This window comes from Mycobacterium uberis, from assembly GCF_003408705.1.
GTDB classification, from domain to species: Bacteria; Actinomycetota; Actinomycetes; order Mycobacteriales; family Mycobacteriaceae; genus Mycobacterium; species Mycobacterium uberis.
Genome location: NZ_QAYL01000015.1, coordinates 57672 through 173014 on the forward strand (window position 1 = coordinate 57672; position 115343 = coordinate 173014).

Below are 115343 nucleotides of genomic sequence, written 5' to 3' on the forward strand. Positions count from 1 at the left end.
GATTGTCGGGTGGGCCAACAACAACCTTTTGCCTAACGGTGACCATGCCTCAGTGGCGATCCCACGGCGGGCGTGCACCTCGCGCAGCTTCCGCTGTGGCAGCCGCAAATATAACTCGATCTGATTAACCACGGGAACAGTGCCGGTGGCATCGGCCAGGACCGCGAGTTGCTCGGGCTAGGAGTTACTGACTCCGATAGATCGGATTCGGCTCTGATCACGCAGGCCGGCAAAGCCCTTGAAAGTATCGATGGACTTGTTGAGCGGCAGCTAATGTATCAGGTACAGGCCGGGGTGATCTAGTCCAAACCGCTCCATACCGACGTTGAACGCCGTCAGCGTGCTGTCGTAGCGGTGATCGGTATTCTATAACGTTGGTAACCACGTGCAGTTTGGTCGCGGGGTACACCGGAGTCGGCAATCGCTTGTTCGATCCCTCACTACGCTGTGGTGGATTGCCGCAGTGTCGATATGCCGATAATTGGTGCGCAGCGCGGTGCCGACCACCTGCTCAGTGTCGGTCGGCACGCGATCCGAGACACGCCAAGCTCGACGGTGGGAATCGAATTAGCGTCAGTTTAGCCTAACCAGGTTTTTCGAGGGAGCAGCCCATGACCCAGAGTTTGCCAGGCGCAGCAGATCTTCATCATGGCGTTAGCCACGAACCAACGCGGTGGACCAGTCGCGTGCAGAGCAAAATCACCACCGTCGGCGCTAAGGTTTTTCCGTGGATTCCGAACGTCGCTAAGAAGGTGCTGTCAGTCGGTCGGTCGGTCATCATCGACGGGAATACGCTTGACCCCACGCTTCAGCTGATGTTGTCCAGCATGCGTGCCATTGGTATCGACGGGCTGGTCGTCCATGACGATGTTGCTGCATCTCGCGCCCAGATGCGCGAGGCCTCGTTGTCGTTGCCGGGTCCGCAGATCCACGTCGAGGTAGACGACTTTTCATTGCCCGGGCTGGGTGGTGATATTCCGGCACGGCATTACCGCCCGGCCAGTGGCGCGGTTGCCCCGTTGCTGGTCTTTTACCACGGCGGTGGCTGGACACTCGGCGATTTGGACACCCACGACGCGCTGTGTCGGTTGACGTGCCGCAACGCTGACATCCACGTCTTGTCGATCGACTACCGACTGGCACCTGAGCATCCGGCTCCGGCAGGGATCGAGGACGCCTATGCCGCCTTTGAGTGGGCGTACCAGAACGCCGAGCAGCTTGGCGCTAGTTCCGGGCGGGTCGCGGTGGGTGGGGATAGCGCCGGTGGTAACCTGGCGGCCGTTGTGTGCCAATTGGCCCGCGACACCGGCGGCCCTGCTCCGGTGCTGCAGTGGCTGCTCTACCCGCGAACCGACTTCACCGCACAAACCCGGTCAATGACGCTGTTCGCCTGTGGCTTTTTGTTGACCAAGCGGGATATGGACTTCTTTCAAGCGCAGTATCTGAGAGGTTGCGGTATCGAGCACACCGATCCGCGGCTGTCGCCGTTGCGGGCCGAATCGTTATCCGGGCTAGCGCCGGCGCTGATCGCGGTAGCGGGATTTGATCCACTGCGCGACGAAGGTGAGAGCTATGCAGCGGCGCTGCGTGCCGTCGGGACTGCGGTGGACCTGCGTTGCATGGGTTCGCTATTGCACGGCTTCGCTAATTTGTTTCCGCTCGGCGGTGGCTGTGCTGCCGCGACAAGCGAGCTGATTTCGGCGCTGCGTGCTCACCTGAGCCGGACGTAGCCATCCAATTCATCGTCGCCGGTACTCTAGAGGTGCCGTCGCCCGATCGTGGATTGGGCTAAATTGAACACGTTAGGATCAGCAAACCTGTGGCCGATACCCGCAAACGTCCCCAGCGACTCGACCTGAAGTCGGCCGACGGCAGTTCCGGCCGAGCTCTGATGGTCGCGGGCACTGCGATCGTCGTTATCTTCGCGGTTGTCGTCGTCTTCGCCGTCATGAAGTCGCAGCATGCCAGTAAGGAAGGTGTGGCTCCGCTGACTGGTTCGGGCGACACGGTGCGGGTGATTTCGAGCAAGTTAGTCACCCAGCCGGGTACTAACAACCCCAAGGTTGTGATGTCTTTCTACGAGGACTTCTTGTGTCCAGGTTGCGGTGATTTCGAGCGGAATTTCGGGTCCACGGTGTCCAAGCTCATCGACATCGGTGCGATTGCGGCTGATTACTCTGTGGTGTCCATCCTGGACCACCCGCGGAACCATAACTATCCGTCACGGGCAGGTGCGGCGTCCTTGTGCGTCGCCGATGAATCCATGGATGCATACCGTCGGTTCCGTACCGCGTTGTACAGTCGCAACTTCCAACCCAATGAACTTGCGAGCAGTTTCCCCGACAATGCGAAATTGATCGAAGTCGCGCGGGAAGCCGGCGTGGTCGGGAAGGTTCCGGACTGCATTAACAGTGGGAAGTACCTGGCCAAGGTTGTCGCAGAAGCAGCGTTCGCGAAGATCTCGGCAACCCCGACGATCAAGATCAACGGCGACGAATATGACCCATTGACGCCTGATGCGCTAGTGGCCAAGGTCAAAACGATCGTGGGCGCCGTTCCGGGCATCGACATGGCTGTCACTGCTACAACTACGTCGTAATTACTCGGTGTCAGCACAGCCTGTTGAGCGTCCCGGCGACTCGACAACGACTCCGGCCAGCGAATTGCTGATACCAGTGCCCACCGCGTGGTGGGTGCTGGTATCGGGTGTGATTGGCTTAGTCGCTTCGATGACATTGACGGTTGAGAAGATCAGAATTTTGCTTAACCCAGCCTACGTGCCGTCGTGCAACGTCAACCCGATCGTTGCGTGCGGTTCGGTAATGATCACGCCACAGGCGTCGGTACTGGGGTTTCCCAACTCGTTGTTTGGCATCGTAGGCTTTACTTTGGTGACGGTCACCGGCGTGCTGTCTGTCGCGAAAATTTCACTGCCACAATGGTATTGGATCGGACTGACGGTCGGGACGCTGATTAGCGTGGGGTTTGTGCATTGGCTGATCTTCCAGAGCCTATACCGCATCGGGGCGTTGTGTCCTTACTGTATCGTGGTCTGGACGGTCAGCGTTTCGCTGCTGGTAGTGGTCACCTCTATCGTTTTTCGTCCCCTGCTTGAGGGGCCAACTAGCTGGACCAAAATCATAGCCCGGGGGATTCACCAATGGCGATGGTCGATCGCCACTCTGTGGTTCATTACGGTGTTTCTGCTGATCGCGGTGCGGTTCTGGAACTACTATTGGTCCACACTACTTATGAGTTATCGGCTTTAGGGGCCGCGCGTGTTTTCCAAAGTGTTGGTAGCCAATCGCGGGGAGATCGCGATCCGCGCTTTTCGTGCTGCTTACGAACTGGGTATCAGCACGGTGGCAGTGTATCCTTATGAGGATCGCAATTCGCAGCATCGACTGAAAGCTGACGAGTCTTATCAGATCGGCGATATTGGCCATCCGGTCCGAGCGTACTTATCAGTCGACGAAATCGTTAACACGGCTCGCCGCGCTGGTGCCGACGCTGTCTATCCCGGCTACGGGTTTTTGTCGGAAAACCCAGAATTAGCTGCGGCCTGCGTCGCCGCGGGCATCACGTTCGTCGGCCCGAACGCCGAAGTGCTTAAGCTAACCGGAAACAAGTTCCGGGCGATCACTGCGGCCCGCGCAGCCGGCCTGCCTGTGCTCATGTCGTCGGCGCCGTCGGCCTCGGTTGATAAGCTGGTGTCTGCCCTGGAATCAGGCGAGACTGGTATCCGGTTCCCGTTGTTTGTCAAAGCGGTTGCCGGCGGCGGCGGTCGCGGTATGCGCCACGTCAGCGACGTCAGTGCGCTGCCCGAAGCAATCGGCGCTGCCAGCCGAGAAGCCGAGTCCGCGTTCGGGGACCCCACGGTTTATCTCGAACAGGCGATGCTGCAACCACGTCACATCGAGGTGCAGATCCTTGCCGACACCTTCGGCAATGTGATCCGCCTCTACGAGCGCGACTGCAGTGTGCAGCGTCGCCATCAAAAGCTCATCGAACTGGCGCCTGCGCCGGGCTTGCCTACAGAGCTGCGCGATCAAATGTGCGCTGACGCAGTCGCGTTTGCGAGGCATATCGGGTATAGCTGTGCCGGCACGGTGGAGTTTCTGTTGAACGAGAGCGGCCAGTATGTGTTCATCGAGATGAATCCGCGGATTCAGGTGGAGCACACCGTCACTGAGGAGATTACCGATGTTGACTTGGTCTCCAGTCAGCTGCGGATCGCCGCTGGAGTGTCGCTCGACGAGCTTGGTCTGAGCCAGCAGGGCATTCGGCCGCACGGTGCAGCGTTGCAGTGTCGGATCACCACTGAGGATCCGGCTAACGGCTTTCGGCCCGACACTGGTCGTATCAGCGCGTACCGTAGCCCCGGTGGGGCAGGTATCCGGTTGGACGGCAACACCAACCTCGGCGCCGAGATCAGCGCACACTTCGATTCCATGCTGGTCAAGCTGACCTGCCGGGGTCGTGACTTTCCGACGGCCGTGAGCAGGGCGCGCCGGGCGATCGCGGAGTTCCGGATTCGTGGGATATCGACGAATATTCCCTTTTTACGGGCGGTCCTGGATGACCCGGACTTTCAGGCTGGCCGCCTCATCACGTCGTTCATTGACGAGCGGCCGCAGTTGTTGACCGCGCGCGCCTTGGCCGATCGTGGTACCAAGATCCTCAGTTATCTGGCCGATGTCACCGTCAACCAACCGCACGGTTTGCGGCCGTCAACGGTGTATCCGGACGACAAGCTTCCCGACATTGATCTACACACCCGGCCCCCGGACGGATCCAAGCAGCGATTGGTTGAGCTGGGGCCCCAGCGTTTTGCGCGCTGGCTGCGGGAATCGGCAGCGGTCAGGGTTACCGATACGACGTTTCGCGACGCCCACCAATCGCTGCTGGCTACCCGAGTGCGTACCAGCGGGTTGGCTAGGATAGCACCATATCTAGCCCGGATTACGCCACAGTTATTGTCGGTGGAGTGTTGGGGTGGCGCTACGCACGTGTGGCGCTGCGTTTCCTCAAGGAAGATCCCTGGGATCGGTTGGCGACACTACGTGATGCGCTGCCTAACATCTGCTTGCAGATGCTGCTGCGGGGCCGCAACACGGTCGGCTACGCACCGTATCCGGAAGTGGTTACTTCGGCGTTTGTGGCGGAGGCAACAGCCACCGGTGTTGACATCTTCCGAATTTTTGACGCGCTCAACAACGTTGAGTCGATGCGCCCGGCGATCGATGCGGTACATGAAACTGGTTGTGCAGTAGCAGAAGTCGCTATGTGTTATACCGGTGATCTGTCTGACCCGGGGGAGTCACTCTACACCCTAGACTATTACTTGAGCCTAGCCGAACAGATAGTGGGTGCTGGCGCACACGTGCTGGCTGTCAAGGATATGGCAGGACTGTTGCGGCCACCGGCAGCGCGGCGGTTGGTTGGTGCGTTGCGTAGTCGTTTTGATCTGCCCGTGCACGTGCACACCCACGATACACCAGGTGGGCAGCTGGCCAGCTATATGGCTGCATGGCAGGCTGGGGCTGACGCCGTCGACGGGGCTGCCGCACCGATGGCAGGAACCACCAGTCAGCCTGCGCTGAGTTCAATTGTAGCTGCTACAGCACACACCGAGTACGACACCGGTCTGTCGCTCTCTGCGGTATGTGCACTAGAGCCGTACTGGGAAGTGCTACGAAAATCCTACGCACCCTTCGAACTTGGGCTTCCTTATCCGACGGGGCGGGTCTATAACCATGAGATTCCGGGTGGCCAGTTATCCAATCTTCGTCAGCAAGCGATTGCACTGGGGCTGGGGGATCGATTCGAGGAGGTTGAGGAGGCCTATGCGGGGGCTGACCGTGTGTTGGGCAGGTTGGTCAAGGTCACGCCGACGTCGAAAGTGGTCGGCGATCTAGCGCTGGCGTTGGTCGGCGCTGGGATAAGTGCAGATGAATTTGCCTCGGATCCAGAGCGATTCGATATCCCGGATTCAGTGATGGGGTTCTTGCGGGGCGCGCTTGGTGATCCGCCCGGCGGGTGGCCCGAACCGTTGCGGACGATGACGCTGGCCGGCCGTGCTCCGACCAAGCCCATTCAGCAGTTAGCCAACGACGATGAGGCAGCCTTATCATTGGCCGGTCCGAAGCGTCGAGCTACCTTAAACAGGTTGTTATTCCCAGTTCCAACAAAGGAATTCGAGGAACACAGAGAGACCTATGGCGATACTTCACAATTGTCGGTCAACCAGTTCTTCTACGGCCTTCGCCAGGATGAAGAACACAGGGTGGTACTAGAGCCCGGGGTTGAGCTGTTGATCGGGCTGGAGGCCATTTCCGAGCCCGACGAGCGTGGTATGCGAACAGTGGTGTGTATTATCAATGGTCAACTGCGGCCGATCCTGGTGCGTGACCGCAGCATCTCCAGCGTTGTCCCGACCGCCGAGAAGGCCGACCGCAGTAATCCCGGACATATTGCGGCACCGTTCGCTGGAGTCGTCACCGTGGCAGTGTCCGTCGGCGACCAAGTCAGCGTCGGCCAGACCATCGCCAGCATCGAGGTGATGAAGATGGAAGCCCCGATTACCGCCCCGAGGGACGCTGTTGTAGCACGGGTAGCGGTGTCTAATACCGCCGTGGTGGAGAGCGGAGACTTGCTGGTGGTGCTTGAATTGACTGAGCCGGCGACGATACAGAGCGAAGCGATGAAGAGGAGCGGCGCAGGTGACCCGAATCATTGGCGGCGTAGCGCGGGGAAGGCACATCGTTGTTCCACGACGGGGGACCAGGCCGACTACTGATCGGGTGCGTGAGTCGCTTTTTAACATCGTGGCTGCACGGCGGGATTTGACCGGTTTGGCGGTGTTGGACCTCTACGCCGGTTCAGGTGCGCTCGGCCTGGAGGCGCTGTCGCGTGGAACGGCGTCGGCGCTGTTTGTGGAATCCGACCAGCGCACGGTTGCCGTCATCGAGCGCAACGTGGCGGCCTTGGGTTTAGCTGGTGCCAGGCTGTGCCGCGGCCCGGTGGCAACCGTCCTGGCCGGCGGAACCGAGTTGCCGGTGGATCTGGTGTTGGCCGACCCGCCCTACACGACCGACACTGCCGAGGTCGAAGCCGTGTTGGCCGCGTTGACCTCCCACGGCTGGGCGCGACCGGGAACTATTGCGGTGGTAGAGTGTAACGCCGCGAGTGTGCCGCTGACTTGGCCGGTCGAATGGAGTCCGTGGCGATCGCGCAGGTACGGTGACACCCGTCTGGAGCTTGCCGAACTGGTCTGAGTAGCCGTGTAGCGTCTCGGTCATGAGCGGCGCGGTATGTCCGGGGTCATTCGACCCGGTGACGTTGGGCCACATCGACGTCTTTGAACGCGCTGCAGCTCAGTTCGACGAGGTGGTGGTCGCGATCTTGATCAACCCCGCCAAGAAGGGCACGTTCGATCTTGACGAGCGGATTGCGATGATCATTGAGTCGACGACGCACCTGCCCAACGTGCGTGTGGAGGTCGGAGAAGGGCTGGTGGTCGACTTCGTCAGGTCCCACGGGATGACGGCCATCGTGAAGGGTCTGCGCACTGGCACGGATTTCGAATATGAGCTGCAGATGGCGCAGATGAACAAACACATCGCTGGCGTCGACACCTTTTTCGTTGCGACGGCGCCACGGTATTCGTTCGTGTCGTCGTCGTTGGCCAAAGAGGTTGCGATGCTAGCCGGCGATGTGTCGGAGCTTTTACCGGAACCGGTGAACCGCCGATTCCGGGAAAAGATGTCCGGCAGTAGTTAAGCCACAGTAGGTTTTACTGGCGGGCAAGCATCAGCCAGCCGATGTCGGCGGTTAGCTACAGCTCGCCGTCGTTTTTTAGTCGTCACGAAGCAGCTTTTCAGGATGGTGAAAGCTGTTGGTGTGTGGCTGGCCGTGGTCTAGGTATGGTGGTGGGATCTATTCTTTAGATAGGGTCTTTTTGCTTGCGGGTGACTTAATCTTATCAAGGATTTTATGGTTTCAAGGTCAGGTTATTGACGTCAATCGTCCTGCACTTCGCATAGGCGGTGACATGATAGACCTCGTAATAGTAGCCGGATACATCCTGTCCGGGTGCGGTTCAGCTACGATTGTTGACGTGCACCATGATTCGCTGTGTTGGGGAGGCCAGCTGTTTCGTGTGGTATAGCGCGAGGGCTTTGCTGTTGTCGAAGATCGCCGGGTAATGGGGGGGCATGCTGTACCAGGCGGATCACGGTAGCTTATAGATTAAGATGGTGCTGTCGCCGGTGAGTACCTTGCTGGCCGCCGATTCCAAACTTTTCGAGCGTGGTGTAAGCCATGATGGTAGCCGCTGCCCCATTGTGCTGAAACAGCTTTCCGAACATCAGCAGTGCTTTCAATGTTGCGTTGAAGGCGTTGTGGTTGTGCTGGCTCGGCAAGCGGGTATCGCGTAAATTGTTTCCAGTGCGGGCGGTCCGTCGGCCACGGAGGACTGATCTTCAGGGTTGGCCATGTCGGGGGCGATCAGTTTGGCTAACACTGTCTCCACGGTGGCGTGTGTCTCGGGGGTCAGCCAATCGTTAAGGCGAGCCATCCCGTCGGTGTTTTGCTTGCCCAAGGTTAGGCCGTCTCGGCGGGAGCGATCCCCATCAGTATAGTTTGCGTCCGGATTACGGCAGCTGGCCAAGCCGGTCGGCTAGCTCGGTCAGTTGGTCGGGGCGAAACTTGGTGGCCAGCCTAGCCGAATGCGCTTCGGCCTGCTTGTGGGTCTCGATGTTCACCCAGCTGAATAGCCGGTGAAAAAGTTGCGGATTACCTGTACGTGGTAGATCCCGAAGCACTCGTCGCGATGGTCCCCGGCTGTAGCGGTCAACAACGGTGGCAACGGTTGACCGGTCGAGGTGCGCTCGGAGGCTTAAGTCAGCCGTCTCGGCGACCCGGCGTTGGCCTCGCCACCAGCCATGTGCAGTCGGCTCGCCAACGCCGCGGGCAGTGTGCCGCCGAGCTGTTTGGAATCAGACTGCTCGGCGATCTGATTTATCAAGCCGTACTCAAAGGCAGGTAGCTGACGGCACACCATCTCGCACCGTTGCAACAGGGCCAGTCGTTCCGGAGTGGTTAATGCATCTAAACAAGGTCCCCGTCAGCTACGATATTATGTTATCTAGCATATCAAAGACCTCACTAGATTTCCACGCAGTTACTCGAAAACAAGTGCGAATAGTATCGCTAGAGGCCGACGTGCGGAGAAGTTATACGCAGGTAGACGCGGCTATTAGGTGACGGTGATCGTGGTGGTCCTGTTTTGGGGCGGGGAGAGCCGCCCATCATGTGCACCATCGACAATCCCCCTGGAGTCACGAACCGGGAGACCAGCAGCGCCACAAAGAAGAAAACGATATTGAGGTAGGCAGTAGATATTGAGGTAGGCAATATAGTCCCACAAGATCGCCGTGTGCATGACCGTGGCGTTGCGCTGGTCAGGATCAACAGGTCGACGAAGATGAACGTGATGACACCGCTAAAACTGGTTTCTTCGTTTCACAGCACCGCGGCAAGTGACACATTGCCGATTGGGCAGGCGAAGGACACAATTGCTCAAAGAGGGGTCCTGCAATAGGCTTCTACAACGCTGCCCGCCCAGGTGATTGGCGAAAAAAGTTCTGTCTAAGCGGTTTGGGGTACTCCATTGTTTCGATGGCGCCGGCGATTAGGCGATTAGTAGGCCCAGAACAAGATCACGCAGGATCGCTAGCCACTTCATGACGAACGCATGTGAGAAAGCCTTGCGGAGAGAACAGAGCCGTTGCCAGAACGATCCTGCTTCTCGGATTGACATGTCCATAACCAGCGTGGTCTTCCATCTAGCCGGCGGTTCCCCGTTCGGCCCGTTGGCGGGCTTCATTGATGAGCTGGGGTGTACGAACAACCGGAACGAGACAGCCAGTATAATGATCATCAGTGGGCCGTCGACGAACTCTGCGACGTTGAATTGCCAGCCCATCAGCAGAGCCAAGCTGGTGCCTAATTCCAACACCAGATTGGTGGAGCTGATCTCGAATACTATGGCGGGCGTGAAATTGGCGCCCTTACGTAACAGCGGTCAAGCTAAAGCCGCCACGGCGTAGGGAGACATTATGATGCCAAGTCCAACCTGGTTTGACGGCTAGGTTGCGTGGTCGATCGTCTCCTAGCAGTGCCACGAGCGTCGAGCGACGGACCACGGCCTGCACCACTGCACGATAAGACGAATCCAAGGATCAACGCCCACCAGATCTCGCACGCCATCAACCCCACTAGAGCCAGGGGTTAAACCAACTGCTGTCAGTACTGAGTCCTCACATTCAGTCCGGGTGCGATGGTCGGTGTCAAAACGTCGTCATAGTACCCCCTATGGGTAAATTTTCAATCCTTCGGCGCTGGTCTTGGCACTGCCGGTCGTCGGACTAATGTCCGACACACCGAGCCGACAGCATGGTCGCAGCGGTAACAGCAGGCACACTGGTAACAACCAACGATGCCAGGAGGGTATGGCTGTGTACCGAGTCTTTGAAGCGCTGGACGAATTGGGTACTATTGTCGAAGAAGCTCGCGGTGTGCCGATGACGGCAGGTTGTGTGGTACCCCGTGGCGATGTGTTGGAGTTAATCGATGATGTCAAAGATGCGATCCCGGGTGAGCTGGACGATGCCCAGGATGTGCTCGACGCGCGCGATTCGATGCTCAACGAGGCCAAGGCGCATGCCAATTCTATGGTTTCTTCGGCGACTACCGAGTCGGAGTCATTGCTGAACCACGCGCGCGCGGAAGCTGATCGGATCCTGTCTGACGCGCAATCGCAGGCCGAGCGTATGGTCGGCGAGGCGCGTCAACACAGCGAGCGGATGCTCGGGGAGGCTCGTGAGGAGTCGATTCGCATCGCGACGGCAGCCAAACGCGAGTACGAGGCCAGCCTCAGCCGCGCCCAATCCGAATGCGACCGATTGATCGAAAACGGCAATATCTCCTATGAAAAGGCCGTCCAAGAGGGTATCAAGGAACAGCAGCGCCTGGTGTCGCACAACGAGGTGGTACAGGCGGCTAACGCTGAATCCACCCGACTCATCGACGCGGCACACGCTGAGGCGGACCGGCTGCGCGGCGAGTGCGATATTTATGTCGACAACAAGCTCGCCGAGTTTGAGGAGTTTCTCAACGGTACGATCCGTTCGGTGGGGCGCGGCCGTCACCAGCTTCGCACGGCGGCCGGTATGCACGACTATGCGACCCGCTAGCTCGTTGTGCTAAGTACCATCGCTATGGCGAACTGGTGAGTGCTGCGCTGGCGCCACGCGGTGGGCGCCGTAGGATTTCTGTTATGGGTCGGCAGCATGGTGTCACGGCGCAGCGACATCCGGCCTCGCCGATGGCGATCGACATCACCCGGTTGGGGCGACGACCGGGAGCGATGGTCACCCTGCAAAAAACCCTGTCCAGCCCAGCACGCATTGGACTGGAGCTGATCGTGATCGAGCGGGGTGCTCCGATGGACCTTGACCTGCGGGTGGAGTCGGTGTCGGAGGGTGTTTTGGTTACTGGTACATTGAGTGCGCCTACGGTGGGTCAGTGTGCCCGTTGTTTGACCGCGGTCCATGGGCACGTGCAAGTCACCTTAACCGAACTGTTTGTCTGTTCCGACAGCGCGACAGAGGTGATCGCCGCGGGTGAACAGGTCGGACATGTGGTCGATAACACGATCGATCTTGAACAGTCTATCGTCGACGCCGTCGGGCTCGAGCTCCCATTCGCGCCAACGTGCCGGCCGGACTGTCCTGGATTATGCGCAAAATGCGGTGTTTCGTTGGCCGCTGATCCCCGGCATCACCATGACCACATCGACCCGCGTTGGACCAAGTTGAGTGACATGTTGGCGCCCGAAATTCTACAGACATCGAAAACGGACGTATCGTGGGGTGAGCAGTGACCCAGCCCCCACAAGCTCTGCTCGATGCGCTCGACGTCGATTTGCCTGATGAGCTGCTTTCGCTGGCGTTGACACATCGCAGTTATGCTTACGAGCACGGCGGGTTGCCGACCAACGAGCGCTTGGAGTTTCTCGGCGACGCTGTACTGGGTTTGACCATCACCGATGAGCTGTTCCATCGCCACCCTGACCGTTCGGAAGGGGATCTGGCCAAATTGCGGGCCAGCGTAGTCAACACCCAGGCACTGGCCGACGTTGCGCGGAATTTATCCGACGGGGGTCTCGGCGGTTACTTGCTGTTGGGCCGCGGCGAAGCAAATACTGGGGGAGCCGATAAGTCCAGCATCCTGGCCGACGGCATGGAATCGCTGCTGGGTGCAATCTACCTGCAGCACGGTATCGAGGTGGCCCGCCAGGTGATTCTGCGGTTGTTCGGCGCGCTGCTGGATGCTGCGCCCACCCTGGGAGCTGGGTTGGATTGGAAGACCAGCTTGCAGGAGCTAACAGCAGCACGCGGCATGGGTGCGCCATCGTATGCGGTGACCTCCACTGGACCGGACCACGACAAAGAATTCACTGCGGTCGTCGTCGTGATGGACACCGAGTACGGGTCGGGTGTAGGCCATTCCAAGAAAGAGGCTGAACAGAAAGCTGCATCAGCGGCTTGGAAAGCACTCGACGTGCTGGACGGTGTGGGGAAAACTTCCGCGTAGTCGATGCTGATGACCCACTGCGCTTGCGAGCCTCATTAAATGCCCGAACTGCCTGAAGTCGAGGTGGTGCGGCGCGGCCTGCAGTGCCGTATCGTAGGCAGGACGATTACTGCGGTGCGGGTGCATCATTCGCGTGCGGTGCGCCGCCACGCTGCTGGGCCTGCTAACTTCGCAGCCCGGCTGCTCGGTACCCGGATCAACGGAACTGATCGGCGCGGCAAATATCTGTGGCTCCTGCTGGACACGGACACTGCGCTGGTGGTGCATCTCGGCATGAGCGGGCAAATGTTGCTGGGGGCTGTGCCGCGCGCCGATCACGTCCGGATCTCTACGCTGCTTGACGACGGAACCGTGTTGAGCTTCGTTGATCAGCGGACCTTCGGGGGGTGGCTGCTCGCCGACCTAAAGATGGTGGACGGCAATGTGCTGCCGGTGCCCGTCGCCCACTTGGCACGCGACCCGCTCGACCCGAAGTTCGATGCTGAAGCTGTAGTGAAAGTGTTGCGACGCAAGCATTCCGAGATTAAGCGCCAGCTCCTCGATCAGCAAGTGGTGTCCGGAGTCGGTAACATCTACGCCGATGAGGCGCTATGGCAGGCTAAAGTGCACGGTGTGCGGATCGCGGCCATGCTGACCCGTCGGCAGCTGGCCGCCGTTCTGGATGCCGCTGCCAATGTGATGCGCAACGCGCTGGCCCAGGGCGGGACTTCGTTCGATTCGTTGTATGTCAACGTAAACGGCGAATCGGGTTACTTCGACCGATTGTTGGATGCCTATGGCCGCGAAGGTGAAAGCTGCCGGCGCTGCGGCGCGGTAATGCGTCGGGAAAAGTTCATGAACCGTTCTTCGTTTTACTGCCCGAGATGCCAGCCGCGGCCTCGATGGTAACTTCGGCCTCGGACCTTTTCACGCTGCTGTCGATCTTGGTGCAACGACCATCCGGTAGAAAGAAGCCATGATCGAACTGATAGGTTGAACGCACTGGAATACGCCGCTATACAGGATATGGTTCGCGAGGTGCGCAGGTACTTGTCGGCTCCGAGGAGGTCGACGGCGTATTTACTCCCGGTGAGTTGCTCAAGATCGCATGCGTCGCGTGCAGCGAGATGTCCAGCGATGAGCCATTGGCACGACGGCTCGGGGATGACTACAAGGCGGTGGTGCAGGTGTCCGGCGGCGCGGGCCGCGGTCAGGAGTGATACTTACTGCTGCAAGCAACCCCGAGCTCGACCTGTCGGGGTTGTCCGATGCCGACGAGGCCCGCTTGGTGGTTGTGGTCGACTGTGCGATCGACCTGTTCTGCACTGTCGGTCGCGCTCTAACAAACCCGGCACCACCGCGACGTTCAAGGTGGCGGATGTCGGTTTCTGACATTCAGCTTACTGTTTGGGTGCACGGATGGGTCCAATGGGTCGGTTTCCGCTGGTGGACCCGCTGCCGGGCACTGGATCTGGGCTTCACCGGTTACACGGTCAACCATGCTGACGACCGCGTGCTGGTGGTCGCCAAGGGGCCGCGTAGAACCGGCGAGACGTTGCTGCACCAGCTAGAGCAGCACCACGCCTGGTGGGTGAGGTCGACAAGGCGATCGTTGATTGCAGTCCCAACCACTTGGTGGATCAGTGGCTTCAGCGAACGCTCGATCGGTCTCAATTCATGCACGGGGGAGAGCTGGGTAACGTGGATCTGCCGCGCCGGTAGGCTGGCTGGTCGTGTACCTCAAGAGTCTGACGCTGAAGGGCTTCAAGTCCTTCGCATCGCCGACGACTCTACGTTTCGAGCCGGGCATTACCGCTGTTGTCGGACCTAATGGCTCCGGCAAGTCCAATGTCGTCGACGCCTTGGCATGGGTCATGGGAGAGCAGGGAGCCAAGACGTTGCGTGGCGGAAAGATGGAAGACGTCATTTTCGCCGGCACATCGTCCCGTTCCCCGCTGGGACGCGCCGAAGTTACCGTGACCATTGACAACTCCGACAACGCACTACCGATTGAGTACTCCGAAGTATCGATCACGAGACGGATGTTCCGCGATGGCGCCACCGAATACGAAATCAACGGCAGTATTTGCCGTTTGATGGATGTCCATGAACTGCTGAGCGACTCCGGGATCGGCCGCGAGATGCATGTGATTGTCGGGCAGGGCAAGCTTGATGAGATCTTGCAGTCACGGCCCGAGGGCCGTCGGGCCTTTATCGAAGAAGCCGCGGGCGTACTAAAACATCGCAAGCGCAAAGAAAAGGCCCTGCGTAAACTGGACGCAATGTCGGTGAACCTGGCCCGACTCACCGATCTGAACACCGAACTGCGACGTCAACTCAAACCGTTGGGCCGACAAGCCGAAGTAGCTCGACGGGCCGCGACCATTCAGGCTGATCTGCGCGATGCCCGGCTGCGACTGGCCGCCGACGATTTGGTGAGTCTACAAGGACAACGAGACGCGATCGTCGAGGCCCAGACGACGATGCGTCGTGAGCATGATGAAGCGGTCGCTCGGCTGGCAGTCGCAGCCGAAGAACTGGCGGCGCATGAGGTCGCGCTAACCGAACTCTCAGGACGCACCGAGTCTGTCCAACAGGCCTGGTTCAGTCTATCCGCCCTGGCGGAGCGAGTCAGTGCGACAGTTCGGATCGCCAGTGAACGTGCCCACCATCTTGATGTCGAGCCGGCAACATCGGGTGACACCGATCCCGACGCGTTGGAAGCCGAGGCTCAGCAGATGGAGATCGTTGAGCAGCAGCTGCTGGCGGAGCTGGCCGCGGCGCGCGCTCAATTGGAGATCGCCCACGCTGAGTTGATCGACCGCGAGCACTGTGCCGTCGAGGCCGACAAGGCGCATCTGGAGGCGGTCCGAGCAGAGGCAGACCGGCGTGAGAGTTTAGCTCGGTTGGCCGGCCAAGTGGAGACGATGCGGGCGCGCGTCGAATCGATCGATGACAGCATCGCGCGATTATCCGAGCGCATTGAGGAGGCCGCCACACGTGCACAGCAGACCCGCGCGGAGTTTGAAACCGTGCAGGGTCACGTCGATGAACTGGATAAGGGCGAGGTCGGCCTTGACGAGCAGCACGAGCGGACCGTGGCAGCATTGCGGTTCGCCGATGAACGTGTGGCCGAACTGCAGTCCGCCGAACGGAACGCCGAACGCCAGGTGGTTTCGCTACGGGCCCGCATCGACGCACTTTCAGTGAGACTCGAGCGTAAGGACGGTGCGGCTTGGCTTGCGCATAATCACAGTGGCACAGGGTTGTTGGGCCCGATCGCCAAATTGGTGAAGGTGCGTCCCGGGTATGAGGCGGCATTGGCTGCGGCGCTCGGACCGGTGGCAGACGCGCTGGCGGCTGACAATTTGGGCGCGGCCCACAGCGCACTCGCTGCGCTCAAGGAAGCCGACGCCGGCCACGCGGCCCTCGTCTTGGGAGACTGGCCGGCAGATGCCGAGCCGACTTACGCTGCTGGGCTGCCCGACGGTGCCCTCCGGGCACTCGACTTGATTGGGGCACCGCCGCGACTGCAGGGCGCGTTGATTGCCATGCTTTCGGACGTCGCGGTGGTAAACGACCTCGCCGAAGCGTTGGGTGTGGTAGCTATCCGCCCGCAGTTGCGGGTGGTCACCGTTGACGGCGATCTGGTGGGCGCCGGTTCGGTGAGTGGCGGTTCTGACCGCAAGCTGTCGACGCTGGAAATCACTTCGGAGATCGACAAGGCCGGCACCGAGTTGGCCGCCGCTGAGGCGCAGGTGACGCAAGTAAGCGCCGCGCTGTCCGAAGCACTGTCTGAACAGGCCACCTGTTCCGACGCCGTTGAACAGGCGCTGACTGCACTCAACGAATCCGATACCGCAATATTGTCAGTTTATGATCACCTTGGGCGTCTTAGCCAGGAGGAGCGCGCGGCCGAAGCAGAATGGCATAGGCTGCTGGCTCAGCGTGAGGAATTAGAAATTGGACGTGCTGCGACCCTTGAGGAGGTCGTTGAACTCGAGACCCGGTTGCGCAACGGCGAACAGACCCAGCATATGTATGCTGCTGATGAAAACTCTGCAGCGGGCCGGCAGCTGGTTGCTGCTGCAGTCGAGGAGGCCCGTGGTGTCGAAGTAGAAGCTCGGCTTGCGGTGCGCACCGCCGAGGAACGCGTCAATGCGGTGCGCGGGCGGGCGGATTCTCTGCGTCGTGCGGCCGTTGCTGAGCGCGAGGTACGGTTGCAGGCCGCCCAAATGCACGGCGCACGAATACAGGCGGCTGCGGTGGCTGCAGTGGTAGCCGATTGCGGGCAGCTGTTGGGGTACCGGTTGAGCCAGATCGTCGACGTGGCAGCACAACATCGTGCTGTACTGGCTGCCGAGCGCCAGCAGCGATCAGTCGCAATGACGGCGGTGCGCGGCGAAGCAAATATTCTAGGAGCCCGGGTGGCCACCCTTACCGATTCGCTGCACCGAGACGAGGTGGCCAATGCTCAGGTGGTACTGCGTATCGAACAGCTCGAGCAGCTGGTGCTGGAGCAGTTCGGAATGGCGTCGGTCGATTTGGTCACCGAGTATGGTCCGCAGGTTGCACTACCGCCGACTGAGCTTGAGATGGCTGAATTTGAACTGGCAGCCGAGCGTGGCGAGCAAGTTACCGTGCCTGCCTCGATGCCGTACGACCGCGCTACCCAGGAGCGCCGAGCTAAACGTGCCGAGTGTGAGCTAGCCGAGCTGGGTAGGATCAATCCGCTCGCGCTGGAGGAGTTCGCTGCGCTAGAGGAACGCTATAACTTTTTGTCTACCCAACTGGAGGATGTCAAGGCTGCCCGCAAGGATCTGCTTGCCGTGGTCGCCGATGTCGATGCCCGCATCCTGCAGGTGTTCAGCGACGCCTTTACGGACGTGGAGCGCGAATTCCGTGGTGTCTTTACCTCGCTGTTCCCCGGTGGCGAGGGCCGGTTACGGCTGACCGATCCGAGTGACATGCTCACCACTGGCATCGAGGTAGAAGCACGTCCACCAGGCAAGAAAGTCAGCCGGTTGTCGTTGCTGTCCGGCGGCGAGAAGTCACTTACTGCAGTGGCGATGTTGGTGGCGATCTTTAAGGCCCGGCCGTCGCCATTCTACATTATGGATGAGGTGGAGGCTGCGCTCGACGATGTCAATCTGCGCCGCTTGATTGATCTGTTTGAGCAACTGCGTGGTCAGTCGCAGCTGATCATCATTACGCACCAGAAGCCGACGATGGAAGTCGCTGACGCGCTGTACGGTGTCACCATGCAGGGCGATGGCATCACCGCGGTGATCTCGCAGCGGATGCGCGGTCAGCAGGTGAAATCGTTGGTAACCAGTTCCTCCTAGCGCGACTTGAGCGCGTCTCACCCTCGTTGTTCGCTGGGCGTTTCGCCCCTGAAACAATGGCAGCGTGTCGCAAGGTTTTTGGGTTGCCATCACGATCATCGCTGCCTTGGTTATCATCGCCGTCTTGATTCTGGGTCTGGTGCGTTATCGTCGTCGGCGGATCAGCCTATCCCGGCCTCAACCTGGCATGACCGATCGCTCTGGCGGCTACACCGCGTCGTCGGGCATTATCTTCAGCCAAACCGCGCCGCCCGTTCAGCCCGCGGACCACATCGACACCAGCGGACCGCCGGCGGTAGGGGACGATGTGGCCGTGCCTCACGACGCGCCGGGGCGCATGAGCTCCGACGTTTTACTTCCCGAAGCTGAGGCGGCATCTTCCGCGGTCCCTCCAAGCGATGCCATTGCGCCACCCGAAGGCCGATTGGAGCGGCTGCGTGGGCGACTCGTCAGGACGCAGAATGCGTTCGGACGCAGCATGCTGGGCTTGATCGGCGGCGGTGACCTGGATGAGGATTCCTGGCAAGAGCTCGAGGACACTCTGCTGATCGCCGATCTGGGCTCCGTTGCCACCGAATCGGTGGTATCTGCATTGCGCAGCCAGCTGGCCAGCAGCAACGTGCGTACTGAGGCCGACGCTCGGGCTGTTCTGCGTGGCGTATTAATCAGTGAGTTGCAACCCGACATGGATCGCTCGGTCCGAGCTCTACCGCACGCCGACTATCCTGCCGTGCTTCTAATGGTCGGTGTCAACGGCACCGGCAAGACCACCACCGTCGGAAAGTTAGCGCGGGTTTTGGTAGCCGACGGCCGACGCGTCGTCCTCGGCGCGGCCGACACCTTCCGGGCCGCGGCTGCCGACCAACTGCAAACCTGGGCTTGCCGGGTGGGTGCAGAGCTGGTGCGTGGCGCCGAAAGCGCTGACCCGGCATCGGTGGCGTTCGACGCCGTCGACAAGGGCATCAGCGCGGGCGCCGACGTTGTGGTCATCGACACCGCCGGGCGGCTGCATACCAAGGTGGGGTTGATGGACGAGCTCGATAAAGTCAAGCGGGTAGTGACTCGGCGCGCGGCGGTTGACGAGATATTATTGGTCCTGGACGCCACGATCGGGCAAAACGGGCTGGCGCAAGCTCGGGTCTTCGCCGAAATACTCGATATTACCGGTGTCGTGCTGACTAAGCTAGACGGAACGGCTAAGGGCGGCATTGTTTTTCGAGTTCAACGTGAGCTTGGGGTGCCAGTGAAGCTGGTCGGACTGGGTGAAGGTCCGGACGACCTGGCGCCATTTGAACCTGCCGCTTTTGTTGACGCTCTGTTGGGGTAAACCTTTTGAACCGCAGAGCGGCGTTAATCCCGCTGAAGCATGGCGGCCCTGTCGCTGCAACAACCATTCCGCCTGGTTCTTGGACCAGGTTATTAGCCACGCTTGTGAGGGCACATAGGAGGTCAACGCTCACCCGGAGGTGGTAGCGAGTGAACAAATTCCCTGTCCTTGGGCTAGCCCAATACCAATGACACCGCCTGGCTATTGGCGAGTTCTATGCTGGTGCTGTTGGTGACGTCAGGTCTGACGTTTTTCTATAGCGGCATGGCGCGCCAGGGGTGTGCTGAGCATGATCATGATTAATATCAACGCGATGGGTGTGGTGACCGTGTTGTGGGTGCTCTAGGACTACTTGCTCGTTTTTGGAAACGATGTCGGAAATGTCGCCGGCAACTCGACCCAAATACTGGGGTCTGAAGGGGCTCATCGATGTCAATGCCGTTGCGACGGGTCTTAGCACATAGACTGCAGCGGTGAATATCCCGCTGGCCGGTACGATGCCGACCAGCGTATTTGTGGTATTTCAACTGATGTTCGCGATCATCATGGTCGCGCTAATGTCGGGGGCCGTGACCGACTGGATGCGGTTCGGCGTCTGGTTTTTGTTCGCCGGACTATGGGCGACGTTCGTCATCACCACGATCGCCACTGCCGCGGCGGTGCTCAACTGGCGCATCTGCGGTGGCAAGGCGACAACGCTGAGCGCGGTCTTGGGAATTGTCGCCGACTGGTCTCTATCACGCTGTCCTGTTCGTCGGTCAACGTGCTGGGCGCATTGGTGGTCGGCGTGGTCTGTGGGACGAAGTTCTGGCTTGGCTTTGACGATTCCCTCGACGTGGTCAGGGTGCACGTGGTTGGCGGTCTAGTGGGCACGTTGCTGGCGGGCCCCGGAGAGCTCAGCAATTAATGACGTGGCAGAGGTGTCGGAAAGGGTGTTCTATGGCGGGCGCGGCTTCGCCAAGCGATCGGCGCCTTCCGCATTTTGTTCTACTCTGGTGTCGCTACACTAATATCTTGGCGTTGATCCTAGAATTCACCATCAGGCTTCGGCTGGGCGCTGACGATGAAAACGCTGGTATCGACAAGGCTGGGCATGCCAAGACAGCCTACAATTTTGCGGTAGCCGACGAACCGATTCTATACTTACTCTATTAGCGTGGAGGGCACCTGTAACGGCCAGAAGTAGCTGTTGGGTGACAGAGTTGGAGGCAGCGCGGAAGTGAATTTTATTACCGCGATCGTCAAGCCGTTCACACTTGATGACGTCAAGGCAGACCTCGAATAAAGAATAAATGGATGTCCTGGGGGTGATGGCCAGCCAACTTCAAGGCTACGGGCGGCAGAAGGGCCACACTGGAGCTTACCACTTTGCCTTCATGTCGGCCCAGTCCACTTGTCCGTGCGGCGAACATTGGCAAGATTAGGAAACGGCAAAGTCTAGGTTATCCCGGGAAAGACCGTCATCCGAGTATGCACCGGTGAACGCGGATCTGGAGCGTTATGAGGTTAACCGCACAGTGCTGATCCACCGTGAACGGGCTGGGCGGTTATGAAACTCAGCCGGCCCGGTCCGTCCGGTGTCTCTGTATCGGCTTGCATGGAAAGTTTTATGGCAGACGAGTGGCGAAAGGTGCTGTTCAACAGCAATTGTCAACTTGATGCGCCGCGGCTACGCTAAGTGCGGCTGGATCTGCACGCGGCCAGGCTGATCGCCAAGATGGCCGAGGTCGGAACCGCCGATGCGGGCGGCTTCGCGATAGTGGAAATCGGTGGACTTGGGTCGCTATGCATTGTTTCCCTACTCCGACCTGGATCTGATGCTATTGCAAGACGACATGTCTATTGACATTTTGCAATGGGTTACCAATCGGCAGTGGTGTACCATTATGGGAAGCGAATGTTTAACTTGATCACAGCGTGCGAACCGTCTTCGGGGCATTGGTCGTCGCTAACACCGAGATAGTGACTGTCCTGGGCATGCTGGCAGCGCGCCACATCGCCGGTGCTGCGGGGCTACCGGTAAAGTTGCTCTACGGGGTGCGACGTCAGTGGCACAGCGGTATTCGCCGGCCGAATGTACGAGCTGGTCGACAGCACGCATGCCCGCTGGAAGCGTTGTCTGCGGATAGCTGAGCGTGCTGAGCCCGACCTGCAATTAGGTGGTGGCGGTCTTCCGCGACGTCCAGTTGCTCGATGAGCTGGACGTCGAGCGTCACGGCGTACCACAACCCGATATGTCCGTGGGTTCGCTGGATACCGCCTATCTTATCCCTGCTCAATGTTCGCATTGATCTGCATCAGATGTCTGGTCGCGGGCATGGTTTGTTGTTGGCCCAGCACCCGAACGACATCAGTGCGGCCTTGCGCATTGGTGACCGATTCGATCTGGCACGGATGCTGTCTGGACGCCGACCGCACCATTGTTTACCACGCTGAAGTTGTGCTACGAACCATCGTTAATGCATTGCTGCGGCGTGGCATATCGAGCTGGCGGCGACCCAAGCGGCGATCATTAGACGAGAGCGTCGTCGAATTTGCCGGTGAAATCTTGCTGGCCCGCAGTGCCCAACCCGAAGATGGCCCCGGTCTCTTATTACACGTGGCCGCCGCATCGGCCGCTACCGGATTGTTCATCAGCGCTGCCACGCTGAGTCGTCTGGCCACCAGCGCTGCCGAGATGCCAACTTCGTAGCCGTGTGGGACATGAGATGGTTTTTAGCCGTGCTGAACGCTGGCTCCACCACCGTGGTGACCATCGAAGCGCTTGACCACATCGGGCTATGGGGCTGGTTGTTGCCGGAATTGGGTTGCAATCCATGGCCTTTCGCCCTACGACGTCGCGCACAAGTGGACGGTGGACCGCTACTGCCCATCGTGGCCACTGAACGATTAGAGAACCCTCGAGAACGTATCGGAGGTTCTAGGTGACGATCCGTTATTATTCGAAGTACTGCGTGCGTTGACCCGAGGCGGATGTGAAAGCCACTGTGGACCGACTGGAAGGCGTCCCGGATCCAGGATTTGGTCAATCGTTGTCGGATGTTGGTGGCGAGGTGAGGCGTTGCAGTAATTGGATCCTACTGTGCCCCGTAATCTTTTGATTTTTGCCAGTAACGGGGTTGAAGTGGAGATTAGGCTGGGCGATAGTGCGTGCATGTACACTGCCGTGATGGCCGCTCCGGATGCGCGGGGATTGGTCTCGAAAGCCGTCGCTGTATAGGAGTTGGATTTGTTGCGAGTCCACGCTAGCGTCGATGAACAGCAACCACGGTGTCGCGATCACCGAATTTGTTGTGTCACCGTACTTCGGCTCCCCCGGTCGTAGCCGGACTGCTGCGTCAGCAGTTCCTTGGTGAGCTGGTTGGCGATATCGATGTCCTTGAGATACTAGAGAAGCGGGACGGCGAGGCCTCGAGCTCGTCGTTTGCCAGAATGGTGGAGGTACTGACGGGAGTGTCCTTCACGCGTTCGTTAGTAGCGGCACGCATCCTGTGGCTCGACAATGCTGCTCCAGACCAGTTAGTCTTTGAGGTCTGCACCGTGGAATGGACCGGTTTGCTCGCACTGATAACTTGGGTGCTGGAGCGAGCCGGGGTAGACATCGTATGGGCAAAGGTCAACACGTATGGTTCGACCGCGGCTTATATGTTTTGTGTGGTGTGGCCAGCCAAGTCAACCAGGGGCGTCGACGCAGCGCTGCGGGCCATGGTCGAACAGCACCTACTCAGTGTGTTGTGCGGATGCTCATGACTTCTCGGTGTTGAGCTGCCGCACCGCATCAATGCGCGCTTTGAGCTGATCGCGGGTCGCAGCGGCGATCAGTGGTCCCCCGCAGCGTCGTCGGAGTTCACTGTGGATCCAGCCGTGCGGTTTGCCCGTGCGGTGATGGGCTATTGAGACTAGTGAGTTGAGTTCGCGGCGTAGCTCGCGGAGTTGGCCATGCACCGACACCGGCACTCCGGAGGTCCGATCCGGTGCCGATGAAGTTTGTTGTGCGGCGGAACGTTTTTGAAGCTGCTCGTCTTGACGTCGGTGCAGCAGAGCTCGCATCTGATCGGCATCCAGCAACCCAGGTATACCGAGGTAATCGGCCTCTTCCTCACTTCCGGCAGGGGTGGCGGTGCCGAATGATGATCCATCAAAAATGACCTGATCCAGTTCGGCGTCGGCTCCTAGCGCGGTGAAGCTCTTCTCGGTGTCGCCTTGTTCGGTTTGTGTCCTCGTGGCGGGATCACAGTCGAGAGGACTGTCGGTTGATTCGCGGTGCGGTTTGCTCAGCACATGGTTGCGCTGTGCCTCCAACTCACTGGCCAGCTGGAGCAGATTAGGCACCGACGGGACAAATATGCTTGCGGTTTCTCCTGGCCGACGAGACCGCACGAACCGGCCGATGGTCTGTGCGAAGAACAACGGCGTCGCGGCGCTGGTGGCATAGATCCCCACCGACAGCCGGGGTATGTCGACGCCCTCAGAGACCATCCGGACCGCGACTAGCCACCGATTGGTGCTTTCAGCGAATTCGGTGATGTGGGCTGAGGAGGAATTGGGGTCGTCGGACAACACCAACGTGGGAGCTTCTGAGGTCATTTGCGCCAGCAGTTTGGCATACGCACGGGCTGTGGTCTGATCGGATGCGATGATCATGCCGCCGGCGTCGGGCACGTGCGTACGCAATTGGTGCAGTCGCTGATCGGCCGCGGAGATGACCGCCGGTATCCATTCTCCGGAGGGGTCCAGCGCGGTCCGCCACGCCCGTGCGGTCTGTTCGGCAGACAGCGGCTCGCCCAGTCGGGCCGCGTGCTCCGCACCTGCGCTATCTCGCCAGCGTGCCTGCCCGGAGTAGGCCAGGAACACCACCGGACGGACCACGCCGTCGGCAAGGCCTTCAGCGTAACCATAGGTGTGGTCGGCCTGCGAATGCATCAGCCCGTCAGAGCCAGGTGCGTAAGTGACGAACGGAATTGGGTTGTCGTCGCTGCGAAACGGCGTGCCCGTCAGCGCAAGTCGGCGTGTCGCGTCGTTGAAGGCGTTACGGATAGCGTCGCCCCAGGCTTTGGTGTCACCACCATGGTGGATCTCATCAAAGATCACCAACGTTCTGCGCCCTTCGGTGCGTACCCGGTGCAGCGTCGGATGCGCGGTGATCTGAGCGTAGGTTACCGTCACGCCGTGATACTCCGGCGAAGTCTGTGGGTTGGCGTTCGAGAATTTCGGATCCAGCGCCAGACCGCGGGCTGCCGCGGCCCGGGCCCACTGGACCTTGAGGTGCTCGGTGGGAACGACGACAGTGACCTGCTCGACGGTGCGACTACTCAGCAGTTCGGCCATCACCCTTAGGGCGAACGTTGTTTTCCCGGATCCAGGGGTAGCAACGACCAGGAAGTCGCGCGGTTGGCTGGCCAAATACTTCACCATTGCTCGACGTTGCCAACTGCGCAACGGCCGGCTGCCGTCAGGGTTGGCTTGGCTGACCCGCTGCGTCAACACGGTTCCACCGTAGTTGTTCTGCTGCGCATAATGGTTCTCCGATTGCGCTGTTTCACCATGATGTCGGTGCAATGGCCACCGCATTATGCCACATTAGTTCTGTTGCAGCACAACGTACGACGGAATCGCAATCTGCGCCAGCGAAATCATGCGGCAAGTGTAAAGTATAGCACAGCAAGGCTTTTTGGTGCAGTCGCGATGTACGCTGTGCATCTTATACCGACCGGGTCAGAAAATCCGCGAGCAGTCCGGCGAACTTTGCTGGATCCTCCAATGCGCCGCCTTCAGCTATAAGGGCGGTGCCATACAACAATTCGGCAGTCTCGGCGAGCCGACGCAACTGGACAGCGTCACTGCCATCCTTGTGCGCCTGTTGCAGGCCGATGATAAGCGGATGATTCGGATTGAGTTCCAAAATCCGTTTTCCGAGCGGAACGTTCTGTCCGGAAGCCTGGTACATGCGCGCCAGCGCCGGCGTGATGCCGAAGGCGTCAGTGATCAGGCAGGCCGGCGACTCGGTGAGGCGTGTGGATAACCGCACCTCTTTGACGCAATTATTCAAGGTCTCTTTCAACCAGTTCAACAGGCCGGCGAAATCCTGCTCCTTCTCCTTGCGCTCGGCTTCGTGCGCCGTCTTTTCCTCTTCGGAGTCGAGGTCGATCTCGCCCCTGGCCACCGATTGCAACGGCTTGCCGTCGAATTCGTGCGCCATTTCCACCCACACTTCGTCGACAGGGTCGGTTAGCAGCAGAACTTCGTAGCCCTTGGCCTTGAATGCTTCGAGATGCGGAGAATTCAAAACTTGCTGACGCGATTCGCCAGTGGCGTAGAAGATTTGGCCTTGACCGTCTTTCATTCGTTCTACGTATTTGGCCAGGGTGGTGGGTTCTTCGTCGCTGTGCGTCGAGGCGAACGACGAAATCTGAAGCAGTGTGTCCCGATTGTCGGAGTCCGACACCAGGCCCTCTTTGAGGACCTTGCCGAATTGTGTCCAGAACGTGCGGTAGTCTTGTGGTCGCTCAGACTGCAGATCCTTGATTGTCGAGAGGACTTTCTTGGTCAGCCGGCGGCGGATCGCATTAATTTGCCGATCCTGCTGCAGGATTTCGCGAGAAACATTGAGTGACATGTCCTCTGCATCGACGACCCCTTTGACGAAGCGCAGGTACATCGGCATGAGCTGATCGCAGTCGTTCATGATGAAGACGCGCTTAACATACAGTTGCACGCCGGTCTTCGCGTCGGAGTTGAAAAGGTCGAACGGGGCATGTGACGGGATAAAGAGCAGCGCCTGGTATTCGAAGGTGCCTTCGGCCTTCATCGCGATGACCTCGAGCGGGTCATCCCAGGCGTGGGCGATGTGCTTGTAGAATTCCTTATATTCGTCCTCGGAGACCTCGTCTTTTGACTTGGCCCACAGTGCCTTCATCGAGTTGATGGTCTGAGTTTCGATGGTGACTTGCTCTTTGTCCTCTTTGTCCCCCGCCTCTTCTTCGTCCGAGGCAGCCGGAGTGCGTCGTTCGACTTCCATTCGGATAGGCCAGGCTATGAAGTCGGAATATTTCTTGATCAGCTCCCTGATCTTCCATTCCGAGGTGTAGTCGTGCAGCTCGTCCTCGATGTCTTCGGGTTTGAGGTGCAACGTGACTGACGTTCCCTGCGGAGCATCGTCGACGGATTCGATGGTATAAGTAGCCTCCCCTCCCGACGACCATCTGGTGGCCGCGCTGTCACCGGCCTTGCGCGTGAGCAGTTCGACCTTATCGGCTACCATGAAGCTCGAGTAAAAGCCGATACCGAACTGACCGATCAGTTCTCCAGAGGCGGCCTCGTTCTTGGCCGCACGCAACTTCTGACGTAGCTCGGCGGTCCCTGACTTGGCCAGTGTGCCGATCAGGTCCACCACCTCCGCGCGGGTCATACCGATACCGTTATCACGAACGGTCAAGGTGCGTTCAACCTTATCTATCTCGATCTCGATGTGCAGATCGGAAGTGTCAACGATATTTGGGTCCAGGTCTTTGTTCCGAAACGCTTCAAGCCGCAGCTTGTCCAGCGCGTCGGAAGCATTCGAGATCAGCTCCCGTAAAAACGAATCTTTATTGGAGTAGACCGAATGGACCATCAAGTCCAGAAGTTGACGTGCCTCCGCTTGAAACTCCAGCTGTTCGACTTGTGCGCTCATGCCAATCCGTCCGACAAGGTAACCTGCAAATCCACAGAACCAGTTATACTCACCGACTGAGCGACCCGCTGCGTCCGGTTCGGATATGGCTGTTACTTGCGTGCCCCTGCGTCGCGGCACTGGCGATCACCACTAGGCTGGCGGGGTGTTTGAATCGCTTTCTGACCGGTTGACTGGCGCTCTACAGGGGCTGCGCGGCAAGGGCCGGTTGACCGACGCCGATATCGGGGCGACCACTCGCGAAATCCGGTTGGCGCTTCTAGAAGCCGACGTTTCGTTGTCTGTGGTGAAGGTATTTGTGCACCGGATCAAAGAACGAGCTCGGGGCACCGAGGTATCCGCTGCACTCAATCCAGCTCAACAGGTTGTCAAGATCGTCAACGAAGAATTGATCGGTATCCTCGGCGGTGAGACCCGTCAGCTGGTATTCGCGAAGACACCGCCGACTGTAGTGATGCTGGCCGGCTTGCAGGGATCCGGCAAGACAACGCTGGCTGGCAAATTGGCAGCACGCCTTCGCGGACAAGGACACACACCACTTCTAGTGGCCTGCGACCTACAGCGACCGGCGGCAGTTAACCAGCTGCAAGTCGTCGGCGAGCGTGCCGGGGTGCCGGTGTTCGCCCCGCATCCTGGGACCTCGCCCGATTCAGGTCCCGGTGACCCGGTCACTGTCGCGGCGGCCGGGCTCGCCGAAGCCCGTGTTAAACACTTCGACGTCGTAATCGTCGACACCGCCGGACGACTGGGCATCGACGACGAGCTGATGACCCAGGCCGCGGCAATCCGGGAGGCCGTCAACCCCAATGAGGTGTTGTTCGTCCTCGACGCGATGATTGGTCAGGATGCCGTCGCCACCGCTGCGGCATTCGGTGCGGGAGTCGGCTTCACTGGTGTGGTCCTGACCAAACTTGACGGTGACGCCCGCGGTGGGGCTGCGTTATCGGTCCGCGAGGTGACAGGCTTGCCGATCCTTTTCGCCTCCACTGGTGAGAAGCTGGATGACTTCGACGTATTTCACCCGGATAGAATGGCCAGCCGCATCCTGGGCATGGGAGACGTGCTGAGCCTGATCGAACAGGCTGAGCAAGTCTTTGATGCCAAACAAGCTGAGGAAGCCGCCGCTAAGATCGGCACCGGCGAGCTGACGCTGGAGGATTTCCTCGAGCAGATGCTCACGGTCCGTAAGATGGGCCCGATTGGCAACCTGTTGGGCATGCTGCCCGGCGCAGGCCAGATGAAGGAGGTGCTGGCTCAAGTTGATGACAAACAACTCGACCGGTTGCAGGCCATCATTCGCGGAATGACGCCGCAGGAGCGGGCTGACCCCAGGATCATCAATGCATCGCGGCGGCTGCGTATTGCCAACGGCTCCGGGGTGACAGTGTCCGAGGTCAACCAGCTGGTCGACCGGTTCTTCGAAGCTCGCAAAATGATGTCCTCCATGCTCGGCGGTATGGGTATACCCGGCATGGGTCGCAAGTCTGCTACGCGAAAGTTGAAGGGAGGCAAAGGCAAGAAAGGCAAGAAATCGACACGCGGTCCGATGTCGCCAAAGGTCAGGAGTCCCCTTGGGCTCGCAACACCCGGAATGTCAGACATAACGGACATGAAGGCCATGCCGCCAGGATTCCGGGATTTGTCGCAGCTGTCTGACGGTCTCAATGAACTGCCATCCGGGTTGTCTGATTTCGATCTGTCCAAACTGAAGTTCCCAGGCAAGAAGTAGCCGCACTGTGCGCATGCACGTGCGGGGTGTGGTTCTGCCTGACGAGGCGGCGACCGAGCAGCGGACTGAGCTGTGGATTGTCGAAGGCTGTATCAGCACCGAGCCGGTCGCGAACGCGGATACTGTCTTTGACGGCGGTTGGATTCTGCCCGGACTGGTGGATGCACACTGCCACGTTGGCCTGGGTCAGTACGGTGAGCTGGAACTTGACGCGGCCATCACCCAGGCCGAGATCGAACGCAATGCCGGCGTGCTCCTACTCCGTGACTGTGGTTCACCTACTGAGACCCGTGACCTCGATGAGCGCACCGATCTGCCTCGTATCGTCCGGGCCGGAAAGCATATTGCCCGACCCAAACGCTATCAAGCCGGTTTTGCGATTGAGCTCGAGGATGAATCGCAGCTTCCTGCAGTGGTGGCTGAGGAAGCTCGGCGCGGTGACGGCTGGGTCAAGCTCATCGGTGACTGGATAGACCGTCAAACCGGCGATCTCGCCCCACTGTGGTCTGACGACATCCTTAAAGCCGCAGTCGACGCTGCGCACACCAACGGCGCACGGGTTACCGCACACACGTTCAGCGAGGCTGCGCTGCCCGGTTTGATCAGCGCGGGCATCGACTGCGTCGAGCACGGCATCGGGCTCACTGACGACACCATCGCCCTGATGCGTGAATGTGGTACCGTGCTGGTGCCTACGCTGATAAACCTCGATAATTTCCCAAGCATAGCCGCTGCCGCCGGGCGTTACCCTACCTACGCTGCGCATATACGTGATCTTTTTGCGCGCTGTCGTTCCCGGCTGGCCGCGGCGCATGACGCGGGGGTGCCGCTGTACGCTGGCACCGACGCCGGCACCATGATTAAACACGGCCGAATCGCCGACGAGGTCAAGGCCCTCAAAGGTATCGGGATGAGCTCAACTGAGGCGTTAGGCGCTGCATGTTGGGATGCCCGCCGTTGGTTGGGCTGGCCCGGTCTAGAGCATGGGGAATCCGCCGACTTGTTGTGTTACTCTGCGGACCCGCGCCAGTGGCCCGATGCGTTAAGTCACCCTGACTTGATAATACTGCGCGGCAAGATGGTTCGTCTGCACAGGTAGACAGCCGTTTAGCCAGACGTTTGAACGTACGTGACGGCTCGACCATGGTTACGATCACCGCATGGCGTTAGCCAGTGGCGCGTTCTTTGCCGGTTACACCGTCGTGCAAAGACTGGGTTCCCGAGTGATAGGTGAAGTTTACCTGGTTCAGGATCCCCAATTGGCGCGTTGGGATGCATGGAAAGTCCTTTCAGCGGCGCTGTCGGCGGATGCCGAGTGCCGTTGGCGATTCCGCCGGGAGACCGACATTCGCCGCCAACCTCTATCACCTGCACATCCTGTAGGTGCACGACCACGGTGAGTTCGACGGGCAGCTGTGGGTTGCTGATGGACTACATTAATGGCAGCAACGCTGCGTAGCTGGTGGCCGATCGATTTCTGGCAGTTTTACCGGCCGGTTAGGTGCTCGCGATCGTTGCTGCTGTGGTCGGAGCTCTCGACCACGCCCATCGGCGTAGGCTGCTACACCAAGATGCTAAAGCCGCCAACACCATGCTGGCCAAGCCCAAGGACGGTGAACAGCGGATTTTTTGGTCTACTATTGGGTATAAGCCCGGCGACTTGGTGATGTCGCTGGGGCCTCTGGAGGAGGCCAGCGGCATCGATGTCCCGGCTGGCACCGTTCTCTATGCAGGGTCTGAGGTATTGATGGGCGCCCCCGAGACTGCTGACCAGTACTTGTTGGTGGCCAACGCTTTTCGCCTGCGCACCGGTGCACCGCTGGTCGAGCATTCCGGCCCCCGCACCGTATTCGGTCAGCTACTCACTGGCGTGTCGCCAACACTAAGTGACCAACACCACGAACTGGCGCGCATGGACGGTGTGTTTTGCAGAATGCTCACCAAGAAACCTGCTTACTTATTCGTAAGCTCTCGTGAGTTCGTCGATGTGGTGAACGAACAGGCCGGCGTATCGACGGGTGACCGGAGTTCCAAAGCTGTCTTGACCGTTGACTACCCCGCTTATGCGTGACCGGAGGTTGGCAATATCGCCGAATCGGCCCCCACGGAAGTCCGTAACGCTAAGAAGTCGAAACGACGTGGCGCGGTTCTGCGTTCGGCCGCTGAGGCACTGGCGCGTCGACTGGACAACTTTTCCAATGTAGTCCGAAGAGTAGACCAACTCGCCGGCGACGAGTACGGTAGAAAACCCGGCAGCTGCACTATTTCGGCGCAGCTGGCAGTTGATTGTACTGACCACCACTGCCACCCTACCTGTTCCACTTGATGGCACTTGTCGCATCGAAGTTCGACTAGTAAAGCAGGTATTGCATTACGTTAATATATGCCCGATATGCAACTGCTGAACGGAAACACCTGATGAGCATTCTGCTCGTCGTACACGCCAACGTCACGCATCGCCGCGGGAACTCGACGCGATGACAACGACGACATATGCAGCCGAACTTGCCAGGTAGCGGTCGTCCGATCGCTATGGAGTGCACGGACGGTCAGTGGTAGTTGTGGTCGGAAACAGTGCGATTCCCATGCGTCGGGGAAGGTGGCATAGCACAGGTACATACCTACGACAGAGGTGCGGTCGTTGCGGCCGCAGCGACAGGGTGACCTGGTAGGCGAAATGGACGCTCCTGTGGAAAGCAATTGAGTTCGGCCAGCGACCTTTGGTGGTTCGGATCCTTGTGGTGACTTGCCGAAGTGGGGATGTGCCGCTGGCGGTCATCGTGCCGGACCTAGCAACGATCCCGCAGACTCTGACAGTCACCCTGACGACTGCTGAGCTCACTAAGTCGAGATTCGGTCCCGGGTGATAACTTGGCGAATCCTCTTTGATCGGCGTTTCACAGGTAAGAAGTGATCCAAAAAAGATTTTAATCACTTGTGATCTGTGTTAAATCTATGCTAGCATAATTACTTGGAGGATTCTCGTGGCTTTCGATATGATCATTCGCGACAGATTATGGTTCGATAGCATTAGCGCTGCGCTGCAAAATTGTTCGTTCGCTTCTGGTTGCGTGCCTTGCTATCTACGTTTGTGACATGGAGTGGACGCAAAAAAACTGAGCGTTGTGTTGCGCAAGCACGGTAGGACTTTATAGAGCGCATCCGATGTCGAGAACCCAGCAACGGCACTCCTAATTCTTCGTATCGAGCAGCCAAATGTTCTTTCTCCGCAGGCCAGTTTGGAGAAGTATACTGCTATCTGCCGACATCAAGTCAATGCCGCTTATCGTGCGCATGTTCGGGTTCGGAAAGCGCGTGCTCAACGTCATGCTGGAGTCCAGTGTGCGGTTCTAGCATTTGTTGGTGCCGTTCGAATTGTACTCCGATGGAGTTGATCTGCCGATCTTCGAAGGGTTCGGCGCGGGAACAGTGGGCCTTCATCTGCGCGATCAACTGGAGCGCAACACGTTGCTTGCCGAAAAGCCCTATTGTCGTAAATTCCGGTGAGAATTTGAGCGCCGCAAGTTCGGACCATCCTTTGTGTCACCGTGACTTCCATGATGCAGTAATTGTCGGTTGTCCCGGTAAGTCGTTAATCGGCAAGAGCTTTGGTGAGGTCACCGAAGAGTGTGGACTGCATCCGCTGGACGCATTCTTGGATGTGTTCGTGGAGAACGGGGAGTGCAATGTTCCGGTGGACGACCACCGTCGCCCACTACCGGCCTAAGTGGCTCAACAAACTGGCTGTCGAGTCGAGCGTCTATATGGCCTTCTTTAATTTCGTCCTGTCACTATTCAAACGTACCCGCGACGTCCAACGGACGTGGACACCGTTTCTCTCCGTGCAGCGGACGGTGTATCGCCTCATCGGTTAACTGCCGGCATGGTTTGGCCTCGACGTCGGGACGTTATGCGAGGGTGACTGGGCGGACTTCATGGTGATCGACCCGGCCGGACTGAACGATTCGTTGGATGCTTACCATGAGGAAACGGTTGGGTTCTGCGGTGGATTGCGGCGCATGGCCAACCGCCAACGATGCGGCCGTGGTTGCGACGAGCGTGGGTGGTGTCGTCGTCTTCTGCGGAGGCTAATTCCGGGAAGGCCCCGGACAGACCGTCAAGTCTGGTCAGTATTTGGGAGCAGTGCAGCGCCAAAGGCGGACACCGCGGTCCGCTGTGAAGATCATCAATGTCTGACACGACCAAAACTCGGCAGCAACGCCGCAAAGAAACCGCCGGATGGCTTCTCGAGGCCAGCATTGCCACCCTCATCGAGGTCGGATACACTCGGCCATTAGCTGCCGTCATCACCAAGCGCGTCGGAGTGTCGGTTAGGGCTCTTTTTTGTCACTTTGAGACGATGCGTTATTGCAGGGCGGACATGACAACTGAAGTGTTGCGCCGTCAGTTGGACTAATTTATCAAGCAATTCGCCGAGATATTGGCCAAGGCGCCAGCGCTGGAGGTAGCGTTGGTAATATTGTGAGGCATCAACCGGCAGCCCTATTAACGCTGTGCTCTAAGAGTTTTTGGTTGCTGCGCACACCGACGAGAAGCTCAGAGAGATTTTGCAGCAGGAGCTTAAGAAGTACTTCGGCGAAGACCCACGACACCGCGCGCATTGCTCGGAGCTGGGAGTTTCCCGGAAGAGATATTTTTGGCTCTCGTGGCACTGTTGACGAACATGTTTCAGGGAGCCGTTATTGGTGGAGAAGATACTATCTCAGCCGGAGATTGCAGAATAACGGATTCCGATGCTACTGACACTGCTGACCGCAGTGTGGGCGAATACGGACTCGTAACGAGCAGTTGTAATGAACCGATGCTGAACTGTGGGTTGAGTGCGAAATCCCAATCCAACAGGTTGCCGGCCTGATCCCACCCAAATATGTTAGCCTGCCGTACTTGAACACTCCATGCATCATGGTGATCATTAGCTGGTGACCGCCGCGGGTGGCGGTGCTGATGAACGTCTTGCGGGCGGCGTTCGTGAATCCCGTCTTGCCACCGATCGCGCTTGGATGGCGTTGCAGCAATTCGTCCTGGTTGACGGTAAGGTGGTTGCCACCATCGCCGGAGAACATCGCCAACGGTTAGGCAGTGATCTGTGCGAACACCGGATTAGCCATCACGCTGTGGAAGGTCACCGCTAAATCATGTGCCGTGTGCCAGCCGGAACCCCGGCCCGTCCACAAGCCAGATGAGGTTGATGCATGGGTGGTTACCGCTCCTAGGGTCGCGACTTTGGTGTACATCTTAGCGATAGCGACATCGTGGCTGTCCAACATGTGCGCCCAGCGTATTGGCGGCATCGTTACCCGATGCCAGCAGCAGGGCGTCGAGCAGTTGTCGTGCGGTATTTAAGTGTGATCCGGTTTCACACCGACGCAGTTGCACTCAATCTGGGTGTCGGCGGTGTCGGCAACTACGGTGGAATCAAGATTGAGCTGATCCAGGGTTAACAGCGACAACAGCACCTTGACGGTGCTGGCTGGTGGGTAGGTTACATGATGGTCGCGGCCGGCCAACACCTGACCGCTGTCGAGATCGGCAACAATCCAGGTCTCGGCTGGACTGTTGGGGATCGGCACTGAGCTGACGGGCTGCACAGCGTTGTCGGCCCATGCGCAGGTTGCGCTAATGCCGGTAGCGTAGCAACCCAGTGCAAGCATCGAGTATTGACTACCATGAGCTTTGCGTATAGCTACAGGGTGTAATGTAAAAGCTGAAGCCAGCGGCGAGTGCGTGCGTTTATATATGTATATATGCTACGCAGCCCTGTGGTGTGCAAACGCTCGTGCTTGGGGCGAGAATCTATGCATGCTGGGCTTGGCTGAATTTCTGACCGCCTGGAGATCCAGCAGCTGCTATTGGACTATTCCACCATCATCGACCGGATCCGATTCGATGATCTGGAATTGGCGTTCACCAACGATGTGTACATCGATTACAGGGCGTTAGGTGGAATCTAAGGACGTTTACCCGGGAATCAAGTGGTGGCTCTCGGAGGTGTTGTCAACTTTCCCGGTATAGCTTCGCTTACCCGACAACTTCTCGGTCTGCATCGACAGAGATACTACGTTGTCGCGTGTGATTTGCTTCAACCCCATGGTACTTTTCGGCGACAAAAACGAGATGCTGTTTTGCGGACTATGGTACAATCATGCAGTTTGTGCGTACCTTGGAGGGCTGGTGAATGACCCATCGGGTCGAGTCGAAAATCTTTCAGAAATTAGTTGATGTAGGCGTTGGCCGGGTGAATTTCTTGTAAAGACCCTCGATCTGGCACAATAGGCACCGGTCTGCCACGCGGCGAGGCTAGTTCGGGCTCGTTGCGTAGCGATCATCCACGCGAGGCAAAACCGGATCGGGCAATCTGCCCGGGTTGCTGGATTGCAGCGTGACAGATACAGGAGATAGCGCGTAACCATGGCTGTGAAGATCAAGCTGACTCGGCTTGGTAAAATCCGTAATCCCCAGTACCGCATCGCCGTCGCCGATGCGCGTACGCGGCGTGAAGGCCGTTCCATCGAGGTCATCGGTCGGTATCACCCGAAAGAAGAGCCAAGCCTGATCGAGATTAACTCCGAGCGTGCCCAGTATTGGCTTTCGGTGGGTGCTCAACCCACTGAACCCGTTCTCAAACTGCTGAAGATCACCGGGGACTGGCAAAAGTTCAAAGGCCTACCCGGCGCTGAGGGCCGGCTGAAGATTGCCCCGCCTAAGCCCAGCAAGCTGGAGTTGTTCAACGCCGCGTTAGCTGCCGCCGAAGGCGGTCCCACCACTGAGGCTACGCGACCGAAGAAAAAGGCCCCGGCGAAGAAAGCCGCTAATGTCACCGAATCCGACGCTGAGGGCATCGAAGCTGCGAAAGCGGACACGCTGATCGAGGGCGGCGAGCAGTCTGCGCAGACGAGCGAAAGTTGACTTGTGCAATGAGTGCGGTCGTCGTTGACGCTGTCGAGCATCTGGTCCGCGGGATTGTTGGCAACCCGGACGATGTCCGAGTGGACTTGGTCACCAGTCGGCGTGGGCGGACTGTCGAAGTGCATGTTCACCCCGACGACCTGGGTAAGGTGATTGGTCGCGGAGGACGTACCGCCACCGCTTTGCGCACGTTGGTTGCTGGCATCGGTGGCCGCGGCATCCGTGTCGACGTGGTGGACACCGACCAGTAACGGAACGCATGCTCATGGTGCTCTGTTGGAGTTGACAGTTGGGCGCGTGGTGAAAGCGCGCGGTATCAGTGGCGAGGTGGTCGTTGAGATCCGTACCGACGATCCTGCTGCCCGGTTCGCGCCGGGTAATACGTTGCTTGCCAAGGCTTCTCACTGTAAGGAATCGGGCCGCAGCTACACTGTCGTCCACGCGCGTGAGTACGGTGCGCGACTGCTCGTGCAATTGGCTGGGGTGAGTGACCGTGACGCTGCCGATGCGTTGCGGGGCAGCCTGTTCGTTATTGACTCCGAAGACTTGCCGCCGATCGATGAGCCAGATACCTATTATGACCATCAGCTCAGAGGTCTGCAGGTCCGGACCACAACGGGACGAGACGTTGGCGTCATTGCCGAGGTGCTGCACACGGCGGCCGGTGAGTTATTGGCGGTGCGGCGGGATTTCGGCGAAATACTGGTGCCGTTCGTCGGTACGATCGTCACATCGGTGTGCCTGTGCGACGGCACCGTTGAAATCGACCCTCCCGAGGGCCTGCTGGATCTATGAAAATCGACATTGTCACGATTTTCCCGGCCTACCTTGACCCGTTGCGGCAATCGTTGCCGGGCAAGGCGATTGAGTCGGGCCTGGTCGATGTGCAAGTGCATGACCTGCGGTGGTGGACCCATGACGTGCACCATTCGGTGGACGATGCGCCCTATGGTGGGGGACCGGGGATGGTGATGACGGCACCGGTATGGGGCGAGGCGCTGGATGAAATCTGTTCCGGCGAGACGTTGTTGGTGATTCCCACCCCCGCCGGTGTTCTGTTCACTCAGGCCATCGCGCAGCGCTGGAGCACCGAGATGCACCTGGTGTTTGCCTGCGGTCGCTACGAAGGCATCGACCAACGAGTCGCTGATGATGCCGCACGACGCATGCGGGTCGAAGAGGTTTCGATCGGTGACTATGTGTTGCCGGGTGGAGAATCGGCGGCCGTGGTTATGGTCGAGGCCGTCCTGCGCCGGGTGGCCGGAGTGCTCGGCAATCCTGCGTCGTACCGCGATGACTCACACTCGCCGGACCTGGATTGGCTCTTGGAAGGGCCAAGTTACACCCGCCCATCCAGCTGGCGTGGTCTCAACGTCCCGGAGGTTCTGCTGTCCGGTGACCACCCTCGAATCGCCGCCTGGCGCCGAGAGGCTTCGCTGCGGCGAACGCGTGAACGCCGCCCCGATTTGTCAGGTGAAATGGGCTAACCGTCAGATCCGGCCGTGGGGAAATATCGTCTTCACAGCCCGGGTAATCGTCTGTCGCGCGGTGGTATCATCGGAGGGCTGCAACGACTGGATGACCATGATGTAGCGGCGGTCCGTGCCAATCATCCCGGTCGACAGATGCATCCAGTCGCTGCCGATGCAGCACATCCACCCCTGCTTAACTGCCACCGGTTCGGCATACAGGCTGTCAGGGATGCCGAAGTGTTGAGGATAACCATCGACCCCGGTGGGGGTGGACTGGGCAAGATCGTTAACGATAATCCTGGCGCGTTCTGGTGGGAGCCCGCCGGACCCATCGAGCAACATATCGTAATAGTGAATCAGGTCGGTTGCTGAGCTCACAGTGTTCCACCATCGCCCGTCGCCCGGCGGCTTGGTGGCAGTCAATCTGTACCGGTTTGCGATCTGGGTGATGATGGCTGCTCCGCCGTCTTGATCCCAGAATTTTTCGGCTACACTATCGTCAGACGACTGTAACATGATGTCCAATGCCAAGCGGTCGGCAGAGGACAGCGTTGCCCTCCCTTCGAACTCCCGCAGGAGCAGATCGTCCGCGATGAAGAGTTTAGCTACCGACGCGATACCGGCGATCTGGTTGTTGCCGTTAGATGCCAGCTGGTGAGTGGCTCGATCGAGAATGGCTACCGACAAGGTGGCGCTGCTGGCGACGGCTTCGTCGGTTGCTTCCTGGATACGGGCTTGCAGTGCGCCGAACTCAAAGTTCGGCAGCGTATCTGGCGTCCTGGCCTCGAGCATCAGTTCGGCAAGTTGCGGTTGACGCTGGGAGGAATAACGGTCGACTGGGCTATACCCCGGTGGGCTGTGGACCGTAGCCGCCACCTTTGCCTCGCATCCGCCGACCCAGACCAGCATCACCGTTGCGATCGCGGTGAGCAGCTTGAGCGACCGAGTGCGCATTTCTCTCCCTAAACTAAATATTAATCCACCGGTATCCCGGAAACGTGCGTTAGGTAGGTGGCCGCATTGCCATCTGTCCGGAGTGTCACGCTGAGGTTCGTTAGCGCAAAATTGACACTTGCCATATTTACCATTCACCCGCGCCTTTGACGGTTGAGACGGGTCAGGGTTTCTTGTGGTTTTCACTGTGTGCGGACTGTCTGGCATAATTGATCAACTATCTCCAGTGGTTGTCGGTCGTACGGGCCGCTAGTGCTGCTGCAAGATACGCTCGAGAAGCTCGAACTTATCGGCTTGGTAGACCTCCTGACGTCGATGTGTGGGCGGCCTGCGAAAGCTGCGAACCTGAGGAAGTGTTTTCTTTAAGATGAACAGACTGGATTTCGTCGATCAGGCGTCGTTACGCGACGACATCCCGGCCTTTAGTCCGGGCGATACCATCAATGTGCACGTCAAGGTGATCGAGGGCGCAAAAGAGCGTATCCAGGTGTTCAAGGGTGTGGTCATCCGCCGGCAGGGCGGAGGCATCCGCGAAACGTTCACCGTGCGCAAGGAAAGCTACGGTGTCGGCGTCGAACGGACATTTCCGGTGCATTCGCCGAATGTCGACCACATCGAGGTTGTGACTCGTGGCGATGTTCGTCGCGCCAAGCTGTACTATCTGCGCGAACTTCGCGGCAAGAAGGCTAAGATCAAGGAGAAGCGTTGACCGGGTGCATCCTGCCAAATGTTTGGGGTTGCCTCGGTATGTATTAGGCGCACACTGGGTTAGCTACGCTGATCTTGTGACCGAAACCACGGATTCCTCGTGTGAGCCTTCATCTGACGTTGGTAAGTTGGAACGGAAGGTGTTTATACGCGGCCTTGATACGCATGCCGAGGCAGCCGATACCGCCGAGGAAACCGCACTAGGCGCGTCTGGGCCCAAGAAGCGGTCGGCGCTGCGGGAATTCGCGATCTTGGTGGTGATCGCTGTAGGGTTGTACTATGCCATGCTGACGTTCGTGGCGCGCCCCTACTTGATTCCGTCGGAATCCATGGAGCCCACATTGCACGGATGCTCGGGCTGTGTAGGTGATCGCATCATGGTGGACAAAATCATTTATCGTTTCAGCTCACCACAGCCCGGTGACGTCATCGTCTTCAAAGGCCCGTCGTCGTGGAATACAATGTACAAGTCGATCCGGTCGAACAACGTTGTGTTGCGTTGGGTGCAGAACGCTCTGTCGTTCATCGGTTTCGCGCCTCCTGATGAGAACGACCTGGTAAAGCGCGTTATCGCAATCGGAGGACAGACGGTGCAGTGCCGGTCAGACACGGGCTTGACCGTCAATGGGAAGCCACTAAAAGAGCCGTATCTCAGGCCGGCTACCATGAATGCCGACCCGTCGTTTTACCCGTGCCTGGGTAGTGAGTTCGGGCCGGTCACGGTACCACAGGGACGTCTGTGGGTGATGGGCGACAACCGGACGCACTCGGCGGACTCGCGCTACCATTGCGCCTCCGCCGATGTAGTAAACGGGCTTTTATGCACCGGTGATCCGAATTCGGGGACTGTGCCGGTTTCCAATGTCATCGGCAAAGCCAGGTTTATTGTGTGGCCGCCGTCGCGATGGGGTGGTGTGGGTTCGGTGTTTTCCCAGCAGGGGCAGTAGCCATGGCCACCACTTGGCCGCCGCGCGCGATAATCCGTAAGTCTAAGAGTTTGCGGGGGATGCGCGTCCTGGAGTATGCGTTGCAGCGCAACGGGTTGGGGCCGGTAGCAGGGATGGACGAGGCAGGCCGTGGCGCCTGCGCGGGTCCGCTGGTGGTGGCAGCCTGCGTACTCGGGTCGGGCAGGCTGGAAAGTCTTGCTGCACTCGATGATTCTAAGAAACTTAGTGAGAAAACGCGGGAGAAGTTGTTTCCTTTGATCTGTCGCTACGCATTAGCCTACCACGTGGTGTTCATCCCGTCGGTCGAGGTCGATCGGTGTGGTGTGCACGTAGCCAATATTGAAGGCATGCGGCGTGCGGTGGCCGGTCTGTCGGTGCGGCCCGGCTATGTATTAAGCGACGGCTTTCATGTACCTGGCTTGCCGGTGCCGTCGCTGCCGGTAGTCAGTGGAGATGCGGCGGCCGCCTGCATTGCCGCGGCCAGTGTTCTGGCCAAAGTCAGCCGCGACCGGTTGATGGTTGCGATGGACGCCGACTACCCCGGCTACGGCTTCGCTGAACACAAGGGGTACTGCACGCGCGCGCATAGCTTGGCGCTCACTGAGCTGGGGCCCTGTTCCGAGCACCGCTATTCGTTCATTAACGTCCGGCGCACGGCGACCAGACCCAATACCCGAGCGGTGACTGAATTCCTATCGGACCCTCCGGTCGAGCACGGCGAATGCCGGTGAGGAAAGATGGGGCCAAAGTTCCCACCCGGCGACGATGGGGTCGCTGTGGCTCGACGAGCCCAAGCGGCCCAACCAGGTTGTCGAGACCAGGGTTGTCGGGTAAAGGGCCAGGAAGAAGGACGTCTGAGCAGATGAGTGACAGATGAGTGCTGAGGATCTCGAAAAGTATGAAACCGAGATGGAGCTCTCGCTGTACCGCGAATACAAGGACATCGTTGGCCAGTTCAGCTACGTCGTGGAAACTGAGCGGCGTTTCTATCTGGCGAACAGTGTGGAGATGATGCCCCGCAACACCGACGGCGAAGTGTACTTCGAGCTGCGACTAGCCGATGCTTGGGTATGGGATATGTATCGACCAGCGCGGTTTGTCAAGCAGGTGCGGGTGGTCACTTTCAAGGACGTTAATATAGAAGAAGTTGAGAAGCCTGAGCTAAGGCTGCCGGAATAAGTCAACTCGGTCCGGTTATGCATCGGGTGGAAGGGGATCCTCGCCGGCCAACGCGAGTCTGCAGTGTTTGATTCGGAAGTGCCGTTTAACGGCATAAACATGTAGATGGCACGGTCGATCTGACAGTTGCTGAGCGGTCCACTTACTCGTACGTTTCTCGGTGAATGTCGTATGTTGCAGCGACAACGGTTGCCGCGAATCGAAGAGCTCACAAAGTCGGCCGTTGCAGTGGACTTCTGCTTCAGTGCAGCGACGTTATCAGGCGCTTACAGCTAAAGTAGTTCACCACACACTCGGGCTAACTGGTAGATCACTAACACCCGGGTCAGGAGAGTTGTTGCTGTCAACAGTGCCTGTTGTTTAGCTTAGTATAAGTCGCAATTGGTCGGCGCTGTCACGTAATCGTCGAGGCAGTACGGGGTCGCAGCGATTGTGAAGTCATGTTCAACAATACATTTAGGAACAGAAGGACATCCCCGCAGGGTTAGCGCGTTGTTCCCGCGACGAGTTTCCTCGATCGTTGGTGCTGCGCTGATGGGCTGGTGTTACGAATCTTGATGAGGCTAAAGATGCTATCCAGCAAAGTGTTTGCTGCCGGCGTACGCGTCCCATAGTTATGCATACCTTCGGTCCGTTGCCAGCAGGTCAGGACGACTACCGTTTTCGACAATGCATCCGCTTTCGAGAACGACGACGCGGTTGGCATACGAAGCCGTGGTCAGGTGGTGAGCGAATAGTAGTGTGGTGCGGTGCGAAGCGAGGCCAAAAATTGCTCGGTGTGCAGGTGTCTCAACAGCCAGATCTAAAGCCGAAGTAGCCTCGTCGAACGACAGAATGTCTGGATCCGCATGCTGGGAACAGGTCAACGCGAATCAATTGCCTTTAGCCGACAGACAGATTGCGTACGCCTGCGGTGAGCGCATGCTGATAACCACCATCGAGCGCCGCAATAATGTTATGTGCACCAACCGCTCGCACTACCTACTCGACTTGCGTGTCGGTGGCATCCACCCATAAGCAAACGGCATCGTGCTAATAGCTAGGGTTCCTATGTGACAAGGTCGAGCTACCGCCGATAACCGCCTAGATCGAACGTCCTAAGATCGTAACCGTCCATCTGCACTGCGTTGCCGGTGGGGTCGTAGGAACGTACGGTCAGTTTGATCAGGATGGATTCTTCAACACCGGTTGACCGGATAAAGACAACCGTCTGCCCAGCAGAAATCTGCAGTTAGATACTGCACTAGCGCCTCGGTTGACCGCGACCCATATCGGAAGTGGACGTTGTCAAACACCACGTCACCGCGCGGCGATCTCACTGGCAGAGGCATCGCTTCTGGTGGTCTCTTGCTCGGTGTGCGCAGCAGTCCACAATTGTATCGGAGGACATCTCCGCCTGCTGGCAGGTATCGAGTGCTTGGGACAGCTGGTTCACCGGCGCAAATATAGCAGTTCAATGAACAGTAAAAACACGATCAGTTCGCCGATGGACAGGCTGCTCGCCGCGACTCAGTGTCCATCGCTAGCCAGTACAATCGCATTATGTGTTGTTCCATAAAGCTGGATAAACGACGTTCGAGTCCGCTGACGCAGTGGACGAATTTTTCGGTACCTCACCGACGGACGTCGGATACACGGTTCTGAAAGACGAGGACGGTGTCACCGACCAAATTCCTTGTGATGGCTGGTGAATTGGATGCAAACCGCATAGAGGAATTCAACAGAACCCACGGCATTCAGGATGAGATCGGCGGGTCGTGGATGCAGTAGCGGCGCTACGGGCACAGCGTAGATGCACTCGATCCAGGAGAGCTCGACGGTAACGGCTTTTGTAGCGTGGTTCGCGGCATCGACACCGACCAGGTGCCACAACTCTGCGCTATCTGAGTCCGCACGTTCTTCATCGTTAACTACTATGACACGCAACGGTTAAGTCTACCTGGCGGGTTCAAGCAAACTCATCTGATCGACCAGGTGCTGTTCGACGGGAATCATCGGCGCGCGTTCGACTTGCTGCACTATTCGCGGTTACCGGAGGTGCGGCTGTGCGTGGATTTAACAGGTACATTCGAGAATTTTTTCACCGCACTTGATCCGCGTAAAGTGGCATTTTATCTTTGCGCGCACGGATCCCACGAATGGAGCGCACGGGTTCGGGAACTTGTTTGCGAGTCGATGGCCGGCGCCGCGATCGAAGTCGAGCAGTGGTAGGAGAAGAACACGGTGTGGGAGAACCGAACGAACGCCGTTTCCAACAGTGCCGCGCAATTTTACAACCGGCACGCGACGAGGTGAGTGTACTAAGAGTATTATTCTTGGTGGCAATGGGTGGGGGCGGCGGCCGCAGTGCTGGCCGTATGGCGGTAATTCGCCAAATTCCTGTACAGCGGCCGCTACGCCGAGCTTGTCGAACAGCTCATCGGCTATCGCCTGACCGGTTGTGTGCTGGATCTTACAGTCTATGAATACGGGTTGCGTGATTAGTGTGGAGTCCACCTCGATAAATCGAATAGCCTTGTCGTACAGATGTTTTACGTCAAGACTGGTTGGATGGCAACGGTGGTTTTCTGCGCATCCCGTATACGCGCTCCGACGCCGAGCTGCATCGGTGGCTACTGCCATGTACGGGCAGCAGCGCGGCGTTGTGCCCGTCTGACCGAACGTGGCACGAGATTGAGGCTGTGACGAATCCTCATGCCCGACACTGTCCCTTGGTGGCATAGCTTATCACAACCGACATGGACTGAGGGGGACAGATGATCTTCCTGAGGTTCAATGGTTGGACAGAGTCGGCGAACGACCTATCGGCGGCCTCGGTGGTTGACGGTGAAGTGGTGGCGTTCTTCGAAGAAGAGCGGCTCAACCGGGTGTGTCACGCTCAGACGACGGTTCCGAAGCTGGTGGTGTAGTGGGTACTGCGCGAAGCCGATGTCAGCTTGGATGATTGTAGACACGCTTGCCTACGTCCGGGGTTTACTGCGGTACAGGCGAGTCCGCAATGGGCGCTGAGATCTTGCAGACCGGGATTTTGCGCGCTGTAACCAGTATGGAGCCACATCGCACCTCAAGGTGCACTGGGCCAGCCATCACCAGGCACATGCTGCGTCGGTGTACCTGCGATCCGGGTTAGTTCCAGCTGCTATCGTGGTGATAGGCGGGCGCGGTGACGAGTCGATCAGCGTCTTTCATGCGCGTGGACATGAGCTGGCATTGTTGCGTGCGTGGTCGTTCCACTCGCTTCGGCCCAGGTATGCTATTGCCGACGCGATACAACGAATTGCGCTCTCGTCAAACGAGCGTATCGGCAGAAACGAATGTGCTGAATCCACACGTAGCGGGCGTGGGCGCAGAAGTAAGGTAAACATGACTCTAAAATTGTTTGCGGACTTCGCAATCCCTATCATCAGTGAACGCGTATTGTGTGTGTCCAATGGTGTTGCGCTGGATTGTGTGGCGAACGGCACGCTGGTCGAACGCGGATTAGATCTCCATTTTGAGCCGACCCCGAACGACTCGGTAATGGCACTGGGGACAGCCCTCGTCGTTGCCGCACGGGCCGGCGATTTCGATCAGCGGTGATGCGTGCTGGCCTGGGACTTTGCTAAGATTTTGCATAGGACATAGGATAGGAACGTATATAGCGGAATTATCTTGCTCCGCTGATGAATTTGGAGTACCCGGCGAGTGCGGTGGTCGAACGCTTGGGACGTAGCCAGATGTTGGGGTTGGTTCCGGGATCTGATGGAGTCCGACCCACGAGCGCTGGGGCAGTGCAGTATTCTCACATTGTATACGCGATCGTCGGGTAACGTGACCACGTCGACGCCATCAAACGGCACAAAAATGGCGACTGTTCACCCCCGCTCTGCTGCACGGCTTGTTTGGCAGCGAGGTCGACTCCCTGTACGTGCAGTTAAGTTTCACCCTGACCGACCGATCCTGCATCGAGAATCCAGCCGTTGCACATGTTGATGGGACGGCCCGTTCGCAGACTGTGTGAACCGGTACCGGGGTCGTTACGTCGACCTACTGTGTGGGCTGCGTGAGCAGTACAGGCACGGTGTGGTGTTCAACGGCCCCGGCAAACCTAATCGTCTGCACCCAGAAGGACGTGTTGCGTGCGTTCGCCAGCACGCCGCTCGATGCCCTGACTATCAAAAATTACCCCAATCAGGCATAAATGATGTCGGACGGTAACACCTCGACAACAGTTCGGCGCGTCGACGGCGAAACGTCGTACTGAGTCTGCGAACGTAGGGAAGTGCCGGACCACAGCGTGGCGATCCTCGATGAGTTCGATGAGTACTTAACGCTGCAGTGTGGTCGCTCAGAACACACCCGTCGCGCGTATCTGGGTGACCTGCAGTTGTTGTTGGCTCATCTCGATAGACATGGATCTGGTCTTGACCAACTGAGCTTGCCGGTGCTGAGATCGTGGCTTGCCGTGGGGTCCGGTGCCGGTGCGGCTCGCACCACGCTGGCTCGCCGCACCTCGGCCATCAAGACATTTACCGCGTGGGCAACGCGGCGCGGCCTGCTTGCGGCAGACCCTGCTAGGCGGTTGCAAGTGCCGAAGGAGCATCGCACCCTGCCGGCAGTGCTCCGTCAGGATCAAGCGTTGCAGGCTATGGCAGCCGCAAAATCTGGTGCCGAGCAGGGGGATCCGCTGGCTCTGAGGGATCGGTTAATTGTCGAAATGTTGTATGCCACCGGCATTCGGGTGAGTGAGCTGTGCGGTTTGGACATCGACGATGTGGACATTCAGTACCGGCTGGTGCGTGTCCTGGGTAAAGGCAATAAACAGCGCACCGCGCCATTTGGAGTGCCAGCTGCTGACGCTCTGCGTGGTTGGCTGGACGATGGGCGTCCGGCGTTGGTCACCGTGGAATCCGGGCCAGCGCTGCTGCTGGGCGCACGGGGACGACGGCTCGATGTGCGCCAGGCCCGCAGTGTAGTGCACCAAACTGTCGCCGCGGTAGACGGTGCGCCCGACATGGGGCCGCATGGTTTGCGGCACAGCGCGGCCACCCATCTGCTCGAAGGTGGTGCTGACCTGCGCGTCGTTCAGGAATTGCTGGGGCATTCCAGTATGGCGACCACTCAGCTGTACACCCACGTGGCGGTCTCGCGGCTGCGTGCGGTGCACGATCAGGCTCACCCGAGGGCGTGACGAGTGTGTGTTCGAGGCATCGAGATCAAGTGTGCCTTGAAGGCTTGGAGTGTGCATACTGGAAAAAAATAGCGTGTCGACCGTCTTGGACGCACGGTCAAAGCCGGTTGCTATCGACTCACCTCTGCAGCGGTTTGAGCCACATAGCAGTTGATTTCAGCAGGCTCGCCAGATCAACATAATTGGCGTTGGCCGCCGGATCACGCATGGTGCCTCGGTGCAGAAATGCCGCGGTCAGGCAACTAGGTGCCCGGCCGACCAACTCGCCGACCACAGTCTGTGACATCACCTGCTGACCGGCCTCAACGTTCGTCCGGACAGACTTAAATAATCTGATGCGCAGAGATCACCGCGATGTGCCAGCGATACTGCCGACTGTCTGGCAAGCAGCCCAGTGAACACGACGGTCGCACTATCCGCCGCGTACATCGGCTGGCCAGAGTGGCCGGGCAAGTCCATCCCTCGGTGCCCGGTATGCCACACTTGGGTGAAGGGACGTCGAAGTCTCGCACGACGACTAGAGGCAGATGTGACGGCCAATCCAGCTGAGCGTTGTCTGTGACTTTCGATGCCACGCTGATCAGGGCCATGCTAACGGCCAGTGTCACCCACCATGTCTCACCATTTCAGCGTCGCTCTCACAGGTCTGGCCAGCTGCCACTTCTGGTTCTGGGGACGGGAATGTCGTTGTGGACGGTTAAGACGCCGACTGGGTCGGTGTAGACTGCTTTTCGCAGCTCGCTAGCGGGCTGACTTCGCGCGACTGAACAGCGTCTTTCGAGTTCTACTAGAGAGTTCGCACCGCATGCCGGGCGGTCCCGTCACAGGGTCCGGCAGTGCAGCAGACGCCAGGGCCCGGCTTCAGCCGAAACCGGGCGAACAACCGACACCAGTAAGGCACCAGCATGGCTGTAGTAACCATGAAACAGTTGCTTGACAGCGGCACCCATTTCGGGCACCAGACCCGTCGTTGGAATCCAAAGATGAAGCGGTTTATTTTCACCGACCGCAACGGCATCTACATCATCGACCTGCAGCAGACGCTAACTTTCATCGACAAGGCATACGAATTCGTCAAAGAAACCGTCGCCCACGGTGGCTCGGTGCTGTTCGTCGGCACCAAGAAGCAGGCGCAGGAGTCCGTTGCGGCCGAAGCGACTCGTGTTGGCATGCCGTATGTGAATCAGCGATGGCTGGGCGGCATGCTCACCAACTTCTCCACCGTTCACAAGCGGCTGCAGCGCCTTAAGGAGTTGGAGGCGATGGAACAGACCGGCGGCTTCGAGGGGCGTACCAAGAAGGAGGTCTTGGGCCTGACCCGGGAGAAGAGCAAGTTGGAGCGTAGTCTGGGCGGTATCCGGGATATGGTCAAGGTGCCGTCGGCGATTTGGATTGTTGACACGAACAAAGAACGTATCGCCGTCGGCGAGGCCCGCAAACTGGGTATCCCGGTGATCGCGATCTTGGACACCAACTGTGACCCCGACGAGGTCGACTACCCGATTCCGGGCAACGACGACGCGATCCGATCGGCGGCGCTGCTGACCAAGGTGATTGCCTCCGCGGTTGCCGAAGGTTTGCAGGTTCGTTCCGGCCTAGGGCGCGGCAATGGCAAGCTCGATGGGGAAGCCGTTGAGCCGCTCCCGGAATGGGAGCAGGAACTATTGGCCGGTGCTGGTGCCAGCGCTCCCACCGACTCGGGCGCAGGCGTATCTGAAACCATCCCTACGGAAGGCTGATATGGCGAATTTCACCGCCACTGATGTCAAGCGGCTTCGCGAACTGACCGGTGCCGGCATGCTCGACTGCAAGAACGCGCTGGCCGAAACCGACGGCAACTTCGGCAAGGCTGTCGAGACTCTACGGATCAAGGGCGCTAAGGACGTTGGCAAGCGTGCCGAGCGGGCTACCGCAGAGGGTTTGGTCGCGGCCAAGGGGGGTGCGCTTATCGAGTTGAACTGCGAAACGGACTTTGTCGCTAAAAACGCTGAGTTTCAAAAGTTGGCCGATCAAATCGTCGGGGTGGCGGCTGCGGCCAAAACCGTTGATGTCGACGCGCTCAGAGGAGCTAGCGTCGGTGATATGATAGTCGAGCAGGCAATCGCCGAGCTGTCAGCTAAGATCGGTGAGAAGTTGGAATTGCGCCGTGTCGCCCTTTTTGACGGCACTGTGGAAGCTTATCTGCACAAGCGCGCGGCAGACCTGCCGCCGGCGGTGGGCGTGCTCGTCGAGTACGGCTTCGGCGCTGACCCGGTGACCAGCACAGCGGTGGCACACGCAGTCGCGTTGCAGATTGCCGCACTCAAGGCACGTTTTCTGTCACGCGACGATGTTCCTGAAGATGTAGTGGCCAGCGAACGTCGCATCGCCGAGGAGACTGCTAAGGCGGAAGGCAAACCGAAGCAGGCGCTGTCCAAGATCGTCGAGGGCCGGCTCAATGGTTTCTTCAAGGATTCCGTGCTATTTGAACAGCTGTCGGTGTCCGACAACAAGAAGACCGTCAAGGCCTTACTCGACGAGGCCGGCGTGACTGTGACGCGATTTGTTCGGTTCGAGGTGGGCCGGGCCTAATCCGACGACGAGTGCGGTCAGCTAGCAGTCGTTGCTATGCAACGTGTGCATGCTTGCGGTGACAACTACCCTCGGTGGTTTCGATGCAGTAGGCTTTGCTCAAGCTAGCCGAGTCGACTGGGTCAGCATAGCCGATGTCATCGAGGCGGCCATTTCGTGGATCGAAGCCATCAACCCGACCTTGGGCGGCTTGGCGTATTGTAGGGTATTTACGCAGGCTCGACCAACTGCATTGAATACGGTCGGTAGGTTTTTCAGCGGTGTCCATACTTGCATCAAGGATAGCATTGATGTCACTGAGCAGCGGACGATGTGGGGCAGCGACGCATGGGTGCCTCAAAATGCGTTCGACGACTGTGAGTTCACTCGGCTGTATCTGGTTACCGGCCTGGTATTGCTGGGCAAGACGCAGCTGTCAGAATTCGGGTTCAGTGCCTCCGTCGAACACCTGTCGCTAATGTCGTGTGGGACACCGACTGCACCGCCGGTGCCTCACCTTCGGTGATCGGGTGCGTTTGTCGCCACAGACCTGGTGCCGATGGCGCACGCCAACGATGGCGGCCGGATTGGTTTTCCTGCAACGGGTTTGTCGGACTCAAGCCGTCACACGGCCGGTCTGAGCTGTATCGGTTTCTGGTGGGCATCGTCGCCAACGGCGTGCTGATTCGCTCGGTGCGCGACACCGCGGCCTTGTATCGCGAGGTCGAATATAGTTGACGTAACCCCAAGCTGCTACCGGTCAGAGACGTCGCCTGGCCTGGTCGACAACGGCTGCGGATTGCTGTGGTACCGTCTCCGCCTCAACGTGAGTGTAGCCTCGAACTCCGCGAACTCACGCTGAAGTCGGTCGGCCTGCTCGAAAAACCGGATGGCCACGTCGATGAGCTCTTGGTGCCATTCTATTGCCCGGGTGCTTTTGCATTGTATCGGGGGTTGTTGGCAGTGATTGCGTACCGGCTAACTCGCGTTCGACAGCATCAGGCTGGATGACTTGATGCTGGGGCCTAGATCGTTACACCAACCGCAACATGCACGGGCGCCACAAGGCAATCATGTGGCTGTGTCGGCTGTGCCGTTGCACCGTTGAGTTTTTCACTACCTACGATGCCTGGTTCACTCTAACTGTCGCCTATGAGACGCCACCGGATTGGGTACTTCGTTCCCACTTCCTATCAGCAAGTGATGGACCTACCGATCAGCTCGGTCGCGTTTACTCCGTTGCAAAACGTCACTGGGAAGTCGGCGATTTCGCTGCTGTTAGCCCAATCCGCTGATGACATGACGGTGGGCATGATGTTTCACCGACGACTTTGGACAGGAAACGCAATTGCTGGAACTGGTTTAAGAACTCGAAGAAGTTCGGCTATGGCCGTGGATCCAATCCCGACTAGTCGCCAGTTGGATCTGAGCTTGTCGAACATTCGCTTGAACTCGCTCTGCCGCGGTGCACTCAGTTGAGTCAGGATGCGGCCATCAGCGATGGGGATCGTGACTTTCGGGCGTTTCAATAAGGTCCGGCACGGACCGGTCGGCGTGGTTGGCAGTGCACACCCGGAGGACGTCGACACGGGCCGTGTCACGGCGTCGGTGTCTTTTAGTTTACCGAGTGCGGCATTTATCGTTTGCGGTGTGACGATTGCATTCCGTGACAGTTCAATGCTCGACAGGCCAGGAGACGTCGAAAGCATACGTAGACAAACGAATTCTGGGAGCGTCAGGCAGGGCGGACACAACACAGTGGAAGATTCTGGCCGCAGAGCGACTTCCACCCGGTAAAGCAGTTCGCCAAGTAGTAAAGTCTTCTACCTGAGCCATGTCAACAATGTTGACATGGCTCAGGTGCGTTGAAGCCGTCCTTTGCATTACTGAAATATTTGAGGCTAGTACTGTGTCCTTGAGGTGCATGCTGGACTTGGAGTCGATAGCCTCAGTAGGATCATGGAGAAGGTGCATCCTACAGGCGCTGGCTGATTACTGTCCGCCGCCGTCATCAGGCAGTCAGATGCCAGTGAACATAGTTATCCGGATAAGTCCGGATGCCGGGTTTATCCGGATCGTTGGTTTGTGTGTTGGTTGCACTCATGTCGAATCTGGACATTAACGGTGGTCAGTGTTGTGCAGTGTATCTTCATCGGCGTGTTTGAGCCTACGCGGGCTGTTGTTGCTTGGACGATGATTGGCTACGTACTCGCATTGGCCGCCGCGATCCTATCGGCAGGCTGGGCAGCAGACCACTTTGGTACTAAGTAACTATTCATGGAGTCTGTTCTCGCATTCGTACTGGGCTCATTGCTGAGCGCTACTGCATCAAATATCGATGCGCTCATTATATTTCGGATAATGTATGGCCTTAGTGGCGGCATCCTGATGCTACTTGGCACAGTCCTGGGCGGTTGGTTGATCGACACCAACGGTTGGCAGTGGATTTTCTGGATCAACCTGCCGATCGGCTTGATCGCTTTCTGCTTGGCAGCGTTGTTGTTCCCAAGGGATCATGCAACACCATCGGAGCTATTTGATGTCCTCGGCATGCTACTGTCGACTGGCTTTATGATGTTCCTCTATGGGGTGTCATCCATTCCAAGTCGCGGCACAGCAGTTGGTCCCCACATGTGGTTACCGTTGGACATCGGTCTGGTGGTGATCACTGGATTCGTTACTAAAGTGCTCTATCGCGCTGATCACCCCCTGATCGACTTGCGGCTGTTCAAGAACCGCGTGGTTATGCTCGCCAACTTGCCGATAGCTTTTTTGTTCGCTGCAGCCTTTTTTGCACCCTGCCGCTCTTCCTGAGCTACTTGCAACAGGGGCAACATAAAACTACCAATTCAATTGGCATGTATTTGATCCCACAGAGGTTCTGAGCCATGTTGGTCATGCCGTTCGCCGAAGCCTTTATGGACAAACATGCCCCCACAAGGTCGTCCTGGCTGGCATCACGCTGATTGGTGCGTTCCTGGTCATTTTTGTTTACGGGTCTGCCAGGTAAGACAACTATTTACTGATTCTGCTGGTGGGGCTTGCGTCCATAGGCATGGGTACGGTCTGCGCTGTGATGCCTCTAGCCGGGGCGGCGGTGCAGACCCCGGCTAGAGGCATCAGCTCGCGCGAAACTCAATCCTAAATATTGGGTAAACCAGTAGGCCCCCGAGTCGATGGGTACCGCGCTGATGTCTATGATTTTCACCAACCAGTTCAATCGCAGCTAAAGTATCTCCGCTGTGTACAAACTGGTGGTCTTGCAAGATAATGCTGCTAAGCGTGGTTTGTCAGTTGACCCTTACGCCATGCTGTGGCAAGCCTTTGTGCCCGACTTCCCTAGTAGCAAGCTGCACGATCTCTCGCAGTCTTACACCACGGTGTTCGCGCCGGCGGCTGTGTCGGCTGGGTCCACCCTCATCCCGGTGGTGTTTTTGCCAAAGAAACCGGCGTGCCACGTGTCGACGTTTGCGTATTGGTCTGGTGCGCGTCTCAACGAATGCTGACACGTTAACTCAATTGGTGAATTGATGTCCCACTCCTTCATGTTTATGTCGTCAGCAGATTGATGTTTTGAGTCCGATCAGAAATGATAATTGGAGTTTAAGTTTTGTGGTTTCTCATATGGGGATGTCATCACCGTTAGAAAGGGTTGCTCGAACGATTAAACTTAGAGGTGTTTGCGTGAATTTAACGACCAATTCTGCAAAGGCTGCCATGAAATTAGTAGCCGGAATGATCGGGATTACAGCTGTCGGTATTTTCACTTCGACTATCGTTGCTGTGAGTTCCATAATCCGGAGCTTCCACACAGTGAAAAATTGGTTGACGGCCTGTGCATTACCGTCTGTATTGTCAGCAACCTGTAGCCCATCAATGTCACGGTTCCCGGCTGTACGCCGTAAGGGGAGCTTTGGCAGGTTGACGTGAATGCTCGAGTGGCCAGTGGTGTGGTTACTCCACGTCGTTTCCTACTTTAATGTGCTGACCAACGACAATCAAACCTATCGACTGGTTAGGGTATAGTCCACGCCTGACAACTTTAGCTCTGCGTCGATTCGCCAGGATGGTCAGGAAAACGGGAAGATCTACTTCGACGTGACGGGCGCACCTCCGACCAACGTCGTATACAACTACGGCATTGAGGACATACTCGTTTGGATAACGGACAGGTTACCTAACCACCTGGCGCCTAACTTGCCGTCGCATAGCTAGGTTGATCCGGCCGCGCCACAGACGGTTGCTCAGCCGGATTGGCAAAGTGTTTGTGGGAAAACAGCTATCGATTACGGATGCCGATGTGCCACCGCTCTATAGCCCACACCGCAGACGGTGTCGGCTATCGATTCGTGCTTGACACCAAGCTGGCGCGCAGTCTTCGCATGTGAACGTCAACGGTACTAATACGACCGTTGCAGTAATATTCTTATATTTCATGCATCAGCTGGATACGAATGAATGCGCTATTAGCATGTTGCACCAGGAAATTCAATAATTTGAACTCGGTGAGCGTCAGGCTCAGGTCTTTCCCTTCCAGTGTCCCGGTGTAACTGGCTAGGGAAAGGACGAGGTCAACAAACTTCAGTGTGCAATCCAGGATATTGCCACGACGTGTGATCGCGAGCCGTAGACACGTGCCTGCAATTTGGCCACACTGGCCTCGGTCAGCAGTATGTCGTTGAAATGCTAACGGATGTCAACGGCCACGATGTCGGCTGGGTCACCTACCACCGCCACGGATGGCGCATTAGCCTTCAGCTGCCGGCACACTCGGCGAGCCGGAGCCAACTCTACACGAGCGTCGATCACTGCGACGTGATAGTTCTTGGCAACGCATTCGGTTAAAGGTACCTGACGGACGGTCTGTGCGAACAAGCTCAATGTCGGTACGATCGATTCGAACTCGTTCTCATCCGAAAGGAGTAAAAGAACCAACAAATATATCTGAACATCATGAGGGTAATGCTATTTGCCCCTGCCTGTAGATCCCTTCGGGGAGATGTCTGCTAATGCAGTGCTAATTACCCAGTCGCAGCAGAATTACTCCACCTTGGTCTAACGTGTTCAGTGCCGACGAGCATGGTGAGCTGAATTCGCGTGTCCGGACGTTTGCTTATGCTCGTGGAAAGTCGATGGGCCCGGACTTTTTCAGACCTCTAATAAGTTATTTGGTGAGACTTCTGGCATTGCTCGGTTGTCTTGACACTGCTACGAGTGGCCGCTGCTTCGGCTTTCTTCTTTGCCGCATTGCGTTTGTGCTTGCATCTTGCCCTGTTGAGCCTGGCCGTCACGAGTGGTGTCATTGCGACCAGCCATAGCACCGACGGCCTTCTTGATAACGCCTTGCACAGTTTCGGTAGTTCTCTTGTTATTTGGTGTCCGCCATGAATCTTCTTCCCAACCGGCGTGCGGTTTGAGCGAGTCATACTTGATATCTAATGACGGATCGATCGACCCGGTAATACGGTGTCGCACGGCTCGCATTCGTAAAAGCACGGGTTTTTGCGCCGTGTTGCAGCGGATTCCCATACCGGGCGACACTCAAACATCTGATGTCAGCCGCAAAGTTGGCTAGAGCCGATCATTATGGGCTGGCTCACCCGAGACGAACTACGTTGACATAGAATAGATTGGCAATTGTGCATGATTATGAACCCCGCACACACCAGAGTGTGGCGATGGGGCAGGATGTGAGATGCCGTTCTAGGTGGTGGTCGGGGTAGCACTGTCATACGAGGAGTCTGATGACGGAGTCCTGGGAATCTCAAGTTGCCTGCTCTGCGGCTATCAAGCCACAGCTAATGAGCGCCAATGGCGTGCCGGCTGCGGCAGCGGACCGTGAGGAACGACTCAGTCATGCTGGCCACCCGGGGAGTCGGTTCAAATATTCGAGGGTGCTGCTCAAGCTTGGTGGTGAGATGTTCGGTGGGGGCCAGGTCGGGCTGGATCCCGATGTTGTTGCGCAGGTCGCCCGTCAGATCGCCGAGGTAGTCTGCGGCGGCGTGCAGGTCGCTGTAGTGATCGGTGGTGGCAACTTCTTCCGCGGTGCACAGCTGCAGCAGCGCGGGATGGAGCGAACGCGTTCGGATTACATGGGGATGCTCGGCACTGTTATGAACAGTCTTGCGCTGCAGGATTTCCTGGAAAAGGAGGGCATTGTCACTCGAGTCCAAACCGCGATCACTATGGGCCAGGTAGCCGAGCCTTATATTCCGTTGCGGGCTGTCCGCCACTTAGAGAAGGGTCGGGTGGTGATTTTTGGCGCTGGCATGGGGCTGCCGTACTTTTCCACCGATACCACGGCAGCGCAGCGGGCACTGGAGATTGGTGCGGATGTCGTGTTGATGGCCAAGGCGGTCGACGGTGTGTTCGCCGAAGATCCGCGGGTCAATCCGGAGGCTGAGCTGCTCACCGCGATCAGTCACCGTGAAGTAATCGACCGTGGGCTGCGGGTAGCCGATGCTACCGCATTTAGTCTTTGTATGGACAATGGCATGCCGATCCTGGTGTTCAATCTGCTGACCAATGGCAATATCGCTCGTGCGGTCGCTGGTGAGAAGATCGGGACGCTGGTCACCACCTGAGGGGAAGACGCGATTATCGGCGCCGGTGACGATGCAGAATGCAGCGATGAGGAGGAACGGCGCGAATGATCGACGAGGCTCTTTTCGATGCAGAAGAGAAAATGGAGAAGGCTGTTTCGGTGGCGCGTGATGATCTGTCAACGATTCGGACTGGTCGCGCCAACTCGGGCATGTTCTCCCGAATTGTCATCGACTATTACGGCTCGACCACCCCGATCACCCAACTGGCTAGTATTAATGTCACCGAGGCGAGGCTTGTTGTCATCAAGCCGTATGAATCCACTCAGCTGCATGCCATTGAAACCGCTATTCGTAACTCCGACCTTGGGGTGAACCCCAGCAACGACGGCACCTTGATCCGGGTGGCCGTACCGCAGCTCACCGAGGAACGTCGGCGAGAGCTGGTCAAACAAGCCAAGGGTAAGGGGGAGGATGCCAAGGTCTCGGTCCGCAACATTCGTCGCAAAGCGATGGAGGAACTGCATCGCATCCGCAAGGACGGCGAGGCAGGCGAGGATGAGGTCAGCCGGGCGGAAAAGGATCTGGACAAGACCACCTACCAGTACGTTACCCAGATCGACGAGCTGGTCAAGCACAAAGAAGGCGAACTGCTGGAGGTTTAATGGCCGTTCAGCAGCTAATTCGTTCAGGTCCGTGGTTCCCACCGATCCCGGTATAGGCACTTCGCCCGACGAGCCGGCGCTTGGGGCCAAGAATGCGATACAGCAGCCGGTCAAGAAGATGTCCCGGGCAGGACGTAACCTGCCTGCCGCTATTGCGGTGGGCCTAAGTATTGGTGGCGTTCTCGTCGTGACGCTGGTCTTTGCTCCGCAAGTCTGGGTTGCCTTGTGTGCCGGCGCCATTTTCGTTGCCAGCCATGAGGTGGTGCGGCGGCTACGGGAAGCAGGACATATTATTCCGGCTATTCCACTGCTCATCGGTGGGCAGCTCACCGTCTGGTTGACCTGGCCGTACCGCGCTGTCGGCGCGTTAGCTGGCTTCGGCGCGACGGCGGTGGTCTGCATGATCTGGCGGCTTTTCATGCGCGACAACAGCGGGCGGCAAGGATGCCAAGAAATTTTAGCAGGTTCACTGCCGGCGTCACATTACCTGCGGGACGCTTCGACCACCGTATTTTTGGCAGCGTGGGTCCCGCTGTTTGCCTCGTTCGCGGCATTGCTGGTTTATCCGAAGGATGGTGCGGGGCGGGTGTTCTGCCTGATGATCGCGGTGGTCGCTTCCGACGTGGGTGGTTATACGGTAGGGGTGCTTTTCGGTAAGCATCCAATGGTGCCAAGGATTAGCCCAAACAAATCCTGGGAGGGATTCCTAGGTTCGCTAGTATGTGGGATCACCGCAACCATCCTGACCGCTACCTTCTTAGCAGGCAGAATACCGTGGGTTGGTGCTCTACTGGGTTTTGTACTGGTGCTCACGTGCACCCTTGGGGATTTGGTGGAGTCCCAGGTCAAGCGCGACCTTGGCATCAAAGACATGGGCAGGCTGCTACCCGGCCATGGCGGCCTGATGGATCGACTCGATGGAGTGCTGCCGTCGGCGGTCGCGGCATGGACCATGCTTACGGTGCTGCCTTGACAGGGCGGATATTGGACGGATGATGATCCAAGAGTTGGTGTTCTCTGAACCGCGTGTGGGCCGACCGCCGCGACATCTGGCTGACCTCGACGCGGCAGGCCGCACATCGGTTGTGGCGGAACTGGGCTTGCCAGCGTTCCGGGCCAAGCAGCTTGCCCACCAGTACTACGGCCGGTTATTGGCCGATCCGCGCCAGATGACTGACCTTCCGGCGGTCGTTCGCGACCTGATTGCTCAGACCATGTTCCCGAAACTGCTCACCACGGCGCGGGAAGTCACCTGTGATGCCGGTCAGACTCGCAAGACATTGTGGCGGACTGTCGATGGCAGCACTTTCGAATCGGTGCTGATGCGCTATTCGCAGCGCAATACGTTGTGTATTTCATCGCAGGCAGGCTGCGGCATGGCTTGCCCATTCTGTGCCACCGGCCAGGGTGGACTGCGCCGTAACCTGTCGGCCGCGGAGATTCTTGAACAGGTGCGTGCTGGTGCCGTGGCGCTGCGCGACGACTTCGGTGACCGGCTCTCGAACGTGGTTTTTATGGGTATGGGAGAGCCACTGGCTAACTACGCGAGGGTGCTGGCCGCGGTGCAGCGCATCACCGAACCGTCCGGCTTTGGAATCTCGGCTCGATCAGTGACAGTGTCGACTGTGGGGCTAGTACCGGCTATCCGCAAGCTGGCCGACGAACGGCTCGGGGTGACTTTGGCGCTGTCGCTGCATGCACCCGACGACGAGCTGCGTGATATGCTAGCTCCGATCAACAACCGGTGGAAGATCAATGAGGTACTCGAAGCTGTTACGTATTACGCCGAGGTGACAGGTCGGCGGGTGTCGGTTGAATACGCACTAATCCGTGACGTCAACGATCAAGCACGGTGGGCTGATTTGCTAGGTAAGCGGCTGCATCGTGCTCTTGGGCCGATGGTGCATGTGAATCTTATCCCGCTCAACCCAACCTCAGGCAGTAATTGGAAGGCAAGTTCCAAGGAGGCGGAGCGAGAGTTCGTCCGTCGGGTTCGATCGCACGGGGTCTCCTGCACCGTGCGATACACTCGGGGCCAGGCGATCGGTGCGGCCTGTGGCCAGCTGGCTGCCAAGCTGTAGTGGAATCCAGTGAACTCTAGCCGCCACTGGACACGTCTCTAGGATATAACGCCAGCAGATAGCAAATATTTAGGGTGGCCATGAAAATTCCCTTGTTGTCCTCGATGAAATTGTTTGTCGTTGCCGTTCTCGTCGGCACCTTGATATTGGGGCCGGCCGCTTTACCTCGCGCTGTGGCCGCTGATGATCGTCTGAACTTCGCTGGAACTACTATCAGCGGTGCTCCGTTCGATGGCGCTAGCTTACGGGGCAAGCCGGTGGTGCTGTGGTTCTGGACGCCGTGGTGCCCGTTCTGCAATGCCGAGGCGCCTGGCCTAAGTCAGGTGGCGGCCGCTAATCCGGAGGTCACCTTCGTTGGCATAGCGGCGCACTCAGATGTCGATGCAATGCAGGGCTTTGTCTCCAAATACCACCTGGATTTCACCAACCTCAATGACGCCGACAGCTCGATCTGGGGCCGCTACAACGTGCCCTGGCAGCCGGCGTGGGTGTTCTATCGCGCGGACGGTAGCTCGACTTCCGTGAATAACCCCATTTCGGCGATGTCGCAGCAGGATCTATTCGACCGGGTGGCTGCCCTGAGGTCCTAAGTTTCGTGGATCAGGGTCTGGTCGGTTTGGCGTTTGCCGCCGGATTGGTGGCAGCATTAAACCCCTGCGGGTTTGCCATGTTGACTGCGTACTTGCTGCTGGTGGTGCGCGGGCAACCTAAGCGGCCGCAGTCAATTGGTGCATTCTGTCGAGCTCTGGCAGCCACCGTCGAGATGTCGCTCGGCTTTTTAACAGTATTCGGATTGTTTGGTGCTCTTACCATATCGGCGGCCTCGACGGTGCAACGCTACTTGCCGTACACTATAATAGTCATCGGTATTGTGCTGGTCGCTTTCGGGGTGTGGCTGTTATCGGGTCGAGAACTGATAACGCTGACGCCCCACTCATTCGGTGCGCTGTGGGCTCCGAACCCATCTCGGATGGCGTCAATGTATGGCTACGGTGTCAGCTATGCGGTCGCCTCGCTGTCGTGTACCATCGGGCCCTTTTTGGCGGTGACCGCGGCCGGCTTTCGAGGCGGCTCAATCGTCGGGAGCGTGGTGATTTACCTCGCCTACGTCGCGGGCTTGACCTTGGTTGTCGGGGTCCTTGCCATCGCGGCCGCGATGGCAAGCTCGGCATTGGCCGGTCGGTTGCGGCGAATCTTGCCATTTATCAACCGCATCATTGGCGCGCTGCTGGTGCTAGTTGGGCTGTATGTCGGCTATTATGGTCTTTACGAGCTGCGTTTGTTCAGCGCAGCTACGGTTGCTCAAGCTCATCCTCAAGACGGGGTGATTTCCGTGGTTGGCCGCCTGCAAAGTGTGCTGGCTGGATGGGTGCGGCAGCATGGGGCCTGGCCATGGGTTGCAGCACTGCTCGTGCTGGTGATTGGTGCGCTCGCCGGCGATTGGTATCGACGGAAGCGTCGCTAACCCCCACCTGACACCAGCGGACCACTAATGGCACTTGAGCACGGCATCACATGTGGTGTTGTCATGACGCCATAAGATTTTGCAGCCCTGTGGTAACGCCGTCCGGTACTAGTTGAACATGACCGCAGCCACCGGCGGCTTTGCTGCACAAGACCCGGCCCACTGGCTCAGTCGTTCCACTGGAATCCGCGATCCGGGTGGCACTGATTAGGAAGCTCTATCGCTGCCCGCCGAAGAGACCACCGGCGAGCTGGTACCACGATCCGTTGAAGTCCGGCTGTGCGGACGCACAGCCGGACTTCAACGTTAGCACTCCGCTTGACGAGGCGCCCGCTGACTCGTGTGGGCAACGTGGACAGGGTGTTCGTCGTCCAATGATGACGACGGCGACACCTGGGCAGGTCACCTTAGGCTTTTCGAAGGGGCTGCGGGTTGCCGTCGAGGAGGCCGCTCACCGTGAGGAGGCATCCCTGAACTCCTGGCCGGTCCGCGCTACCGCCGCAGCCACGCAAGGGGTCATCACGGCGGCCGCTCGTGACGCCTGTTAGCGCTGACCATGTCAGCGTTCATCGGGGAAGTTTGGCGTGCAACACCGTAGTCGGGTAATCGGGCCCAGCTATCTAATCCAACCGCGTTGGCGGCCCAGCAGGTCACGGATCAAAACGAAGAGCACCAGGGCGGCAAACCCGATGAGATACCAATTCTCGACATGGCCAACGTGGTTACCGCGCAGCATCGCCAGCAGCAACCCGATGGCGAATAAACCTACGATGTGCCAGGTGTGGTGGTTGATTCTGCTCCACCCCCACGCCGCGGACGGCACCTCAGCAGGATCGACGCCGGCGTAGTGCTCCATCTCAGTGCTGGCCACGGCGATTCCTCCGGATCGGATTGGGTGTTTGGTGAGAACTATCCTGACATTTTGGCACACCGGCTTTGAATCACAGCCGATTCGACCACGTCGATCGTGGGCCCGTTCATTGACCTATCGAGTCGCCGGACGGGCACAATGTTTAGGTGATTAACCCGACTGAAGAACACACTGGTGGCCGCCTCCGTGTGCTGGTTCTGGGAAGTACCGGTTCAATCGGCACCCAGGCACTGGAAGTAATCGCCGCCAATCCGGACCGCTTCGAGGTGGTCGGGTTAGCTGCCGGGGGCGCGCAGCTGGACACACTGTTGCGGCAGCGTGCCAAGACCGGCGTCACCAATATCGCCATCGCTGACGATCGTGCGGCGCAGCTGGCCGGCGACATCCCCTATCACGGGCCCGATGCGGTTACCCGGCTGGTCGAGGATACCGAGGCTGATGTCGTCCTCAATGCGCTGGTCGGGGCTTTGGGTCTGCGCCCCACACTGGCTGCACTGCAAACGGGCGCGCGATTGGCGCTGGCCAACAAGGAGTCGCTGGTCGCTGGCGGTACGCTGGTGTTGGCCGCGGCGCAGCCAGGCCAGATTGTGCCCGTTGACTCTGAACACTCCGCGCTGGCGCAATGCCTGCGCGGTGGTACTCCCGACGAAGTCGCCGGGCTGGTGCTCACAGCCTCCGGTGGGCCGTTTCGTGGCTGGGCCGCCGCCGACCTGGAGCGCGTCACACTCAAGCAGGCGGGTGCCCACCCGACTTGGTCAATGGGGCCGATGAACACACTGAACTCAGCGTCTCTGGTCAACAAGGGGCTCGAGCTCATCGAAACCAACCTGTTGTTCGGCATTCCCTACGATCGTATTGAGGTGGTCGTGCACCCTCAGTCAATTGTTCACTCGATGGTCACGTTCATCGACGGCTCGACGATCGCCCAAGCTAGCCCTCCGGATATGAAGCTGCCTATTTCTTTGGCGTTGGGTTGGCCACAGCGGGTGCGGAGTGCAGCCCGAGCCTGTGCTTTTACAACCGCGTCTACCTGGGAATTCGAACCGTTGAACACCGATGTTTTCCCCGCGGTCGAATTGGCCCGGCATGCTGGACAGGTTGGCGGCTGTATGACCGCCATTTACAACGCTGCTAACGAGGAGGCTGCAGAGGCCTTCCTTCAAGGCCGGATCGGCTTCCCTGCCATCGTCGCGACAATCGCGGACGTGTTGCAACGCGCCGACCAGTGGGCCCCCCAATGGGGCGAGGTACCCGCTACCGTGGAGGACGTACTCGACGCCCAGCGCTGGGCCCGTGAGCGAGCGCGGTGTGCGATGGCTAGCAGCGAGTCCTGGAAAGGTCTCCGGCATGGTTTTGGAAAGGTCCTAAGAGCTTGATGATGTTTGCGCTCGGCATTGTACTGTTCGCGATCGCCATCCTTATTTCGGTGGCGCTGCACGAATGTGGCCATATGTGGGTGGCGCGCGCCACGGGCATGAAGGTGCGTCGCTATTTTGTTGGATTCGGTCCCACCCTCTGGTCGACCTGGCGCGGTGAAACCGAATACGGCATCAAGGCTGTTCCGCTGGGCGGCTTCTGTGATATCGCCGGTATGACCTCGGTCGAGGAGCTGGCGCCCGATGAATCCGACCGGGCAATGTACAAACAAGTGACCTGGAAGCGAGTTGCGGTGCTGTTCGCCGGGCCCGCCATGAACTTCGTGATCTGCTTGGTGCTGATCTATGGCATGGCACTGGTCTGGGGACTGCTCAATTTGCACCCACCGACCAAGGCAGTAATTGGTGGAACTTCTTGTGTCGCACCGGAACTGACTCCGGGTAAGCTCGCAAGTTGCGTCGGCCCAGGTCCAGCGGCGCTGGCAGGGCTTCGTGCTGGTGATGTCGTCGTCAAGGTCGGCGATAACTTCGTATCGACCTTCGACGATATGGCCGCCGCGGTGCGCAAGTTGCATGGCACGGTGCCGATTGTCTTCGAGCGTGACGGCACCACGAGTACCAGCTACGTCGACATCATGCCCACCCAGCGTTTCCTAACTAACGGGGACCACAGGGCAGACGGTCAACTCGAACCAACCACGGTAGGTGCCATTGGGGTGGGTGCACCACATCTGGCGCCTGTGCGCTACAATGTGCTCTCCGCGGTGCCCGCCACTGTTGCTTTTACCGGGGGTTTGACCGTTGAGGTGGGCAAGTCGTTGGTCACCATACCAACCAAGCTGGGTGCGTTGGTGCACGCTATCGGCGGTGGACAGCGCGACCCGCATACGCCGATGAGCGTGGTCGGCGCCAGCATCATCGGCGGTGACACCGTCGACCATGGGTTGTGGGTGGCGTTCTGGTTCTTCTTGGCGCAGCTGAACCTCATACTGGGTGCCATTAACCTGGTGCCGTTGCTGCCCTTCGATGGTGGTCATATCGCGATCGCGGTATTCGAGAAGATCCGTAACCTCGTACGGTCTGCTCGTGGCATGGTCGCAGCGGCGCCGGTGAACTATCTCAAACTTATGCCCGCGACATATGTGGTCTTGGTCTTCGTGGTTGGCTACATGCTGTTGACCGTAACCGCTGATCTGGTAAACCCAATCAGGCTCTTTCAGTAGAGTTCAATAGGTCAGCAGGATGTACGAAACACGAGAGATTTAGAGGGATACAGTGACCATAGGCCTGGGCATGCCCAAGAGGCGTGCTTCCACGCTTGCCTTCCGGCGCACCACCCGTCAAGTGATGGTTGGTAACGTTGGGGTCGGTAGTGACTACCAGATCTCCGTTCAGTCAATGTGCACCACCAAGACCCATGATGTCAACGCGACGTTGCAGCAGATCGCGGAGCTGACCGCGGCTGGCTGTGATATCATACGGGTGGCTTGCCCGCGTCAAGAAGATGCTGACGTACTTGCCGAAATTGCCCGGCACAGTAAAATTCCGGTGGTTGCCGATATACATTTCCAGCCGAAATACATCTTTGCAGCCATTGACGCCGGGTGTGCTGCGGTACGGGTCAACCCCGGCAACATCAAGGAATTCGACGGCCGGGTCGGTGAGGTTGCTAAGGCCGCAGCCACGGCCGGTGTCTCGATCCGCATCGGCGTCAACGCTGGCTCGCTAGACAAGCGGTTTATGGACAAGTACGGCAAGGCCACGCCCGAAGCACTGGTGGAGTCCGCGCTGTGGGAGGCCTCGCTGTTCGAGGAGCACGGCTTCGGTAACATCAAGATTAGCGTCAAGCACCACGACCCTGTCGTTATGGTCGCCGCCTACGAGCAACTGGCTGCCCGGTGCGACTACCCCTTGCACCTCGGTGTTACTGAAGCCGGTCCAGCCTTCCAGGGCACCGTAAAGTCCGCGGTTGCCTTCGGAGCGTTGTTGTCGAAGGGCATTGGCGACACTATTCGGGTTTCGTTATCGGCGCCGCCGGTCGAGGAAGTTAAGGTCGGCATTCAAATTCTTGAATCGCTCAACCTGCGGCCGTGTTCACTTGAGATTGTGTCCTGCCCGTCGTGCGGCCGTGCGCAAGTGGACGTCTACAACCTGGCCAATGAAGTCAGTGCCGGGTTACACGGCCTCAAGGTGCCGCTGCGGGTCGCCGTGATGGGGTGTGTCGTCAATGGGCCCGGCGAGTCTCGCGAGGCCGACCTGGGTGTCGCGTCTGGAAACGGCAAGGGCCAGATCTTTGTCAAGGGTAAGGTGATCAAGACTGTACCCGAAGCCCAGATCGTCGAGACGCTGCTTGAGGAGGCCATGCGGCTTGCCTCCGAGGTCAGGACCGAGAAAAGCGGTGATCACGGTCCAGAAACGACAAAGAGCGGTGTCCCGGTTGTGACCGTAAGCTGAATGAGGCCAGCTCGTTACCCCTGCTCTTGAGTTCGCCTCACAGAGAGTTTGCCAGATGTCGGCTCCGTCTATCTTTCGCCTTGTCGGCGAGTGACGGGTGTTTGTAGTGCGCGATGCCAATGCGGTGTGATGGGTATGCAAAGACGACCCGGTCGGATCGTGCATGGTCGCGACTCAAATCGGCAGACCATGGCATCGAGCCCTATTCGATTGGCGGGGAACTGTGGACCCGTCTTGGCGTCGGTGAAGTGGGCGTAGACCCGCAGCTTAGCGACGGCGGGTAGCCAGCTTTAGTGTGGACGGACGTGTCTGGGCTCGTTTCGAGCAAGGGCAGGTTTGTCTTCAAGGCCGAAGTGGGATCTCAGTCTACGACGGCTGGACAGATCCAAGGCGTCTTGGGTGCACCTGGAGTGGCGCGTGATGGGCCTGGGTATTAGTTGGTACCGCAACTCTGGCCGAATGTTATCGTGGATAGTAGACGCATCGCCAGCCTTTATGTAAACAATTTCAACGCCGTAGCGCGTGCTGCGTACGCCCGAGTGGGTTTCGTCGAAGTTGGCGCTTTCGTGACAGTGCTGCTGGACTAACCACCGATCGGCGGGATTACCTCCCCAATGCGCGGTTATCCGCACACTCGTCATCGAATGTGCAGATAGCTGCGCGTTTGGCAACAGCGAACGTGCATAACGGTTAGGTCTCGGTGTGTCTACGCGGGTGTGGAAGCCACAGTTCTTAACATCAGAAACGATGGCATCTAAAATAACACTGGCCTCGTCCGTTTTCGGGCTGTTGCTTGTCGCAGTTATCGCGGTGTCGGGCTGTACCCCACGGCCCGATGGTCCGGGCCCAGCTGCTGAGAAGTTCTTTGGCGCGTTAGCTATCGGCGATACCGCGACGGCTGCCCAACTCAGCGACAACCCCAATGAGGCCCGCGAGGCGCTCAACGCAGCTTGGGCCGGACTGCAGGCCCGCCATCTGGATGCGCAGCTCCTCGGTGTGCGGTATGCTGAAGACACCGGCACCGTCTCCTACCGCTTTACCTGGCACTTGCCGAAGGATCGGACGTGGAGCTATGACGGCCAGCTGCAGATGGCGCGCTACGAGGGGCGTTGGCAGGTTCGGTGGGCTGCTGCTGGGCTGCACCCTAGACTGGGCGAGCGTCAGACGTTCGTGTTGCGCGCCGATCCGCCACGGCGCGCCTCGGTGAACGAACTCGGGGGCAGCGACGTGTTAGTGCCGGGCTATCTGTACCACTATGCGCTGGACGCCACTTTGGCCGGGCGCAGCCTGATCGGGACGGCACGCGCGGTAGTCGAAGTCTTACACCCCTTTGACGACACGCTCAATGATCCGCAACTGCTTGCCGAAAAAGCCAGTTCGGTGACCGAACCACTGAGCTTGATCACGTTGCACTCCGACAACAACGACCGGATCGCTCCCGCAATCGGCAAGCTGCCCGGCATCGTCATCACGCCCCAAGCCGACCTACTGCCGACCGACCCTCATTTCGCCCCATCGGTCATCACCGAGGTGAAGAAAGCCGTGATCGACCAACTCGACGGCAAGCCGGGCTGGCGAGTGGTTAGCGTCAACCAGAATGGTGTCGATGTCGCGGTGCTGAATGAGGTCGAACCGTCGCCGGCGTCGTCGATCTCGATCATGCTGGACCGGGCCGTGCAGAACGCCGCCCAGCATGCGGTGGACAGCCGTGGTGGCAAAGCGATGATCGTCGTGCTCAGACCGTCGACCGGGCAAATCCTCGCGATCGCGCAGAACGCGGGGGCCGACGCTGATGGCCCGCTTGCTACCACCGGCCTGTTCCCACCTGGGTCGACCTTCAAGATGGTCACCGCCGGCGCGGCTATCGACCGCTATATGGCTACCCCCAACACAATGCTGGGTTGCCCTGGCCACATCGACATCGGGCACCGGACCATTCCCAACTACGGCGGCTTCGATCTTGGCGTGGTGCCGATGTCTCGTGCGTTCGCCAGTTCCTGCAACACCACGTTCGCCGAATTAAGTAGCAGGATGCCGCCCCGCGGTCTTACGCAGGCCGCCAACCAGTATGGGATCGGACTTGACTATAAGGTGGACGGTATCGCCACGGTAACCGGGTCAGTGCCGCCGACGGTGGACCTGGCTGAGCGCACTGAGGATGGCTTCGGCCAGGGCAGGGTGTTGGTCAGTCCGTTCGGCATGGCTCTAGCAGCGGCCACCGTAGCTGCTGGCAGAACCCCAGTACCGCAGCTGATCGCTGGGAGGCCAACGAGAGTCGAAGGAGCCAGCACGCCGATCACCTCAAGGGTAATCGATTCGCTGCGATCGATGATGCGGCTGGTAGTGACCAACGGGACTGCCCAAGAGATCGCCGGCTGCTGTGGTGCGGTCTTCGGGAAGACCGGTGAAGCCGAGTTCGCCGGTGGATCGCATTCCTGGTTCGCTGGGTATCGCGGCGATCTAGCGTTCGCAGCGCTGATCGTGGGGGGTGGCAGCTCGGAATACGCGGTCCGGATGACCAAAGTCATGTTCGAATCGCTGCCGCCGGACTACCTGACTTAACGCGATTGGCGGTGTTTCCGGTGGGGTTGGCGGGTGGTCTCCACTTCACGCCGCTGGCGCGGCACGTGTCGTAGCTGATCAACTCGCGTTACTAAGCTTGCGACATGTCTGCTCGCACCGCACTTTCTCCCGGTGAGTTGTCCCCGACTCTGCTGGTGCCTGTGCTGATACCACGCCCTGAATACGTAGGTAAGCCGACGGCGCAGGAGGGCAGTGAACCGTGGGTGCAGACTCCAGAGGTGATCGAAAAGATGCGCGTCGCCGGCCGGATTGCGGCCGGCGCATTGACTGAAGCAGGCAAGGCAGTTGCGCCCGGCGTGACGACCGACGAGCTAGATCGGATTGCCCATGAATACATGGTTGACCACGGCGCCTACCCCTCAACGTTGGGATACAAGGGCTACCCGAAGTCGTGTTGTACGTCGCTCAATGAGGTCATCTGTCACGGTATCCCAGACTCGACGGTGATTGCCGACGGTGACATTGTCAACGTCGATGTCACTGCCTATATCGATGGTGTGCACGGTGATACCAATGCGACCTTTCTGGCCGGCGATGTTTCTGAACCTCACCGGCTACTCGTTGAACGAACCCGCGAAGCAACGATGCGCGCGATCAACGCAGTCAAACCTGGACGTGCGTTGTCCATCATTGGCCGGGTTATCGAATCGTATGCAAACCGGTTCGGGTACAATGTGGTTCGTGACTTCACCGGTCATGGCATCGGCACCACGTTTCATAATGGGCTGGTTGTCTTACATTACGACGAACCTTCTGTCACGACAATCATGCAGCCGGGGATGACATTTACCATCGAGCCGATGATCAACCTCGGAACTTTGGACTATGAAATCTGGGATGACGGCTGGACAGTGGTCACTAGGGACCGCAAATGGACTGCGCAGTTCGAGCATACGCTGTTGGTTACCGACACCGGTGTCGAGATCCTCACCGTACTGTGATCTGCTGGGCGAACTGATGGCATCGCACATTGACATGAATACTAGTCGTTGACCTGCTTGATAGCCTACCACCGCGGCGGCCACGGATTCGCGTGCAATTCGGCGATGCATGATGGTGTAATAGCTTGGTAAATACTGATGAAATCATAGGTAATTCAGATGCATTCGGTACTTACATTGGTGGAGAGAACCCGCGAGACTGACTCGTAAGCAGGAAGATCGACTACAATGGTAAGTATCTACCATCAATGATGACTACGCTCGACGGATTTCCGGTTCTGGTCTGCATAGCTGGTCCGAAGAATGGTGTCGTCGTCATGATACTAGGTGCCGAGCAGCGTGGGCTCACTGCCTATGAAATGGTGCGCGCCCTATACCCCGCTTCGCTGCGGACTTTCATTATCGGCCCTGACCCGCAGTTGATCGTCAAGTCGGTGGTCGGCATCCGTAACACCCTGGGGATCAGCTAGGCGGTGGAACGTGACAGCCAGCGGTTCCGTTTATGCTGACTACCGCATGGTGGACTTGCTGGGACGACGCAGCGACCAGGAGTCGGCCGCCGAGATCATGTTGCGCACCAGCACCTGGTTAGTGTCAGTGGTATTCACGCGATATGCGCTGAACATTAACGTCCACAATCGATTTGCCAGCCGTAGCTGCGCGCCGACCGTCATGCATGGTGACTAGGAATCGCGGCTGTGTTAAGCAAATCGTCGGCGTCGATGTCAATCAATACTACGCGGTAGTGACCGCGGGTCGCGGCATGGTTGTATAGGAGAGAACGAAAGCTGTAGCCATCCGAGGCCTGTGCTGGCAGTAGCTGACAACGTTGCCGGCGCGGAGCGGCTGTCAGCTACGTTCGTTTAGGCTGTCGCCGTGTGGTTGCGTACTACCTGAACAATGCCTGTGTGGACTTGGCGGTGTCCAATGCGGCAGTCATCAACTGGGAGAGGTGAGGTTACGTGGATTTGAGCGGCTCGAGGCCAGTAGTGGGCTTGACGGCTTACTTGGAGCAGGTGCACACGGGGGTCTGGGATGTACCCGCGAGTTATCTGCCAGCCGATTACTTTCAAAGCGTCACTGTGGCTGGTGGTATCGCGGTGCTGCTTCCGCCTCAGCCGGTGAACCCTGAGATCGCCGCCCGCGTACTTGACGGTCTGGGCGGTCTGGTGATAACCGGTGGTTATGACGTCGATCCCGCTGCTTACGGCCAGCGACCTCATCCGAGCACCGACGAGCCCCGTGTTGCCCGCGACTCCTGGGAATTTGCGCTACTTGGGGCTGCGTTGCAACGTGGACTGCCGGTGCTGGGTATTTGTCGCGGCGCGCAGCTGCTCAATATCGCGCTGGGCGGCACATTGCACCAGCATCTGCCTGACGTGATCGGTCATAGCGAGCATTGGGCAGGCAACGCGGTGTTCAACAGGTTGCTGGTCCGTACCGTGCCAGGTACGCGGCTGGCCGCTGTGCTGGGGGAGTCTGCCGAAGCGCAGTGCTATCATCATCAATCCATCGATAGGCTCGGTGATGGTCTGGTGGTCAGCGCATGGGACGTTGATGGTGTGATCGAGGCGATAGAGCTGCCGGGAGACGCGTTTGTGCTTGGCGTACAATGGCATCCAGAGAAGGTCCTAGGCGATCTGCGGCTGTTCACCGCGCTTGTCGATGCTGCGTGCTGCTATGCGAATAGCAGATACGCGGAGTACAGTTGACCAACGCGGTTGTTCGCTCTCCAATCGCGGTTTTCGGTGATCAGCGTTAGGGCGTCATTTCTTCATTGGACTGTGTCTTGATATCTTCTGTGGTGAGATCAGCCCAGGTGTTTGGGGTTGGTGGTTTCGGTTTCCTAATGGCTTGTCGGGGTTTTTGAGCGAGCTGAATCTCGGCCGCGGGGAAAGATGTGAAAATAGGCAGTGGTATAGCCATTTTGGCTGCAGTGGTCGCGCTGTGAAAGCCAATGAGTTGCACCGATTCTGGTCGTTCATGCCTACGCCTGGCCGCCAGCACCGTCGTGTCGCTGGTGCAGGCGGCGACATCGCCGATGTAGGGCAGGCGCTGCAGGTTGAATGGTTCGAACAGTCCGGAGGACGTAGGTCTGATCGTGGCATAAGCTTGCGCCCAGTAGTTTCCAGTTTGTGCCAGGTGTCCGCGGCGTCGATTGCGGTGCCGGGTTGAGTGTGCAGGAGCGCACTCGTAGCTCGCCGGCGACCACCCGTAACTCTCCAGTGCAGTCGTGAGTCCGCTTCGAGGTTGGCGCGCGCGTTGTCAGGCACCATGGTAGGTGGTCACCAGCAGCACTGCATTTTTTGGGGGGTAGTTGTCTCGACCAGCTGGGGCGGCAGCACGTTCATGTGAGCCGCCGTATCATGCTACTGGGGTGAATCAATACCGAATGCGTGGGCCGCGATGCCCAGTTCGGCGGTATAGCCATAGACCAGACTCAGCTCCGCGTCCAGTTCTTCGGCCAGCTGTTGAGCGTTAGCTCTCGGCCGCATTTGCGGGAACAAACTGCCCGTCGCTATATGCCGCGTCGGTTAATCCGCTGCCGAGCAGCCTCTCCAGCAGAACCTTGTGCGCCCACTGACCCTAGCCTGCTCCAGCTGTTCGAATCAGGTCGACAACGGTTGGTCAATAGAGGTGCGGCGGGTCGTAGCGCGACCGGACGTGGTTGAGCATCCGGGGTCGGTGCCGGGGAGGTTAAGGGTAAAGCGCAGGGGTTGTGCTCACCAGGTTGTGCGGTCGGTACTCGGGGACACCATGCTAGTCGGTGTGGTCGCCGGAAATTGTGTAGGCGAGTTAGTTGAGACGTTCGATGTCACCCTGACAGAATGGAGGCGGGCAGTGGTGTATCGGCGGCTAACTCCGGTAACAGGTGCAAGTCCATTGTGTCGACGAGCAGCACCGCGACCTGATCGACATGGCCCACCCAATCCGCCAACTTCAGCTTGTCGAGCACACCCGGAAACCCGAGCAGCGCAGCTGCGGTGGACAGTACATTGCAAATTGGTCCGGACACTGGACTAAGCGCGGGCCTAGCCTGGCAGCGGATCGCGCGCGGCTCGACGGGGTCTAGCCGTTGGTCCAGACCTCCGCAGAGTTCAAGCCGCACGCTCAGATGAGGCCTACCGCTCCTCAAGACAGCCGTAACGCCAGACCAGCAGCCCAAGCGATGACAAACATGTCAATTACAGTATAGTCGACTGCGTTGAAGTCGAGGTTACTAACCCAGTTCCAGAATCCTTTCTGCCAGCTGAACAGGCCGAGTTCGACGCTGCCGATCAGTGGGGCGACGGCCACCAACAACCTGGTAATGGTGATGTTGTAGTAGATCTTGCGCATCGGGTTGGAAAAGGCCTAGCCATAGGTGAAGTGCATGAACGAGCGATTGAAAGTATTCGGCAGATACATGCCGGCGGTGAACAGCACGGGCAGATACAGGATGGCGTACTACGGCAGCCTGGCGGTCGCGGTACTGTCGACCCAGGACCAGCAGCGTGATCTCGGTGACGGTGTTGGACTCCAGCCCAAACGACAACCCGACTGGGTACATGTGCCAGGACTTGCTAATCGATGTGGTCCAGCGACCGACAAAACGGTTGATCAGTCCACGGTTGTCCAGCTGTTGTTCTAGCCGGATTCGTCGTCGCTGTCGCGGTGCAACCGCGTTAATATCCGCAGCATGCCGATCAAGATGAGGACGCTAAAGATCTCGATACGGTAAAGGGAAACTCCTGAAACGCTGGTTTTAATCAGCGCTGCGTAGTGATGTAGTGTCGGGAATCGTCCTTGACCGGTCCGACGATGGTTTTTATCCCGGTTGCCAACAGCACTGCTAGCCCGAAAACCACTGTGGAGTGGTCCAACGAGAAGAAGAAATCGATGCCAAGGGGACGCTGCTCATCGTTTATCAGCTTGCGGACAGTGTTGTCGATCGTGGCGATGTGGTCGACATCGAGTGCGTGCCGCATGTCTAAGGTGTAAGCGGTCAACCCGACACTGGTTCCAAACGTATTGCCACCCATGATGAACTGTGTTGGCTGGACGAGCCATGTCCCAGTGGTCCAGCCCGCCAGGTGCAGTGCAGCAATGATTGCCAACATCGATCTCAGCCGCTACCATTCGGCCGGCGCCGAAAAGCCATGCGTTGTGCAGAACTGTGACGACTACGATGGGTGACTATCGAACGCCCGACCGATCATGTCGGTTCTTCCAGTGTCGGGAAGAACGCAACAGGCACGACTGTAAATTGCGTCTCAAGCTCGGTGTAAGTCGATTGCAGGAATCGCGTAGCACGTTTTCGATTACCTCGCGCAGCGTCAGGTGGATCCAGTGCTAGTCGTGCGCCATTTGAGACGCGACCAACTCGAAGCTCATTGCCTGAGTCAACGGTTGGATGCTCGAGGATGTCTGATAGCCTATGATGTGTACCCTTAGCAGGCGCCTGCTACTGCGATCGGCGATGAGCTGCATGATCCCGGCAGTGTCCTATATGGCCCATCTGTACGCGACGTCGCCGTAATCCGTCACCTTGACGAGATATCGAGTCCATTTGTAAAAGAATGATTTTTGATCAAAATGACAGCGGACAGCGAAGGATGGGTACATACCGCCGACGGTACGTGCCGGTGGTCCGCCATGGCTATCGACTCGGTGTTGCCCCAATCTCACAATAGTATCGTGCTGCACAACGCAGGTTTTGTGTTTGGCGACATGCATTGAGAAGATATGGGGACGAAACATCACCGATGTGTGGAAATCCCACGTGAAGAAGTCCGTTGTTATTCGTCGACTACCATCTGACAGTCCTCGACTTCGACATCGGCCTGCTTGGCGTCAAGGTTTGGACATTCGGCCGGTCGTCATCAGCAGCAGGTCGGCGTTCAATTCGCAACCATCGTCGAGCTCCACGGAGACTTCGGAGCAGCGATTCCGCTTTCCTAAGATGTTACGTTGTGTGCGAACCGTTCTCATTTGTTCCAAGCGATGTGGGTGAACCGTTCGCAATGACGGTATCGCTGGTGTCTGACTCGACGTCAGAAGAAAGGACAGTCAGCGGAATCACTGGTTGCGAATCAGCTGCGATCACCAATTTACTTGCTGGTGAATTATTCACCAGCGTCAGCGCTTATGCAGATAGCGCTAGCGAGTCTGGACAGGTCCGAATTTGATGCACTGACAGTACGCGTCGATGTTGAGTGCTGACTGTCTATAGTCTTCGCCACTGAGCTCGATTCGATCGATCCTTCCGAAGACATGGGGGACAATGTTGTCCTAGTGTACTCGGTCGATGTGTGCATCGATGCCGTACTGTGCCGAATTCTGGATCGAGTTGGCGACTTCGTCGACATAGCCGAACGTCTTCGTCGGGATGTGTCCGACGTTCAAACGGGTTCTCCCGAAGATTCCCTGCTCGCAGATCGCTGTCTGCTTGCCGGCATAGCTGCCGTCGAGAATTCTGTTTCCCGAACTCTTTCCGATGATCGTGATGCTATAGATTTCCATTTTTTTTGGGGGGGATGCTACCCTATCTTCGATGATGCTGAGATGACGTGCTGTTCCTGGCTTAGCCGTGCTTGCGATCGTTATTGGCGTCGGTTCAGCTGGAGCCTGGTTCGCCAGCGGCCCGCTCATGACCGAAGCGCTGTGTCACATCTTGTCCAAAGACCTTGATAATCAGATTCTTTACGGGATGTTCAAGCTTCAGGTGGAGGTTTTCGTCGTCGGACAGGTGTGTCCGTATCCGGAGCTTGACGGTCGCGACTTGCTGGTCGAAGCCCGGCATTTCTAGTTGAAAACAGTTGACGGCGCGGTTATCTGCATGCTGCGGCTGATGGAGGAGCACGTCGGAGGTGAGAAGGTGTTCCGGATTGGCTGGGTGCGCACCAAACGCAGCGTACGCGGCCTAAGACACATCACGAGATCGCTGTGCGTTATGTTGGCCGAAGTGGTTGACTACCCGTTCCGGATTGACGCGCAAGCTTATCTGATCGAAATATATGTTCAGCATGGGTGTGTCCGAAAATAATGAGAATGTCAATGGACGATGGTATTTCGCATGTTCCAATGCTGTGTCCTCGTGGAGCAGTCGTGGAGCCTTACCCGTTCAGCACGATCGTCTGATACGATCAACTGCGGCTCGCGTTGTTGCGGTCCGCCACGCCCGGCAGTGAGAGACTGGTCTCGGTGCTGGTCTGGTCTAAATTCCCCTCGATGCCGTTGAAGACCGGATGATCGGTTCACTGGATCTGCGAGGGGTGCTGCGCGACGGTGAACACGCGTTTTTTCCGGACTGCTGGTCCATGCCTACGGCGGCGTAATGTATGTCGATGAGGTACAACTTGCTGTGCGATCATCTGGTTTACTTGCTTCTCGACGTTGCGGCGGTGGATCGAGTACGCGTCGAGTGTGACGGCACCTCCCACTCGCACGAGACCCGTTTCGTGTTGATCGACACGATGAATCCGGAGGAGGGTGCGATGTGTCCGCAACTGCTGGACCGGTTCGGCCTTGCCCTGGATGTGCACGTGTAAAGTTACGTCGACGTGCGGGTACAAGTGATCTAGCGGCGGATGGCCTACGAGGCCGACCTGGAAGGGTTCGCTGCGCGTTATGCCGAAGCTAACGCCGAGTTGGCTTATCAGATCGCTGTCGGAAGAGCATTCGTTGAAGAGGTTGTGTTACAGGACAACAAGTTATGGCGTGTAGTGGCGTTGTTCCCGGCGTTCGACGTGGACGGTATGCGGAGTCGGTCTAGTGGTGGCACGGACATACACCCACGCCCCTGGCGCAGCGGACACACAGTCGAGGAACAGGACATCCGGGTAGCGGTCGAGCTGGCTTTGCCGTATCGGCATTGCTGAAACCCATTTGATGAAACCCGGTATCGACCGCGACCAATTGGATGAGGCCCTGGCGTGGGCCGATCCGACCCAGATCCCTATTCCGATCCGCCCGGCGGCGGTTAGTCCGTTGGCGTGGATTCTCTCCCTCAGCAGTTGAATTCGGACTCCAAGTCATAACAAGCGGCCACACCCGGCACATCGCCATCCAAGGTGTTCCGTACCCGTGCGTTTACCGTCCCAGGCGTCGGTACGGGCGCAACCGGGTGGCGCTCATGTGCCTGTAACTTATCCGGCAGTGTGGTGGTGGCAACCGACAGTAGCTCCGGGGTTCATGGTCTGCATCTGTTTGAGACGTTGCTGTCGGCCGCCGAGTGTGTCGGAACCAAGCGATGTGTGCCGTGCCATCTGTGAGAAGTGTGAGGGGAATCTGGTGATCTTCGTCGTTGACACGTCATGTTCGATGGCTGCGCGGGATCGGATGGCCGAAGTCGGCGGTGCGACTCTGTCGCTGCTGCGCGATACCTACCAGCGGTGTTACAAGGTTGCAGCGCTTACGTTTCGCCAGCAGGAGGTGCGGTTGTTGCTTCTGCCAACATTGTCGGTGCATATTTTGGTCGTTGGCTAGCTCGGTTAGATACCGGCGGCAAAGCTTCGCTCGCTGAGGGCCTGTTGGCGTCGTGTCAGCTGATCACCCGGGAAAGGTGCGCGACGGGGCGCGACGTCCTTTGGTGTTAGTGCTCACCGGAGGTTGGGCCACTGCTGGACCAGACCCGTTGGGAAGCAGTCGAACCACAGCGACACGGCTGGTCATCGAGGGTGCGGTCGTGGTGGTGGACTACGAGACGTCGCATGTGCGACTGAGGTTGACTGGTCAACTGGCTCGCCAGCTCAGGATGCCGACGGTGCGACTGGAATAACTACGTACCGATCACCTTCTGTACGCTGTGTTGTGCAGTGTGGCCTAAGTCGGTACACATTTATGTCACAGGGTCGTCCGCTCCGGATCCTCGACGATGGTCTCACCACCCGGGTCCGGTGCGGCACCTCAGCACTGGCAGTCCATACCGGTGCGGGTAAAGGCAAATTGACAGCGGCGTTCGGAGTGGTGTTGCGGGACTGGAATAGTGGGCTAAACGTCGAAGTCTTTAACTTCGTTAAGAGCGCCAAGTAGGAAAGTCGGTGAGGAAGTGGCTTCTTGTCAGCTTGACCAGTTACACGACCAGTACGGGGTAGGTGGGGTCGTCGAATGGCACAAAATAGGTGCCGGATGGTCCTGGACGCGTAGGTCATGTAAGGCAGGAAACGACCTTGATCACGCGGGGGTCTCAGCAGGCGGCTGGGCAGAGATCTCGCGCCGGCTGGCTATGCGACGCCACGACTTATATGTGCTGAGATGAGTTCACCTAATCTGTTGAACTGGAGCTGGGTTGACGTCGACGATGTGGTGGACATGGTATCGGCTTGACATGGTCAGCAGCATGCTGATGAGCATCGAATGCGATGCCTTGCCGCGGCTTGTCGAGGTTGCCAATCTGGTGACCAAAATGACCAAGCTGAAACAGCTGATGGATGCCGGATGCAAGGAGTGGAAGGGCATCGGGCGGTAAGCGTGGCCTGTTTTCTCCGTGAGGGGACGTGTCATTTTGTGGACGTTGGCGGCATCGGATCATGAAGTGACGTTAGTCCCGGAGGTGATTCTCGCTGCTCCCGCATCTGCCAGAGGCAGGAAAAACTACGGTCGCAATGGGTTTAATTGGAGCGCTGCGACAGGCAAGCTATGCTGCCATCTCGTTCAAGGTTAGCTTGGATTTCATCGACCCTTGTTACCATGCCGTGGCCGTGTCTCGTCCCGACCCGCAATCTAGACTCAGTTATTGGTGGGAGAGCAGTTCATTGGCCCGTTGTACGTGCACGGTGCCGGTGGTGCAGGCATCGCGATGATCAAAGGGGTGGTGGGCCTATTCGGCGGGTGTGTAATTTGGTGTCATGACCACACCGGCGGTGGGGTTTATTGCACACGTCGCAATTCTGCTAGGCGCTTCGGTGATCGTGAGTCGATCACTGTGTGCGGACGTCGTTTGCTGGCGCAGGCCAATGTCGTGGTCGCCGATTGACTTACTTCGCCCGAGCTGCTCGCCGAACTGTCATCGTATGTGAAAGTTATCGATGCCGCCAAGATCCCGTGCGGCCAGGCCATGGCCCAGGACGTAATCAATGGGCTCGATCTGGGTGTTTAGTGATCCGTCTCACAGGGGGCCGACCCCTTTGGCTTCGCTTGCGGTTATGAGGAAGTCCTGGCGTGCATCGATGCCGGAATCCCGATGACTGTGATGCCGGGTGTGACTAGCGCTATAGCGATGCCCACATTGGCCAGCGTTCCCGTCACTCACCAGGTGATAAATCACGAGTTCGTAATTATTAGTAAATTTAGTTCGTAATTATTTAGTAAATTTGGAGTGCATTGACTCCCTGGTCGGACACCATGCATTATTGCATACTAACAGTCGGATGCATCGAGCTTTTTGCAGATGTCCTACTTGAGGATGGCCGAGTTGTGGATACTTCGGCATGAATAGCTTAACGATAGCACGACGGCTGATCAACAGGCATTGCGGGCTGCCCTCGCCGACACGCCGGAAAAGGTTCGTGCAGAAGGAATCCGATCTCCTGCGATTATTGCCATCGGAGTTGTTGCGGCATTCGGCGTTTAAATTTTTCTTAAGATTACTGTAGGGTAACCTCCTATGATGGCTCTCAACGACCATGAGTGGGCAGTCTATGATTGGACAGCTGTACGCTCGGATCGTGCGGTCTGGTCGCGACTGACGCGGCAGGTGGAGCCCGCTTTAGAACGCATGAACAAGTACTCGACGTGGCTACCTTCCAGTCGTTTCATCGCAGCGGTCATCGCGATCGGTGGTATGCAGCTATTGGCGACCATGGACAGCACCGTCGCCATTGTCGCGCTTCCCAAGATTCAAAACGAGCTGAACTTGTTCGACGCTGGCCGTAGTTGGGTGATTACCGCCTATGTGCTGACCTTCGGTGGGTTGATGTTGCTCGGAGGCCGCCTCGGCGACACCATCGGGCGCAAGCGCACGTTCCTTGTCGGTGTCGCACTGTTTACTATCTCTTCGGTGCTCTGTGCTGTAGCCTGGGACGAAGTGACCTTGGTCATTGCTCGGTTATTGCAAGGCATCGGGTCGGCTATTGCCTCGCCGACTGGTCTGGCGCTAGTTGCGACCACCTTCTCGAAAGGTCCAGCGCGCAACGTGGCCACGGCGGTGTTCGCCGCTATGACAGCAATCGGTTCGGTGATGGGCCTCGTGGTAGGCGGGGCATTGACCGAGGTGTCGTGGCGGCTGGCGTTTCTGGTGAACGTGCCGATTGGGTTGGTGATGATCTATTTGGCCCGCACCGCTTTGCAGGAGACCAACAAGGAGCGGATGAAGCTGGATGCAGCTGGGGCCATTCTGGCCACGCTGGCTTGCACCGCCGCCGTTTTCGCCTTCTCAATGGGGCCAGAGAAGGGTTGGATTTCGCTGACCACGATCGGTTCGGGCTTGGTGGCATTGGCGGCCGCTATTGCCTTTGTCGTCGTAGAACGTACTGCCGAAAGCCCCGTCGTGCCGTTTGACCTGTTCCGGGACCGCAACCGGCTGGTCACTTTTATCGCGATCTTTCTGGCCGGTGGTGTCATGTTCAGCCTGACTGTGTCCATCGGCCTATATGTGCAAGATATCTTAGGCTACAGCGCACTGCGTGCGGGTGTAGGTTTTATCCCGTTCGTCATCGCGATGGGAATCGGTCTGGGCGTATCGTCACAGTTGGTGTCTCGATTTTCGCCACGGGTGTTGACGATCGGTGGTGGTTGGTTGCTCGTGGTCGCGATGCTGTACGGCTGGGCGTTTATGAACCGCGGCGTTCCCTATTTTCCCAACTTGTTAGCGCCCATCGTTGTTGGTGGAATCGGCATCGGCATGGCCGTTGTCCCGCTGACGCTATCGGCCATCGCCGGGGTAGGTTTCGACCAGATCGGCCCGGTGTCGGCGCTCGCGCTAATGTTGCAGAGCCTGGGCGGGCCACTCGTGCTGGCCGTCATTCAGGCGGTGATCACCTCGCGCACATTATACCTTGGCGGTACCACCGGTCCGGTGAAGTTTATAAACGACGCGCAATTGTATGCGCTTGATCATGGCTATACCTACGGCTTGTTATGGGTGGCGGGAGCGGCTGTCATCGTTGGCGGGGCGGCGTTATTCATCGGGTACACTCCCGAGCAGGTGGCCCATGCGCAGGAGGCCAAGGGAGCGATGGACGCCGGCGAGCTGTAGGCCATCGTCGGGTTGTTACTTCACGCTATTCGTTGCCGCCCGGGAAGGCAGTGGTGATGGGCCAGGCGCCCAGAACTTTGTTCCATCGTGCAGCCATGACCGCGCTTTGGGCTAGAGCTGTTGTGGCGAACGCGCGGTCATTGGCGGTCTCGGCGACAGCCCGCCAGGCCGTCGCTCCGTCGTTTTCCATCCGCACTGCTAGGCGTGCCGCATCTGCCGCACTGCCGACCAGCATGGGGAGCTGGTAGCCAGAGGCGGCTACCGGAGGGGTGATGCGGCGGGCAGTCAGCATCGCGATGACATCGTCGCGACGTTGGCGATGCTGGGTCAGGGCGTCTACCACCAGACTGTTGACACTCGGGGGTGACAGTGCCGACACGATGCCGTAGCCGTAAATAGTCGAGTGCTCAACGGCAAGCGCATCACTCAGCGCAGCGTTGTCGGAATTCGTGCCAACCGGAGTCCGTGTGGATGTGGCGACCGTGGTGGGTGTGTTGGGCTCAATGGATGTCATATCGATGGCCCTCCGGGAACCAGCGCAACCGTGTAGGATGCCGTGCAGGAAGCGGCTATGGAGGCGAGCAGTCCGGCTCGGTACCCCGATGAAGTGGAGACTAGGCGACTGGCACCCTCCGCTGATGTGCGCAGTGCATCTATCACGTCGGATACCAGTGGCGGAGGGCCAGGTGGGCTGGTGACGATCGTGTTGCTCGGGGCGGAGGCGAGCTTACCGGTGGCTCGGGAAATCTCGGTGGCCAGTGCGCGGGCGTGTGCGGTGCGTTGGGTGGCGACCACAGCCAGCGCGGCAGCGATCTGTGGCGGGTTGTCGACGGCAGCCGCAGCGGTGGACGCCAACGCACTGTCGCGCCTGGCCTGGCCCAATGGACCTAGTAGCTCTTCAACCCCTGGGGTCTTGGATGGGGACTCGCTGCAGGCGGAGACGCACACCCCGAGCACAGCTAGAGCGGCACCACCGGCGAGCACACACCGCCTATTGATGACCGGTACTGGGCTGTGCACAGCAACATCCTGCCATTGAGACCGACTGAGGCACGATGAGGCAAGGCTAGGCACGATGAGGTGACCTTGATGACACGATCACCTGGTGATTCACGATCCCTGGCGTATCGTTGGCCATTGGATTCCGCCGACAACTCAAGATGAGGAGCTCGCCGTGAGCACCGGGCTACTTTCGCAGACACAGGTAATCGAGCTGCTCGGTAGAGAGTTCGCACGTGCTAGCTACGAGATCGAGGACCTGGTCATCGACACTCGGTCTCAACCGCCTTGGATTACGGTGATCGCCTACAGCTACACGACCTTCGACCTAGATACAATAGCGACTCTGTCGCGTTCGGTATCGACGTTACTGGACGGCCTGGATAGCATCGTGGACCGCTATGTCTTCGGAGTCAGTTCGCTCAGTGTGGAACGACTGCTGAACAGCAAGAAGCACTTCCGCCGAACCTGCGGCCACGAGGTTGAACTGGCCTTGTCGAACAGAGCGCAGCTGACCGGTCGAGTTGGGCAGACGTGCGACGACACGGTGGTGTTGGTGGTCCGCGACGACCGCGACCGGGTGGTACGCGCGATCCTGCTTGTTGAAATCATGGAAGTTGTTGTCCAGGAGGAATGTTCACCATATACACCAGTCGAACTGGAGCTAGCGACTGGGGTGATCAGGGGACAGGCCCGCAGAACGGAGGCCGGAACATGAACATTGACATGGCCGCGCTACATGCAATCGAGGCAGATCGGGGTATCTCGGTCAATGAGTTGCTCGACACAATCAGGTCCGCCTTGCTGACCGCCTATCGGCATACCCAGGGCCACCAGATGGACGCCCGTATCAACATCGACCGCAAAACCGGCGTCGTGAGGGTGATCGCTCGCGAGGTCGATGACGACGGCAGTGTCATCAGTGAATGGGATGACACGCCGGAGGGTTTTGGCCGTATCGCGGCTACTACCGCGCGTCAAGTAATGCTGCAGCGATTTCGCGACGCCGAAAATGAGCGCACTTACGGCGAGTTCTCCACCCGCGAAGGTGAGATTGTCGCAGGTGTGATCCAGCGCGACAGCCGGGCCAATGCCCGTGGACTAGTTGTCGTCCGGATGGGCAGCGAGACCAAGGCCTCCGAAGGTGTGATCCCGGTAGCCGAACAGGTTCCCGGTGAGAACTACGAACATGGCAACCGTTTGCGGTGTTATGTGGTTGGTGTGACTCGTGGGGCGCGTGAGCCGCTGATCACCTTGTCCCGCACCCACCCCAGCCTGGTTCGTAAGCTCTTCTCGTTGGAAGTCCCGGAGATCGCCGACGGATCGGTGGAGATTGTGGCGGTGGCTCGGGAGGCCGGCCATCGCTCCAAGATCGCGGTAACTTCCCGCGTTCCCGGCCTAAATGCCAAAGGGGCCTGTATCGGTCCTATGGGCCAACGGGTCCGCAATGTGATGAGCGAGCTTTCCGGTGAGAAGATCGACATCATTGACTATGACGAGGACCCGGCGCGTTTCGTCGCCAATGCGTTGTCGCCCGCGAGAGTGGTCTCGGTGTCGGTTATCGATCAGACTGCCCGCGCGGCGCGTGTAGTGGTACCCGATTTTCAGTTGTCGCTGGCCATCGGCAAAGAGGGGCAGAATGCGCGGTTAGCTGCCCGGCTTACTGGGTGGCGTATTGACATCCGCGGTGATTCACCGCCGCGCTCGGCGGGCCAGCCCGAACAGAATGCCAGCCATGGGATAGCCCATTAACTTCTATGCAACTTAGTGCAGCTTCTATTACCTTGGTAGTGCAGCGGAGTAAGGGCGATCTGGGCAGTTTGGTTCAAGCGCAGCCCCCGGATGATTCTGACCAAAGGTGCGGTAACGCTAGACTTAGCCGTGATCCAGCGTGAGTATTCGGCATTGGTCCAGCACCACACTGATGGGCCAGTGCGGGCCTGTGTCGGGTGCCGAAAACGGGAGCTGGCCGTCGAACTGCTTCGGGTGGTTGCGATGTCAACGGGGAACGGCAGTTATGCCGTGATCGTTGATCCAGCGAGTAGCCTTCCGGGTCGGGGTGCGTGGTTGCATCCTGATATGCAGTGCGTGCAACAAGCGACTCGGCGGCGAGCTTTTACCAGGGCGCTGCGCATCGCCGGTTCACCGGATACATCCGCGGTGGTCGAGCACATAGAGTTTCTCTGTGCGCCCGATCGTCTCGGCAACAGAACAGGTAGCAAAGAACATGAGCACACCGTGAAGTCCCGATGACAATGCGTCATAGCTAAACCCGAGGCGCGGCCCACCACTGTCGCCTCATAGACAGGAGATGTAGTGGCAGGTAAAGCCCGCGTACACGAGTTGGCTAAGGAACTCGGTGTTACCAGCAAAGAAGTCCTCGCTCGGCTAAATGAGCAGGGTGAATTCGTAAAGTCCGCATCGTCGACGGTTGAGGCGCCGGTCGCTCGCCGGCTCCGTGAGTCATTTGGTAATAGCAAATCGACCGTGGATAAGGGCGCTGAGAAAGTTGCCACAAAAGCCCCAGCGAAACGCCTCGGCGAGTCGCTTGATCAAACCCGTGACCGGGCCCTCGATAAGGTGATCGAAAAGACCGCAGGCAACGGCGCGATGACTGCTTCACCGACCCAGGCCGCTGATACTATTGACGTGGCGCCTATTGCGGCTGGCCAGGGCCCCGTAACCGCACCCCGCGAGGCACCTGCGTCGCCGGCGCTGCCTTTGGGACAACCGTCGGTGCCACTTTTAGGGCAGCCGGGAGCTCCGATCCCTGGCCAACAGGTCACCCCAACGACATCCCATCCGGGGATGTCGGCTGCTCCGCGTCCTGGGTCGGCACCCAAGCCGGGGGTTCGTCCCCCACGCGTCGGTAATAACCCGTTCTCGTCGACGCAGCCTGTCGACCGGTCCATCCCGCGTCCACCGGCATCCCGTCCCGGAGTGGCCCGGTCAGGGGTGCCACGCTCAGGTGCTTCGCCGAACAGTATGCCTCCGCGTCCTGGGGGTGCATCTGGTGGACTCCGTCCACCACGTACCGGTGCGCCGCGACCCGGTGGGGGTCGGTCGGGCGGTTCCGGTGGCGGTATCTATCGTGGCGGGGGTGTAAGCCCCGCACCGGGTGGCGGCTCGGGTGTTTTTCGGGGTCGTCCCGGTGGCGGCGGCTCTGGTGGTGGCCGCTCCGGGCAGCGTGGCGGTGCGGCCGGTGCGTTTGGCCGTCCCGGTGGTGCACCCCGGCGCGGTCGCAAGTCCAAGCGGCAGAAGCGCCAGGAGTACGATTCGATGCAAGCTCCTGTCGTTGGCGGCGTGCGGTTACCGCATGGCAACGGCGAGACGATTCGATTGGCGCGTGGAGCATCCCTATCGGACTTCGCCGAAAAGATCGATGCTAATCCAGGTGCCCTGGTACAGGCGCTGTTCAACCTCGGAGAGATGGTGACGGCCACCCAGTCGGTCGGCGACGAGACGCTTGAGTTGCTCGGCAGCGAGATGAATTACAATATTCAGGTCGTCAGCCCTGAGGACGAAGACCGCGAGCTGCTGGAGTCCTTCGACCTCACTTACGGCGAGGACCAGGGTGGCGAAGGCGAATTGCAGACCCGTCCGCCAGTCGTGACAGTGATGGGCCATGTCGACCACGGCAAGACTCGCCTGCTGGACACCATTCGCAAGGCTAATGTCCGCGAGGCCGAGGCCGGCGGTATCACCCAGCACATCGGTGCCTACCAGGTCGGAGTCGACCTCGACGACAGTGAGCGGTTGATCACCTTCATCGACACTCCGGGACATGAGGCGTTCACCGCCATGCGTGCTCGGGGTGCCAAGGCCACTGACATCGCCATCCTGGTGGTCGCTGCCGACGACGGTGTGATGCCGCAAACGGTGGAGGCCATCAATCATGCGCAGGCCGCTGATGTGCCAATCGTTGTAGCAGTCAACAAGATCGATAAGGAAGGTGCCGACTCGGCTAAGATCCGCGGCCAGCTTACCGAATATGGCTTGGTGGCAGAGGATTTTGGTGGTGACACCATGTTCGTCGACATTTCGGCGAAGGTGGGTACCAACATTGAGGCCCTGCTCGAGGCGGTGTTGCTAACCGCCGACGCCGCTCTGGACTTGCGGGCCAACCCTGACATGGAGGCTCAGGGTGTGGCGATCGAGGCGCACCTGGACCGCGGTCGGGGTCCGGTCGCCACGGTGTTGGTGCAACGCGGCACACTGCGGGTTGGCGACTCGGTCGTCGCCGGCGACGCGTACGGTCGTGTCCGCCGCATGGTCGACGAGCACGGCGAGGATGTCGAGACGGCGCTGCCATCACGTCCGGTGCAGGTTATCGGGTTCACGTCGGTGCCTGGTGCCGGTGACAACTTCTTGGTCGTCGACGAGGACCGCATTGCCCGCCAGATCGCCGACCGGCGTAGCGCCCGTAAGCGCAACGCTCTGGCGGCGCGTTCGCGCAAGCGGATTAGCTTGGAGGACCTGGATTCAGCGCTGAAGGAAACCAGCCAGCTGAACCTGATCCTCAAGGGTGACAATGCTGGCACGGTGGAGGCGCTGGAAGAGACACTGATGGGCATACAGGTCGACGACGAGGTCGCGCTGCGCGTCATCGATCGCGGCGTCGGTGGCATTACCGAGACCAACGTCAACCTGGCATCTGCCTCGGATGCGATCATCATCGGCTTCAACGTGCGCGCCGAAGGTAAAGCGACCGAGCTGGCCAACCGTGAGGGCGTGGAGATCCGCTACTACTCGGTGATCTACCAAGCGATCGACGAGATCGAAAAGGCCTTGCGTGGCATGCTCAAACCGATTTACGAGGAGAATCAGCTGGGTTGTGCCGAGATCCGGGCGCTGTTCCGCTCCTCTAAGGTCGGTATCATCGCCGGCTGCATGATCAGCTCAGGTGTGGTGCGGCGCAACGCGAAGGCCAGGCTGTTGCGGGACAACATTGTGGTCACCGACAACCTCACTGTGACCTCGTTGCGTCGGGAAAAGGATGACGTGACTGAGGTGCGTGAAGGTTTCGAGTGCGGTATGACATTGGGCTACTCCGATATCAAGGAGGGTGATGTCATTGAGTCCTACGAGCTGGTAGAGAAACAACGTGTGTAGGTACGTCTTTTATGGCTGATCAGGCTCGTGCGCATCGGTTGGCCAAGCGGATCTGTACGGTCATCGCCTCAGCCCTCGAGTTCGAGATTAAGGATCCCGGGCTGGATGGGGTAACCATAGTCGATGCGAAGGTGACCGCTGACCTGCACGACGCGACGGTGTTTTACACGGTGATGGGACGCACGTTGGACACCGAGCCCGACTACACTGTCGCCGCCGCTGCGCTGGACCGGGCTAAGGGGAACTTGCGCAGTAAGGTCGGGGCGGATATCGGTGTGCGATTCACTCCGACCCTGACGTTCACCCGGGACACGACGTCCGACAGCGTGGCTCGGATGGAAGAGTTGCTGGCCCGTGCACGCGCTGCGGATGCCAATGTGGCGCAGGTCCGCTTGGGGGCAAAGCCGGCAGGGGAGGCCGATCCGTACCGTGACAAGGGGGTCGGTGGTGGAACTGGGCGGGATCGATATTGAGGACGCCAATGACGGCGATTGAACCGAAGACTGAGCTGTTCAGTGTCTCGCTCACGCGGGCGCCTGTGGACGCCTTCGGCGCCGTCGAGTTGCTGTCGGCCGCGACGACGGTCGGAGTGATCTGTCACATTCATCCCGACGCAGATACCATTGGTGCTGGCCTGGCCCTGGCCGCGGTGCTCAATAGGTGCGACAAGCAGGTAGAGGTCAGTTTCGCCGCACCGGAGGCGCTGTCGGAGCCGCTGCGGTCGCTGCCTGGCTGCCATCTGCTAGTTAGCTCCAACATGATGCGCCGCGATGTCGATTTGGTTGTGACCGTTGACGTTCCGAGTGTTAATCGGCTCGGTAGGCTGAGTGACTTCGTCACCCCTGGTCAGCAGCTGCTGGTCATTGATCACCATGCATCTAACGACATGTTCGGCACCGCGAATTTCGTTGATCCGTCGGTGGATTCCACCACGATGTTGGTTGCTGAACTTCTCGATGCATGGAGAAATCCGATCGAGCCTGAGGTCGCACACTGCAATATACGCCGGGTTGACGACGGACACCAGGTCATTCCGGTGGGCCAGTGCGCGTGCCCTACGACTAGCAGCACGGCTGGTCGACATCGGTGTGGATAACGCCGCGGTGAGCCGAGCACTGATCGATAGCCATCCGTTTGAGTGGCTGTCGATGCTGTCGCGCGTGCTAGGCTCCGCGCAGTTGTTGCCCGACGCGATCGGTGGTCGCGGCTTAGTTTACGTGGTGGTTGACAATCAGGACTGGGTGAGTTCATGCCGAGAGGAGGTCGAGAGCATCGTCGACATCGTGCTTGCTACCCAGCAGGCTGAGGTAGCGGTGGTGTTCAAGGAAGTCGACCGTCAACGGTGGTTGGTATCGATGCGAGCCAAGACCGCCGTGGATCTGGCGGCGGTCGCGTCGGGGTTCGGTGGCGGTGGCCACCGGCTGGCCGCCGGCTATTCGACCACGGGCCCGATCGATGATGTGGTGACCGCACTGCGTGCAGCGTTTGATTAACGAAGCGCTGGCTAGGACCGCCTGGTCAGTAGGCTCGCGCGAAGACGACTCTCTTGTCATAAGCAGATGGCGCATAGCAGCGTATGCACCGTCCGGTAGCGGGGGCACCGTGCTGAGGTATGCATCGGGGGGTGGCCGTTGTTTCGGCTTTGATGTTGTCTTCGCATTCCTGGTTGCCGCAATGCAGGGCAAGTGCCCATCCTGTGGCGATGGTTGTTGTGAAAGCGTCCCAGTTGTCGACCAGTGCGGTGTGATCATCCCGGAATTGGGTGGCACGCTGCAGCAAGTCGCATTGGAATTCGTCGAGGACGCTGGGGATTTCAGTCGGGGCAGCTGCGATGGTAATAGGCTGTTTGACTTTCTCACCGATGCGCTTGACCATGACCGTGGTTCCAGCGTCGATATCGCGCGGTCCGAGTTCGAGGCGGATCGGTACCCCGTGGAGCTCCCAGTCGTTGTACTTCCAACCGGGCGTCAACTGTGGACGCGCATCCACATGCGTGCGAACTCCGGCGGCTTGCAGACGTCGGGCCAGGTCTGCGGCGGCATGTTCGACCTCGGATGCCTTGTTGCCGCTAGTGATTGGCACGATGACAACTTGGTAAGGGGCCACCCGGGGTGGGAGAACGAGGCCTTTGTCATCGCCGTGAACCATCACGATAGCCCCGACCAGCCGCGTACTTAGCCCAAAAGACGTTGTGTGCACAAACGCTTGTTGTTCTTCGGCGGTGGTGTAGCGGATGTTGAAAGCCCGGGCGAAGTTATCGCCCAGGTAATGGGTGGTCGCGGATTGCAACGCTTTCCCATCGCGCATCATTGCTTCGATGGTGTAGGTGTTGAGTGCACCGGCGAACCGCTCACCGGCAGTTTTCTCCCCAGGAACAACCGGAATGGCAGCCATATCACGAGCCAATGCAGTGTAGATGTCCAGCGCAAGTAAAGTTTCACGGAGGGCATCAGACTTTTCGACGTAAGCTGAGTGAGCTTCTTGCCACAGAAACTCATTCGTGCGTAGCAACATTCGAGACCGAAGTTCCCAACGGACCACGTTCGCCCACTGATTCAACCGCAACGGTAAGTCGCGGTGGGAGGTGATCCATTTAGCCATCATGTCGCCGATGACGGTCTCGGAGGTGGGACGGATCACAAGTGGCTCCGCGAGCTCCTTGCCGCCGGCATGGGTAACGACCGCCAGCTCCGGGTTAAACCCTTCGACATGCTCAGCTTCCCGGTTGAAGTAGTTCTCCGGGATCAGCATCGGGAAGTAGGCATTCTCGTGGCCGAGTTCCTTGATCTTGCCGTCAAGCTCGGCCTGCAACAGTTCCCAAATTCGGTAGCCGTACGGGCGGATCACCATGGTTCCCTTGGCGGGTCCTCGATCAACTAGTCCTGCCTTGGCGACGACTTCGTTATACCAGGCGGAGAAGTCGTCTTCCTGGCGAGGCACGCCTCGCTCATTGCGTCCCATGGATTGCGCAGTTTACCTGCCGACCTCGTCGCCAGAACACGGCGGCCTATAGTTGGTGTCGACCTGATCGCGATGGTCGCGCAGTGTCAAAGATGTTTTGCCGCACACAGGGGTCGCAATCCCGCTCGGATCGATGTCTAGTAGCTGTTATTCGCCGCCTGCTCTAGTGTACCTGCGAACATCCACGTCGGAGCACGGCCTCGCGGTTGGCAGCGATATCTTCGCCACTGGCCCGAAATGGCTTGGTCGCCGTCGTTTCCAGACATAGCCTCCCGGTGTTCTGCGACTCGTCGATCCGGTGGTAGGACGCCAGTAATGCCCGTACCGCGTTTTGATTGTTGCCGACGATACTTGCTGCCACCTGGCGAACACCGGCCAGCAGTGGAGCGTGCGGTACCACCCCGGTGATCGGACTGGCCCGCAGCGTGGCAGCGGCCAACAAGCAGTAATTGACTGCTGGACGATGACAACTGTCTATGCCATCGTCGGTAAGGGTCTGGGAGGATCGTCGCTGTGATTTATATCTGGTGGGCTTTACCGTAGCGATCCGGCACTTAATCGTGGTAGGCATGTACTGGAATAGTATCGAACTGCACAGGTTGCAATACGCAGCCACGGCGGAAGAGATCGTGGTGTCAGCGCGCCGGTATGTGCCCAAAATTAGTGGCATCATCCATCTGTCGACGGTAAATGCCGAGGCGTTTGAGGCGGCGTTCGCCGAGGTCAACGTGACGACGACGCGATTGCGGACAGCGCTGCTGCCGCGGCGTCAGACACCTAAGACCATGCCATCGCTGCGCCGACTGACCACCGGATGATGCAGGTGGCGACTACGCTGGCGCTGAAGGAGTGAAGCGTGGTCGTGCGCGCACTGCTGAATGGTCGTCAGTGTGTGTTACTACGCATGGGTGGCATCCGAGAAAGAGCGATTTGAGGTAGCGGTCCAGGAGTTCTTGCTGTTGCCGGCGGTCACCCATAGCCACCCGGCTGAGGCACGGTCCGCGCATCAAGATTTACTAGATAGCTGTGGCCGCCGACAGCACCGACGACTATTTTCTTGTGCGCACTACAGTGAAAGCTGTTGCCGTGATTGAAGTTCACTGCACAGGTGGTTTGGAGGAAATGGAGTGCCTGCATGTCTGTGGACCGCCGGGTCAATGCGTGCTGACCGGCTCGACTTCCGGCTCAAACACAAACTCACGGTGTTCGTGGTATCCGGGATTCCCCTGGCCGAGCCGTTGCGGCTGACCCGGATTCCCGCGTATGCGGAGTGCCGCTGACCTGCACGAGACATTGGGGCTCCAGTGCACGATGCCGCCGCGCTAACTTGCGTCGCGGTCAGGGTCCGCGACGCGGTCGGTTGATGGGGTCGCATCGGCCAAGAAGGGGCGAAATGCACCGCATGGGTGGCCGGTGTTAGCTGTCGGTCCGCCAGCGTCAGTTCGTGCGTGCCGAAGTTGCGCGCGTAGCGGGGGAACCAGTTACTGGCTATTAGGACTCGGATGCGTGATCCAGTGTTGAAGTGGTGGGAGATCGTGTCGAGTTTGGTGCTAACGACTTCTGGCAGTTGTTGCCCGGCACTTAGCCGTCGGTAGCTGTCGCTGACGTTGCACAACTGGCCCTTGGCGTCGACTTCGCTCACCCGGACGAACAGGTCGCCATTGGGGTTGTCCGGAGAGTGTGCCAACTCAACTATCGGGTTTCCGTGCATGTACAGATCCTTAGGTGAGGGGGACGCCGGTGCAGGGCGAACACTTCGTAGCACAGCGCCAGGCGGCTGTCGTCGCGATAACCGCCGGATGGCAACAGCATTGGATCTCCGGTGGTCGTTGTCGGGTCGGCGGGGTTATAGCGAAATGTCACTGGTGGCTGCCTCTGTACCGGCGCGGTCTCGCCTAGGCGGTTGTCGGGCGCTAGACTACAGTACATGGTGGCGGGCGGCCAGTCGGACAGGTCGCGCTAGCCGCGGCCGGTTCCTCGCCTAGGTGAGTATTCAGCCAAGTTAATGATTCTCGAGCGTTGGTAGCTCGCCCCTTAAGAGCAGCTGAGTGTGTGTCCAAGGCCTGATCGTCAACGCGACATCGACGTGGACCACGTATCTGCCGGTACTACTGCAGCGTTTGCCGGAAGAAGATGTCTTGTCGGCCCCTTACCGGCAACATCGGCACTTCGATAAGCTCGGCGTCGAGCCGCATCTGTAGTTCCGAGCGGATCGTTATGATCGCAATGTTCGATCCACGATTCGAACTATGGAGCACCCACGTCAAGCAGTGTCCTGGCTGCAGCACTCGGTGGAATTTCACCGGCTGTGCGTGCCACTTTCCGTCGCGCCCGCAGCTAGCGGATGCGTTGCGGATCCTACTGGTGCGCAATCAGATCGCTTTAGCTCATAAAATCGTTGACGGTGGACGAGCTGTCGCCCCACACTTGAGGCATGGAGATCGTGCAGGAGCTGCGGTGATAACGTCCGCGGCCAGTTCCGGTGGTGGATCGTGTAACAGCGCTCACTGGGTGAACTACAGGCCTGACAGTCCAATGGTGTCGAACCGTCCTGGTGAACCAGGGCTGCTGACGCAGCCAGGTTCACGGTGTCGACACCGTTGATCATTGGCTCGAATACGCTGCCTGACCTTAACATCCCGTGCCACCACTTGGTAGTCGTGGGTGGCGTACAGTCTGCCAAACATCAGCAAGAACGGCCAGAGGATCCGCGGACCAGTAAGGTGCCAGCCAGACTCGACGTGATCGGTATGTAGTGGTCTGCAATCAGGTGGGTGCCGTAGCGCATCAGGACTTGGACTTCGGCGTACAATGCAGCGGGTGGTAGTCCGGGGCAGTCCCAACAGTACGCCGGTAGCGTTGCCGCCGAGTTGCATGGTCTAAGGTGCGCACGACTCCAGGATAGGATTTGTCGATTGGCAGTTAGAACTTGTAGTATGGGGAAAGGTCGTTCGCCCGCTGCAGGTTGGTGGAGGGGCAGTCGACGGGGGGGTTAGAGTAGATTGCCGAGTAGAATAACGCTTGCTGAATTACCCCGTAGCTGGTCTTGAACGTAACCATACAGGAGTAGTACCAGAAGCTATTGTGGTAGGTCGGCTTCATAACCCAGTACTGTGCGGCACGGTGGCCATTTATCGTGGTCTCAATGGCATCAGGGGGCAGTGTCTGTGCGTAGGTGCGCCAGATGATCGCTTCGATGGCCATCTGATAGTTACCGCCGTCATAGTGGCAGCGCAGCCCGCTCTCGTGTTCGGGGGGCGTGAATGCTAGCCCGAGTCGCTGCACGGTATCGAAAGGGATGTCCTCACAGGGATCGAACGGGCGCGGGTCGCTGGTCGCTACGACTGGGCTCTTCATGGTGGTTTTCATCGGCTTGCCGGTTGACCGCAGCTGCACGGTCCTGCCTGTGGTTGGCCGCGAGAAGTCCTGGGCGCCCACCGTTCCCCCGATGACCGCTGTGATCAACGCAGCGAGTGCTCCTATAAGACGGACCCTGGTGAACATGTCACTTCCAACCTCTCTCCGATCCCTTGCCGGGAGTGTAGACCGGGTCGCGACGCTAGGCTGAGCAACCGTGGCAACACAGGAGCTGATGGGTAGCGGAGAGCCGACGTTGTGGGCGATCTCCGACCTGCACACTAGTCACGTTGGTAATAAGCCGGTCACCGAATCGTTGCGCCCGTCGTCGCCAGAGGATTGGCTGATCGTAGCCGGTGACGTCGCTGAACGTACCGACGAGATTCGTTGGACCCTTGACCTGTTGCGGCGGCGCTTCGCCAAGGTTATTTGGGTACCTGGTAACCATGAGCTGTGGACGATTAACCGGGATCCGATGCAGATTTTTGGCCGGGCGCGCTACGAATACCTGGTCGCTATGTGCGACGAACTGGGCGTGGTTACGCCCGAGCATCCGTTCCCGGTGTGGACGGAGCGTGGCGGCCCAGCCACGATCGTGCCGATGTTTTTGCTTTACGACTACACCTTTTGGCCCACCGGTGCCGACAGCAAAGCCGAAGGTTTGGCCATCGCGCGGGACCGCAACGTGATAGCTACCGACGAATGCCTTCTCTCACCGGAGCCGTACGTCACTCGTGAGGCTTGGTGTCATGACCGGCTCGATATCACCCGGGCCCGTCTTGAACAACTCGACTGGATGACACCGACCGTGCTGGTAAACCATTTTCCGTTAGTACGAGAACCCTGCGACGCTTTGTTCTATCCGGAATTTTCGCTGTGGTGTGGAACCACCAAAACCGCTGACTGGCATACCCGCTACAACGCAGTCTGTTCGGTCTACGGTCACCTACATATTCCGCGTACCACCTGGTATGACGAGGTGCGTTTCGAGGAGGTATCGGTGGGTTATCCGCGGGAGTGGCGGCGCCGTAAGCCCTATAGTTGGCTGCGTCAGGTGTTGCCGGATCCCCAGTATGTGCTCGGCTATCTCAACGACTTCGGTGGTCACTTCGTGATTACTCCCGAAATGCGTACACAGGCTGTACATTTCCGGGAACGATTGCGGCAGAGGAATTCCCGATGACAGCGAGCATGTTGGTATCATCGGTTCTGCCAGATTACGCGTTGCGGGATCTGGAGTACGCGGAGGTGTACTCTGACCCTCCCGGTCTTAACCCGCTGCCCGAAGAGGAACGGTTGATTGCCAAGTCGGTGGCTAAACGGCGCAATGAATTCATAACTGCTCGTTACTGTGCCCGGATCGCGCTAGGTCGACTCGGGGTGCATCAAGTACCAATTCTCAAGGGAGACAAGGGAGAACCTTGCTGGCCTGATGGTGTGGTGGGGAGTATCACCCACTGCGCTGGCTATCGTGGTGCCGTCGTGGGGCGCAGTGCTGTGGTGCGTTCGGTGGGCATTGACGCCGAACCACATGACGTTTTGCCGAATGGCGTGCTGGATGCCATCAGCTTGCCGGAGGAGCGTAGTGAAATGCGCCGGAAGCTGCCATTGGGACTGCATTGGGACCGAATTTTGTTCTGTGCTAAGGAGGCAACGTACAAGGCGTGGTTTCCGCTGACTAAAAGATGGTTAGGTTTTGAGGATGCCCACATCACTTTTGACGTGGACAGTCTTGGTTCGTTGGGTAGTTTCGTGTCTCGGATCCGAGTCGACGGATCGACGCTGTCGGGTCCACCGCTAACGGCGCTGAACGGTAGGTGGTTAGTCGGCCGCGGCCTGGTGTTGACCGCAATCGTGCTATGAGTGAAAGTCATACAGGAGCAGGCCTCGGTGCGGGAATAGTGATCGTTGACAAGCCGGCCGGTATGACCAGTCACGATGTGGTGGCGTGCTGTCGCCGAATATTTTGCACCCGTAGGGTAGGGCACGCGGGAACGTTAGATCCGATGGCCACTGGCGTGTTGGTGCTGGGGGTCGACCGTGCCACCAAGATCCTGGGCCTGCTGAGCGGGGCCACGAAAGGATACGCTGCCACTATCCGTTTGGGTCAAACCACGTCTACCGAGGACGCCGAAGGTGAACTGCTACAGTGTGTCTCGGCTCGGCACTTGGCAGAGGAGGCGATCGCCGCTGCGATTGGCGGGTTGCGCGGTGATATCAAGCAGGTGCCGTCGGTGGTTAGCGCTATAAAGGTCGACGGTCGTCGCGCTTATCGGCTGGTCCGCGAGGGCCATGCCGTCGAGCTCGACGCTCGGCCAGTACGCATTGATCGGCTCGAGGTGCTGGCTGTTCGACCTGAACCTGGAATCGGATTAGCAGATGTCATCGATCTTGATGTCGCAGTCGACTGTTCATCGGGCACCTACATTCGTGCGCTGGCACGCGACCTCGGCGATGCCCTTGGGGTGGGCGGGCATCTGACGTCGTTACGGCGCACCCGGGTGGGTCGTTTCGGGCTTGACGAGGCACGGTCACTTGAGGACCTGGCGGAGCTACCGCGGCTGAGTAGGACGCTAGACGAAACCTGTTTGCTCATGTTCCCCTCCCGTGGCCTTAGTGTAGGCGAGGTTGAGGCAATTAGCAACGGGCGACCACTTTCGTCGGCCGGTATCGATGGCATCTATGCTGCCAGCGACGCCGACGGTCAAGTGATTGCACTGCTGCGCGACAAGGGCTCGCGGACCAAGTCGGTGGTGGTGTTGCGCCCGGCCACGATGAACATCGTGCGTGGGGAGGAGTTGAGCAATCGGTCCTAGCCTGGTGATGCTATGACGATAGACTGTGTTTGTTAGGGCTTTGATCGTGTGTTCAGGGCCCAGGTTTCGCCATGAGACCGCTCTCAGCGCACACTGAAAACCGCGAGCACACACTTGACAGTGTGTCCCGGCAAGAGCCTAGTGAGGCCAAGTTGCACACTGTCAGGAACAGACGCTCGATAAGGGGAAAAGATGTCCAGCAAGGTTTTCAACAAGGTTTACGCCATCGGCGTTGACATGACAAAGATTTCGAGAAGCTCGGCCGTCGCGAGGGTTGAGACTACCCCGACATGACGTGGGAGTCGGAGACCAATGCGCTCAATGACGTCGGTGCCTTGACGTCCGGGTAGTGGGCGCTCCACGAGCTGGACATGGCCGGGATTCCGATCGTCAACGTGAACAACAACTGCTAGACTAGCTCAATGCCTCCTTTCCCCGGCGGCACAGGCTATCTGCGGCGGGATCGCCGAGTGCACTATTGTGTAGAGCTTCGAGAAGAAGCAACCCAACTTTTTGAATGGTGGTGCCCAGGACCACGAATTGCCGAGGGTCAAGCATGTCAAGATGCTGGCTGCTATCGGCGCGTTCGAATGCCCTTCGTGCCATAGATGTTCGGTTTGCTGGTCGCGAGCATGTGCGGCAATATGGTAGTATTGCCGAGCGTTTCGCGAAGCAAGATTGACTACAAGAACCGCAAGTACTCGATGAACAACCCGTACGTACAGTTCCAGGAGTTCTAAACGCTAGAAGACCTCCTGGCGGCTGAGGGTGGTCTCCGATCCGCTCACCAAACTGCAATGTTAACCGACATCGGACAGTTCGGGCACGGCAGGTCCTGCCCGCGGGATTGTATGTCGACAAGCACGAGTTGGCCGGCCAGGCTGTGGAGATCGTCGGCCAGGCCATGACGACCGACTGTACATCGACCTTCGACGGGACTGCTATAGGGTCTCATCGGCTACTTAAGTAGCACAACAAATCTACGGCTAATCTGGACTTGACACCAAGGGCTTCCCGGTGATCGAGCTGCACGACTACTTTTCAGCCAACGAGTTATTGCGTCTACGACTCCTTTGGCTTGTGTGGCCCAGGCGAGGTGCTCAAGCTAATTAACAACGGTGACACCACTTGCGGTAGACGCTGGATGGTGAATCCGTTCGGTGGCTTGATTTCCAAAAGGCATCCACTGGGGGCGACTGGATTGGCGCAATATGCCGACTGACTTGGCAGCTACGGGGTACCGTCGATACGCGACAGGTCGACAAGGTGACCGCCGCACTGCAACACAACGTCGGGTTAGATGTCGCCGTTGTCTCACCGCCTAGCAGCGAGCCGATCGCTAAGTGTGATCGCCGCCGAGTTGTCGGACGGCGACCCGCTGCGTCTCGCTTCGCTGCGCTCGTGATCGCCCGCTAGGCCACCACCCAGATCGCCCAGGCTGCTGGGCTGCCTAGTTCGACGGTGGTTGCCACGACCTTTGCTGATTCGATCACCACCTAAGATTATTTCGGTGAATTCGCAGCGGACTAAGACCCGTACCCGCGAGTTGAGGTTGATCCCCACGCTGGCGAGATAGCGTAACATCTCGGGGTCGACATCTAGAGATGCGGGTTGCTTATCTTGATATCTCCGTCGCGTAATGCCCACAGCTGACGTGCGGGCGGCGTTGGCACTTGCCCATCGGAGGTCGGGATCGGGTCCCCGTGCAAGTTGCGCCGCGGGAACCCTAGCTTGGCCTTGATGCTTGCTGCCAGGCGATCAGGTACTGCGTGCTCGAGCCCCTCAACCTCGTCGTCTATATTGTCCCAGGTGTAGCCAAGCTCATTGACTAGGAAGGTCTCCAGCAGCCGGCGCCGGCACACAGTAGCTAGCGCTGCTTGCCCCCACACTCAGTTAAGGTTACGGCACTATACTTGGCGTGGTCGATCGCGCCCTGGTCGGCTAGCTTGTGGATCGACTCAGCGGCTGTGCTGGCCGACACACCGAATCTTCTCGGCCAACGTTTTGGTGCTGACTTTTTCCAGTGACTAATCTTACGCAGTCCAGATGACCTTCTAATAGTCCTGCGTAACCGCGATGAGATCGCCAAGCCCAGTCCTCACAGTCAGAAAGTTAGGCAACCTTAGGCAGGAACCACCAGCTTAGGCGTCCCGCTCCAGTAACCCCTAGTGCGGCGCGGACAGCTCGTAATACTAGATCCTGCATCCTGGCGGATTATGTGGAGCCGTAAACTTGCGATCGTGCAGCGGTGGCGGGGACAAGACGAGATCCCCACGGACTGGGGCAGATGCGTGCTTACCATCGGGGTGTTCGATGGCGTGCACCGTGGTCACACCGAACTGATCGCGCACGCGGTAAAGGCTGGTCGTACGCGCAACGTGCCGATCGTTTTAATGACGTTCGATCCGCACCCGATGGAAGTGGTCTCTCCGGGCAGTCACCCGGCGCAGTTGACTACACTGACCCGCCGAGCCGAACTTGTCGAGGAGTCAGGTGTTGACGTGTTCTTGGTGATGCCGTTCACGACCGACTTCATGAAGCTCACGCCGGATCGCTACGTTCACGAGCTGTTGGTCGAACATCTGCATGTGGTGGAGGTCGTGGTAGGCGAGAACTTCACCTTTGGAAAGAAAGCGGCCGGCAACGTCAACACACTGCGTCGGGCCGGGCAGCGGTTTGGGTTTGCGGTGGAGGCGATGTCGTTGTTGTCTGAGCACCACGGCAATGACACCGTGGCATTTTCGTCAACCTACATCCGGTTCTGTGTGAACGTCGGTGACATGATGACGGCGACCAAAGCACTAGGCCGCCCGCACCGCGTCGAGGGGGTGGTGGTCCGCGGCCATGGCCGAGGCGCTGAGTTGGGCTTTCCGACCGCTAATGTTGCGCCGCCGATGTATTCGGCCATCCCGGCCGACGGCGTGTACGCTGCGTGGTTCACCGTGCTTGGACACGGGCCGGTAACTGGCAGTATGGTCCCAGGTGAGCGTTATCAGGCCGCAGTTTCCGTCGGTATCAACCCGACCTTTTCCGGACGCACCCGCACCGTCGAAGCGTTCGTTCTCGACGCTGCCGCCGACCTGTACGGACAGCATGTAGCGCTGGACTTTGTGGGACGCATCCGCGGGCAACGAAAATTTGACTCGGTGGCCGATCTCGTCGCTGAGATGGAGAAGGACACTGACCGAGCGCGGGACCTGCTGTCTGATTAACTGCCTTTGGTTCGGTTAGCTGCTATACTGCCGGACGACATCGGCGCGTGCTGCGGTTCGCGGTAGCCGCGCAATGATGCCTTATGGTCGCGGACCAGTCGATGGAGATGTTACTAGTGGCGTTGACAGCCGAGCAGAAAAAAGAGATTCTGAGCCCTTATGGCCTGCATGAAACCGATACCGGGTCACCGGAAGTGCAGATCGCGCTGCTCACCAAGCGGATCGCGGACTTGACCGAGCACCTCAAGGTGCACAAGCATGACCATCACTCGCGGCGAGGGCTGCTGCTGCTGGTAGGGCGTCGGCGACGGCTGATCAAGTACCTATCGCTGATTGATGTGCAGCGTTATCGCTCGCTGATTGAGCGGTTGGGTCTGCGCCGCTGATCCGCGATACGATGCCGGGGATCAACTCCTGTTAGCAGCGCTAGTAACCCCGTGTAGAGTGGGACCGTTATGGGCCGGCTTGGTCCGAGCAAATGGTGCGGTTCGCGCAGGTCCGCGTGCTCCGTTCCAGTGTGTTACTGTGCACGTCCGAGGGCGTTGCCTGGTTTGTATCGGGCGGTCTTCGGTAGTGGCTGTCGGGCTTTCCGGGTCTGGGGCAGGTCGACCGCTTCGATCGATGGCCGTAGCCGTATTCAGACTGTGCTCTATTGGGAAGCCCCCGGGATTGCGCGCGTGGCGCCGAAACAGTTTGAGTAACGAGAGAGGCCGTGCGGACGATTATGTCTGTAGCTGAAATTGAAGAAGGCGTGTTCGAGGCGACTGCCATCATCGACAATGGGAGCTTCGGCACCCGGACCATCCGTTTTGAAACTGGACGGTTGGCTTTGCAAGCTGCTGGCGCAGTGGTTGCCTACCTGGATGACGATAACATGCTGTTGTCGGCGACTACCGCTAGCAAAAACCCCAAGGAGTATTTCGACTCCTTCCCGTTGACGGTCGATGTTGAGGAGCGGATGTATGCCGCCGGTCGGATCCCCGGCTCGTTCTTTCGTCGTGAGGGCCGGCCTTCCACCGACGCGATCCTGACCTGCCGACTCATCGACCGCCCGTTGCGTCCGTCGTTTGTCGATGGCCTGCGCAACGAGATCCAGGTTGTGGTAACGATTCTGAGTCTGGATCCCAACGATCTCTACGACGTGTTGGCGGTCAACGCTGCCTCAGCCTCCACTCAGCTGGGCGGCCTGCCATTCTCCGGGCCTATCGGGGGTGTACGGGTGGCGCTCATCGATGGCACCTGGGTTGCTTTCCCGACCGTCGAGCAGCTCGAGCGTGCGGTGTTTGATATGGTCGTTGCTGGCCGAAAAGTCGATGGCGATGTCGCCATCATGATGGTAGAGGCCGAGGCCACCGAGAATGTTATCGAGCTTGTCAAGGGCGGTGCTCAGAGGCCGACGGAAGCCGTGGTGGCCCAGGGACTAGAGGCAGCCAAGACGTTTATAGCCGCGCTGTGCACCGCGCAGCAGGAGCTTGCCGACGTGGCTGCACGTCCAACGAGTGAGTACCCCGTATTTCCCGACTACGGCGATGACGTATACTACTCGGTGGCCTCAGTGGCAACAGATGAGCTGCTTGCGGCCCTGACCATCGGCGCTAAGCCCGAGCGCGATCAGCGCACCGACGAGATCAAGACCCAGGTTCTCGAGCGGCTTGCCGACACCTATGAGGGTCGGGAAAAGGAGATTGGCGCCGCATTCCGCTCATTGACCAAGAAATTGGTTCGGCAGCGGATCCTCACCGACCATTTCCGTATCGATGGTCGCGGGGTCACTGACATCCGCGCGTTGTCGGCCGAGGTTGCGGTGGTTCCGCGGGCGCACGGCAGCGCGCTATTCCAGCGTGGCGAAACCCAGATCCTCGGCGTGACCACACTTGACATGGTCAAGATGGCTCAGCAGATTGACTCACTAGGGCCGGAAACGTCCAAGCGATATATGCACCACTACAACTTTCCGCCGTTCTCCACTGGAGAGACTGGTCGGGTCGGCTCACCCAAGCGCCGGGAGATCGGACATGGTGCGTTGGCTGAGCGGGCTCTGGTGCCGGTGCTGCCCAGCGTCGAGGAGTTCCCGTACGCCATCCGCCAGGTATCCGAGGCGTTGGGCTCCAACGGCTCGACCTCGATGGGGTCGGTTTGCGCCTCCACGCTGGCGCTGCTCAACGCCGGCGTGCCGCTTAAGGCTTCGGTGGCGGGAATAGCGATGGGGCTGGTCTCTGACGATGTCGAGGTTAACGGGGTGACCGAGCGTCGTTTTGTTACCTTGACCGACATCCTGGGCGCCGAAGATGTCTTTGGTGACATGGACTTCAAATGCGCAGGCACCAAGGATTTTGTCACCGCGCTGCAGCTCGATACCAAACTTGACGGTATTCCCTCTCAGGTGCTCGCGGGTGCGCTCGCGCAGGCCAAAGATGCTCGGCTGACCATCCTCGAGGTGATGGCTGAAGCCATCGACAGACCCGACGAGATGAGTCCGTATGCACCACGAGTGACTGCCATCAAGGTTCCAGTGGACAAGATCGGTGAAGTCATCGGTCCCAAGGGCAAGGTCATCAACGCCATTACCGAGGAGACCGGTGCGCAGATCTCCATCGAGGACGACGGTACCGTGCTAGTCGGCGCGACCGATGGACCGTCGGCGCAAGCCGCGATTGATAAGATTAATGCTATCGCGAACCCGCAGCTGCCAACGGTCGGCGAGCGGTTTCTCGGAACTGTTGTAAAGACAACCGATTTCGGCGCTTTCGTGTCGCTGCTTCCTGGCCGCGACGGTCTGGTGCACATCTCCAAACTCGGCAAGGGGAAGCGCATCGCGAAGGTCGAAGGCGTGGTGAACGTTGGCGATAAGCTTCGCGTAGAGATAGCAGATATCGACAAACGCGGCAAAATCTCATTGGTCTTGGTGACTGATGATGATTCGTCCTCCGCCTCTGCAGCTCCGGCCGAGGTTGGAGCTGTTCAGGAAGTCGGTCCGGGTACTGCGCCAGCCGATGCCGCGACGGCCAGTAGCTGATCCCGGGGCTAAGCGCGTCCTGCGGAGCAAGCAGGGTGTTGAGGTGAAGACAGAAAAGAAGGTCGAACGATCGGCCGGAGTACGCCGCACCACGCTACCCGGCGGCCTTCGTGTGGTTACTGAACACTTGCCCTCGGTGCGCTCGGCATCGGTCGGGGTCTGGATAGGTGTCGGATCCCGAGATGAGGGTGCCACCGTGGCCGGGGCGGCGCACTTCCTTGAGCATCTGTTGTTCAAATCGACCCCGACGCGCACGGCTGTTGATATTGCGCAGGCGATGGACGCCGTCGGCGGGGAATTGAATGCGTTCACCGCTAAGGAGCACACCTGTTACTACGCACACGTGCTTGACAGCGACTTGGAACTGGCCGTCGACCTGGTCGCCGATGTGGTGCTTAATGGTCGTTGTGCCGTTGACGATGTCGAGCTGGAACGCGACGTCGTGCTCGAGGAGATCGCGATGCGCGACGACGACCCCGAGGACCTGTTGGGTGACATGTTCCTAGCAGCGTTGTTCGGTGACCACCAGGTGGGACGTCCGGTGATAGGCACTGCGGAATCCGTGTCGGCGATGACGCGGGCCCAACTGCACTCCTTCCACGTGCGGCGCTACACACCGGAACGGATGGTCGTCGCCGTGGCCGGCAATGTTGACCACGATGAGGTGGTCACGCTGGTGCGTGAGCACTTCGGATCGCGTTTGATTCGCGGGCGCCAGTCCGCTCTGCCGCGCAAGGGCACTGGGCGAGTAAACGGCTGCCCCGTGTTGACGCTGGGTAAGCGGGACGCCGAACAAACCCACGTGTTGCTAGGGGTCCGCACTCCCGGCCGCAACTGGGAGTATCGTTGGGCACTGTCGGTGTTGCACACCGTGCTGGGTGGAGGATTGAGTTCTCGTCTGTTCCAAGAGGTTCGCGAGACCCGTGGGTTAGCCTATTCAGTGTACTCCGTGCTGGACACCTTTGCCGACAGTGGTGCGTTATCCGTATATGCCGCGTGCTTGCCTGAGCGTTTTGCCGATGTGATGCGGGTAACCAGCGAGGTGCTTGCGTCGGTGGCACGCGATGGCATCACTGAAGCGGAATGCCGCATTGCCAAGGGTTCTTTGCGTGGTGGGCTTGTTCTGGGGTTAGAGGACTCTAGTTCCCGGATGAGCCGGCTCGGTCGCAGCGAATTGAACTACGGCAAACATCGCAGCATTGAGCACACCTTGGCCCAAATCGATGAAGTCACCGTCGAGCAGGTCAACGCGGTGGCTCGCCGGCTGCTGAGTAAGCACTACGGTGCTGCCGTTCTGGGTCCGTATGCATCGAAACGAACTCTGCCACAACAACTTCGGGCAATGGTAAATTAGCTCTGATGATAATGGGCTTTTGGGAAATCGCAGTGCCCATTGTGGGTGCGTCGATGTCCGGAGGCGCTGGTGGCCCCGTGTTGGTCGAGACGGTGTTCAACGCGGGGGCAGGCTCGACTTTATCTCCGCCGGCTACTTCAGCGTTGAGCGGTTTGCCGATGATATCTCTGTCACGTGCACCGTTACCGCCAGTCCGCTGGGTGTGAACCTTTTGTGCCCTAACCCAGTGTCGCCGACTGGGTGCAGCTCGAGTACTACGTAAAAGAATTAGAAGAGACCACTGAGCATTAACAGGTGGAATTCGGCCAGCCCAATTTCGGTGACGGTGACTGAGAATGTACACATCAAATGATGTCTAGTGTACGTGCAGGCTAGGTGTCGTTCATATTTGGTGTGTCGTTCCCGGATGTCACTCGACGGTTTGGCGCCCTGGGCCTGTTGGTGATGTGATGGTCGCGGTGACTTTGGTCTATGAGGTGGAAGTGGCCGCCGGCGCGGACAGTTTGGTGGTCTAGAATTCCGGCGCCGGTCGGGCACTGTGGTACGGTTTGCACCAGACATGAGGCTCAGTGCCGAATTGTTGCCCGAGCTACTCGATTGAATCCACAGCGTGCTATTGGAGCGGGTGATCTGGGTACCGTCGCCGCCGTACTGCGCAGGGGAGCGGTGGTCTTGCAGGTCGGCACCGCGTTGCTGCTAATGGCACCAACTCCGCATGCCGCGCTGTGCTGAAGCATTGGCTGTTCGACAAGGCGGTCGTGAAGCTCACGTTTTCTGGCTGACATGCGTGTGGCCTGGAGAACGAATTCACTCGCTTGCTGGATTTACGTGGCTTCGCCAGGGTTTCCCGAAGTCAACCAAATGACGTAACCGATATGGCGGGCCGCGGTCAAGTGGAATGTACCAAAACGGGACACACTTGTGGGCAGGGACGGCATACCGGGAGCCTCATTCTGGGCCAGTGAGCTGACACCAGCGTTTCGTTGGCTCCCGACGTACGGCCAGCGTAGCGTTACTGCGAGAATTTGTACACAGGTTGATGGTAGTGTTTTATTTCGCCTAGAAGGGTACGTGTCGTCAATGTTTCGTCAGCGGGTGCTGTTGTCCATTGTGTCAGCGCTCGCCGCTTGTGAGCGTGTGTACCGACCCTGGTGGCACCGGCCTTGGTCTACGATCGGTTCGGTGAATTGGAGCGCAAGTACAACGCTTACCTAGGGCTTTTTTGCCCTCGAGTCCGGGCAGACACTGGTGCATTGTGACGATAATCTGTTCGCGGTGTGCTCAATGTTAAATGCTTACGTCATGGTACGGGTGTTGCAGGAAGCCGAGCGCGGCGAATTTGATTTACAGCAAGCTATTTTCCTCGATCCGGCGTTACTAATCCCGCACTTCTCCGGTGACGGCATCACAGGCCGGTAGCATTATGTCGTTGGCGCAACTGTGCGTTGTCACGCTCCGACGTAGCGACCATGCGGCTGCTAACTTGCTGTTGCAGGCAATTGGCATTTCTGCGCCCATAAACTGAGTGCGCTCTTTCCATCGGCGATGACCGCACTCAGTTGGACTGGTAGGAGACCAACCTCAACATAACTATTCTAGACGATCCGCGCGATATCAGCACGCCGCGAGCACTGGGAGGAGTTGATCCGAAGTCTGCTTACTGGAACGGTTCTCGGTGATAAGCAGCGCTATAAACTATAAGAATGGATGCGTGGCAGCTGACTTCTAACATGCGGGCAGGTTTGCCGTCCAGGTGGACCACAGCGGACAAGACCAGCAGCGGGTACTGTGGCAGCACTAATGACACCGGCATCGTTTATGGGCCCAACGGACAGTCGCTTCTGTTGTCGGTGATGAAGCGCTCGCAGGTCTTGAGCCCCAACACCGATCCGCTGCGGCCGTTAACCGCCGACGTGGCGAGATCGGTGCTGCCCTGGCTGACCGGATAATACGGCCTAGCGTTCTAGGTCAGCACGCTCACCGGTTCGGTGAAAGCCAATCCTAGGTCGGTTGCTACCTGCTCAGACAACAGTGCACTGTTATGTGTCGAAAGACCTTTTGCCAGTGCGGGATCCGATTGGCAGGCCGCTTTCCAGCCGTGGTCAGCAAGCTTGAGTACATATGGCATCGTCGCATTGGTCAGCGCGAATGTCGCCGTCTTGGGCACCACGCTCGGCATATTTGCCACACAGTAGAATAGCGTGTCATGCACCATGAACGTCGGCTGATCGTGGGTGGTGGGGTGTGAATCTTCGAAGCAGCCGCCCTGATCGATGGCAATGTCGACCAGTACCGCACCGGTCTTCATATGTGCGACAAGAGAATTCGATATCAGCCGGGGAGCTTTAGCTCCTGGCACCAGGACGGCGCCGATCACCAGGTCGGCGTGTTTGACGGCACCTTCTAGATCGTAGGCCGACGAGTAGCGGGTATGGAGGCGACCCCCGAACTCCGCGTCGAGCTCCCGAAGCCTGTTGATGTTGACATCAAAAACCGTGACTGTCGCGCCCATGCCACTGGCAATCCGAGCGGCATTGTAGCCTGCAGTGCCGCCGCCGATCACGACCACGTTAGCGGGCTCGACGCCGGGCACTCCGCCCATCAGTACGCCGCGCCCTCCGTGGGTCCGCATTAGATGATAGGCTCCTACCTGTGCCGACAGTCGTCCGGCAATCTCGCTCATCGGAGCCAGCAACGGCAGTGCGCCGTCGGCGGTCTGCACTGTTTCGTAGGCGATTGACGTTGTGCCGGAGGTTAATAACGCGTCGGTGCAAGGACGTGAAGCAGCCAGATGCAGATAAGTGAACAGGACCTGGCTGTGTTGCAGGTGAGCATATTCGGCAGGCATGGGTTCTTTGACCTTGAGAAGCAGGTCGGCCTCGGCCCACACCTGCTCGGGGGGGCTGGTTAGTTGGGCACCCGCTGCCTTGAAATCCGCGTCAGAGATTGCTGAACCCTCCCCGGCGCCTGCTTGTACCAGTACCTCGTGGCCGCGGCGCGTCAAGGCGGCTACCCCGGCCGGTGTGATGGCCACCCTAAATTCGTTGTTTTTGGTCTCGGTCGGAATACCGACTCGCATAATTGCTCCCTGGCACAAGATCGTTGAGGTTATCGCTCAAGTGTGAAGAAAGTTCGGATGGTCCGCAATCATTTTGATAGTAATTTAGATGCAGAATTCTGAGCTTGTTACACGGCGGTGCCTGGATAACCAACAACGCACTCGCGGAGGTGGTCAGGATTGCGCTGTCAACGTGTCACGGCCGAGTTCGGCGGCTTTTGGACCTCGGTGTCATTTGAGGTTTCTGTGCCGACACTGATCCAGTCGTGGTGGGATTGCCGCTGCAGGCGATGATCTTGGTCAACCTGCAATCCAACTTATGTGGGAAGATCCGCAGTTTCATCCAACAGATCCGCCGCAAGCGGTATGTGATGGATTTCTATATTTTTGGGCTGTGCCGACGATTTCATCTTGCACGTTGCTGCATGCGACACCGACGATCTACACGCTTTCGTGGTGGAAAACTTCAATGCTGATGCCAATGTTGCGGATACCCAGATGTCCCGATCTGTGAGCATTTGTGCGGGGCTGTGTCCAGCTAGACATTGAAACTGATTGGCGTGCAACAGCTGGGTGTCATCGTTAGACGGCCAATCCACCGGTGACGGTCACCGTGCAGATCGATGCTTGTCCCGAGGTGGTGTATGAGCTGATCATTGGCCTGTTGACACTAGCGGCGCTGACCGAGGAGGCGGTTTCGATGGAGCGGCGCAAAGGCGATGCTGGTCATCCAGGTGCGGTATTTGTGGGCCACAATCAGTACCGCGCCAAGTGCTGGAGCGTGACCTTAACCACCACCGACGTTGAACTGGGGAACATCTTTGCCACGAGCGGTTCAGGCCGTCGCCGATCGTGGGTACGGGATCCTCTTCGAGCTGGAATTCGCACGGTCGCAACGTGTGCTCAGCATTCCGGCGAATCGGTCGACACTTGACATCACGCTCGACCGCGACCTGACGACGGCGTACTTGTGCCAGCAAGGATTCTGTCGGAAATTTAAGGTTGAAGTCCTTGCTGGACAGCTATATTGGAGTAGAAGCAACGCTGATGGCAATGACGAAATGCTGGTCTGCGTATCGCGGGCCAAAAGCAACTGGGTGGTCATCGACGCCTGATTGCCCGTACATCAGCGCTGGCCGGTATTGAATAGGCTTTCCGGGTAGTGATAGTCGTTCGTTTTGACCTGGCCATGATCTGGATGTGGCAGTGGGACCCATTCGGTGCGGTCGTTGGGAAGTTTCCTTTGTTCGTCAGCTCTCTCCGGCCTGCATGTGGTTAGACTTTACAGGTAAAGGTGAGTTTGTCGACATCGGTTAAGCTGCTGGCTGACTACTTATCTACGTGGTGCACTTCGGACCAATAGCCAGGTGTGTCACAGCGGGGGATGTGTACAGCCGTGATCCTTCGCATACAGGACCATTCGCTAGGTGATGACTCTCGGCGAGATCGGCCGAAGTACATTGGGCAGCTTGGAACGCAGCTAGATAGTGGTAGGCATAGCTGGCTATCCGGATCAGGTCGCGAATCGGTACCGGTGTACCGCCGCTCGTCACCGCACGGCCTGCGCCCGACGTCAGCTCTTGAAGCGTGGTCGACACGATGACGATGACTGGTAGCCCATTGCGTATAACGAACTTCGGGTCGCCCGAGCTTTCCCCGAACCTAGGTATTAAATACATTAATACATTAATGTTGACGTTGTGCGTGGCTCTGCGTGTCCTTGTCTGTCGTCTCTTCTCTGGGTTGGCGGCTGCAACAGGGCGATTGGTTGTCCGGGCTGCACATGTTAGGAGCGGCGAATCACGCCATTCACGCATCGATATTGGCGCGCAACTCCGGGGACGTGCTCAGTTTTCCGATGCTCACCCCATCGTGACGTTGCCTATACCCAAGTAAAACTGCGTTTACACGCGCAGTCGGAGTCAGAAAATCTCCCACTTAAGTTCATCAGCATCGTATGCCCGTACATCATTTTCTCCAGCTGGTCGGTACGCAATTTCACTGCTTGCTGGGTAAGAAATTGTTCGGTGTGTGCTACCGCATTGGTCGGCGTTGCGTCTGGAAGATCTCGTAAGAAGGTCTGAATTATTCACAGGCGTTGACCGTATAGGATGCCGTTTTGCTGCGCCCTGGGTAGATAGCTGGCCAATCTGGTTACAGTTACCAATCGGTGAGTGTTAAACGCGGCGACAACTGTTCGACGTTCTTCAGCCGGTGGTGAGTTTCAGCGCAGCCAATCAGCAACCATTTTGTGGACCAGGCTGCCGATATAGGCGGGATTTTCTTTGGCCAGCCTCGAGAGCACATCATGACTCACCGCGATTTGCTGCTGACGCGCCGTTGCCATTTTTCAGCACATGTAACCGGACAAGCGGATCGAGGTCGTCCAAGGTCGGTTTGCCCATGTCTATCACAGCTCCTGTAAATGTGTCGAGTTTGACAGGTTAACTCGGGCAAGATCTTAAACCACGGTATCTTCTACACTGATATTGTGTTCGGGCCGCCGAAAGGCATGGTATACTCGACTGCTATGGAAAAGTCCGCGAGTCCGACAATGTTCATCCGGCCATCTTGCGTGAATTCTCTGTTATCATTGTGGTGATGTGAGACGTTAAGATCCATATGCCATGAAAGTGCTTACGTGTAGCGGTGTTCACCGGTAACAGCCTGTCGTCGAGGCGGTGCGTGGATGGCTCAGTGACAAGGTCCTTGTAAGCTCGCAGACGATCGCTTGCTGGACGTCGTTTCCTAGTTATACGCCAGACACGGTTGGACTAGAGGAGCTGATTGTGGACTGCGCTAAATGAGCGCGTCAGGGAGGGGGCGAAGCAACTTGTGGCGATCCTCAACCACAGGTCGACGCCCATGCTTCGCCCACTGCCGGTCGACATTGAACAGCTGCCGTTGCCGATAGAAGTTGATCTCGTGTGGGGTCAAGGCCGGATCAACCTCAAGACCGGTGATTGTTGGCCGTACAGTTCGGATTGCCAAGACGTTATAGTTTTGACGATGATGCGGGAAAGGTGCTTTCCGTCGGTTTATAAGGTTGTGTTTTCGCGGCGGCCCGACGAGCTGTACCACTTTGTAACCCGTCAAGACGGCCAAGTTCTTCAACAGTTCGGTCTAAGGTGAGCACTATGCGGGTAGGTGTGCTGGGAGCCAAAGGCAAAGTCGGGTCGGTGATGGTGGGGGCCGTGCAGGCCGCCGAAGATCTGACACTGTCCGCGGAGGTGGACTCCGGTGATCCGCTGAGCCTGCTGACCGAGGGGGACACCGAGGTCGTCATCGACTTTACCCATCCGGATGTTGTGATGGGCAATTTAGAGTTCCTTATCAGCAACGGAGTTCACGCCGTGGTTGGTACCACCGGTTTCACTGCTGAGCGATTGCAGCAAGTGCAGTCATGGCTGGCCGATCAGCCCGGAACAGCAGTGCTGATCGCGCCGAACTTCGCGATAGGCGCTGTGCTTTCGATGTATTTCGCCAGACAGGCCGCGCCGTTCTTTGACTCAGCGGAAGTCATCGAGCTGCATCACCCGTATAAAGCCGATGCACCCTCGGGTACCGCGACGCGCACCGCGATGCTGATCGCTGATTCTCGAAAAAGCTTGCTGCCCAACCCCGATGCCACCCGCATCAGCTTGCCCGGTGCCCGCGGTGCTGACATCGATGGCATCCCGGTGCACTCAGTGCGGCTGGCCGGGCTGAGTGCCCATCAGGAGGTGCTGTTCGGTACGGAAGGGGAGACGTTGACCATCCGTCACGACAGCCTAGACCGTACATCGTTTGTACCCGGCGTGCTGTTAGCGGTGCGTCGCATCACTGAACTTTCTGGACTTACGGTGGGTCTCGAGCCCCTGCTCCACCTGCAATAAATGACATCATGACCAGACGTAACCTGTGTAATCAGTGGTTCATCGCTACCTTGTGTCTTGCGATGCTGGCATACCTCGTGTTGTTGGGCCGCATGGCCGTCGCGATGATCGGCTCAGGCCGGGCAGCCGACGTGGGTCTGGGGCTGGCGCTGTTGATAATACTCCTTATTGGGCTGTGGGCGATGATCGCTACTTTGCGAGCCGGATTCGCACATCAGAAGCTGGCCCGCCTGATCGCGACAGACGGAATGGAGCTCGACACCAGCGCGCTGCCCCGACGACCCTCGGGCCGCATACAGCGAGACGCGGCCGACGCGCTGTTTGCCACCGTACGTGCTGAGCTAGAAAGTGATCCCTACAACTGGCGCCGTTGGTACCGGCTGGCTCGGGCCTACGACTATGCGGGGGATCGTCGTCGCGCACGGGAAGCCATGCAGACAGCCCTCGAATTCCATGAGCGCGACAGGTCCGCCAGTGACTAAGAGGTTGCTGGTGGTGCACCATACCCCGTCGCCGACTACTCGCGAGTTGCTGGAGGCAGTGCTTGCCGGAGCCAACGACCCCGAGGTCGAAGGCGTGAACGTGTTTGCCCGACCGGCACTGGCCGCGACTATCCCGGATATGCTTGACGCCGACGGCTACTTATTTGGCACCACCGCCAACTTTGGTTACATGTCCGGAGCACTTAAGCACTTCTTTGACACAGTCTACTACTCGAGCCTGGATCACGTGGCGGGCCGCCCCTATGGCCTGTGGGTGCATGGTAACAACGACACTGTCGGGGCCGCGGTCGCCGTCGGCAAGCTCACGACTGGGTTGTTGTTGACTCAGGCTGCAGACGTGTTGGAGGTCGTCGGTCCTATCGACGCCGCGGTGCGTGAACGGGCCCACGAATTGGGTGGCACGCTTGCCGCGACACTTATGGAGTAACCGGAAGAAGCGGACATGCTCGCTGTCATTGAACTTTCCTGTGGCGACAACCCGTTTACGGTGACGGGAGTTCCCCATGGCAGCAAACTCATCCCGCATTACGACCGCTTGGCCGACACGCTGCTAAACGTGCTTGCCGAGCAGGTCAATAACCGCCTAAACAGCGAGGTTATAGTCGAGCTGGATGGTGATCTGATGATCCTCTAACGGCAATTGCGGCAGCATGCTTAACGAGTCGTCGAAGGGCGGCACGCGGACGGTTTGGGACTGGGTGACTTTGTCGCGGCGCGTTACCCCGTGAGAATCAATTGGGTGTTGGCGTTTTGGGGCACCGATCGCCACGATCTTCGCGCACCGGATGAAGAACGCCTTCCCGCAGGCCACGGTGTTCAACAGGTATGGCATAAGTGAGGTCGCGTCCGCTTATGACTGCTTTGCTTGCCCAGGAGGCTGTAGAGCATACAGATTCGATGGGATATGCGTTCTCTCAGTTGGTCTTTGGTGGCGTCACTGACGGTCACGGCACGAGTGTAGGGAAGTTGACAGTGCGCGGCGCCAACGTGATGACCGGTCACTGAAACTGGCCGCAGGACACCTCGGCCTGCATTGTGGACAGCTGATTTGACACCGGCGACATGACTTATATCAACATTATAAATTAATTATACATCATTGATTGGCTCAAGAACGTCATCAACCGCGGTGGTAAGAACATCTCGGGCGTCGAGGTTGAGGTGGTGTTGCTGGCAACTCCCCATGTCACGGATGCCTGCGTGTTGGCGGTGTCCGATGGTGGCATGAGAGAGAAGGTTGGCGCGGTGCTGTTTGGCGGCACAGAGTAGATCGATGTGACGGCCGCTGACCCACTACGCTGGTCGACGCGTGCGCCAGGATCGGTGCAGATGCGACCATCGCCGTGTCCGTCGCGTAGGCTTCCTGCAGTGGCATTGCTATGCATGTCGCTGAGGAGTGCGTACAGCTACACGGCAGTATTGGAATGACGTGGGAGTATCCGACGCACCTGATACTTAAGGCGGGCTAAAAGCGACCAGTTGGCCGTTGTCGCCGCCTACCGTCATCTGGCCCAACTAGCTGAATTGGTGGACTTGCCAGTTCAGTGATCGGCGCCGCCAGTGGTCCAGCGTTAGCACCACCGAGTTTGTGGGCCCAATGTTTCTTATGTTGCTCGGCCAGAGCTCGCTGCACGGCTCAGTGATAACTATCTGTGCCAGGCAACTCCATGTGCCTATTACTGGTTCAGCGGTGCGGTTCAGGGCTGCCCCGCATACGGTTCGCGTTGGAAAATCTCTAGATAAGTCGCCGGTAGGACCGCGACAACGTTGCTTCATTGGCGCAGTTCACTGTTACCCAGGATGGGTGCATACTTCGGCGGTGTGGCGTTCTGGACGCTGGGCAGCAACGCCTCGCTTGAGTGACCAGCGACGACGAAGTCAAAGATGACGGCCGCAACCGGCGGACTGTTAAATTCCTGTGAGTTGTGGAGAGCAAGGCAATGGGCGTGTATGTTGAAGTGTTGCAGATAGTACACGGCCCTGTTTTTGAGCACATGAGATAGCGTTGAAAAAGAGTGAGTTGTGATAGGTCGAAATTGCTCAAAATTGGTTCAAGTTCGGTGAGCGTCTAGCGCTTGTACCAGTGGTTGTTGTATCCGCGGTAATAACGATGCCTGTAGCGCACGGGATATTTACAGCGCTTGATCATCCATCTTTAGCGATTCGATTCGCTGCATGCAATTTTCAGCAGATGACGGATCAGATGAAAAACCTTGGACTGGGGCAAGAACTCCGGGACGAGATCTCAGTACGACTTGAGGAAGGTGACTCGCTGATCCCAAATAATCCGGCGCAGCGGGCCGGGAACATCATTCCTTCTTGCATGAAGGTACGCTCGTTCTTCTAAACTTTAGTGAGGTGTCGATACCCATAAGCAGCGTAGCTGGTTGGAGGTGGCCGCCGAATCGCGCTTCAGGAAGTCATCAACTAAATAACTATTTTAGAGCACACTGGGCCACTAAGTTGGAGAACCCGGGATATTCGCTGGGATGCGCTCCAGATCATACCCACGTATGGCAACTTTCTTCAAGCCTTACATGATATTCGCTGATCAACCCGTCGGCGGCGATGGTGTCCTCGTGACATGCGCCACAGCTCACGGGCCAGATCGCACAAGTGTCTATTAGCCAGCCAGCTTGGCCCCCGAAGACCTCAGTCATCGCCGTCCAATGCTGCTTGTTGGCGGCGTCATACGGTAAGCTATCCGGGACTGCGAACTTGTAGGCGGCCGAATACTATTCCGATGTGGTGCTTAAGCCGGTCGTTGTCAGCGCCTTGTCGAGCTGTTCGGCGTGGTCTGGGGTGAACAGACGCGTCGTTTTTGGCACCGGTTACATAGACCGTGGCTCTCATCCGGTCGGCCAATAGGCGCCCAGGCTATTCGTGGTTTCGAGTTGCCAGGCCGCCACTGTGGTAAGGATGCGGCAGCAACGCGGTCCGGTTGCCGCTCTGACGTCTCCACTGAAGTCTATCCACCTATGCAATAGTCGTATGCGTAGCATCGCTTCCCGGCTGCCTCGGGGCGTGCGGCCAGATAGTCGAAGAAAGCGCTGCCGTCGCGGCCATCGTATCCGATATGATGTTCCCTATATATGGAAATCATCCGCTTACGTTCTTTAAGCGTTGCTGAATGCTGTTGTCGTGTTGATCGGGGCTTGGTGGCCATAAAAGTGTAATACACGTCGGGCAGCAGCATTGCGTAGCTGAACTTGGCCAGTTTGGCCACCATCTAGTAAATCATGTCCCATATGCCGTCGGCGTACAACTACCACGTCAGGCCGGGCCCTTTCTCCTTTGGAGGTGAATAACTGGACGGGGCAACGGCCGTCGGACGTCGTGAGGTTGTTGGTGAGGTTCGACATGCTCTTTTGCGGAGCGATGCAAATCATGGGCTCTGTGGCATCGAGCCGCCGGGTCCGGCTTCGCCGCGCTTGCGATCGCCGCTAAACTAGCCGCGTGCCGATCACGACGCCCTATGAGGACTTACTGCTTCTCGTGCTTGACCGCGGTGTGGCTAAAGCGGACCGCACCGGCACTGGGACCCGCAGTCTGTTCGGCCAGCAGTTGCGTTACGACCTGTCGGCCGGGTTCCCGTTAGTCACGACCAAAAAGGTGCACTTCAAGTCTGTGGTCTACGAGTTGCTGTGGTTCTTGCGTGGCGACTCCAATGTCGCCTGGCTGCGTGAGCATGGAGTCACCATCTGGGATGAGTGGGCCAGCAGTACAGGCGATCTCGGGCCGATCTATGGTGTTCAGTGGCGGTCTTGGCCGACCTCCTCGGGTGGCTACATTGACCAGATTAGCACTGCATTGGACTTGCTGCGTACTAACCCAGATTCTCGGCGTATCATCGTGTCGGCTTGGAATGTCGGTGCAATCCCGCAGATGGCGCTGCCGCCATGTCATGCATTCTTCCAATTTTACGTAGCCCAAGGCCGACTGAGCTGTCAAGTGTACCAGCGCAGCGCCGACCTATTTCTTGGTGTGCCGTTCAACATTGCCAGCTATGCGCTGCTGACTCACATGATGGCCGCCCAGGCCGGCCTCTCAGTTGGTGAGTTCGTTTGGACAGGCGGCGATTGCCACATCTACGACAATCACGTCGAGCAGGTGCGGTTGCAGCTCAGCCGCGAACCTCGACGGTATCCGGAACTCTTTTTAGTACAGCGTGATTCGATCTTCGACTACACCTATGAGGATGTCGTCATCACGAATTATGATCCGCACCCGGTGATTCAAGCCCCAGTCGCGGTATGACCCTAGGCCTGGTCTGGGCTCAGTCGACGACGGGTGTGATTGGGCGCAACGGCGGTATCCCTTGGCGAGTGCCCGAAGATCTGGTCCGCTTTAAACAGCTGACAATGAGTCATCCGGTGGTGATGGGCCGACGGGCCTGGGATTCGTTGCCGGCTGGGGTTCGCCCGCTGCCAGGACGCCGAAATGTCGTACTGAGTCGTCAAACTAGCTTCATGGCTGAGGGAGCGGAGGTATTCGGTTCACTCGAAGAGGCCATTTCCAAGTTTGATGCCGAATCTGAGACGTGGGTGATTGGCGGTGAGCAGATTTATCTGCTCGCGTTGCCGCTGGCGACCCGTTGCGAGGTCACCGAGGTAGACACCGACCTGCCTCGTGAGGATGATGACGCACTGGCCCCGGTGCTCAACGACACGTGGGTGGGTGTGACAGGGGAGTGGCTGGTGAGCCGCTCTGGACTACGGTACCGGTTGCATAGCTACCATCGTTTATGAGCGCTGCTTTCCCCGAAGGCGGGCGGTATTCCCATTGCATCGTCGCGGCGCGTGTTCATAAGTACCTTAACGACCGTGTAGGCCCGTTGAATGGCGGTTACGGCACAAGAGCCCAAACCGGCTGGCCCAATCACCGTACGCATTGGAAGCGGTTGATCTTGCGGATCCACGTGCTGCAGTCGGTGTCGGTGCGCACACTACGCGTTTATGTTTTAGTCGGCTTGGGCCGTACAACTGCTACGTATTGGACTGCGCCGCGTATGGATTCATGGTGCCCGCTCGACACGGTTGCTGGTGGAGTACTGGGCATACAAGGCCACCCTGATGGCCCTAGATGATGCGCTGGTAGATGTGTCATTACCAGTTGGTAGATGTGTCATTACCAGTTGGTAGATGTGTCATTACCAGTATGGCTGCTGGGGCAATCATATCGTCAAAGCCAACCCGCAGTTGGTTGACGATGTCATGGTGACTGTCGGCTAACTTGGGCCCAGTACCGGGGGTAGAGCGAGGTGTATTTAGCAGTTACACCACGTATGGCGAAGGGTTCCTGATGAAACTGCAGCGACACCAAGTGGGTTGCCAAGGCATTGTTTGCCTCCGTGAGGCTAACCACAGCCACCCGGATGTGCTTCGTTCGTTCGGCACGTTGATCTTCATTTCGGCAGCGGGTAGGTAGATCGGCTGTTTGGCTTTCGCTATCTATACGCCAGCGGTCAAACGCCGGTACGGCTATTACGTGTGGCAACTGTTGCTAGACGGCCGGTTGGCCGTGCGTGTCGACCTCAAGGCCAATTGAGTCTGCATGATATTGCACATCGTCGGTGTGTGCGGTGAGGGCCAGCATACTGGCCAAGTGCCGCAGGCTCAAGATTAGTATGGCACTGGCTAGCGAGCTGTAGGCACTGTCGACGGTGAAGGAGCTTAAGGACACGCTCTGGAGGGCTGACGATAAGCTGCGCGGATCGCTGTTGTCTGACCAATATGTAAGGACGTTATCTTCAGCCTAGTGTTTCTCGAGTGCACCTGCGACGCTGGTGACGAACAAGCTAACGGCATGTTTCCGGTATTGCTGTCTGCGCACTGAAAAATTTTGGTGGACAACATAAAAGCCAAAAAATTCGGTAAGCTCATTGACGAGGCCATGGATACCATAATGGCGGCTAACTTGGCAGTGGTCGGCACTCTGCTGCAGACATAATACAATCGTTGACCAGTGTTGACTGGGCGAGCTGGTCGACAATGCACGGTTCAGTCGGCAGGGCTCCTATCGTGCATGGGAACTGATAGGAGAGGTGTATGAGTACTTTCTGGGCAATTCTGTTCGCATGGACGGACAGCAAGGCGGCGAGTTCTTCACCCCATCCAGCATTGTGTAAAGTAATTCTCGGAGTCCTCAAGCCGTCCAGTGGTCGGGTGTACGATCCGTGTTATGACTCGGGCGGAATGTTCGTGCAGAACGAGAGGGTCATGGTACGAGTATGACGGCAACCCGAGGGATTTTTCTATCTCTGGCCAGGAGAGCGTCGAGCAGACCTAGCGGATGGTAAAGAAACTTC

The 115343-nt window shown here is 58.5% G+C and carries 97 protein-coding genes and 32 pseudogenes (1 of these 129 only partly in view); 97 read left to right on the forward strand and 32 right to left on the reverse strand.

Annotation, left to right across the window (positions count from 1 at the left end; genetic code table 11):
- A pseudogene (locus MUBE_RS09355) lies at positions 1 to 563 on the reverse strand (aldo/keto reductase); it reaches 231 nt to the left of the window's first position.
- A 48-nt stretch (positions 564 to 611) separates the two neighbouring features.
- Here MUBE_RS09355 and MUBE_RS09360 point away from each other — a divergent pair.
- The 6 genes and pseudogenes from MUBE_RS09360 (at position 612) to coaD (ending at position 7782) form a co-directional block, all read left to right on the forward strand.
- Entirely contained in the window at positions 612 to 1730 is a 1119-nt protein-coding gene (locus tag MUBE_RS09360) for an alpha/beta hydrolase (protein ID WP_116540319.1), read from the forward strand.
- Between the two features lie 89 nt (positions 1731 to 1819).
- Positions 1820 to 2599: a DsbA family protein gene (locus MUBE_RS09365; RefSeq protein ID WP_165849793.1), complete on the forward strand. Its 780-nt coding sequence runs from the start codon at positions 1820 to 1822 to the stop codon at positions 2597 to 2599.
- A gap of 7 nt (positions 2600 to 2606) precedes the next feature.
- On the forward strand, positions 2607 to 3269 hold the full coding sequence (locus MUBE_RS09370) for a vitamin K epoxide reductase family protein (RefSeq protein ID WP_116540321.1): 663 nt from the start codon (positions 2607 to 2609) through the stop codon (positions 3267 to 3269).
- 9 nt (positions 3270 to 3278) lie between these two features.
- A pseudogene (locus tag MUBE_RS09375) lies at positions 3279 to 6667 on the forward strand (pyruvate carboxylase); the annotation flags it as partial.
- Positions 6668 to 6722: 55 nt separating this feature from the next.
- Positions 6723 to 7277 carry a 16S rRNA (guanine(966)-N(2))-methyltransferase RsmD gene (gene rsmD / locus MUBE_RS09380; RefSeq protein WP_116540322.1) on the forward strand — a complete coding sequence of 185 codons (555 nt, stop codon included), beginning with the start codon at positions 6723 to 6725 and terminating at the stop codon, positions 7275 to 7277.
- A gap of 22 nt (positions 7278 to 7299) precedes the next feature.
- The gene (coaD, locus tag MUBE_RS09385; RefSeq protein ID WP_116540323.1) at positions 7300 to 7782 is read left to right on the forward strand and encodes a pantetheine-phosphate adenylyltransferase; all 483 of its coding nucleotides are present in this window, start codon (positions 7300 to 7302) and stop codon (positions 7780 to 7782) included.
- A 461-nt stretch (positions 7783 to 8243) separates the two neighbouring features.
- Here coaD and MUBE_RS17970 read toward each other — a convergent pair whose 3' ends face one another.
- The 4 genes from MUBE_RS17970 to MUBE_RS09395 all read right to left on the reverse strand — a co-directional run bounded on the left by MUBE_RS17970 (position 8244) and on the right by MUBE_RS09395 (position 10084).
- Complete coding sequence (locus tag MUBE_RS17970) at positions 8244 to 8423, reverse strand: hypothetical protein (protein ID WP_341537704.1); 180 nt, start codon at positions 8421 to 8423, stop codon at positions 8244 to 8246.
- Positions 8381 to 8671, reverse strand: a complete 291-nt coding sequence (locus MUBE_RS17975; protein WP_243632974.1) for a DUF222 domain-containing protein — start codon at positions 8669 to 8671, stop codon at positions 8381 to 8383. Before MUBE_RS17975 ends, MUBE_RS17970 begins: the two co-directional genes overlap by 43 nt.
- A 228-nt stretch (positions 8672 to 8899) precedes the next feature.
- Positions 8900 to 9079, reverse strand: coding sequence for a DUF222 domain-containing protein (locus tag MUBE_RS17980; protein ID WP_243632975.1), 180 nt, complete (start codon positions 9077 to 9079; stop codon positions 8900 to 8902).
- 615 nt (positions 9080 to 9694) lie between these two features.
- Entirely contained in the window at positions 9695 to 10084 is a 390-nt protein-coding gene (locus MUBE_RS09395) for a permease (RefSeq protein WP_116540324.1), read from the reverse strand.
- A 436-nt stretch (positions 10085 to 10520) separates the two neighbouring features.
- Between MUBE_RS09395 and sepIVA the strand changes: the two genes are divergently transcribed.
- From sepIVA to MUBE_RS20310, 13 genes and pseudogenes are all read left to right on the forward strand, one after another.
- Positions 10521 to 11258: a cell division protein SepIVA gene (sepIVA, locus tag MUBE_RS09400; protein ID WP_116540435.1), complete on the forward strand. Its 738-nt coding sequence runs from the start codon at positions 10521 to 10523 to the stop codon at positions 11256 to 11258.
- A gap of 35 nt (positions 11259 to 11293) precedes the next feature.
- The gene (locus MUBE_RS09405) at positions 11294 to 11947 is read left to right on the forward strand and encodes a YceD family protein (RefSeq protein ID WP_207801686.1); all 654 of its coding nucleotides are present in this window, start codon (positions 11294 to 11296) and stop codon (positions 11945 to 11947) included.
- Positions 11944 to 12660 (forward strand): ribonuclease III, encoded by a 717-nt coding sequence (rnc, locus tag MUBE_RS09410; protein ID WP_116540326.1) that lies wholly within the window; start codon positions 11944 to 11946, stop codon positions 12658 to 12660. The genes MUBE_RS09405 and rnc overlap by 4 nt, the downstream gene beginning before the upstream one ends.
- A 39-nt stretch (positions 12661 to 12699) precedes the next feature.
- The gene (gene mutM, locus MUBE_RS09415) at positions 12700 to 13548 is read left to right on the forward strand and encodes a DNA-formamidopyrimidine glycosylase (protein ID WP_116540327.1); all 849 of its coding nucleotides are present in this window, start codon (positions 12700 to 12702) and stop codon (positions 13546 to 13548) included.
- A gap of 98 nt (positions 13549 to 13646) precedes the next feature.
- Positions 13647 to 14031, forward strand: a pseudogene (locus MUBE_RS09420) (OsmC family protein).
- Positions 14018 to 14245: pseudogene (locus MUBE_RS09425) on the forward strand (acylphosphatase); the annotation flags it as partial. The pseudogenes MUBE_RS09420 and MUBE_RS09425, both read left to right, overlap by 14 nt.
- Before the next feature lie 127 nt (positions 14246 to 14372).
- On the forward strand, positions 14373 to 17984 hold the full coding sequence (gene smc, locus MUBE_RS09430) for a chromosome segregation protein SMC (RefSeq protein ID WP_116540328.1): 3612 nt from the start codon (positions 14373 to 14375) through the stop codon (positions 17982 to 17984).
- Positions 17985 to 18048: 64 nt separating this feature from the next.
- Positions 18049 to 19311 carry a signal recognition particle-docking protein FtsY gene (gene ftsY, locus MUBE_RS09435; protein ID WP_116540329.1) on the forward strand — a complete coding sequence of 421 codons (1263 nt, stop codon included), beginning with the start codon at positions 18049 to 18051 and terminating at the stop codon, positions 19309 to 19311.
- Between the two features lie 149 nt (positions 19312 to 19460).
- A pseudogene (locus tag MUBE_RS09440) lies at positions 19461 to 20191 on the forward strand (hypothetical protein); the annotation flags it as partial.
- A gap of 134 nt (positions 20192 to 20325) precedes the next feature.
- Complete coding sequence (locus tag MUBE_RS20735; protein ID WP_481318835.1) at positions 20326 to 20466, forward strand: hypothetical protein; 141 nt, start codon at positions 20326 to 20328, stop codon at positions 20464 to 20466.
- Between the two features lie 64 nt (positions 20467 to 20530).
- Positions 20531 to 20676: pseudogene (locus MUBE_RS20305) on the forward strand (P-II family nitrogen regulator); the annotation flags it as partial.
- 184 nt (positions 20677 to 20860) lie between these two features.
- Positions 20861 to 22362 (forward strand): annotated as a pseudogene (locus MUBE_RS09450) (bifunctional uridylyltransferase/uridylyl-removing enzyme family protein); the annotation flags it as partial.
- 219 nt (positions 22363 to 22581) lie between these two features.
- Positions 22582 to 23061: a hypothetical protein gene (locus tag MUBE_RS20310; RefSeq protein ID WP_424399071.1), complete on the forward strand. Its 480-nt coding sequence runs from the start codon at positions 22582 to 22584 to the stop codon at positions 23059 to 23061.
- Here MUBE_RS20310 and MUBE_RS09455 read toward each other — a convergent pair.
- Positions 23056 to 24726: a DEAD/DEAH box helicase gene (locus MUBE_RS09455; protein WP_424399077.1), complete on the reverse strand. Its 1671-nt coding sequence runs from the start codon at positions 24724 to 24726 to the stop codon at positions 23056 to 23058. The two genes, MUBE_RS20310 and MUBE_RS09455, sit on opposite strands and share 6 nt — an antisense overlap.
- A gap of 286 nt (positions 24727 to 25012) precedes the next feature.
- Positions 25013 to 26983 (reverse strand): molecular chaperone HtpG, encoded by a 1971-nt coding sequence (gene htpG, locus MUBE_RS09460; RefSeq protein WP_116540331.1) that lies wholly within the window; start codon positions 26981 to 26983, stop codon positions 25013 to 25015.
- Between the two features lie 145 nt (positions 26984 to 27128).
- Between htpG and ffh the strand changes: the two genes are divergently transcribed.
- The 6 genes and pseudogenes from ffh (at position 27129) to MUBE_RS09485 (ending at position 33457) form a co-directional block, all read left to right on the forward strand.
- Complete coding sequence (ffh, locus tag MUBE_RS09465) at positions 27129 to 28712, forward strand: signal recognition particle protein (protein ID WP_116540332.1); 1584 nt, start codon at positions 27129 to 27131, stop codon at positions 28710 to 28712.
- A 13-nt stretch (positions 28713 to 28725) separates the two neighbouring features.
- Positions 28726 to 29811: a metal-dependent hydrolase family protein gene (locus MUBE_RS09470; protein ID WP_116540333.1), complete on the forward strand. Its 1086-nt coding sequence runs from the start codon at positions 28726 to 28728 to the stop codon at positions 29809 to 29811.
- 61 nt (positions 29812 to 29872) lie between these two features.
- The gene (locus MUBE_RS15180; RefSeq protein WP_133297095.1) at positions 29873 to 30112 is read left to right on the forward strand and encodes a protein kinase family protein; all 240 of its coding nucleotides are present in this window, start codon (positions 29873 to 29875) and stop codon (positions 30110 to 30112) included.
- Between the two features lie 101 nt (positions 30113 to 30213).
- A complete protein-coding gene (locus MUBE_RS09475; RefSeq protein ID WP_116540334.1) occupies positions 30214 to 30783 on the forward strand; it encodes a serine/threonine-protein kinase in 570 nt (189 codons plus the stop codon).
- A 987-nt stretch (positions 30784 to 31770) separates the two neighbouring features.
- A pseudogene (locus MUBE_RS17990) lies at positions 31771 to 32909 on the forward strand (hypothetical protein); the annotation flags it as partial.
- Positions 32902 to 33457, forward strand: a pseudogene (locus tag MUBE_RS09485) (TetR/AcrR family transcriptional regulator). The pseudogenes MUBE_RS17990 and MUBE_RS09485, both read left to right, overlap by 8 nt.
- Before the next feature lie 67 nt (positions 33458 to 33524).
- Here MUBE_RS09485 and MUBE_RS09490 read toward each other — a convergent pair.
- Positions 33525 to 34384, reverse strand: a pseudogene (locus tag MUBE_RS09490) (D-alanyl-D-alanine carboxypeptidase family protein); the annotation flags it as partial.
- Between the two features lie 165 nt (positions 34385 to 34549).
- On the opposite strand from MUBE_RS09490, the pseudogene MUBE_RS09495 reads away from it, so the two are divergent.
- The 5 genes and pseudogenes from MUBE_RS09495 (at position 34550) to trmD (ending at position 37126) form a co-directional block, all read left to right on the forward strand.
- Positions 34550 to 34908 (forward strand): annotated as a pseudogene (locus MUBE_RS09495) (nuclear transport factor 2 family protein).
- A 233-nt stretch (positions 34909 to 35141) separates the two neighbouring features.
- Complete coding sequence (gene rpsP, locus MUBE_RS09500) at positions 35142 to 35639, forward strand: 30S ribosomal protein S16 (protein ID WP_116540336.1); 498 nt, start codon at positions 35142 to 35144, stop codon at positions 35637 to 35639.
- 8 nt (positions 35640 to 35647) lie between these two features.
- Positions 35648 to 35890, forward strand: coding sequence for an RNA-binding protein (locus MUBE_RS09505; RefSeq protein ID WP_116540337.1), 243 nt, complete (start codon positions 35648 to 35650; stop codon positions 35888 to 35890).
- A 25-nt stretch (positions 35891 to 35915) separates the two neighbouring features.
- On the forward strand, positions 35916 to 36434 hold the full coding sequence (rimM, locus tag MUBE_RS09510; protein ID WP_116540338.1) for a ribosome maturation factor RimM: 519 nt from the start codon (positions 35916 to 35918) through the stop codon (positions 36432 to 36434).
- Positions 36431 to 37126, forward strand: a complete 696-nt coding sequence (trmD, locus tag MUBE_RS09515; RefSeq protein WP_116540339.1) for a tRNA (guanosine(37)-N1)-methyltransferase TrmD — start codon at positions 36431 to 36433, stop codon at positions 37124 to 37126. The genes rimM and trmD overlap by 4 nt, the downstream gene beginning before the upstream one ends.
- A gap of 3 nt (positions 37127 to 37129) precedes the next feature.
- Here the strand turns inward: trmD and MUBE_RS09520 are convergent, their stop codons facing one another.
- Positions 37130 to 38065, reverse strand: a complete 936-nt coding sequence (locus MUBE_RS09520; RefSeq protein WP_116540340.1) for a serine hydrolase — start codon at positions 38063 to 38065, stop codon at positions 37130 to 37132.
- A 367-nt stretch (positions 38066 to 38432) separates the two neighbouring features.
- On the opposite strand from MUBE_RS09520, the gene rplS reads away from it, so the two are divergent.
- From rplS to MUBE_RS09565, 8 genes and pseudogenes are all read left to right on the forward strand, one after another.
- On the forward strand, positions 38433 to 38774 hold the full coding sequence (rplS, locus tag MUBE_RS09525) for a 50S ribosomal protein L19 (protein WP_116540341.1): 342 nt from the start codon (positions 38433 to 38435) through the stop codon (positions 38772 to 38774).
- Positions 38775 to 38850: 76 nt separating this feature from the next.
- Complete coding sequence (lepB, locus tag MUBE_RS09530; protein ID WP_116540342.1) at positions 38851 to 39720, forward strand: signal peptidase I; 870 nt, start codon at positions 38851 to 38853, stop codon at positions 39718 to 39720.
- Positions 39721 to 39722: 2 nt separating this feature from the next.
- Positions 39723 to 40554 (forward strand): annotated as a pseudogene (locus MUBE_RS09535) (ribonuclease HII).
- Between the two features lie 39 nt (positions 40555 to 40593).
- Positions 40594 to 40899, forward strand: coding sequence for a DUF2469 domain-containing protein (locus MUBE_RS09540; protein WP_010908430.1), 306 nt, complete (start codon positions 40594 to 40596; stop codon positions 40897 to 40899).
- 1974 nt (positions 40900 to 42873) lie between these two features.
- A complete protein-coding gene (locus MUBE_RS09555) occupies positions 42874 to 43110 on the forward strand; it encodes a hypothetical protein (protein ID WP_116540346.1) in 237 nt (78 codons plus the stop codon).
- Positions 43111 to 43655: 545 nt separating this feature from the next.
- The gene (locus MUBE_RS15855) at positions 43656 to 43808 is read left to right on the forward strand and encodes a hypothetical protein (protein WP_165849796.1); all 153 of its coding nucleotides are present in this window, start codon (positions 43656 to 43658) and stop codon (positions 43806 to 43808) included.
- A gap of 454 nt (positions 43809 to 44262) precedes the next feature.
- The gene (locus tag MUBE_RS15185) at positions 44263 to 44478 is read left to right on the forward strand and encodes a carbamoyltransferase N-terminal domain-containing protein (protein ID WP_133297096.1); all 216 of its coding nucleotides are present in this window, start codon (positions 44263 to 44265) and stop codon (positions 44476 to 44478) included.
- A 697-nt stretch (positions 44479 to 45175) separates the two neighbouring features.
- Positions 45176 to 46069: a tyrosine recombinase XerC gene (locus tag MUBE_RS09565; protein WP_116540436.1), complete on the forward strand. Its 894-nt coding sequence runs from the start codon at positions 45176 to 45178 to the stop codon at positions 46067 to 46069.
- Positions 46070 to 46187: 118 nt separating this feature from the next.
- On the opposite strand, the gene MUBE_RS17995 is transcribed toward MUBE_RS09565, so the two are convergent.
- A complete protein-coding gene (locus MUBE_RS17995) occupies positions 46188 to 46358 on the reverse strand; it encodes a hypothetical protein (protein ID WP_243632976.1) in 171 nt (56 codons plus the stop codon).
- Between the two features lie 616 nt (positions 46359 to 46974).
- Between MUBE_RS17995 and rpsB the strand changes: the two genes are divergently transcribed.
- From rpsB to MUBE_RS09585, 3 genes and pseudogenes are all read left to right on the forward strand, one after another.
- Positions 46975 to 47808, forward strand: a complete 834-nt coding sequence (gene rpsB, locus MUBE_RS09575; protein WP_116540348.1) for a 30S ribosomal protein S2 — start codon at positions 46975 to 46977, stop codon at positions 47806 to 47808.
- Position 47809: 1 nt separating this feature from the next.
- On the forward strand, positions 47810 to 48640 hold the full coding sequence (tsf, locus tag MUBE_RS09580) for a translation elongation factor Ts (protein WP_116540349.1): 831 nt from the start codon (positions 47810 to 47812) through the stop codon (positions 48638 to 48640).
- Between the two features lie 36 nt (positions 48641 to 48676).
- Positions 48677 to 49985: pseudogene (locus MUBE_RS09585) on the forward strand (amidase family protein).
- 52 nt (positions 49986 to 50037) lie between these two features.
- Here the strand turns inward: MUBE_RS09585 and MUBE_RS18000 are convergent.
- Positions 50038 to 50421, reverse strand: a pseudogene (locus tag MUBE_RS18000) (MarR family transcriptional regulator); the annotation flags it as partial.
- Positions 50422 to 50896: 475 nt separating this feature from the next.
- On the opposite strand from MUBE_RS18000, the gene MUBE_RS09595 reads away from it, so the two are divergent.
- The 3 genes and pseudogenes from MUBE_RS09595 to MUBE_RS20315 all read left to right on the forward strand — a co-directional run.
- Positions 50897 to 51433, forward strand: coding sequence for an MFS transporter (locus tag MUBE_RS09595; protein ID WP_133297097.1), 537 nt, complete (start codon positions 50897 to 50899; stop codon positions 51431 to 51433).
- 428 nt (positions 51434 to 51861) lie between these two features.
- Positions 51862 to 52125, forward strand: coding sequence for a hypothetical protein (locus tag MUBE_RS09600; protein ID WP_116540351.1), 264 nt, complete (start codon positions 51862 to 51864; stop codon positions 52123 to 52125).
- A gap of 535 nt (positions 52126 to 52660) precedes the next feature.
- Positions 52661 to 52834 (forward strand): annotated as a pseudogene (locus tag MUBE_RS20315) (DUF1942 domain-containing protein); the annotation flags it as partial.
- A gap of 471 nt (positions 52835 to 53305) precedes the next feature.
- Here the strand turns inward: MUBE_RS20315 and MUBE_RS18005 are convergent.
- Both MUBE_RS18005 and MUBE_RS18010 read right to left on the reverse strand, forming a co-directional pair.
- A complete protein-coding gene (locus tag MUBE_RS18005) occupies positions 53306 to 53500 on the reverse strand; it encodes a hypothetical protein (RefSeq protein WP_243632977.1) in 195 nt (64 codons plus the stop codon).
- 327 nt (positions 53501 to 53827) lie between these two features.
- Positions 53828 to 54160 (reverse strand): hypothetical protein, encoded by a 333-nt coding sequence (locus MUBE_RS18010; RefSeq protein WP_243632978.1) that lies wholly within the window; start codon positions 54158 to 54160, stop codon positions 53828 to 53830.
- A gap of 203 nt (positions 54161 to 54363) precedes the next feature.
- Between MUBE_RS18010 and pyrH the strand changes: the two genes are divergently transcribed.
- From pyrH to MUBE_RS09655, 7 genes are all read left to right on the forward strand, one after another.
- Positions 54364 to 55203 (forward strand): UMP kinase, encoded by an 840-nt coding sequence (pyrH, locus tag MUBE_RS09625; RefSeq protein WP_116540354.1) that lies wholly within the window; start codon positions 54364 to 54366, stop codon positions 55201 to 55203.
- 65 nt (positions 55204 to 55268) lie between these two features.
- A complete protein-coding gene (gene frr, locus MUBE_RS09630) occupies positions 55269 to 55826 on the forward strand; it encodes a ribosome recycling factor (protein ID WP_116540355.1) in 558 nt (185 codons plus the stop codon).
- Between the two features lie 31 nt (positions 55827 to 55857).
- The gene (locus MUBE_RS09635; protein ID WP_116540356.1) at positions 55858 to 56799 is read left to right on the forward strand and encodes a phosphatidate cytidylyltransferase; all 942 of its coding nucleotides are present in this window, start codon (positions 55858 to 55860) and stop codon (positions 56797 to 56799) included.
- Positions 56800 to 56821: 22 nt separating this feature from the next.
- A complete protein-coding gene (rlmN, locus tag MUBE_RS09640; protein WP_116540437.1) occupies positions 56822 to 57907 on the forward strand; it encodes a dual-specificity RNA methyltransferase RlmN in 1086 nt (361 codons plus the stop codon).
- Between the two features lie 80 nt (positions 57908 to 57987).
- A complete protein-coding gene (dsbE, locus tag MUBE_RS09645) occupies positions 57988 to 58497 on the forward strand; it encodes a disulfide bond-forming protein DsbE (protein WP_116540357.1) in 510 nt (169 codons plus the stop codon).
- Positions 58498 to 58502: 5 nt separating this feature from the next.
- Positions 58503 to 59372: a cytochrome c biogenesis CcdA family protein gene (locus MUBE_RS09650; RefSeq protein WP_116540358.1), complete on the forward strand. Its 870-nt coding sequence runs from the start codon at positions 58503 to 58505 to the stop codon at positions 59370 to 59372.
- Positions 59373 to 59569: 197 nt separating this feature from the next.
- On the forward strand, positions 59570 to 59920 hold the full coding sequence (locus tag MUBE_RS09655; RefSeq protein ID WP_165849797.1) for a hypothetical protein: 351 nt from the start codon (positions 59570 to 59572) through the stop codon (positions 59918 to 59920).
- Between the two features lie 68 nt (positions 59921 to 59988).
- Here the strand turns inward: MUBE_RS09655 and MUBE_RS09660 are convergent, their stop codons facing one another.
- Positions 59989 to 60243, reverse strand: a complete 255-nt coding sequence (locus tag MUBE_RS09660; RefSeq protein ID WP_116540360.1) for a DUF2631 domain-containing protein — start codon at positions 60241 to 60243, stop codon at positions 59989 to 59991.
- A 146-nt stretch (positions 60244 to 60389) separates the two neighbouring features.
- Between MUBE_RS09660 and dxr the strand changes: the two genes are divergently transcribed.
- The 10 genes and pseudogenes from dxr (at position 60390) to MUBE_RS09705 (ending at position 69772) form a co-directional block, all read left to right on the forward strand.
- Entirely contained in the window at positions 60390 to 61619 is a 1230-nt protein-coding gene (gene dxr / locus MUBE_RS09665) for a 1-deoxy-D-xylulose-5-phosphate reductoisomerase (protein WP_116540361.1), read from the forward strand.
- Entirely contained in the window at positions 61619 to 62842 is a 1224-nt protein-coding gene (locus MUBE_RS09670) for a M50 family metallopeptidase (RefSeq protein ID WP_116540362.1), read from the forward strand. The genes dxr and MUBE_RS09670 overlap by 1 nt, the downstream gene beginning before the upstream one ends.
- Before the next feature lie 52 nt (positions 62843 to 62894).
- The gene (ispG, locus tag MUBE_RS09675; protein WP_116540363.1) at positions 62895 to 64073 is read left to right on the forward strand and encodes a flavodoxin-dependent (E)-4-hydroxy-3-methylbut-2-enyl-diphosphate synthase; all 1179 of its coding nucleotides are present in this window, start codon (positions 62895 to 62897) and stop codon (positions 64071 to 64073) included.
- Between the two features lie 97 nt (positions 64074 to 64170).
- Positions 64171 to 64660, forward strand: a pseudogene (locus tag MUBE_RS18015) (GNAT family N-acetyltransferase).
- A gap of 160 nt (positions 64661 to 64820) precedes the next feature.
- Positions 64821 to 66635, forward strand: coding sequence for a penicillin-binding transpeptidase domain-containing protein (locus MUBE_RS09685; RefSeq protein ID WP_116540364.1), 1815 nt, complete (start codon positions 64821 to 64823; stop codon positions 66633 to 66635).
- A gap of 104 nt (positions 66636 to 66739) precedes the next feature.
- On the forward strand, positions 66740 to 67597 hold the full coding sequence (map, locus tag MUBE_RS09690) for a type I methionyl aminopeptidase (protein ID WP_116540365.1): 858 nt from the start codon (positions 66740 to 66742) through the stop codon (positions 67595 to 67597).
- A 248-nt stretch (positions 67598 to 67845) separates the two neighbouring features.
- Positions 67846 to 68067 (forward strand): hypothetical protein, encoded by a 222-nt coding sequence (locus MUBE_RS09695; protein ID WP_424399072.1) that lies wholly within the window; start codon positions 67846 to 67848, stop codon positions 68065 to 68067.
- Between the two features lie 10 nt (positions 68068 to 68077).
- Positions 68078 to 68284 carry a hypothetical protein gene (locus MUBE_RS20320; RefSeq protein WP_424399073.1) on the forward strand — a complete coding sequence of 69 codons (207 nt, stop codon included), beginning with the start codon at positions 68078 to 68080 and terminating at the stop codon, positions 68282 to 68284.
- Positions 68285 to 68559: 275 nt separating this feature from the next.
- Positions 68560 to 69309: a gamma-glutamyl-gamma-aminobutyrate hydrolase family protein gene (locus tag MUBE_RS09700; protein ID WP_116540366.1), complete on the forward strand. Its 750-nt coding sequence runs from the start codon at positions 68560 to 68562 to the stop codon at positions 69307 to 69309.
- Between the two features lie 235 nt (positions 69310 to 69544).
- Positions 69545 to 69772 (forward strand): hypothetical protein, encoded by a 228-nt coding sequence (locus MUBE_RS09705; protein ID WP_116540367.1) that lies wholly within the window; start codon positions 69545 to 69547, stop codon positions 69770 to 69772.
- 194 nt (positions 69773 to 69966) lie between these two features.
- Here MUBE_RS09705 and MUBE_RS19030 read toward each other — a convergent pair whose 3' ends face one another.
- The 5 genes and pseudogenes from MUBE_RS19030 to MUBE_RS15190 all read right to left on the reverse strand — a co-directional run bounded on the left by MUBE_RS19030 (position 69967) and on the right by MUBE_RS15190 (position 73228).
- Positions 69967 to 70092, reverse strand: a complete 126-nt coding sequence (locus MUBE_RS19030; RefSeq protein ID WP_279386708.1) for a hypothetical protein — start codon at positions 70090 to 70092, stop codon at positions 69967 to 69969.
- A gap of 320 nt (positions 70093 to 70412) precedes the next feature.
- Positions 70413 to 70613 carry a hypothetical protein gene (locus MUBE_RS09710; RefSeq protein WP_116540368.1) on the reverse strand — a complete coding sequence of 67 codons (201 nt, stop codon included), beginning with the start codon at positions 70611 to 70613 and terminating at the stop codon, positions 70413 to 70415.
- 106 nt (positions 70614 to 70719) lie between these two features.
- Positions 70720 to 71709: pseudogene (locus MUBE_RS09715) on the reverse strand (HoxN/HupN/NixA family nickel/cobalt transporter); the annotation flags it as partial.
- A gap of 220 nt (positions 71710 to 71929) precedes the next feature.
- Entirely contained in the window at positions 71930 to 72067 is a 138-nt protein-coding gene (locus tag MUBE_RS20325) for a hypothetical protein (protein ID WP_116540369.1), read from the reverse strand.
- Between the two features lie 801 nt (positions 72068 to 72868).
- Positions 72869 to 73228: a hypothetical protein gene (locus MUBE_RS15190; protein WP_133297098.1), complete on the reverse strand. Its 360-nt coding sequence runs from the start codon at positions 73226 to 73228 to the stop codon at positions 72869 to 72871.
- Between MUBE_RS15190 and MUBE_RS15860 the strand changes: the two are divergent.
- The 6 genes and pseudogenes from MUBE_RS15860 to MUBE_RS09760 all read left to right on the forward strand — a co-directional run bounded on the left by MUBE_RS15860 (position 73227) and on the right by MUBE_RS09760 (position 78773).
- Positions 73227 to 73717: pseudogene (locus MUBE_RS15860) on the forward strand (GNAT family N-acetyltransferase). The gene MUBE_RS15190 and the pseudogene MUBE_RS15860 overlap by 2 nt on opposite strands.
- 80 nt (positions 73718 to 73797) lie before the next feature.
- A pseudogene (locus MUBE_RS09745) lies at positions 73798 to 75356 on the forward strand (hypothetical protein); the annotation flags it as partial.
- 62 nt (positions 75357 to 75418) lie between these two features.
- Positions 75419 to 76046, forward strand: a pseudogene (locus tag MUBE_RS09750) (cob(I)yrinic acid a,c-diamide adenosyltransferase).
- Between the two features lie 136 nt (positions 76047 to 76182).
- Positions 76183 to 76491: pseudogene (locus MUBE_RS18020) on the forward strand (cobyrinate a,c-diamide synthase); the annotation flags it as partial.
- Positions 76482 to 77150: pseudogene (locus MUBE_RS20330) on the forward strand (uroporphyrinogen-III C-methyltransferase); the annotation flags it as partial. The pseudogenes MUBE_RS18020 and MUBE_RS20330, both read left to right, overlap by 10 nt.
- Before the next feature lie 33 nt (positions 77151 to 77183).
- Positions 77184 to 78773: an MFS transporter gene (locus tag MUBE_RS09760; protein ID WP_116540375.1), complete on the forward strand. Its 1590-nt coding sequence runs from the start codon at positions 77184 to 77186 to the stop codon at positions 78771 to 78773.
- Positions 78774 to 78798: 25 nt separating this feature from the next.
- Here the strand turns inward: MUBE_RS09760 and MUBE_RS09765 are convergent, their stop codons facing one another.
- Both MUBE_RS09765 and MUBE_RS09770 read right to left on the reverse strand, forming a co-directional pair.
- Entirely contained in the window at positions 78799 to 79287 is a 489-nt protein-coding gene (locus tag MUBE_RS09765) for a ferritin-like domain-containing protein (RefSeq protein ID WP_116540376.1), read from the reverse strand.
- Complete coding sequence (locus MUBE_RS09770) at positions 79284 to 79793, reverse strand: hypothetical protein (RefSeq protein ID WP_116540377.1); 510 nt, start codon at positions 79791 to 79793, stop codon at positions 79284 to 79286. Before MUBE_RS09770 ends, MUBE_RS09765 begins: the two co-directional genes overlap by 4 nt.
- A gap of 154 nt (positions 79794 to 79947) precedes the next feature.
- Between MUBE_RS09770 and MUBE_RS09775 the strand changes: the two genes are divergently transcribed.
- The 6 genes and pseudogenes from MUBE_RS09775 (at position 79948) to MUBE_RS09800 (ending at position 86377) form a co-directional block, all read left to right on the forward strand.
- A complete protein-coding gene (locus tag MUBE_RS09775; RefSeq protein ID WP_116540438.1) occupies positions 79948 to 80490 on the forward strand; it encodes an LSm family protein in 543 nt (180 codons plus the stop codon).
- On the forward strand, positions 80487 to 81524 hold the full coding sequence (gene nusA, locus MUBE_RS09780; RefSeq protein WP_116540378.1) for a transcription termination factor NusA: 1038 nt from the start codon (positions 80487 to 80489) through the stop codon (positions 81522 to 81524). The genes MUBE_RS09775 and nusA overlap by 4 nt, the downstream gene beginning before the upstream one ends.
- A 129-nt stretch (positions 81525 to 81653) precedes the next feature.
- A complete protein-coding gene (locus MUBE_RS09785) occupies positions 81654 to 82025 on the forward strand; it encodes a YlxR family protein (RefSeq protein ID WP_207801691.1) in 372 nt (123 codons plus the stop codon).
- 63 nt (positions 82026 to 82088) lie between these two features.
- Positions 82089 to 84884 carry a translation initiation factor IF-2 gene (gene infB, locus MUBE_RS09790; protein ID WP_116540379.1) on the forward strand — a complete coding sequence of 932 codons (2796 nt, stop codon included), beginning with the start codon at positions 82089 to 82091 and terminating at the stop codon, positions 84882 to 84884.
- A gap of 11 nt (positions 84885 to 84895) precedes the next feature.
- Positions 84896 to 85357 (forward strand): 30S ribosome-binding factor RbfA, encoded by a 462-nt coding sequence (gene rbfA, locus MUBE_RS09795; protein WP_116540380.1) that lies wholly within the window; start codon positions 84896 to 84898, stop codon positions 85355 to 85357.
- 8 nt (positions 85358 to 85365) lie between these two features.
- A pseudogene (locus MUBE_RS09800) lies at positions 85366 to 86377 on the forward strand (DHH family phosphoesterase).
- A 25-nt stretch (positions 86378 to 86402) separates the two neighbouring features.
- Here the strand turns inward: MUBE_RS09800 and proS are convergent.
- Both proS and MUBE_RS09810 read right to left on the reverse strand, forming a co-directional pair.
- Entirely contained in the window at positions 86403 to 87845 is a 1443-nt protein-coding gene (proS, locus tag MUBE_RS09805) for a proline--tRNA ligase (RefSeq protein ID WP_116540381.1), read from the reverse strand.
- A gap of 163 nt (positions 87846 to 88008) precedes the next feature.
- Positions 88009 to 88287: pseudogene (locus MUBE_RS09810) on the reverse strand (enoyl-CoA hydratase); the annotation flags it as partial.
- A gap of 34 nt (positions 88288 to 88321) precedes the next feature.
- On the opposite strand from MUBE_RS09810, the gene MUBE_RS09815 reads away from it, so the two are divergent.
- The gene (locus tag MUBE_RS09815) at positions 88322 to 88663 is read left to right on the forward strand and encodes a DUF2277 family protein (protein WP_424399074.1); all 342 of its coding nucleotides are present in this window, start codon (positions 88322 to 88324) and stop codon (positions 88661 to 88663) included.
- A 38-nt stretch (positions 88664 to 88701) separates the two neighbouring features.
- Positions 88702 to 89209, forward strand: a pseudogene (locus MUBE_RS09820) (DUF1802 family protein).
- Between the two features lie 2 nt (positions 89210 to 89211).
- On the opposite strand, the pseudogene MUBE_RS20335 reads toward MUBE_RS09820, so the two are convergent.
- Together MUBE_RS20335 and MUBE_RS09830 are read right to left on the reverse strand one after the other, a co-directional pair.
- Positions 89212 to 90721, reverse strand: a pseudogene (locus MUBE_RS20335) (CocE/NonD family hydrolase); the annotation flags it as partial.
- A 46-nt stretch (positions 90722 to 90767) separates the two neighbouring features.
- A complete protein-coding gene (locus tag MUBE_RS09830) occupies positions 90768 to 91349 on the reverse strand; it encodes a DUF3558 domain-containing protein (RefSeq protein WP_116540383.1) in 582 nt (193 codons plus the stop codon).
- Positions 91350 to 91437: 88 nt separating this feature from the next.
- Between MUBE_RS09830 and MUBE_RS09835 the strand changes: the two genes are divergently transcribed.
- The 4 genes and pseudogenes from MUBE_RS09835 to MUBE_RS09850 all read left to right on the forward strand — a co-directional run.
- Positions 91438 to 92385, forward strand: coding sequence for a metallophosphoesterase family protein (locus MUBE_RS09835; protein WP_116540384.1), 948 nt, complete (start codon positions 91438 to 91440; stop codon positions 92383 to 92385).
- Positions 92382 to 93065, forward strand: a complete 684-nt coding sequence (gene pptT / locus MUBE_RS09840) for a 4'-phosphopantetheinyl transferase PptT (RefSeq protein WP_116540385.1) — start codon at positions 92382 to 92384, stop codon at positions 93063 to 93065. Before MUBE_RS09835 ends, pptT begins: the two co-directional genes overlap by 4 nt.
- Positions 93062 to 94018: a tRNA pseudouridine(55) synthase TruB gene (truB, locus tag MUBE_RS09845; protein WP_116540386.1), complete on the forward strand. Its 957-nt coding sequence runs from the start codon at positions 93062 to 93064 to the stop codon at positions 94016 to 94018. The genes pptT and truB overlap by 4 nt, the downstream gene beginning before the upstream one ends.
- A gap of 192 nt (positions 94019 to 94210) precedes the next feature.
- A pseudogene (locus tag MUBE_RS09850) lies at positions 94211 to 95332 on the forward strand (thiolase C-terminal domain-containing protein); the annotation flags it as partial.
- 98 nt (positions 95333 to 95430) lie between these two features.
- Here the strand turns inward: MUBE_RS09850 and MUBE_RS09855 are convergent.
- Positions 95431 to 96066 (reverse strand): annotated as a pseudogene (locus tag MUBE_RS09855) (metal-dependent transcriptional regulator).
- Between the two features lie 192 nt (positions 96067 to 96258).
- Here MUBE_RS09855 and MUBE_RS09860 point away from each other — a divergent pair.
- The 7 genes and pseudogenes from MUBE_RS09860 to MUBE_RS20350 all read left to right on the forward strand — a co-directional run bounded on the left by MUBE_RS09860 (position 96259) and on the right by MUBE_RS20350 (position 103549).
- A complete protein-coding gene (locus tag MUBE_RS09860) occupies positions 96259 to 97230 on the forward strand; it encodes a bifunctional riboflavin kinase/FAD synthetase (RefSeq protein WP_207801692.1) in 972 nt (323 codons plus the stop codon).
- A 116-nt stretch (positions 97231 to 97346) separates the two neighbouring features.
- The gene (gene rpsO / locus MUBE_RS09865) at positions 97347 to 97616 is read left to right on the forward strand and encodes a 30S ribosomal protein S15 (RefSeq protein ID WP_116540441.1); all 270 of its coding nucleotides are present in this window, start codon (positions 97347 to 97349) and stop codon (positions 97614 to 97616) included.
- 338 nt (positions 97617 to 97954) lie between these two features.
- Positions 97955 to 100246, forward strand: coding sequence for a polyribonucleotide nucleotidyltransferase (locus MUBE_RS09870; RefSeq protein WP_116540442.1), 2292 nt, complete (start codon positions 97955 to 97957; stop codon positions 100244 to 100246).
- Positions 100224 to 101600, forward strand: a complete 1377-nt coding sequence (locus tag MUBE_RS09875; RefSeq protein WP_116540388.1) for a M16 family metallopeptidase — start codon at positions 100224 to 100226, stop codon at positions 101598 to 101600. Before MUBE_RS09870 ends, MUBE_RS09875 begins: the two co-directional genes overlap by 23 nt.
- Positions 101601 to 101632: 32 nt before the next feature.
- Positions 101633 to 101806, forward strand: coding sequence for a hypothetical protein (locus MUBE_RS20340; protein WP_243632980.1), 174 nt, complete (start codon positions 101633 to 101635; stop codon positions 101804 to 101806).
- Positions 101807 to 102197: 391 nt separating this feature from the next.
- Positions 102198 to 102332, forward strand: a complete 135-nt coding sequence (locus MUBE_RS20345; RefSeq protein WP_279386709.1) for a hypothetical protein — start codon at positions 102198 to 102200, stop codon at positions 102330 to 102332.
- A gap of 339 nt (positions 102333 to 102671) precedes the next feature.
- A pseudogene (locus tag MUBE_RS20350) lies at positions 102672 to 103549 on the forward strand (serine hydrolase).
- 14 nt (positions 103550 to 103563) lie between these two features.
- On the opposite strand, the gene ald reads toward MUBE_RS20350, so the two are convergent.
- A complete protein-coding gene (gene ald / locus MUBE_RS09890; protein ID WP_116540390.1) occupies positions 103564 to 104679 on the reverse strand; it encodes an alanine dehydrogenase in 1116 nt (371 codons plus the stop codon).
- 92 nt (positions 104680 to 104771) lie between these two features.
- On the opposite strand from ald, the pseudogene aldR reads away from it, so the two are divergent.
- Together aldR and MUBE_RS18040 are read left to right on the forward strand one after the other, a co-directional pair.
- Positions 104772 to 105200 (forward strand): annotated as a pseudogene (gene aldR, locus MUBE_RS09895) (HTH-type transcriptional regulator AldR); the annotation flags it as partial.
- A gap of 277 nt (positions 105201 to 105477) precedes the next feature.
- Positions 105478 to 105773 (forward strand): annotated as a pseudogene (locus MUBE_RS18040) (2Fe-2S iron-sulfur cluster binding domain-containing protein); the annotation flags it as partial.
- Between the two features lie 222 nt (positions 105774 to 105995).
- Here MUBE_RS18040 and MUBE_RS20355 read toward each other — a convergent pair.
- On the reverse strand, positions 105996 to 106475 hold the full coding sequence (locus MUBE_RS20355; RefSeq protein ID WP_424399075.1) for a DUF222 domain-containing protein: 480 nt from the start codon (positions 106473 to 106475) through the stop codon (positions 105996 to 105998).
- Positions 106476 to 106540: 65 nt separating this feature from the next.
- The gene (locus MUBE_RS18050; protein ID WP_341537705.1) at positions 106541 to 106747 is read right to left on the reverse strand and encodes a DUF222 domain-containing protein; all 207 of its coding nucleotides are present in this window, start codon (positions 106745 to 106747) and stop codon (positions 106541 to 106543) included.
- A gap of 1048 nt (positions 106748 to 107795) precedes the next feature.
- Between MUBE_RS18050 and dapB the strand changes: the two genes are divergently transcribed.
- From dapB to MUBE_RS09925, 3 genes are read left to right on the forward strand one after another with little or no spacing between them, the layout of a single operon-like run.
- A complete protein-coding gene (gene dapB / locus MUBE_RS09915; protein ID WP_116540443.1) occupies positions 107796 to 108533 on the forward strand; it encodes a 4-hydroxy-tetrahydrodipicolinate reductase in 738 nt (245 codons plus the stop codon).
- Between the two features lie 8 nt (positions 108534 to 108541).
- The gene (locus MUBE_RS09920; protein WP_116540392.1) at positions 108542 to 109015 is read left to right on the forward strand and encodes a hypothetical protein; all 474 of its coding nucleotides are present in this window, start codon (positions 108542 to 108544) and stop codon (positions 109013 to 109015) included.
- Positions 108987 to 109463: a flavodoxin family protein gene (locus MUBE_RS09925; protein ID WP_207801687.1), complete on the forward strand. Its 477-nt coding sequence runs from the start codon at positions 108987 to 108989 to the stop codon at positions 109461 to 109463. Before MUBE_RS09920 ends, MUBE_RS09925 begins: the two co-directional genes overlap by 29 nt.
- Before the next feature lie 156 nt (positions 109464 to 109619).
- Here the strand turns inward: MUBE_RS09925 and MUBE_RS15870 are convergent, their stop codons facing one another.
- Entirely contained in the window at positions 109620 to 109868 is a 249-nt protein-coding gene (locus tag MUBE_RS15870) for a hypothetical protein (RefSeq protein WP_165849799.1), read from the reverse strand.
- A 2-nt stretch (positions 109869 to 109870) separates the two neighbouring features.
- Here MUBE_RS15870 and MUBE_RS15875 point away from each other — a divergent pair, with 2 nt between their 5' ends.
- Together MUBE_RS15875 and MUBE_RS18055 are read left to right on the forward strand one after the other, a co-directional pair.
- On the forward strand, positions 109871 to 110041 hold the full coding sequence (locus MUBE_RS15875; RefSeq protein ID WP_165849800.1) for a hypothetical protein: 171 nt from the start codon (positions 109871 to 109873) through the stop codon (positions 110039 to 110041).
- Positions 110042 to 110340: 299 nt separating this feature from the next.
- Positions 110341 to 110584, forward strand: a pseudogene (locus MUBE_RS18055) (acyl-CoA dehydrogenase family protein); the annotation flags it as partial.
- Between the two features lie 224 nt (positions 110585 to 110808).
- On the opposite strand, the gene MUBE_RS09940 reads toward MUBE_RS18055, so the two are convergent.
- Complete coding sequence (locus MUBE_RS09940; RefSeq protein WP_116540395.1) at positions 110809 to 111030, reverse strand: hypothetical protein; 222 nt, start codon at positions 111028 to 111030, stop codon at positions 110809 to 110811.
- A gap of 974 nt (positions 111031 to 112004) precedes the next feature.
- Positions 112005 to 112265 carry a dienelactone hydrolase family protein gene (locus MUBE_RS18060; protein ID WP_243632982.1) on the reverse strand — a complete coding sequence of 87 codons (261 nt, stop codon included), beginning with the start codon at positions 112263 to 112265 and terminating at the stop codon, positions 112005 to 112007.
- Between the two features lie 227 nt (positions 112266 to 112492).
- Here MUBE_RS18060 and MUBE_RS09955 point away from each other — a divergent pair, with 227 nt between their 5' ends.
- The 4 genes from MUBE_RS09955 (at position 112493) to MUBE_RS19045 (ending at position 115269) form a co-directional block, all read left to right on the forward strand.
- Positions 112493 to 113293, forward strand: coding sequence for a thymidylate synthase (locus MUBE_RS09955; RefSeq protein ID WP_116540397.1), 801 nt, complete (start codon positions 112493 to 112495; stop codon positions 113291 to 113293).
- Complete coding sequence (locus tag MUBE_RS09960; RefSeq protein WP_116540398.1) at positions 113290 to 113784, forward strand: dihydrofolate reductase; 495 nt, start codon at positions 113290 to 113292, stop codon at positions 113782 to 113784. Before MUBE_RS09955 ends, MUBE_RS09960 begins: the two co-directional genes overlap by 4 nt.
- A gap of 1286 nt (positions 113785 to 115070) precedes the next feature.
- The gene (locus MUBE_RS19040; protein ID WP_279386710.1) at positions 115071 to 115163 is read left to right on the forward strand and encodes an N-6 DNA methylase; all 93 of its coding nucleotides are present in this window, start codon (positions 115071 to 115073) and stop codon (positions 115161 to 115163) included.
- Positions 115164 to 115200: 37 nt separating this feature from the next.
- Positions 115201 to 115269, forward strand: a complete 69-nt coding sequence (locus MUBE_RS19045; RefSeq protein ID WP_279386711.1) for a hypothetical protein — start codon at positions 115201 to 115203, stop codon at positions 115267 to 115269.
- The last annotated feature ends 74 nt before the right edge of the window (positions 115270 to 115343 follow it).

Excerpts from the sequence above, each read along its gene's own strand:
- MUBE_RS09360 (WP_116540319.1), top strand. The coding sequence starts at position 612 with ATGACCCAGAGTTTGCCAGGCGCAGCAGATCTTCATCATGGCGTTAGC.
- coaD (WP_116540323.1), top strand. The coding sequence starts at position 7,300 with ATGAGCGGCGCGGTATGTCCGGGGTCATTCGACCCGGTGACGTTGGGC.
- mutM (WP_116540327.1), top strand. The coding sequence starts at position 12,700 with ATGCCCGAACTGCCTGAAGTCGAGGTGGTGCGGCGCGGCCTGCAGTGC.
- MUBE_RS09455 (WP_424399077.1), bottom strand. The coding sequence starts at position 24,726 with ATGGTGAAGTATTTGGCCAGCCAACCGCGCGACTTCCTGGTCGTTGCT.
- htpG (WP_116540331.1), bottom strand. The coding sequence starts at position 26,983 with ATGAGCGCACAAGTCGAACAGCTGGAGTTTCAAGCGGAGGCACGTCAA.
- MUBE_RS09470 (WP_116540333.1), top strand. The coding sequence starts at position 28,726 with ATGCACGTGCGGGGTGTGGTTCTGCCTGACGAGGCGGCGACCGAGCAG.
- MUBE_RS15180 (WP_133297095.1), top strand. The coding sequence starts at position 29,873 with ATGGCGTTAGCCAGTGGCGCGTTCTTTGCCGGTTACACCGTCGTGCAA.
- rpsP (WP_116540336.1), top strand. The coding sequence starts at position 35,142 with ATGGCTGTGAAGATCAAGCTGACTCGGCTTGGTAAAATCCGTAATCCC.
- MUBE_RS09505 (WP_116540337.1), top strand. The coding sequence starts at position 35,648 with ATGAGTGCGGTCGTCGTTGACGCTGTCGAGCATCTGGTCCGCGGGATT.
- trmD (WP_116540339.1), top strand. The coding sequence starts at position 36,431 with ATGAAAATCGACATTGTCACGATTTTCCCGGCCTACCTTGACCCGTTG.
- MUBE_RS09520 (WP_116540340.1), bottom strand. The coding sequence starts at position 38,065 with ATGCGCACTCGGTCGCTCAAGCTGCTCACCGCGATCGCAACGGTGATG.
- rplS (WP_116540341.1), top strand. The coding sequence starts at position 38,433 with ATGAACAGACTGGATTTCGTCGATCAGGCGTCGTTACGCGACGACATC.
- MUBE_RS09540 (WP_010908430.1), top strand. The coding sequence starts at position 40,594 with ATGAGTGCTGAGGATCTCGAAAAGTATGAAACCGAGATGGAGCTCTCG.
- MUBE_RS15855 (WP_165849796.1), top strand. The coding sequence starts at position 43,656 with ATGATCTTCCTGAGGTTCAATGGTTGGACAGAGTCGGCGAACGACCTA.
- MUBE_RS15185 (WP_133297096.1), top strand. The coding sequence starts at position 44,263 with ATGACTCTAAAATTGTTTGCGGACTTCGCAATCCCTATCATCAGTGAA.
- rpsB (WP_116540348.1), top strand. The coding sequence starts at position 46,975 with ATGGCTGTAGTAACCATGAAACAGTTGCTTGACAGCGGCACCCATTTC.
- tsf (WP_116540349.1), top strand. The coding sequence starts at position 47,810 with ATGGCGAATTTCACCGCCACTGATGTCAAGCGGCTTCGCGAACTGACC.
- MUBE_RS09595 (WP_133297097.1), top strand. The coding sequence starts at position 50,897 with ATGGAGTCTGTTCTCGCATTCGTACTGGGCTCATTGCTGAGCGCTACT.
- pyrH (WP_116540354.1), top strand. The coding sequence starts at position 54,364 with ATGACGGAGTCCTGGGAATCTCAAGTTGCCTGCTCTGCGGCTATCAAG.
- frr (WP_116540355.1), top strand. The coding sequence starts at position 55,269 with ATGATCGACGAGGCTCTTTTCGATGCAGAAGAGAAAATGGAGAAGGCT.
- rlmN (WP_116540437.1), top strand. The coding sequence starts at position 56,822 with ATGATCCAAGAGTTGGTGTTCTCTGAACCGCGTGTGGGCCGACCGCCG.
- dsbE (WP_116540357.1), top strand. The coding sequence starts at position 57,988 with ATGAAAATTCCCTTGTTGTCCTCGATGAAATTGTTTGTCGTTGCCGTT.
- MUBE_RS09670 (WP_116540362.1), top strand. The coding sequence starts at position 61,619 with ATGATGTTTGCGCTCGGCATTGTACTGTTCGCGATCGCCATCCTTATT.
- MUBE_RS09685 (WP_116540364.1), top strand. The coding sequence starts at position 64,821 with ATGGCATCTAAAATAACACTGGCCTCGTCCGTTTTCGGGCTGTTGCTT.
- map (WP_116540365.1), top strand. The coding sequence starts at position 66,740 with ATGTCTGCTCGCACCGCACTTTCTCCCGGTGAGTTGTCCCCGACTCTG.
- MUBE_RS09695 (WP_424399072.1), top strand. The coding sequence starts at position 67,846 with ATGATGACTACGCTCGACGGATTTCCGGTTCTGGTCTGCATAGCTGGT.
- MUBE_RS19030 (WP_279386708.1), bottom strand. The coding sequence starts at position 70,092 with ATGCGGCCGAGAGCTAACGCTCAACAGCTGGCCGAAGAACTGGACGCG.
- MUBE_RS20325 (WP_116540369.1), bottom strand. The coding sequence starts at position 72,067 with ATGCAGCTCATCGCCGATCGCAGTAGCAGGCGCCTGCTAAGGGTACAC.
- MUBE_RS15190 (WP_133297098.1), bottom strand. The coding sequence starts at position 73,228 with ATGAGCGGGCCGCTGGCGAACCAGGCTCCAGCTGAACCGACGCCAATA.
- MUBE_RS09760 (WP_116540375.1), top strand. The coding sequence starts at position 77,184 with ATGATGGCTCTCAACGACCATGAGTGGGCAGTCTATGATTGGACAGCT.
- MUBE_RS09765 (WP_116540376.1), bottom strand. The coding sequence starts at position 79,287 with ATGACATCCATTGAGCCCAACACACCCACCACGGTCGCCACATCCACA.
- nusA (WP_116540378.1), top strand. The coding sequence starts at position 80,487 with ATGAACATTGACATGGCCGCGCTACATGCAATCGAGGCAGATCGGGGT.
- rbfA (WP_116540380.1), top strand. The coding sequence starts at position 84,896 with ATGGCTGATCAGGCTCGTGCGCATCGGTTGGCCAAGCGGATCTGTACG.
- proS (WP_116540381.1), bottom strand. The coding sequence starts at position 87,845 with ATGGGACGCAATGAGCGAGGCGTGCCTCGCCAGGAAGACGACTTCTCC.
- MUBE_RS09815 (WP_424399074.1), top strand. The coding sequence starts at position 88,322 with ATGCCATCGTCGGTAAGGGTCTGGGAGGATCGTCGCTGTGATTTATAT.
- MUBE_RS09830 (WP_116540383.1), bottom strand. The coding sequence starts at position 91,349 with ATGTTCACCAGGGTCCGTCTTATAGGAGCACTCGCTGCGTTGATCACA.
- MUBE_RS09835 (WP_116540384.1), top strand. The coding sequence starts at position 91,438 with ATGGGTAGCGGAGAGCCGACGTTGTGGGCGATCTCCGACCTGCACACT.
- pptT (WP_116540385.1), top strand. The coding sequence starts at position 92,382 with ATGACAGCGAGCATGTTGGTATCATCGGTTCTGCCAGATTACGCGTTG.
- truB (WP_116540386.1), top strand. The coding sequence starts at position 93,062 with ATGAGTGAAAGTCATACAGGAGCAGGCCTCGGTGCGGGAATAGTGATC.
- MUBE_RS09870 (WP_116540442.1), top strand. The coding sequence starts at position 97,955 with ATGTCTGTAGCTGAAATTGAAGAAGGCGTGTTCGAGGCGACTGCCATC.
- MUBE_RS09875 (WP_116540388.1), top strand. The coding sequence starts at position 100,224 with ATGCCGCGACGGCCAGTAGCTGATCCCGGGGCTAAGCGCGTCCTGCGG.
- ald (WP_116540390.1), bottom strand. The coding sequence starts at position 104,679 with ATGCGAGTCGGTATTCCGACCGAGACCAAAAACAACGAATTTAGGGTG.
- MUBE_RS20355 (WP_424399075.1), bottom strand. The coding sequence starts at position 106,475 with ATGCGTGAATGGCGTGATTCGCCGCTCCTAACATGTGCAGCCCGGACA.
- dapB (WP_116540443.1), top strand. The coding sequence starts at position 107,796 with ATGCGGGTAGGTGTGCTGGGAGCCAAAGGCAAAGTCGGGTCGGTGATG.
- MUBE_RS09920 (WP_116540392.1), top strand. The coding sequence starts at position 108,542 with ATGACCAGACGTAACCTGTGTAATCAGTGGTTCATCGCTACCTTGTGT.
- MUBE_RS09925 (WP_207801687.1), top strand. The coding sequence starts at position 108,987 with ATGAGCGCGACAGGTCCGCCAGTGACTAAGAGGTTGCTGGTGGTGCAC.
- MUBE_RS15870 (WP_165849799.1), bottom strand. The coding sequence starts at position 109,868 with ATGCCATACCTGTTGAACACCGTGGCCTGCGGGAAGGCGTTCTTCATC.
- MUBE_RS18060 (WP_243632982.1), bottom strand. The coding sequence starts at position 112,265 with ATGGTGGCCAAACTGGCCAAGTTCAGCTACGCAATGCTGCTGCCCGAC.
- MUBE_RS09960 (WP_116540398.1), top strand. The coding sequence starts at position 113,290 with ATGACCCTAGGCCTGGTCTGGGCTCAGTCGACGACGGGTGTGATTGGG.